This window comes from Microbacterium sp. NPDC058269, from assembly GCF_042881445.1.
In the GTDB taxonomy this organism is placed as follows: Bacteria; Actinomycetota; Actinomycetes; order Actinomycetales; family Microbacteriaceae; genus Microbacterium.
This window is the reverse complement of the sequence record NZ_JBHVXT010000002.1, coordinates 57,672-170,245: the sequence shown is the minus strand read 5'-3', so window position 1 is coordinate 170,245 and position 112,574 is coordinate 57,672. Positions and strand designations below refer to the sequence as shown.

The window sequence follows — 112,574 nt, the reverse complement described above, 5'->3', positions numbered from 1 at the left end:
CTGTCGACGAGGTGCGAGGGCACCTGGTTCGAGAACTTGTAGTAGATCTTGTGCTCGAGGCTGGCCCAGAAGTCCATCGCTATCGTGCGGAACTGCACTTCGACCGGCACCGAGAGCGCCCCTGTCGACAGGAAGACGGGCACTTCGATGATCGCGTGCAGGCTCTTGTAGCCGTTGTCCTTCGGGTGTGCGATGTAGTCCTTGACCGTGCGCACGGTGACGTCATCCTGCGCGGTGAGCAGATCGAACAGGCGGTACACGTCGGCGACGAAGCTGCAGGTCACGCGCACACCGGCGATGTCGGTGATCTCGGCGCGGATGCGGTCGAAGTCGGGCTCGTCGATCCCCTTGCGAGCGATCTTCTCGACGATGCTGTCGGGCGACTTCAGTCGACTCTTCACGTGCTCGATCGGGTTGTACGCGTGGTCGTGCGTGAACTCGTCGCGCAGGATCGAGATCTTCGTCTCGACCTCGCGCATCCCGAACTCGTACTCGCGCAGGAACCGCTGCAGCTCGTCGCGCAGCTCGCGGGCCTGGTTGATCGTGTCCTCGGTGACGTGAACAGTCGTCATGCCCTCGACGTTACGGCTTCGTGATCGGAAACCGCTGTGGATACCCGATGTCCATACGGTTCGCGAACGAGTGCACCGCCGGGTGCTCCGGTCGCACTTCCTGCCGCCCCGGCGCCCAGAAGCGACGAAGAGTGCGACCGGAAGAGGAAAGGTGGGCACGGGGCCCGTCACGGAGCCGGGACGACGGGCGGGACCACGGCATCCGCTCTCGCGTCGACGAGCTGCTGTCCGGAGAGGACGCCGGGGAGCCCGCGACCGGAGCGTGTCGTGAACGGCAGCACGACGGCGGCGAGAAAGAGCACGGCCGCGGCGAACCCGAAGAACCCGCCGGGCAGCTGGAGCGCACTGATCCCGCCGATGCCTCCCGCCCAGCGCAGGAGCCGCGCGAACGGTGCCGGCATGCGCGACCCCGCGTACCGCAGCTGCACCGCGATGTCGCCCACCGAGCGCCCGCCGATCAGGATCAGCATCAGGAACAGCCCCGAAGGGGCGATGGTGGCGGCTGCGGATGCGAGGGTGCCGTCGAGCACCGCGGCGCGATCCCTTGCGACGAACTCCAGCCACACCTGCACGGTCACGCCGGCCGCCATGCTGAGGAATCCGTAGGCGAGGAAGTCGCACAGCATCGCGATCACACGGCGACCGCGGGTGACCGGACGGGGAAGGTCGGCGTCGGGGCTCGCCTTCGCGCCACGCAGCGACCGCGGGACGAGGAGCGCCACGGTGCAGCCGACGACAGCACCGAGGGTGTTCGTCATGAGGTCGCCCACGTCGAAGAAGCGATACGCGCACGGGTAGACGCCCCACACGCCGGTCAGCTGCGTTGTCTCGACCAGCAGCGACAGTCCGAGCCCGGCGGCGAGCGCCGTCACGATGCCGCGGCCGGCGAGCACCCGGACGAAGAAGCCGAGCGGCACGAAGAGCAGCACGTTGAACACCAGCTGCAGCAGAGCCGGCTGCCGCAGCGGATTCCCCGGTGCCGCGAACGCCTTCTGCACATCGCGTACGACCGACATCGGGTCGGTGATCGCCCCGACGCAGCGGATGGTGTCGGGGTCGGGCAGCGGCAGCAGGGTGTAGGTCCAGATCGCCCAGAAATAGATCAGGGCCGACAGCCAGAACAGCGTGCGTCCGAGGCCGAGTCGCCCGCGCCGGCGATAGCTGACCGCCACGAAGGGCACGAACAGGAGGATGCCGAAAGCAACCCCCATCGCGATCGCGATGAATCCGAGCAGCACCTGATCTTCCACCGCGTGCCAGTGTAGCTTCGCACGTAAGGATTCCGTGAGGACAGCGCATCGGCCCGTAGGGATTCCGTGAGGATCGCGTGAGGATGCCATCAGGAGGCGTAGTGTCGCCGGACGTGTCAGACGAAAACAGGGAGGGCGCGGACTCGCCGCCGCGCGCCAAGCGCATCCTCATCGGAGAACCGCTGACGAGCCAGCAGGTCGACGACCAGCTGCTCCCCAAGCGGATGGCTCTGCCCATCTTCGCGTCCGACGCCCTGAGCTCGGTGGCCTACGCCCCGCAGGAACTGGTGATGATCCTGCTGATCGGCGGGCTCACCTTCCTCTCGTTCACGCCGCTCGTCGCGATCGCGGTCGTGGTGCTGTTGATCGTGGTGGTGCTCAGCTACCGCCAGCTCATCAAGGCCTACCCGTCGGGCGGCGGTGACTACGAGGTCGCATCCAAGAACCTCGGCGAGATCCCCGGCGTGATCGTCGCCGCAGCGCTCCTGGTCGACTACGTGCTGACCGTGGCCGTGTCGGTCGCCTCCGGTGTCGACAACATCATCTCGGCCGTGCCGGGCCTTGACCCGTTCCGCGTCGAGCTCGCCGTCGGCTTCGTGATCCTCATCATCGTGGTGAACCTCCGCGGGGTGCGCGAGGCGTCTCTGGTCTTCGCGATCCCGACGTACGTGTTCATCGGCTCGGTCGGGATCATGATCGTGACCGGTCTGATCCGCACCTTCCTCGGCGATGCTCCCGTCGCCTCGAGCGCCGACTTCACCGTGCAGGCCGAGAGCCTCGGCCAGGCCGCCGTGATCCTGCTGATCCTGCGCGCGTTCTCGAGCGGGTGCTCCGCCCTCACCGGCGTCGAGGCCGTATCGAACGGCGTTCCGGCCTTCCGCGCCCCGAAGGTGCGCAACGCCCAGTCCACCCTCGTGCTCATGGGCTCGATCGCGATCTGCCTGTTCGCCGGTCTCACCGCCCTCGCCCTGATCACCGGGGTGCACTACGCCGAGAACCCCTGCGACCTCGTCGGGTTCGACTGCACGAACCCGCAGCCCTCCCTGATGGCGCAGATCGCCGCGGCGACCTTCGGCGGCGGCAGCATCGCGTTCTTCATCGTGCAGGCCGCGACCGCGTGCGTGCTGCTGCTCGCCGCGAACACCGCCTTCAACGGCTTCCCCCTGCTGGGCGCGGTGCTCGCCCGCGACGGCTACGCCCCGAAGTCGCTCAACACCCGCGGCGACCGCCTCGTGTTCTCGAACGGGATGATCCTGCTCGGCATCGCGGCGATCGCGGTGCTCGTGGTGTTCCAGGCGAAGCTGACCACCCTGATCCAGCTGTACATCATCGGTGTGTTCGTGTCGTTCTCGCTCGGACAGATCGGCATGGTGCGGCACTGGCGGCGCGTGCTGCGCGGGCCGATCGAGAACAAGCCCGGGTCGGGCGTCGACGACGCCTCGGCATCCGATCGCCGCTCGGCGAAGGTCGGGCTCATCATCAACTCGGCCGGCGCCGTGATGACCGTGCTCGTGCTGGTCATCGTGACGATCACCAAGTTCACGCACGGCGCGTACCTGGTGTTCTTCGCGATCCCGATCCTCGCCTTCCTGATGCTGGGTGTGAAGCGGTACTACCGCGACGTCGAGCACGAGATCGCGATCGACGACACCACGAAGTTCGGGGCGACGGGAGACCTCGCGATCGTGCTCGTCAACCGGCTGCAGAAGCCGGTCGTGAAAGCCATCGACTACGCGATCGCGGCCAAGCACGGCAAGACGCTGGCGGTGCATGTGGCCGTGGCCTCCGACGATGCGGCCGCGCTGCAGAAGGACTGGGCCGACCACCTGGTGCCGATCCCCCTCGTGATCGTCGAGTCGCCGTACCGCTCGTTCGCGCAGCCTGTCACGCAGTTCATCAAGCAGTACCGCGAGAAGCACGGCTCGTCGGTGGTGACCGTGTACCTGCCGCAGTACATCGTGGGGCACTGGTGGGAGTCGTTCCTGCACAACCGTCGCGCCCGCCGCCTCGCCAACCAGCTCATGCTCGTGCACGGAGTGTCGATCACCCTCGTGCCATGGCTGCTCGACTCGTCGGAGCTCATCTACGGCCGCCGCTCCCGTCCGCTGCCCGGGCAGGAGCGCGCAGGTCGCCCGGTGGTCGTGAACGGTCGGCGTGCCCACCGGCCCGCGGGTCCGCCGCAGGACGACGCACCCGAGGCCTGAGGTCGGCCTTCCGGGCTGAGTCCCCCTCAGACTCCGTCGAGCACGGCGCCCAGGATGCCGGCGGCCTCGGCGAACCGGGCGGGGTCGGCGTTCGCGTAGTTGAGGCGCACATAGGAGCCGGAGGGCTCGGCCGGGAACCACTCGTGCCCCGGCGCGATGATGACCCCGCGCACCTCGCACTCGCGCACCACCTGCACGACGTCCGTGCCTTCGGGCAGTCGCACCCACAGGTTCAGGCCGCCGACCGGGACTCCCTCGACGTGCGCGGAGGGCGCGTGCGCAGCCAGGCTCGAGATCAGCAGGTCTCGGCGTGCACGCAGGTGCTCCCGGAATCCGCGCAGGTGCGTGCGCCAAGCAGGCTGGGTGACCACGTCGAGGGCGGCGGCCTGCAGCAGCCCACTCACGTACACGGACTCGGCCGCGCGGTCGGCGAGGATGCGATCGCGCGCCGGGCCACGGGCGATCACGGCCGCGACGCGCAGGGCGGGCGAGGCGCTCTTGGTGAGCGAGCGCAGGTAGACCACGTGACCGTCGTCGTCGGACGCGGCGATCGGATGCGGGTCGGCGTCGATCCCCAGGTCGTGGGCCCAATCGTCCTCGATCAGGAAGGCACCGTGACGGCGGACCGTCTCGAGCACGGCCTCCCCCGTCGCGATCGGCCACTGCGCCCCGGTCGGGTTCGCGAACGTGGGCTGCGCATAGAAAGCCCGAGCCCCGGTCTCTGCGAATGCCCGCTCGACGTCGTCCGGATCGGGACCGTGCGGACCGGACGGGACCGGCACCAGGACCACACCGGCCTGCGCGGCGGCGAACATCGCGCCCCAGTACGTCGGCGACTCGATCAGCAGCGGTTGGCCGACGCCCACGACCGCCCGGAAGATCGAGCTCAGCCCGCTCTGGCTGCCCGAGATGATGAGGGCGTCCCTGGCCGAGGCCGGGGTGATGCCGACGGGCGCTGCCGATGCGAGCTCGCCGGCGAACCAGGCCTGCAACTCGGGGATGCCGGCGGCCGGCGAACGAGTCAACGCCGCATCCGACCGTGCGGCACGCACGAGCGCCTGTCGCACGAGCCGCTGCGGCAGCAGGTCGACCGCGGGGTAGCCCGAGTGCAGTCCGATCGCGTCGGGGGCGACCGTGCGCTGCGTCGACGACAGCCCGATGAGGCCCGTCGGTGCCGTGCCGAGGGCCGCCGTCTGCCAGCCGTAGTCGACCGAGCGGGCACGGGGCACGGCTCGCACGAAGGTCCCCGCTCCGGGGCGCGACTCGACCAGCCCGAGTCGGACGAGCTGCTGCATCGCCTTCTGCACCGTCACGGGGCTCGCTCCGTATTCGGCCATGAGCGCCCGGTTCGAGGGAACCCGTGCACCCGGCGATGCGGAGGTGATCCACGCACGCACTCCGGCGACGATCCGGTCACTGCTATCCTGACTCATGAAAGTCGACAGTAGCGTTATCGCCCCGCGATCGACAGTGCTATCCACGCGTGCGGGCCTCTGGTGGGGGCTTCTCGGCGTCTTCGCCTTCTCCTTCACCCTCCCGTTCACGCGCATCGCGATCGGCGGGCTCTCGCCGCTCTTCATCGGATCCGGCCGAGCGGTCGTCGCCGCCCTCCTCGCCGGGATCGCCCTGGCTGCGACTCGCCAGCGGCCGCCGACCAGGGCCCAATTGGCGCGCCTCGCGATCGTCGCCGGCGGAGTGGTGGCCGGCTTCCCGCTGCTGACCTCGTTCGCGATGACCACGACGCCCGCCAGCCACGGCGCGGTCGTGATCGGCTTGCTTCCCGCGGCGACAGCTGTCGCTGTCGTGCTCCGCACACGCGAACGCCCCGCCCTCTCCTTCTGGATCTTCGCCCTTCTCGGCGCCGCCGCGGCCGTGGTGTTCGCCGCGTTGCAGAACGGCGGGCTCGGCTCCCTCACCGGCGGCGACCTGCTTCTGTTCGGTGCCGTCATCGCTGCGGCGATCGGGTACGCGGAGGGCGGCCTGCTCGCCCGCGAGCTCGGCTCCTGGCAGACCGTCTCGTGGGCGCTGATCGTCACCGCGCCATTGATGGCGGTGCTGACCGTCGTGTCGGTGATCCAGCAGCCGCCCGCAGCGACACCCGTGCAGTGGCTCGCGTTCGCCTACCTCGCTGCGGTGAGCATGTTCCTCGGCTTCTTCGCCTGGTACCGCGGGCTCGCGATCGGCCCGATGGCGCAGGTCAGCCAGATCCAACTCGTCCAGCCCGTGATGAGCATCGCGTGGGCCGCGATCCTGCTGCACGAGCCGATCGGCTGGGCCACCGCGGTGGGCGGGTTCGCCGTGATCGCCTGCGCCGCGCTCGCGGTGCGCACCCGCCTGATCGACCGCCGACCGACCATGCGCAGAACAGAGGACTCCTGATGCGTCACACACCCCGCTACCTGATGACCGACCCCGACGAGGTCAAGCGCCTCATTCGCGGCAACCCGTGGGCCACTTTCGTCTCCCCCGCGAGCGGTGGCCTCGTCGCCTCTCACTACCCCGCGCTGCTGGCGGAGGACGAGGACGACATCGTGATCGCCAGCCACTTCGGACGGCCGGACGAGCAGCTCCACGAACTCGGACGACACGAGGTGCTGGTCATCATCCAGGGGCCGCACGACTACGTGTCGCCGAGCCTGTATGCGCCCGGCGACCTGGTGCCGACGTGGAACCACGTCACCGCGCACCTCTACGGCACCCCCGAGATCCTCAGCGAGGAGGAGAACTACGCCATGCTCACCCGGCTGACCGACCACTTCGAGGATCGCCAGGTGCACGGCCGGCACCTGTCGGAGGACGAGGAGGGCACCCGCCGCGCGGCCAAGGGCACCGTCGGCCTGCGCCTGCGCGTCACCCGGTTCGATGCCCGAGCCAAACTCAGCCAGAACAAGTCGCCCGAGGTGCGCGACAACATCACCGCACGGTTCGCCGAGACGAACACCGCCCTCGCGGCGGAGATGCGGCGGGTCGGCGAGAGTTCTGATCCGCGAGCCTAGAGGGCAACGATGACCGCGCCCGAGGCCCCCGTGGGCTCACCGCTGGGATGCGTCCTGCGCGGACGGGCGTCCTAGATGCAGGTCCAGCAGTAGAGGCGGTGATCGGACGCCGCGGCACGGCGTGCGAGGGCGGCGAGGTCGCGCGCGAACGCGGCCAACTGGGCCGGATCCGCGCCCTCGAGCTCTTCGGTCTGCGACCACGGCTCCGCTACCTCCGCCAGACGAGCGTCGTCGGCTGCGGCGAGGGCTGTAGCCAACGCATCCGTCACGGTGATGACGATCCGGTCGTAGTCCTCGCTCATCGCGAGGTTGTGGCCGGCACGCGGGTCGTCGGTCACATCGTCGTACGGCGTGCCGGTCAGCAGCGCCTCGAGGGTGCCGAGCTGCACGACCGGGTCGATGCCGCCGAGCGTTCCGGCGTCGAAGCCCGAGTCCGCCGCTGTCGGTCCGCCCTCCACGTCGAGGACCTTCGTGGCCTGCTCATCGGTCGGCGCGGAGAAGTAGTCGTAGAGAACACCCATGACGACATCCTGTCAGTCCTCGCCGACTCAGGCAGGCCGTGACACAAGTCATCGCAGGTGGTGACGGCGCGACAATTCCGGGAAAGGGTGGGGCCGGATGGACTGGATTCGACGCGGAACCCGATCCGCCGGTCGAGAACGAGCACCATGCGCAAGCCCTGGAAAGTCGTCCTCACCGCCCTCGGAGTCATCGTGGCGGTGCCGGTCCTCGCCGTGGCCACGGCCGCGGCTGCCCGGCCTCGGTACAGCCGCACCCGCTCTCGACTTCCAGCCGCTGATCACCGAGCTGCAGGACACGTACCGGGTCGTCGCGGTGGAGCCCTTCGGCACCGGGCTCAGCGACCCGACCGACGTCCCCCGCACCGCCGACAACATCACCAGCGAAGTGCACGAGGCGCTGCAGGAGCTCGGCATCGACCGGTACGTGCTGATGGGACACTCGATCTCCGGCATCTACGCGGTGACCTACACCGCCTCGGACCCCGACGAGGTCACAGCCTTCGTGGGCATCGACAGCAGCGTGCCCGACCAGCCCGGATGGGACGACCCCATCCCCACCTCGACCATCAGCACGCTCTCGACCCTGGGGTTGACGCGGGTGCTGAGCGGGATCGCCGCTGACCCGTACGAGGGATTGCCGTACGACGACGCGACGAAGGACCGCATGCAGGTGCTCAGCGCCCGGAACGCGGCCGCCCCCACCATGCTCGACGAGATGGACCACGCCTCCTCGAACTTCGCCGCCGCGAGTGGGAAGACGTTCCCCGCCGACCTCCCCGTGCTGCTGTTCGTGGCGGATGAGGATGTCGAGGTTCCCGGCTGGCTGGAGCTGCACGAAGCCCAGGCCGCGAGCGTCACCCGGGGCGAGGTCGTGAGGATCGACGGGGCCCACTACCTCCACCACACGCAGTCGCCCGAGCTGGCCGCCCAGGCGCGCACGTTCCTGGATTCGCTCGGGGCCGACTGACGGTCGGGCACTTCCGCTTCCGGTCGAAGTTCCTGCCGGGTCTCGCGCCTCGCGGACGGCAGGAACTGCGACCGGAACGGGCCGACGCTAGCCCGAGACGAGCATCAAGACGAGCACAGCCGCGAGCACGGTCGGCACCGCGGCCACCACGCCCCAGAGCATGAAGCGGCTCCAGCGGATGGTGACGCCCAGTGCGACGATCCGGTGATGCCAGAGGAGGGTCGCGAGCGAGGCCCACGGGGTGATGAGCGGGCCGATGTTCACGCCGATCAGCAGCGCCATCAGCGCGACCGGATCGCCGGCGGCAGGCTCGAGCACCAGGTAGGCCGGGAGGTTGTTGATCGCATTGGCGCTCACGGCCCCGAGCGCAGCCAGCCGGAACAGGTCGCCGGGAGAGTCGCCGTTCACGGTCGGCGAGGTCAGGAAGTCGAGAAGGCCCTGCGCGTGCGCGGCCTCGACCAGCACGAAAAGTGACGCGGCGAGCGCGAGCGCCTGCCATGGGACGAGCGAGAGCCGCAGCGCCCGCCGCCGCCGGACGGCGAACAGGCCGATCAGCGCGAGGGCGGCGACCGTGGCCGGAATCCACACGTCGTGGGTGAGCGCGAGCAGCGGCATCAGCACGAGGAGGATGCCGGTGGCGCTCCAGAACAGCATCGGGTCGGCGGGCCGGCGCGGCGCCGGGGTCTCGTACGCACCGAACACCGTGCGCCGATGCATGACCGTGAGGATCGCGACGGGCACGAGGATGCCGACGAGCGTGGGGGCCCAGCTCAGCGCGATGAAGGCCCCGGGTCCATCGCCGATCGCGGGGGCGGCGAGCAGGTTCGTGAGGTTCGAGACCGGGAGGGCGAGGGATGCCGTGTTGGCGAGCCACACGGTGGCCAGGGCGAACGGGAGAGGCGAGACACCGATGCTCTGCGCGAGGACCACGACGACGGGGGTGACGATCACGGCGGTCGTGTCGAGCGACAGGAACACGGTGCTCACCACGGCGAGCGCCACGACCAACGCCCAGAGCGCCAGCACCCTGCCTCGGCCCCAGCGGGCGAGCCGCTGCGAGACGACGTCGAACACCGCCGCGTCGCGGGCGAGCTCGGCGACGATCGTGATCGCGACGACGAACCCCAGCACGGGCGCGATCCGCTCGCCGAGAGCCCCGGCGTCGGAGCGCGGCAGGAACCCGGTGACCACGCACACGAGCGCGACGGCCACAAGCCCGGCGACGATCCACGTCCCGGCGCCGATCCGCGTCCTTCTGATTCCCACCTCGCGAGCATAGGGCCGAACCGTGAGCAACCCGCATGCATCCGCTCGGAGGGCGTAGGGGAACCGTGAGGATGGCGGCGGCGGGGGCCGTGCGGGAGTTGTATCGGATCCGTGCTCGACATCATCTACATCGCGCTGACTCTCGCGCTGTTCGCCCTCGTGTCCCTGGTGGCCAAGGGGGTGGAGCGGCTGTGATCGTCTTCGAGATCCTCGCCGCCGCCCTCGCGGTCGCCGCCGTCGTCTACCTCGTGGTCGCGCTCGTCGCGCCGGAGAGGTTCTGATGGACGCGTCTGTCTGGTTCGGCATCCTGCAGCTCACGGCCGTCGTGGTCGTGCTCGTGCTCCTCTACCGCCCCCTCGGCGACTACATCGCCCACGTCTTCACCTCGGCGCGCGACCTGCGCGTCGAGCGCGGCGTCTACCGGCTGATCGGGGTCGAGTCCTCGTCCGAGCAGACCTGGCGCGCCTATGCCCGCAGCGTGCTGGCGTTCTCGGTCGTCGGAGTGCTTCTCGTCTACGGCCTGCAGCGGCTGCAGGCATTCCTTCCCCAGTCGCTCGGACTCCCGGCCGTGCCCGAGGGCCTCTCCTTCAACACCGCCGCCTCGTTCGTGGCGAACACCAACTGGCAGTCGTACTCCCCCGAGCAGACCATGGGCTACACCGTGCAGCTCGCAGGCCTCACGGTGCAGAACTTCGTCTCCGCAGCGGTCGGCCTCACGATCGCGATCGCACTGATCCGCGGTCTCGCCCGTCGCGGCTCCACCACGATCGGCAACTTCTGGGTCGACCTGATCCGCGGTCTCGGCCGCATCCTCCTCCCGATCGCCCTGATCGGCGCGGTGGCGCTGCTCGCGGGTGGCGTGATCCAGAACTTCGCGGGCTTCACCGACGTCACCACGGTGTCGGGTGGCACGCAGGCCATCCCGGGCGGCCCTGTCGCCTCGCAGGAGGCGATCAAGCTGCTCGGCACGAACGGCGGCGGCTTCTTCAACGCCAACTCCGCGCACCCGTTCGAGAACCCGACCGGTTTCACGAACCTGCTGCAGGTGCTGCTGATCCTCGTCATCCCGTTCGCACTCCCCCGCACGTTCGGCCGGATGATCGGCGACCACCGCCAGGGCTACGCGATCGCCGCCGTCATGGGCACGATCTTCCTGGTCTCGACCTTCGCGCTCTCGGCCCTCGAACTCGCCGGCCGGGGTACAGCGCCCGAACTCGCCGGAGCTGCGATGGAGGGCAAGGAGGTGCGCTTCGGCATCCTCGGCTCCACGCTGTTCGGCAGCGCGAGCACCCTCACGTCGACCGGTGCCGTCAACTCGATGCACGACTCGTACACGGCGCTCGGCGGCATGATGCCGATGCTGAACATGATGCTCGGCGAGGTCGCCCCCGGCGGCGTCGGCTCGGGCCTGTACGGCATGCTCGTGCTCGCGATCATCGCGGTGTTCGTCGGCGGACTGCTCGTCGGACGCACCCCGGAATACCTCGGCAAGCGGATCGGCCCGCGGGAGATCAAGCTCGCGAGCCTGTACATCCTGGTGACACCGACGCTCGTGCTGGCCGGCACCGCCCTGAGCTTCGCGATCCCCGGCATCCGCGCCGACGTCGAGTCGACCAGCATCCTGAACCCCGGCATACACGGAATGAGCGAGGTGCTCTACGCCTTCACCTCGGCGTCGAACAACAACGGCTCCGCCTTCGCCGGGCTCACCGCGAACACCCCGTGGTTCAACACCGCGCTCGGTATCGCGATGCTGCTCGGACGGTTCCTGCCGATCGTGCTCGTGCTGGCCCTGGCCGGCTCGTTCGCCGCACAGGAACGCATCCCGGCCACCTCCGGCACCCTGCCCACGCACCGACCGCAGTTCGTCGGCCTGCTCCTCGCCGTGACCGTCATCGTCACCGCGCTCACCTACTTCCCCGTGCTCGCACTGGGACCCCTCGCTGAAGGACTCGTCTGACCATGACCCTCATCACCACTCCCTCCGAACAGCAGGATGCCCCGGCATCCACCCCCGCGGAGCCGCCACGCTCCTTCGGCTGGTCGCAGCTCGTGCAGGCCCTCCCCGGAGCCCTGCGCAAGCTCAACCCGACGGCCCTGGTCCGCAACCCGGTCATGCTCCTGGTGTGGGTCGGCGCGGCGTTCACGACGGTGCTCGCGATCGCCGAGCCGTTCCTGGGCGGCCCGGCCGACTCGGGCGGCACCCCTGTTCCCGCCCCCTTCACCTGGGGCATCGCGATCTGGCTGTGGCTCACCGTGCTGTTCGCGAACGTCGCCGAATCGGTCGCCGAGGGCCGCGGCAAGGCCCAGGCCGCCAGCCTGCGCAAGACCCGCACGAGCACCATGGCCCGTCGCGTGGTCGGCTACGACAAGGCTTCAGATGCCGCAGCCGAGCACACCGCGACCGCCCAGGTCTCGTCGGCCGAGCTGCAGCGCGACGACATCGTGATCGTGACCGCCGGCGAGCTGATCCCCGGAGACGGCGACATCATCGCGGGCATCGCCACGGTCGACGAGTCGGCCATCACCGGCGAGAGCGCCCCAGTCATCCGCGAGTCCGGCGGCGACCGCAGCGCCGTGACCGGCGGCACCCGCGTGCTGTCCGACCGGATCGTGGTGCGCATCACCTCGAAGCCGGGAGAGACCTTCGTCGACCGCATGATCGCGCTCGTCGAGGGCGCCAGCCGCCAGCGCACCCCCAACGAGATCGCGTTGAACATCCTGCTCGCGAGCCTGTCGATCATCTTCGTGGTGGTGGTCCTCGCCCTGAACCCGATCGCGTCGTACGCCGCATCGCCCGTCAGCATCCCGGTGCTCATCGCCCTGCTCGTCTGCCTGATCCCGACCACCATCGGGGCGCTGCTCTCGGCCATCGGCATCGCGGGCATGGACCGGCTCGTGCAGCGCAACGTGCTCGCGATGTCGGGGCGTGCGGTCGAAGCCGCCGGAGATGTCACCACGCTGCTGCTCGACAAGACCGGCACCATCACCTACGGCAACCGCCGTGCGCACGAGGTGCTCTCCCTTCCGGGGGTCAACGGCGAGGAGCTGCTTCGCGTCGCAGCGCTGTCGTCGCTCGCCGACCCCACGCCGGAAGGCGCCTCGATCGTCGAACTCGCCGCCGCACACGACATCCACGTGACCGCGCCGGATGATGCGGTGGTCGTGCCGTTCACGGCACAGACGCGCATGTCGGGGCTCGATCTGGCCGACGGCACGCAGATCCGCAAGGGTGCAGGCTCAGCGGTGCGGGCCTGGCTCGGATTCGACGGCGACGACCTCGAGCTGACGAGCCGCACCGACTCCGTCGCCGAGAGCGGCGGAACCCCGCTCGTGGTCGCGGTGAAGACGCCCGGTGCCGACGGCCGCGTCCTCGGCGTCGTGCACCTCAAGGACATCGTCAAGGACGGTCTGCGCGAGCGCTTCGACGAGCTGCGGGCCATGGGCATCCGCACGGTCATGATCACGGGCGACAACCCGCTCACGGCCAAGGCGATCGCCGCCGAGGCCGGGGTCGACGACTTCCTCGCCGAGGCGACGCCCGAGGACAAGCTCGAACTCATCCGGCGCGAGCAGGAGGGTGGGCGCCTGGTCGCGATGACCGGCGACGGCACGAACGACGCCCCGGCGCTGGCGCAGGCCGACGTGGGCGTGGCGATGAACACCGGCACCTCGGCCGCGAAGGAGGCCGGCAACATGGTCGACCTCGACTCCGACCCGACCAAGCTGATCGACATCGTGCGCATCGGCAAGCAGCTGCTCATCACCCGCGGAGCCCTCACCACGTTCTCGCTCGCGAACGACATCGCCAAGTACTTCGCGATCATCCCCGCGATGTTCATGGGTGTCTTCCCCGGGCTGGCCGCACTCAACATCATGCAGCTGCACTCGCCGGCATCCGCCGTCACCAGCGCGATCATCTTCAACGCGATCGTGATCGTCTTCCTGATCCCGCTGGCCCTGCGCGGCGTGAAGTACCGTCCGGCGAGCGCCTCGCAGATCCTGCAGCGCAACCTGCTCATCTACGGGCTCGGCGGCGTGATCGCCCCGTTCATCGGCATCAAGCTCATCGACCTCGTGATCAGTCTCATCCCGGGCTTCTGACCCGGCTCCGAAAAGGAATCCAGACATGTCCTCCACACGCACCGCGGCCCGCACCACGGGTGTCGCCGTCCGAGCGATGCTCGTCCTCACCCTCGTGCTCGGCGTCGGCTACACCCTCCTGGTCACCGGTATCGGACAGCTGCTGCTCCCCTGGCAGGCGAACGGGTCGCCCCTTCCCGACGAGCGGGGCAGCTCGCTGATCGGCCAGTCCTTCACCGACGCCGACGGCGAGGCGCTGCCGCCGTACTTCCAGTCGCGCCCCTCAGCGGCCGGCGACGGCTACGACGGCGCGGGCTCCAGCGGCAGCAACCTCGGTCCCGAGAACGCCGACCTGGTGGCCTCGATCGAGGAGCGCAAGGCCGCGATCGCGGAGCGCGAAGGCGTCGATCCCTCCGAGGTCCCGGCCGATGCGGTCACCGCTTCGGGCTCGGGCCTCGACCCGCACATCAGCGTGGCCTACGCCCTGCTGCAGGTGCCACGCGTCGCCGAGGCCCGCGGACTCTCGGAGCAGGAGGTGCGCGACCTCGTGGAGTCTAGGATTCAAGGGCGGGATCTGGGATTCCTCGGCGCGGAGCGCATCAACGTCGCCGAACTCAACCTCGCGCTCGATGACCGGGAGGGCGAATGACCGCAGCGCCGCTTCGTCGATCTCACGGCCACTCCCGCCGGGGGCGGCTCCGGGTACTCCTCGGAGCCGCCCCCGGCGTCGGCAAGACCTACGAGATGCTCGCCGAGGGGCGACGCATGCTCGACGAGGGCCACGACGTCGTGATCGCGATCGTCGAGACGCATGAGCGCGCCGCGACGCAGGCGCAGACCACCGGGCTCCCCGAGGTGCCGCGTCGGGTCGACCTGCACCGCGGGATCGCCCTCACCGAGCTCGACGTCGACGCCGTGCTCGATCGGGCGCCGGAGATCGCCCTCGTGGACGAACTGGCCCACACCAATGCCCCCGGCTCCCGCAACGCGAAGCGCTGGCAGGACGTCGACGAGCTGCTGAACGCGGGCATCGACGTGGTCACCACCGTCAACGTGCAGCACATCGAGTCGCTGAACGCCGTGGTCGAGAAGATCACCGGCATCGCGCAGCAGGAGACGATCCCCGACGCCGTGGTCCGTGCCGCCGACGAGATCGAGGTCGTCGACCTCGCCCCGCAGACCCTGCGCGATCGGCTCTCCGCGGGACTCGTGTACCCGGCCGAACGGATCGACGCCGCACTGTCGAACTACTTCCGCCTCGGCAACCTCACCGCGCTGCGCGAGCTCGCCCTGCTCTGGCTCGCCGACGAGGTCGACAGCGCCCTGCGCAGCTACCGCGCCGAGCAGGGCATCGAGGGCACCTGGCAGGCCAGGGAGCGGGTCGTCGTCGCCCTGACCGGAGGGCCCGAGGGCGAGACCCTGCTCCGTCGCGGTGCCAGGATCGCCGCCCGCTCGGCCGGCGGGGAGCTGCTCGCCGTGCACATCTCGGCGCAGGACGGCCTGCGCGACGAGACACCGGGCGCCCTCGCCGCGCAGCGCACGCTCGTGGAATCGCTCGGCGGCACGTATCACCAGGTCGTGGGCGACGACATCCCGGCCACCCTGGTCGAGTTCGCGCAGGGCGCCGACGCCACCCAGCTCGTGATCGGCGTCAGCAGACGCAGCCGCCTCACCGCCGCGCTGACCGGTCCCGGCATCGGCTCGGAGGTCATCCGCCGCTCGGGCGACATCGACGTGCACATCGTCACGCACGCCGCAGCGGGCGGGCGGATGGTCCTGCCGCGCATCACCGGCGGAGCGCTGGGCTGGCGGCGACAGCTGCTCGGCTTCGGCGTCGCGCTCGTCTTCGGCCCCATCCTGTCGTGGATCATGTTCACGTTCCGCAGCCCCGAATCGATCACCGCCGAGGTGCTCGCGTACCAGCTGCTCGTGGTCGTGGTCGCCCTGATCGGCGGCATCCGTCCCGCGGTGTTCGCGGCGGTGCTCTCGGGCGTCACGCTCGACTTCCTCTTCGTCGCTCCGCTGTTCACGATCACGATCGCGCATCCGCTGCACGTGCTCGCGCTCGCGCTCTACGTCCTCATCGCGATCCTGGTCAGCATCATCGTCGACCAGGCGGCACGGCGAGCCCGCACCGCCCAGCGCGCAGCCGCCGAAGCCGAGCTGCTCGCTGCGGTCGCGGGCAACGTGCTGCGCGGCGACAACGCGGTGCTCGCCCTGGTCAGCCGCACGCGCGAGGCGTTCGGTCTCAGCGGCGTGCGCCTGCTCGCCCCCGACGGCGAGGTGCTCGCGAGCGACGGCGAGCCCGTGGCAGACGGACGTGCCACGACCATCCCGGTCGGCGTCGTCCCCGGCGGCGGACCCCGTGCGGTTCTGGAGCTGAACGGCGAACCGCTCGCAGGCCCCGAACGCCGCCTGCTCGACGCCATCGTCGCCCAGCTGTCGGCCGCGATCGAGCACACCGACCTGCGTGCCACGGCGAGCGAGGCCGAGGCGCTGGCCGAGACCGATCAGGTGCGCAGCGCCCTGCTGTCGGCCGTCAGCCACGACCTGCGGCGCCCGCTCGCCTCGGCGGTCGCGGCCATCGGCGGCCTGCGCGGCGCGCACGCGCTGTCGGCATCCGACCGCGACGAACTGCTCGCCACCGCCGACGAGAGCCTCGCGACGCTGTCGACGCTCGTCACCGATCTGCTCGACGTCAGCCGGGTGCAGGCGGGCGTGCTCGCCGTCTCGTCCTCTCGGATGGATGCCGCCGGCAGTGTGCTCGCCGCCGTCGACGAGCTGGGACTCGGGCCGTCGGATGTCGAACTGGCACTCGACCCCGACCTGCCCCCGCTGCACGCCGACCCCGTGCTGCTCCTGCGCGTGCTGGTCAACGTGATCGCCAACGCGCACCGGCACTCCCCCGACGACACCCGTGTCATCGTCTCCACGAGCGCCCTCGGCGATCGCGCCGAGATCCGCATCATCGACCGCGGCGAAGGCGTCTCGCCCGAGCGGCGCGACCGCATCTTCCAGCCGTTCCAACGCTTCGGCGACACCGACAACACGACGGGACTCGGACTCGGACTCGCCCTGTCGCGCGGTTTCACCGAGGGCATGGGCGGTACCCTGACACCCGAGGACACGCCTGGCGGAGGCCTCACCATGGTCATCTCCCTGCCGCTGGCCGCAGGACTTGCCGACACGGAGGGCACGGAGTGAAGCTCCTCATCGCCGACGACGACCCGCAGATGGTTCGCGCCCTGAGGATCACCCTCGCCGCGCACGGATACGAGGTCGTGGTGGCCGCAGACGGTGCAGCCGCGATCGCCGCAGCCGCGCAGACGCACCCCGACCTCATCATGCTCGACCTGGGCATGCCCCGACTCGACGGCATCGAGGTGATCCAGGCGCTGCGCGGATGGACGAACGTGCCGATCATCGTGGTGTCCGGTCGCACGGGCTCCGCCGACAAGGTCGAGGCGCTCGACGCCGGCGCCGACGACTTCGTGACCAAGCCCTTCCAGGTGGACGAACTGCTGGCGCGTCTGCGGGCCCTCTCGCGTCGATCGATCCCGGCGAGCGGCGAGTCGACCGTGGCCTTCGGCGATGTGGTGGTCGACCTCTCGACCAAGACCGTGACACGGGGCGGCGCGCGCGTGCACCTGACCCCGACCGAGTGGCGGATGCTGGAGCACCTCTCCCGGCATCCGGGAGCCCTCGTCACCCGCCAGGATCTGTTGAAGGAGATCTGGGGCAGCGAACAGGTCTCCGACTCGGGCTACCTGCGCCTGTACATGTCGCAGCTGCGCAAGAAGCTCGAGCAGGAACCCGGCGCTCCCGTGCACCTGCTCACCGAATCGGGGATGGGCTACCGGCTCGTGCTCTGAGCCGCGGCGCCCACGGCGCGCGACCGGCGAGACACCGCCACGATGCCGGTGATGACGAGCAGTACCGCCACGATGATCGCGGCGATCGCGGTCGGCGCGCTCAGAGGTTCTCCGGTGAGCCGTCCGACGGCGAGCCAGGCCAGCCCCCAGGCCGTCGCGAGGGCGGGAGCGATCCGTCCGGTGACCCACGCCGCGACCGCCCCGATCACGAGGACGACGGCGAGCACCGCGATGGCCCAGGCATCCGCCGCCTGCGCCCAGCTCTCGGGAGCGATCTGCGTCAGCCACGCGGCGGTGTTCGCGACGGTGGCGATCGTGACCCAGCCGAAGTGCAGGCCGTTCGCGCCGTCTGTGAGGATGCGGTCGGCGAGGGTGCGCGCCGGAAAGCGGCCGAGCACCACGATCACCCGAGCCAGCACGGCCAACAGCAGCGCGATCACGACGACGGTGAGCCACAGCGTCAGGAACTGCGCGGTCACCAGCCAGAGGCCGTTCAGCACCATCGATGCGGCGATCCATCCGCCCACGGCCTGCTGACGGGGATCCTGCCGCTGCGCCGGCAACGCCTGCCACACCGTGTACGCGATCAGGCCGAGGTAGATGAGCGACCAGATCGAGAACGCCGGCCCTGCGGGCGCGAGATACGAGCCCTGGGCGGAGAGAGCGCCGTCCTGCAGGTCGTCGACGGATGTCCCGCCGAAGGCTCCTGCACCGATGGCGGCCGCGATCAACATGAATGTCGCCGACGCGATGACCAGCGACTGACGACCGATGCCCTTCGTGCGTGATTCCATGCCTCGCACGCTACGGGTACCTGCGGGCACGCGCATCGGGGTTGACACCCGGTTCCGGTTTCGCTAACCAGGTGAGGTAAATCCGACCTCCGGATCAGGCGCGGGCGAAAGCTGCGTCGATCAGGACCTCAGCGGCACCGCGAGCCTGGACGGCGACGGCCGGGTCGGCCGAGATCGCGGCCGTGCTCTGTGCGCCTTCGGCGAGGATCGACAGCTGTGCAGCCAGTGCGGCCGGCGCTCCCGTCTCGGCGACGAGGGCCGCCATGTACTCCTGGAAGGAGGCCTTGTGCGCGCGCACGATCTCCGCGACCTCGGGGTTCGTGCCGCCGAGCTCGCCGAACGCGTTGATGAACGCACAGCCGCGGAAGTCGTCGGCGCAGAACCAGTTCTCGAGGTACCCGTACACGGCGAGGAGACGTGCACGAGGGTCGACGCCCGCATCCGCCACGGCCCCCGACAGCCCCGACTCCCACTCGGCGTGCTTGCGCGCGAGCACGGCCGCGACGATGTCGGTCTTGGCGGGGAAGAGCGAGTAGAGCCGGCGCAGAGACACTCCGGCGACCTGGCGGAGCTCGTCCATGCCGACGGCTGCGTACCCCTTGCGGTAGTAGAGCTCTTCGGCGGCGGTGAGGATGCGCTCGCGGGCCTCGTCTTCGGTCATGTCCAGAAGTCTACTTGACACGAGAACGAACGTTCTCTAGATTGAACACATCGAGCGAGAACGATCGTTCTCACCGGAACTGGAAGGATCAGGATCATGGGTTACATCACCGTCGGCACCGAGAACAGCACCCCGATCGAGCTCTACTACGAAGACCAGGGGGCCGGGCAGCCCGTCGTCCTGATCCACGGCTATCCGCTCGACGGCCACAGCTGGGAGCGTCAGACCCGCGAGCTCCTGGCCCAGGGCTACCGCGTGATCACCTACGACCGTCGCGGATTCGGCCAGTCCTCCAAGGTGAACACGGGGTACGACTACGACACCTTCGCCGCCGACCTCGACACCGTGCTCGAGACCCTCGACCTGCGCGACGTCGTGCTCGTCGGCTTCTCGATGGGCACCGGAGAGCTCGCCCGCTACGTCGCCCGCTACGGGCACGACCGCGTCGCCAAGCTCGCCTTCCTCGCCTCGCTCGAGCCGTTCCTCGTGCAGCGCGACGACAACCCCGAGGGCGTGCCGCAGGAGGTCTTCGACGGCATCGAAGCCGCGGCGAAGGGCGACCGCTTCGCGTGGTTCACCGACTTCTACAAGAACTTCTACAACCTCGACGAGAACCTCGGATCGCGCATCAGCGAGCAGGCCGTGACCGGCAGCTGGAACGTGGCGATCGGCAGCGCCCCCGTTGCGGCCTACGCGGTCGTGCCGGCGTGGATCGAGGACTTCCGCGGCGACGTCGAAGCCGTCCGCGCCGCCGGCAAGCCCACGCTCATCCTGCACGGGACGAAGGACAACATCCTGCCGATCGACGCGACCGCCCGCCGGTTCCACCAGGCGGTGCCCGACGCCGACTACGTCGAGGTCGAGGGCGCTCCGCACGGCCTGCTCTGGACCCACGCCGACGAGGTCAACGCCGCACTGAAGACCTTCCTCGCGAAGTAGTCCCGCGCCGCAGCATCCGCTCCCGCCCGCACCGGCATCCGCCCCGACTTGCGCGCTCCGGTCGCAGTTGCTGTCGCCTCGATCGCGAACATGGCGACAGCAACTGCGACCGGAACGTACGGCGAGGTCGGGCCGGAGCCCAGGACCGCGGGGATCGACGACCGGTGCTCAGCCGCGCATGGCGACGCCGCGGCGCCAGTAGCCCATGAAGGCCACCTGCCCGCGGTCGATGCCGAGGTCCTTGACCAGGTGCCGACGCAGCGTGGTGACCACGCCGCTCTCCCCCGCGATCCAGAAGTAGCGTTCGGCCGGGGCATCCACCGTGGCGATGTCCTCACCGAGGCCGGAGTAGTCCGGCGTCTCCCACAGCAGGTCCTCGCCGTCGATGTCCTTCACCCGGATCTCATCCGCGGCGTCGGCGTCGCCGAGGTAGCCGAGCACGGCGGGGATCAGGCGCAGTCCGTGCGGCTCACCGGCATCGCGCGGCAGCCAGTGCACCTCGACACCCGACGGCACATCGATGCGCAGGATGTCAGCGGGAGACGGCACCTCGATGAAGGCGACACCCCGCAGGTCTCGAGGTGCGTCCTCCAGGATGCGGGCGATCGCCGGAGCAGCCGTCTCGTCACCCGCGAGCACGACCGAAGCGGCGGTGCCAGGGGCGAACTCGGCTCCTCCGTGCGCGTCGACATCCACTCCGCGGCGGGGTCCGACCAGGTAGAGCTCCTGCCCGACCGCGGCCTGGCTCGCCCACAGGGAAGCCGGCCCGGTCAAACCCGGCTCGAGGTGCAGCACGAAGTCGACGTCCACCTCGGTGCCGGTCTCGGGATCGACCCGCAGCTCGCGCACGGAGTAGGTGCGCATCGATCCGCGCTCCCCCTCCGGCACTGCGAGGAAAGCCTGCCACCAGTTGTCCGACGCCCGGTCGAGGTCGGGCAGCACCCCGGATGCGGGCGGGAACACGAGCTTGATCCGGCTGTCGAACACCTCGCCGGGCGTGCCGAACTCGAACAGGTCGTCTCCGCCGAAGGTCACCCGCACGAACGAGGGCGAGACCCGGACGACGGCCCGCACCTCGGCGCGGGTGAGGATGTAGGTCGGCCGCTCGGTCGTGGTCGTCTCAGCGGACATGGTGCCTCCCGATGGGTGTGACCATCGGCTTGCCGGAGACCGGATCGATGGTGATCTGATTGGCGAGGCCGAAGACCTCTTCGACGAGTTCGGCGGTGACGATGTCCTGCGGTGCACCGGTCGCGTGCACCCGCCCATCCTTCATCGCCACCAGCTCGTCGGCGTAGCGGGCCGCGAGGTTGAGGTCGTGCAGCACCATCACGATCGTGGTGCCGCGCGAGACGCTCAGGTCGGTGAGCAGGTCGAGCACCTCGACCTGGTGGGCGACGTCGAGGAACGTGGTGGGCTCGTCCAGCAGCAGGATGTCGGTCTCCTGCGCGAGCGCCATCGCGAACCACACGCGCTGGCGCTGGCCGCCCGAGAGCTCGTCGACGCTGCGGTCGGCGAGGTCGGAGATGCCGGTCGCATCGAGGGCGTCAGCCACCACCTCGTAATCATGCGTGCTCCATCGGGCGAGCATCTTCTGATGCGGATGCCGTCCGCGGCCGACCAGATCGGCGACCGCGATGCCCTCGGGTGCGACGGGCGACTGCGGCAGCAGACCGAGGATGCGCGCAACCTCTTTGGTGGGGCGGGCGTGCACCGACTTGCCGTCGAGCACGATCTGGCCGTCGCTCGGAGACAGCAGGCGAGCGAGCGAGCGCAGCAGCGTCGACTTGCCGCATCCGTTCGCCCCCACGATGGTCGTGATGCGGCCGGGCGCGATCTGCAGGTCGAGGCCGTCGATGATGGTGCGGTCGCCGTAGGCGAGGGTGACGCCTTCGGCCGACAGGCTGTGCGAGACGGTCATAGCGAACCCCCGGAGCGGTTGGTGCGGATGAGCAGGTAGATCAGATACGGCGCGCCGACCACGCCGGTGATGACCCCGACGGGGTAGCGGGTGCCGAAGGCGAACTGGCCGATCAGGTCGCCGCCGAGCACGAGCACGGCGCCGACGAATGCCGACGGCAGGAGCAGGTTCGCCCCCGGCCCCGTGATGCGCGCGGCGATGGGTCCGGCCATGAACGCGACGAACGCGATGGGGCCGGTGGCCGCTGTCGCGAACGCGAGCAGCGCGACCGCGCCGAGGATGAGGAGCAGGCGGGTGGCGTTGACCCGGATGCCGAGGCCGGCCGCCGAGTCGTCGCCGAGCTGGAGCGCCCCGAGCGCGCGCCCCTGCGACAGCATCAGCGGCACGATGATGAGCGCGGCGATGGCCATCGGCAGCACCCGCTCCCACGACGCGTTGTTGAGGCTTCCGGTCAGCCACTGCATCGCGGTCTGGATGTCCCAGTTCGCCGCGCGCGACAGCATGTACGAGATGATGCTCTGCAGCATCGCCGCGACACCGATCCCGATCAGGATGAGTCGGGTGCCGGCGAAGCCGCCCTTGATCGACAGCAGGTAGATCACGAAGGCGGTGACGACCGCGCCGGCCAGGGCGAGCAGCGACACGACGGGGCCGTTGACCGACAGCACGATGATGCCGAACACGGCCGCCGCACCGGCACCGTTCGAGATGCCGATGATGTCGGGGGAGGCGAGCGGATTACGCAGCATCGTCTGGAAGCACACGCCCGCCATGCCGAACGCGATCCCGGTGAGCACGGCGAGCACCGCCCGCGGCAGTCGCAGGTCGCCGACGGTGAACGAGGCTCCGGGAACGGTCTCGCCGAGGATCACGCGGATCACCTCATCCGGCGTGTAGAACGTGTTGCCCACCATGAGGGCCACCGCGAAGAGGGCGAAGACCAGGATGCCGAGGATGATCGTGGCGACCGCGTGCCGGCGGTGGCGCGAGCGACGACCCGCGACGATGCGCGCGATCCGGGCGGATGCCGGCTCATCGACCCGATCGAGGGTGTGCTCGGTGTGCTCGGTCGTGCTCACAGCTCACGCACCTTCTGCCGGCGGACGATCCAGATGAAGAACGGGGCTCCGATGATGGCGGTGATGATGCCGACCTGGATCTCCTCCGACGACGGCGCGATCACCCGGCCCACGATGTCGCTCGCGGTCAGCAGCGCGGCACCGGCGATCGCCGAGAACGGAAGCAGCCAGCGGTGATCGGTGCCTACGAGCATGCGGCACACGTGCGGGATGATCAGACCGACGAAGCCGATCGGGCCTGCGATCGCAGTCGCGGCTCCCGCCAGGATCACCGCGCCCAGCGCCGAGATCATGCGCGTGCGGAACACGTTCTCACCGAGGCCCTTGGCCATCTCATCACCGAGCGCGAGGGAGTTCATGCCCCGGGAGCAGAGGAAGCAGATGAGGGCACCGACCGCGAGGACCGGCGCGGTGAGGGCGATGCGTGGCCACTCCGCGCCGCCGACGCCGCCGATCTGCCACGACTGGAACGTCTGCAGCAGGTCGACGCGGGGCAGCATGACGGCGCTGATGAGCGAGGCGAAGGCAGCGGAGGTGGCGGCACCCGCGAGCGCGAGCTTGAGGGGTGTCGCTCCCCCGCGCCCGAGCGAGCCGACCGTGTAGACGAAGACCGCCGCCAGCCCTGCTCCCGCGATCGCGAAGGCCATCTGCCCGTAGGGATCGGCGAGACCGAAGAAGGCGATCCCGCACACGACGGCCAGCGAGGCGCCGTTCGAGACGCCGAGGATGCCGGGGTCGGCGATGGGGTTCCGCGTCACCGCCTGCATGGTCGCTCCGGAGAGGGCGAGCGCCGCACCGACGAGGAGCGCGAGGACCGTGCGCGGGATGCGTTTGACGATCGCCGCCTCGGCGATCGTGTCGGTGTGACCGGTGAGGGCAGCGACGATGTCGTCGAACGAGACCGCCCGCACGCCGAACGAGATCGACAGGATGCTGAGGACGACGAGCACCACGAGCCCGACCAGGAGCCAGATGGTTCGCACCAGCACCGGGCGCCGCAGGTCTGCGGCACCCGGTGCAGGCGCGATGGCGGTTGCTGAGGTCACTGAGTATTCACTCCGCTGCGGGCGGATCGAACGACTACGGAGCGAGCGGTGCAGCCAGGAGTGCGAGGTAGTCGCTGAGTCCCCACGGGATCGACAGCGGCGACGGGTTCGCGGATGCCGCGATCGGGGTGGCGTCCGGAAGGACCGCGATGCGGCCCTCGGCGATGGCCGGGATCTTCGACAGCAGCGGGTCGGCCTGCAGGAGCGGGATGATCGACTCGTCGCCGTAGGTGATGAACAGATCGACGTCGTCGAACTTCTGCGCCTCTTCGGCGCTGACCGTCAGGTAGAACTGGTCGCTGTCCTTGTTCTCCTCGACGATCGAGGGGAACGGCAGACCGAGGTCGTGGAGGTAGCCGGGGCGGGTGTCGATCGCCGTGTAGTACCCGATCTGGCTGAGGTCGGTCGGGTCGATGTAGGAGAAGAGGACCTTCTTGTCCTTCAGCACACTGTTCGCCTCGAGCGCCTTCTCGGCGTCGGCGTGCAGCTGCTCGATCAGGGCCTCGCCCTCCTTCTCCAGGCCGAGGGCCTTGGAGTCCATCTCGATCATGTCGTCGACCGAGGTGCCCCAGGCGACCTCGGGGTAGGCGATGACCGGCGCGATCTTGGAGAGCGTGTCGTATTCCTCCTGCGTGAGGCCGGAGTACGCGGCGAGGATCACGTCGGGCTCGGTGTCGGCGACCGCCTCGTAGTCGATGCCGTCGGTCTCGTCGAACAGCACCGGCGTCTCGGCGCCCATCTCGTCGAGCTTCTCCTCGACCCAGGGCAGCACGCCGTTGTCATCGTCGTCACCCCACGATGCCTTGCTCATGCCGACCGGAACGATGCCCAGAGCCAGCGGCACCTCGTGGTTCGCCCACGCCACGGTCGCGACGCGCTCGGGCTTCTCAGTGATCGTGGTCTCGCCGTAGACGTGCTCGACGGTGACGGGGAAGGCGTCGTCGGATGCGGGGTTGCCACCGGCCGTCGAAGTCGAGTCCGGGGCGGAGGATGCACAGGCGGAGAGGCCGACGGCGAGCGCGGCGGCCGCGCCGATGGCGAGGATTCGAGAGGTGCGCACAGGCGTTCCCTTCGGGTTCGGGGTGAGGGGGCGGCGCGAGAGGTGCGCCCAGCCTTTGGTAAGCCTGGCCTAATCTAACACGGAGGTTAGGGGATCCTCACCCCGGGTCCCCTGTCCCCCTTGATGCCGGGCACGAAAAAACCGGCCGGATCCGTGAGGATCCGACCGGTTTCAGGAAGTCAGCGCGCGCTCAGAGAGCGCGGATGTTCGCCGCCTGCATGCCCTTGGGGCCACGCTCAGCGTCGAATTCGACCTTCTGGTTCTCGCGGAGCTCCTTGAAACCGGAGCCGGCGATAGCCGAGTAGTGGGCGAAGAGGTCGTCCGAGCCGTCATCGGGAGCGATGAAGCCGAAGCCCTTTTCCGCGTTGAACCATTTCACAGTGCCAGTGGCCATGTGTTTCTACTTTCTGTTGACTTAGCCGTTTACACGGCCTACGCCGAATCGGAACATCCGAGACGCGCGCACAGTCACGCTACCACGACAGGCTGGGCAGGAGCACGGAACTGTGGATTCTTCTGCAGAAGTGCCGCTTCGGTGCGCGTGCTCACGCCGAGTTTCCGCAGCACAGCGGAGACATGCACGCTCACGGTCTTCACGCTGATGAAGAGCCGCTCGCCGATCTGCCGGTTGCTCAACCCCTCGGCGATGAGGTCGAGCACCTGCCGCTCGCGAGCCGTGAGCAGGTCGTCACCTGACGGGGCATCGGCAGGCGCCCGCAGCCCGGCATCGGCGGCGAAACGGGAGACCGAAGCCCGCAGCTGTGCGTTCCCGAGGGTCTCCGCGAGGTCAGCAGCCTCGGCGAGCACGGCCCCCGCCGCGACGCGGTCGCCGTCCCGCACCAGCAGGCGCGCGCGTTCGAGCCGAAGCAGAGAGCGGAAGATGACCGGCACGTCTTCCCCGTCCGCACAGCGCAGAGCGGCGTCCAGGCTGTCGGGGTGCGGAGCGAGCAGGGCATCGAGGATGGTCGACCACGCGTCGTCCTGCAACTGCGCGGGCTGCGCGAGCCAGGCGGTGCGGATGGCATCGGAATCCGCCGTGACGCCGGCCCCCTCGGCACGCAGCTCTGCGATGATCGCGCCGCCCTCCAGCAGCAGTCGGCGCTGGTGCAGGAGCGCCGGCTGCTCGTCACGCAGCATCTCGAGGATGCTGTCGAGCGCCCCGCGGAGGTTCCCCTCGCTCTCGGCCACCGCGACGGTCATCATGACCCGGTCGTACCAGATCTGCCGCTCCGAGACGCCGGTCTCCTCGAAGGCGGGCAGCCAGGCTTGCAACAGCTCCGCCGCCTCGACCGACCGGCCGCGCCAGGCCAGTACCCGCACGCGGGTCATGCTCATGTACATGCGGAACACACGCAGGGTTCCCTGCACGAAGTCGCGCGACAGCATCTCTTCGACCCGCTCGATCTCGCCGAGTTCGAGCAGGGGTACGACCATGTTCTGCGCCATGATCGACCCCGAGGTGCGCTCGACGCGGAGCTCGCGAGCGCGGCGCAGACCCTCTTCCGCGACCTCGACGGCCTCCCGGTAGCGGCCCAGCAGCGTGAGCAGGTCGGAGTAGTTCACGCGGTAGCGCATCTCGGCGTTCGATCCCGTCGCGAGCTCACGCGCACGTTCGTACTCGCGCACGCCCTCGTCGACGCGACCGAGGTGGGCGAGAGAACCGCCGCGCACGTTCGCGGCGATCGACAGCTGGTCCGTGGAATCGGCCCCCGCCGCCCCGCGCTCGGCCTCGTCGGCGAGACGGATCGCCTCCTCGCGGTCGCCCGCGATCATGCGCCGGCTCGCGAGCTGGTTGAGGAGCTCTGCGCGGAACACCTCGTCGCCGACCCGCTCGTCAGCGATGGCCAGAGCCTGCTGCAGGAGAGGGATCGCTCCGAGGCGCCCGAGGTTGACGAGGTACAGCGCCTTGTTGCGAAGGAGGCGTGCGTGCAGTCGCGGGTCGACGATCTGCGGGTCGACCTCGCCGAGCGCGACGTTCGCGACGGCGAGCGCCCGTTCACCGTCGCCCGCGTTGCGCAGGATCGACCCCAGGACCAGGAGCAGGTCGAGGCGCTCCACGCGCGCGGCGTCGGCCGCGTCGGGCACGAGGGGCCACAGTTCCAGCGCCAGTTCCCCGAAGCGGGCCGCGCTCGCGAACGCATACTGCGCTTTCGCGTGGCGCATGGCGTCGGCGGCGGCGACGAGTGCCTTCCGATCGTCTTGGGCGAGCTGCCAGTGATACGCGAGGGCGGCGGCGTCGCTGGAGTCCGACCCTGCGCACTGCGCCTCGAGCGCCTCGGCGTAGGCACGGTGCAGGCGCGCCCGCTCGCCGGGAAGCAGATCGTCGTGCACGGCCTCGCGCAGCAGTGCATGCCGGAAGCGGTAGTCGTCGTCGCCCACGACGAGGATGCCGCTGCGGGTCGCCTCGCGGATCGCCTCGTCGAGTCGCTGCTCGGGCAGTTCGACGAGGCTCGTGATCAGGGGATGAGAGAGCGGACGCTCGGCGCCGGAGACGACCTGTACGACGTGCCGCGCGTCGTCGCCGAGCCGGTCGAAACGGGCGAGCAGCAGATCGCGGAGACCATCGGGGAGCGGACCGTTCGCGCACCCGGCGATCTCTTCGATGAAGAAGGGGACGCCCTCGGCACGCTCCTGCATGCGGTCGAGCGCGCTCTCGGTGAGCGCACGGCCGATGATCTGCTCGGCCAGCTCGCGCACGGCGGCCTCGTCGAGCCTGCCCAGGGTGAGCCGTTCGAGCAGACGCGCGCGCGTCGCCTCGCCGATGAAGCGGCTCACCGCGTCGCCACGGCGAACGTCGTCGGTGCGGCAGGTGAGGAGCAGCAGGATGCGCCCGCGACTGAGCGCCCGCAGCAGGAAGGAGAGGATCGCGAGCGTCGACTCGTCGGCCCAGTGCAGGTCTTCGACCACGAGCACCTGGGGAGCGCGTTCGGCCGCCGCCTCGATGAGGGAGGCGATCGCATCGCGCAGACGCTCGGGGCTGGTGCGGTCGCGGTCGGTCGGGGAGCCGACGAGTTCGGGAAGCAGCATGCCGAGCGCTTCGGCTCCCACTCCCACCGACTCGCGCACCCGGTCGACGCCCATTCGCGTGACGATCGAGCGGAGGATGCCGGTGAGCGGACCGTAGGGTGTGCGGGAAGCGCCGAGGTCGAGGCACCACCCCACGTGCACGTCGGCGGTCTGTCCGATCTCGGCGGCGAACTCCCGCAGCAGTCGCGACTTGCCGATGCCGGCCTCGCCCTCGACGAGCAGGGCCGCGGGCACTCCGTCGCGCACCCCGGAGAACGACCGGCGCACCTCGGCGAGCTCGGCCTCACGGCCGACCATCGCAGCGCTCGACGCGGAAGGGGGCATGGACTCATCGTCCCACCCCCGACCGACATTCGGGACGGTCTGCGGTTCGCCCCGCGCGATGACGGCACTCACCGCGCGGTGGCGGTTTCGCAACCGGTTGCGTTGCGCGCGGTCGCTGCGCTGCGGCTCGTGCTCCCGGCTGCGCGACCGGACATGCGGCGCAGCATCCGGCGCATCGCCCCCGCAGGACGCGGCACGATCTGATCGGCGTGCTCGCGCAGGAACAGCCGCCGCGCGGCGGCGCGCTCCATCTGCTCCTGGTCGTGCTGAGTGAGCTGCTGACTGAAGTACGGGTGCTCGAACATGGGGTTCTCCTCGACGGTTCGCTGTATCCCTACAGTCCGCTCTGAGGCACCCCCGGGGCATCGGGCAGATGCCCTATCTTTCACCTGGCTGCCACTAGGGATGCCGCCGCCACATCAGGCCGCCGCGCCGTATCAGGCCGGTCTGCGCCAGTACAGCCTGCTCTCGCGTGTTCACCTGACCCGGCAGGAGGGAGAAGTGGAACCCGCCGGTCCAGCGAGGAGGAGTGCCGAGGCGCAGCGTCGCGTCCTGCTCCATCCGCCCCTGCAAAGCACGCACCTCGGACGCGGGGAAGAACCGAGGCCGTCAGGCGTGTTGCAGAGCCTTGGGAGTGAAGTAGGTGACTTCCCCGGTCTCATCCTCGACGCCGAAGATGAACTGTCCCGAGGGCGTCGCGCAGATGTCGATGACTTTTCCTCGTGAACGAGGAGTGACGACGTCATCGCCCGGCTTGAACGTGGTCTTCGTCATGTCGCGATCGTACAACGCGCGCCGGGACACCTCACCCTCACGCCGCCAGGCGACCGACCGCTCTGGCGCGGATGAGCACAGCCGTGCCGTCGGAGTAGGCCACCGGGAGCTCCTCCACGGCGACGACCTCGATCGTGGCGGGGTCGGCTCCCGCGAGCCGGGCGCGCGCGGTCGCCTCAGCGGCGGCATCCGCGCGGGACGCCCGCTGGTCGGTGGGGTCGACGCGATAGATCTTCTCGATCTGACCGGCGACCTCGCCGAGAGCCGCACCCACCGCGTTGGCTGCGCCGAAGTGATCGGGGCGGATCAATTCGGCCACGCCGTCGAGCTCGGTCGGGGCGATGATGCCGCCACCGCCGACGAGGATCACCGGCACGGGGGCCGCGTTCGGCTTCATCCGGTCGATCGAGTCTTCGAGGATCTCGCGCATCGCGGCCCATGCTGCAGCGCCGACCGCCCCAGGAACGGCCGGAGCAACGAGCCCGTCGATCTCGGCACCGCCGACCGCGAGGGCGATGTCGGTGGCCGTGAGGGTGCTTCCCCCGAAGGCCAGGCCCTCCTGTGGGAGCCGATAGCCGACGCTGTCCGGACCGACGGTCGTACCGTCCGCGGTCTCACGGATGATCGTGCCACCGCCGAGGCCGACCGACAGCACGTCAGGCATGCGGAAGTTCGTGCGGATACCGCCGATCTCCACCGCGTGCGCCGACTGCCGCGGGAATCCGTCCACCAGCACGCCGATGTCGGTCGTGGTGCCGCCGATGTCGACCACCAGGGCATCCGTCGCTCCCGAGAGGTGCGCGGCGCCGCGGATGGAGTTCGTGGGCCCGCACCCGATCGTCAGCACCGGGAACTCCAGCGCGTACTCGAGCTGCATGAGGGTGCCGTCGTTCTGACCGAAGTAGGGAGTGGCCGGGATGCCGCGTTCGCGCAGGGCGGCGACGAAGCCCGCGGCCATCTGCCGGAGCGTCTGCATCAGCGCCGCGTTCAGCACGGTCGCGTTCTCGCGCTCGAGCAGTCCGAGCGAGCCGATGCGCGCCGACCGCGACACGGGGACGCCGAGCTCCTCTGTCACGATCTCGGCGACGCGCTCCTCTTGGCTCTCGTCGATCGGGGCGAAGACCCCGACGACGGCGACCGCGTCGACCTCGCCGCGCATCCGTGCGCAGGCCTCGCGCACGGCATCCTCGTCGATCGGGGAGAGCACGCGTCCGTCGACCTCGAAGCCGCCCGCCAGCAGGTGGGCGTGGTCGCCGATCGCCGCGCGCAGGTCGTCGGGCCAGCCCTCCAGCGGCGGGACGGCCGTGGTGGCCGGCGCACCGAGGCGGAGGATGCCGACGCGGCCGAGGCCGCGCCGCTCGACGATCGCGTTGGTGCAGTGGGTGGTGCCGAGCATCGCATGCCCGATCAGGGCGGCATCGACTCCGGAGGCGGCGAGCACGGCGTCGATCGCCGCGGCCACGCCGTCGCCCGTGTCGGCCGTGGTCGGGCGCTTCACCGAGGCGACGACGTCGAGCCGCTCGTCGAGGATCACGGCGTCGGTGTTCGTGCCGCCGACGTCGATGCCGATGCGATACCTGCCGGCCATCACGCGGCCTCCTCGTCCGTCGTGTGCGCACCGGAGCGCTGCGCGATGTCTTCGACCGGAACCCACTCCACGTCGTATCCGAAGTGGGCGGGCCCGGCGGTCTCCAACCCGATCGGTGTGCGCCACTTGTCGTGGCAGGGGATCGCGATGACCGCGACCCGAGCGCCGTACCGGAGGGACTCCGTCGTGATGGGCATGCCGGTGGCCAGGTCGAGCACCGCGATCAGGTCGGGGGTCACGGCCGCCAGCACGCCGTCGCGGCGGCCGAGCAGCATCTCGTTCTGGAAGTCGAGGCGGAACGCGCTCCCCCGGTCGGTGCCGACGCCGACGAGCTCGGCCGCCCCGCGGGTGAAGCCGCCGTCGACGGAGCGCTGCAGGTCAGCCACCTTGCCGTCGAACAGCCGCACCGCATCGAGGTCGGCGCACAGGTCGTCGATCCGCTCGTCGTCGCGCAGCTCGCGTCCGGCAGCGTCTCGTCCCCGCAGGATTCGTCCGATGCGCTGGGCGAGCCCGAGGGTTCCGGGGATCGCGCACTCGCGCACGACCTCGCCGCCGTAGGCGTAGTCGATCATGGTCGCCCCTCCGCCCATCTCGACCGTGACGGCCCGCGCGATGCGCTCCGACCAGCCGCCGTCGACCGGTCGGCTCACCACCTCGTTGCCATGATGGTCGACCAGCACGGTCGTTCCCGGTCCGTAGCCGGCCAGGTGGAAGGTGACCATCTGCGCCTCGGGGAAGGCTCGTCCCATCGCGTCGCCGTCGACCACCGGGAGACCGGCGAGGGCGGCGGCGGCGATCGGGATCATCGAGTTGCCGCCGCCGACCTCGATCGGCATCACGGCGGTGGCCTTGCGGCCGACGGCGCGCTCGATCGCATGCAGGGCAGCGAGCAGCTCGGACTCGGCCTGGATGCGCTCGACACTCACCGACGGCGCACCGATCCCGCCGATCGGGATGACGAAGTCGTCGTCGGTCAGCTCGTCGACCGCCACCAGCGGCACCGGTCCATGCAGACGGATCAGGCGCTTGGCGATCAGCGAGCCGACGTGGGGGTCGCCCCCTCCTCCGGTGCCGAGCACGGCAGCCCCGAGGGCGATCTCGTCGATGTCGGCTTCTGTGAGGAAGGGCGCGGTGGTGCCGGAGGTCATGCGTTCACTTCATCCGTGACGGATGCCGCGGCATCCTGCTGCACGCGACGCCGGAACGGCAGCAGCGCGAGGTAGGCGACGAAGCCGACGAGGAGACCGTCGAGAGCCGAGATCGAGGTGATCGTGAACCAGCCGAAGCCGGGCCCGTCGGCCGGGTTCGTCGTCGCGACGGCCACGAAGATCCCGACCACCCACGCCGCGATCGACCAGCCGTCGACCAGCGGCACCGTGGCGCCGTGCGCCCAGCGAGCCGTCTTGCGGCCCGTGAAGAAGGACGCCAGGTAGACACCGCCGTAGGGGGCGATGATCGTGCCGATCACGAGGATGAACTGCACGAAGTAGTCGGCAGCCCCGATCACGCCGACGACGATGCCGATGGCGCCGAGGATGATCGTCACGGTGCGACGGCTCAGTCGCTCGCTGATCGACGCGAACGAGAGTCCGGCCGAGTAGAGGTTGGTGGTGTTCGTGGTCCACTGCGCGAGGATCAGCACGATCACGGCGACACCGCCGAGGCCGAGCGCGAAGAAGATCGCCATCAGCTCGGTGCCGTTCATGATGCGCGCGAGCAGGATCGCGACGACCAGGATGATCGAGTTGCCGAAGAAGAAGCCGACGAACCCGGCGATCATCGCCTGTTTCGGGGTCTTCGCCCAGCGCGCCATGTCGGGGGCGAGCACGACGCCGAGGATGAAGATGCCCATCACGAGCGACACCGCGCCGCCGAACGTGAACGTCGCCTCGACAGGAGCATCCAGTCCCGCCGAGCCGTTCACGGTGAAGGCGACGATGACGCCGACGATCAACAGCAGAAGCAGCAGCGGCACCGCGAGCGTGCTCAGGCGGTTGATCGAGCGGTAGCCCCAGAACGCGGTGATCGCCATCAGCACGCCGCCGATCGCGGTGAACACCTGCACCGGCACGTCGATGCCGGTGAACTCGGTGAAGGCGATCTGCGCGTTCGCGCCGAAGAAGCCCGCCTGCACGGCGTACCAGCCGACGAGGCTCACGGCGATCGCGAGGGCCAGGATCGCGCCGCCGATGCGGCCGAACACGGCGCGCGAGATCATCGCGGTGGAGAGGCCGGTGGCGGCTCCCACGTAGGCGCAGGCCATCGCGAGCAGCCCGAGCAGGAGCGAACCGAGCATCGTCGCGCCGATCGCCGGCCAGAAGGCCATGCCGGAGGCGAGCGAGACGCCGAGGAACGCCCCGGAGAGGTCGATGCCGATCGCGATCCACACGGTGGCGATCGACAGCCAGCTCTTGCGCTGGTCCTGCGGCACGACGCCGTGCTCGTAGTCGGTGGAGGTCATCATCTATTCCTTGAGAAGTGGCCCTGCGAGTCCGTCGGCGGGGATTCGGGTTCCCGGAGTGCGGACGACTCGCAGGGCGGGTCGGGGGCGGCCTGTCGTTTCGGCCGGATCATGCGATGCCGGTCGGGGTTCGTGGCTCCGTGCCGGCGAGGGGTGTGCCGCATCGGTGCGGCGGGATTCATCGGGAGAGGATCGTGGAGAGGTGTCGCCAGGCCTGGTCGAAGCGCTCGCGGTAGACCTCGGGCGTGTAGTGGGTGAGCTGGAGGAAGAGGCCGTCCATGACGACGAACACCAACGCCGTGAAGCCGTCGGCGTCACCGGCTGCGAAGGTGCCGGCCGCGACACCGTCTTCATAGGTCTGGCGCACGGCGGCAGCGAGCGTCGATTCCGAGTCGAGGAAGATCTGCCGCAGCTGCTCGCCACCGGGGCCGTACTCGGTGACGGCGGCCCTGAGGCTGAACTCCGCGAGGTCGGGCCGGTCGCGGTAGTAGGCCTCGATACCGCCGAGGAGATGCTGCAGGCGCGCGAGCGGCTCCATCTCGGAGCTGCGCCGCACGAGCTCGTCAAAGAAAGAGGTGTGATCGACCGAGACCGCGGCGTACACCTCGGCGTACAGCGCCTCCTTGCTCGGGAAGTGCGCATAGAGCGAGGGCGTCTTGATCCCGACGGCCTCGGCGATCTCGCGCAGGCTCGTCTCGGCGTAACCCTGGCGCGCGAAGATCGTGCGGGCCTCAGTGAGGATCGTTGCTCTGGTCATCATCTGCCTAACGACTATTAGTTAGGCAGAGCGTAACCCCGCATCTCCCCGTGACGCAAGAGCCGCCGCGGATGCACTTCTCCCGAACGCGAAGAGGCCCGGCCGCAGCGGGAAGCTGCGACCGGGCCTCGAAGCCGCGACGAGGTCAGGCCTCGACGTCGCCGCGCCAGGAGCCGGTCTCGACTCCACGCCCTTCGATGAACTCCTTGAAGTTGTGAAGATCCTTCTTCACGGCGTGCGACCCCGCCCCGACCAGCGCACCGAGCTTCTCGAGGAATCCTTCCGGCGCCCAGTCGAGCTGCACGGTCACGCGCGTCGTCTTGTCGTCGAGCTTGTGGAACGTCACGACTCCGGCATGCTCGGTATCGCCGCCGGTGCTCTTCCACGCCACGCGCTCATCCGGGTGCTGCTCGGTGATCTCGGCGTCGAACTCGCGCGTCGCTCCCCCGACGTTCACCGTCCAGTGCGTGTGGGTGTCGTCGATCTGGGTGATCGACTCGACCTCGTCGAGGAACTTCGGAAAGCTCTCGAACTGCGTCCACTGGTCGTACGCCGTGCGGACGGGGACGGCGACGTCGATGGTCTCGATGATCTGCACCATGTGATGCTCCTCACTGTTCGTCGATCGTGTCGTCCCATTCAGCCCGGAGCAGCGAGGATCGGCGACGGGGTTGACATCTCCTGCTCCCTGTGGCGGGGGATGAGCACCGCCGCGCGAGCACCCGCCCGACCCGATCAGGGTGCGGGAATCGACACTACGGCGTTGCTCGTGCGCGCCTCCTCGGCGAGCCACACGATCCGGTGCGTGGCGAGACTCTCCGCGGGGCCGGACAGCAGGCCGGAGCGGTCCCCCGTGCGCACCGCCTCCAGGAAGGCATGCACGAGCGCGTCGTCGGCGCCACCGTGGCCGTCGGCGGCACTCGCGTTCCCCTGCGACTCGGGCACGATCTCGTACTTCTCGTCGCGCGCGAAGTCGTGGACGACGAGGGTCCGACCGTCGCCCTCGATGCTCCCAGCGGTTCCGAACAGGCGCGTCTTGCGGAAGTCGAGCTCGGTGAAAGCGGTGACGGTGAAGGACGCCGTCACGCCGCCCCGATACTCGATGTTGACGACCTGATGGTCCACCACGTCGTTCTGGCCGTCGAACACGCAGCGACCGTACGGCCCTTCGCGAAGCGCCCGATCGACCCCCGCCGCGGACACGTCGGTCGTGAGCACCGCGAGCGGCCAGCGCTCGAACGTCTCATCACCGAGGAAACCGCGATAGATCTTCGTCGCCGAGTAGGCGCACGTGTTCTGGAGCGGGCAGTCGAGACAGCGCGCCGTCGCGTCGGCCGGCTTGTTCTCCGGACGGAAGTGCAGCAGGCTGCCGAACGACGAGACGCGCTCCGCGGGAAGCCCGACGATGTACGAGAGCCAGTCGATGTCGTGACTGCTCTTGGTGAGCAGCATCGGACCGGAGTCCTCTTCCCGCGCCCAGTTCCCCCGCACGTAGGAGTGCGCGAAGTGCCACCATCCGATCGGCTCGAGGTGCTCGACCGACACGAGGCGTCCGATGGCGCCGTCGTCGAGCAGTCGCTTGAGCGTGCGGGAGTAGCCGGAGTACCGCATCACGTGGCACACGGCGAGCATCACCCCCGCGTCTTCGGCGGCGGCCACGATACGGGAGGATTCCTCCTCCGTCGGCGCGATCGGCTTCTCCAGAAGAAGGTGGTACCCCGCTCGCGCGAGACCGATCGCGGGTTCGGCATGCAGGCGATCGGGGGTAGACACGACCACCGCGTCCGCCACCCTCTCCGCACGGGCCGCGATGTCCTCCCACGTGTCGAAGACCTCGATCGGCTGCGCGGCGAACTCCGCGAGGAACGCCTTGCGTCGCGCCGGATCCGGTTCGACGACGGCGGAGACCGCCGCTCCCTCGGCCACGGCTCGACGCGCGTAGCCCGTGCCTCGCGACCCCGCGCCGATGATCGCCAGGCGGAGGGGGTCTGCGACAGTCATTTGAGTGCTCCTTGGACGAGGCCGGCGACGAATTTGCGCTGGAAGATGAAGTAGAGGACGACGATCGGGACGATCACGATGATCGTGCCGGCCGCGAGGAGCGGGATGTTCTCGCCGTACTGCTGCACGAAGGTGCCGAGTCCGGACGGGGCCGTCCGCCGCGCAGGATCGCGGATCAGGATGAGTGCGAGGAGGAACTGGTTCCACGCCCACATGAAGGTCAGCAGCGCGTAGGTGATGATGGCCGGCTTCGCTCCGGGGATGAGGATCTGCATCAGGGTGCGGAATCGACCGGCCCCGTCGAGCTGTGCGGCTTCGATGAGCTCGGTCGGAACCGACTCGAAATGCGTGCGCATCCAGAAGATGCCGAAGGGCATGAAGGCGCCGACCAGCGGAAGGATGACGGCCCAGTACGTGTCGATCAGCCCGGTGGACCTCATGGAGAAGTAGAGCGGGATGACGATCGCCTCGTAAGGGAGGGTGAGCCCGGCGAGGAAGAACGCGAACAGCACGCCCTTCGCCGGCATCCTCATCGTCCCCATCGCGTATCCGGCGAGGGTGGAGCAGATCACCGAGATGGGCACGACGACGACCGCGATGATCGCACTCGAGGCGAGCAGCGAGCCGAACCCGGCCATGCTCCAGGCGGTGAGGAAGTTGTCCCAGTGCGGTTCATCGGGCCAGGTCAACCGGGGCACCAGGGTGCCGGACGGCTGCAGCGCGGCGGAGACCAGGGCCAGGAACGGGAGCACGACACTGAGCACGGCGACGAGGAGGAAGCCCGCGGAGAGCAGGCGAGAGGTGCGTGATCTCATGCGTTGCGACGTCCGATCCTGCCGATGAGAGCGACGAAGACGAGGATGATCGCGCTCAGCACGGTGGCCAGCGCGCACGCCAGCCCGACCTCGTTTGACGTGAAGACGAGCTTGTAGATGAGCACGCCCGGCACGATGGTCTGGTAGCCGGGGCCGCCCCCGGTGGTCACGTAGACGATGTCGAAGCTCGCGAGCGCCGCGATCAGCGTGACGGTGACGGCGACGACGACCTCCGCCCGCACACCGGGGACGGTCACATGCCAGAACTGTCTGACCGGACCGCAGCGATCGAGGCGCGCGGCCTCATAGAGCGAGGGATCGATCTTCTGGATGCCCGAGAGCAGCAGCATCATGCATAGCCCTGTGGTCACCCAGGTTCCGATCACTCCGACCGCGGGATAGGCCCAGGTGAAGTCGCCGAGCCATGCCCGCGCCAGATCCCCCAGCCCCACGGCGGTGAGCACCTGGTTGATCGGCCCGTCGGCGGCATAGAGGTAGCGCCACACGACCCCGACCGCGACGAGCGGCAGGATCTGCGGGAGGAACAGCACCGTGCGGACGAAGCCCGAGCCCCGTCGCGGGCGGGCGGCGATCACAGCGGCGATGATGAGGCCGAGGACCACGGGGAACACGGTGTAGAAGACGATGAACCCGAGCCCGTTGCGCAGCGCGACCAGCAGTCGCTCATCAGTCGCGACCTTCACGTAGTTGTCGATCCCGGCCCAGGTGGCCGCGCCGATGCCGTCCCATTCCCAGAACGACAGCCAGATGCTCTGCACCCACGGCGCGATGGTGAACGTGCCGTAGAACACGAGCGCGGGCAGCAGGTAGAGCAGCGCGCTCCAGCCCCGTCGTGAGCGGCGGGGGGAGCCGGCCTTCCGGCCGGTCTCCTCCCGCACCCGAGGCGAAGTGGTCGTCATCGATCAACCGGCGTGGGCGGCGGCCCAGTCGGCCTGGACCGAGGAGAGGAAGGCGTCGACGGTCGTCTGACCGGCGATGAGCTGCTGCGTGCCTGCCTTGAGCACGTCGTTCATCGTCGCGGTCGCATTGTTGTTGAACGCGACGAGCCCATCGGCGTCGGCGATCTGCGCCCACGCGGCGACGATGTCGCCCTGGAGGGTCCCGTCTTCGGCCACGGCCACGGTCGGGTCGTTCGGCATGAAGCCCTGCGCGAACTGCTGTTCACTCGCCTCAGGTGAGCGCAGGAAGTCGAGGAACGCCGCGGCCTCGTTCGGATGCGCGCTCTGCGACGAGATGGCGTACGCCACCGAGGTGCCGATCCCCGTGACGTTCTCACCGGGGAACGAGATGAAGCCCGCGTCCGTGCCCAGACCGTCGGCGATCTTGCCGGCATCCCAGATGCCGTCCACGAGGAACAGTCCCTTGCCGTCGATGAAGTTGTCGACGGCGCCTTGGAGGTCGGTGCCGTTCACGGTGGTCGCGTCGCCGAGGTAGCCCGCCTTCTGCCAGTCGACGAGCGTCTGCGCCGCGTCGCGGTTCGCATCCGTCTCGAAGGTCTCCCCCTCATGCCCGAAGGCCCAGGCGTTCGCGGTGTCGGCACCGGATGCCCCCTGGCCGAGCAGCTGCACGAGGAAGGCGGCATGCCCTTCGGCGTTGCCGACTTGCACCGGAAGGGTGCCGGCGGCGGCCGCGGTCTGCAGCGCCTTCTCGAAGTCTGCCGGCGACTCCGGCGCCTCGATCCCGAGCTGCTCGGCGAGCGCCTTGTTGTAGTAGGCGCCGACGAGCGAGAACCCCGCCGGTGCCGCGTAGAGGGCGCCGCCCTCGCCGAGCGTGCTGCCGTCGTCGGCGACGCGCCACTGGTTGAGCTGGTTGGCGGGGTAGAAGTCGTCCCACCCGTAGAGGCCGGCGTAGTCGTCGAGCGGCAGCACGAGCTTGTTCTTGACGGTGTTGGCGACGGCGTTGAGAAGCACGATGTCGGGCGACTGGTCGCCGGACAGGTTCAGGTTCACGCTCTGGTTGTAGTCGTCGTAGTTCGTCTGCGAGTACTCGATCGTGATGTTCGGGTGCTCGGCCTCGAAGGCGGCGATGGTCGCCTCGGTCGCGGCACCGGACTCCGGCGTCGACATCAGTGTGAGGGTGATCTCGTCGGTGGTCAGCTCGGTACTGGCCTCGACGTCGGCTGCCGGACCGCTGGTCGTCGCGCCGGGGGCGCAGGCGGTGAGAGCGATGCCGAGGAGGGTTCCGGCCGCAAGCGGCGCGAGGACGAGTCGGGTGCGTCTTTGCATGGGTATGTCGCCTTCGGGTGAGGGAGCGTATTTTGCAACACTCCGGGGTAATTCATAATTTAGGACCCGTCGGTCGGCGCTGTCAAGCGACGTGCACACCGGATGTGATAGTCAGGACTCGTGACATCCCAGCCGCTCGGCACCGACCTCGCAGCCATGCGGCGCCTCAACGACCACGCCGTCCTGACGACCCTCTGGGAGGCCGACGGGCCGTTGACCGCCACCCAGCTCGCGAGCGTCACCGGCCTTTCCCGCACGACCGTCGAGGCCGTGCTGCCCGCGATGCTCGAGAGCGGACTCGCGCTCGCCGAACAGCTGCGCCCGAACCGGGCCGGACGCCCGGCGCGGGGGTACAGCTTCGCGGCCGCGCACGGCGTCTCCGTGGGCATCGACATCGGCCCGCACGGGATCGCGGGCATCGCGGGCGACCTGCGCGGCACGGTCATCGCACCTCATCGCCGGATCGAGCGCGACCTCTCCGACGGAGAGGATGCCGTCGCCGCCGTCGTCGATCTCGTCGGCGCGCTGCTCGAGGAAGCTCCGGCCACGCGCGAACTCGCCGCCCTCACGGTCGGGATCCCCGGCATCGTCGACGCGAGCGGGCACCCGGTGAAGACCACTGTCGTCCCCGACTGGCTGGCCGCGGACATCGACGCACATCTGCGCCGCGCGTTCCCCGAAGCGAAGATCGCATTCGACAACGACACCAAGCTCGCGGCGATCGCCGAGATCGAGAGCGGCGCCGTTGGCCCCGACGAGACGGCCGTCGTGCTGCGGATCGGCAACCGGATCTCCGCCGCATCCATCGTCGACGGACGTGTGGCTCGGGGCGCTCACGGCGCAGCGGGCGAGATCGGAGCGCTCGGGCGCGTCGCGTGGCCCCAGGCGCAGCAGCGTCTCACGACACGAGCGGCCGGGCAGATCGAACGGCTGTTCCGCGGCGGCGACGACCTGTCCGACCAGGCCGACGCGGCGGTATCCGAATTCGCTGCCGACATCGCCGACGGCCTCGGAGCGCTCGTCCTGGCGATCGATCCGCACGCCGTGATGATCAGCAGCAGCATCCCCGCCGCCTCGGTGCGGCTGGCCGAGGCTCTGCGGCGCGAGCTGAGCGGGCGGGCTCTGTTCCTCCCCGAAGTCCGGGCTTCCGTGCTGGGCGCGGCCGCCCCCTGCCTCGGGGCTCTCGCGGTGAGCACGGCGGCCGTGCACGAACGGCTGTTCGCCCGCGAGTATTGACAATTACGCCGGAGTCCGGGTTAATTACCTCGCCGGCCGCTTTTCGCATCACCGCGTCCGGGAAGAAGATCACCGTCGATCCCCGAGGAGCATGATGACCCGCCCGAAATCCGCACGTCGCCTCACCGCCTCCGCCGCCGTGGTGGCGTCCGTGGCCGCACTGACCCTCGCCGGCCCCGCCGCCTGGGCCGCCGACACCCCGCCGAACCCCGTCGACAAGCCGGGATACACCCTCGATTTCAGCGAGGAGTTCACCGGCACGACCCTCGACACCAGCAAGTGGATGCCGAACTACCTGCCGCACTGGGTTCCCGCTGAGGACTTCGCCGACACCGCAGCCCGGTACACGATCTCGAACGGCACGATCAAACTCCGGGTCGAGCAGGATCAGCCGCCCTGGAACCCCGACCAGGACGGGACCGTGGTGTCATCCGCGATCCAGACCCACAACCAGAACAACTGGCACCCCTTCAACGGCAGCGCCGTGAACCGCAACAACCTGCCGACGTTCGACGGGTACTCGACCAAGTACGGCTACTTCGAGGTCAGGGCGAAGAACTCGAACGCGGGCGGAGGCGGGCATCAGGCGCTCTGGCTCGTGGGCACCAACACCACCGGCGGACAGTCGGAGATCGACATGATCGAGACGTTCTTCAGCACTCCGAACAGCTGGCGAATCGCCGCCTACGGATGGGGCGACCCGAACTTCCTCGGCTCATGGTCTCTCGACACCGTGCCGGTCTCGGGGTCGCCGACCACCGAGTTCCACGTCTACGCGATGGACTGGACGCCGACGCAGCTGCGGTTCTACTACGACGGGCAGCTCGTGAAGACGCTCAACGATGCCCCCAACACCGCCATGGGCATCATCATGAACATCTACACGGGCGCAGGCTCCGGACAGCCGAACGGCGTCTGGCCCAAGCAGTGGGAGGTCGACTACCTGCGCGTCTACAAGGACGACGCCGGCTACTCGGAGGCCGTGTCACCCACGTGGAAACTCATCAACAACCGACACCGCGCCGGCGCGATCAACGTCGAGCCGAATGACGGACTGGTGCGCTTCGGCGAGGTGCCGTCCACCTACTGGAGCGCCCAATGGGTGCCGGAGACGGCTTCGGGCACGACGAAGTACCGGAACCGGTGGACCAATCAGTACCTCTACGTGAACGGCACGAACGTGCGGCACGGAACCGCGGCAGCGGCGGGAACGGCCGCCGAATGGTCGACGCCCGACGCCGGCGGAGGATTCACGCGCATCCAGAACGCCTCGGGCGCCCTCCATGTCGAGAACAACACCGGCAAGGTCGAGTTCGCAAACGTGTCCAGCAGCTGGTGGTCTTCGCACTGGCAGCTCAAGGCCGCTCCCGCGAACTGACCCGACATCGGGAGGGGGACCCGTCGGTCCCCCTCCCTCCGAGGAGAACCTCATGCGCACGACACGACCGCTATCCGCCTCCGCACTCCTGCTGACTCTCGCTCTGCTGGCAGGAGGCGGAAGTCTGATCGGCTGCACCGACTCGTCGTCACCGGCCGCCTCCGCCGCCCCGAGTGCGACACCGACCCCCGGATTCGATCCGGACGCGACCCTGTGGACTCTCGCCTCGACCGGAGAGGAGCTGTCGCTCGAGGACGAGGATGTGCAGGCTCTGCAAGAGGTCGTGGCTCTGCACTCCGGAGCCTCGGACAACCGTTCGCCCGCCACCATCGTGGATTCCGTCGATGCCGAGGAATCGTTCTTCACGCCGCTGTTCGTCGAGAAGCTCGGGACCGACAGCTACCGCGACGCCCTCGTGGCGATGTACGTGGACAACGACCTGACGATCGAGCAGACCGGTGTCGCCTGGACTCCGTCGACGATCGACGCCGGGCGTACGAAGGCGACGGTCGGGTTCGAGTCGCTCTTCCGCATCATCAGCGCATCCGAGGGGTACCTCCACGAACTCGGCGTCGACGCCGGTGCGGAGTTCGCCCAGCCCCGGGAATACACGCTCACGAAGATCGACGGCGAGTGGCTCATCGACAACATCGCCAAGGGGCCGTTGCGCGCGACTTCCCAACCTACGCCGTAGCCTCGATCCCGCGGCGACCACGTGGGCACGACTACCGTGGGGTCATGCGCATCCCCGCCGCGATCCGCGCCTCAAAGCGCTCCCCGTTGCTGCAGGTCGTGAAGTCGGCCGCAGCGACGATCGCGGCGTGGCTCATCGCCGGATGGGTGTTCCCCGCACAGCTGCCGGTCTTCGCCGCGATCGCCGCCCTGCTGGTGGTGCAGCCCAGTGTGAACCAGTCGCTGTCGAAGGCGCTCGAGCGCAGCATCGGGGTGATCGCGGGTGTCGTGATCGCCGTCGCGCTGGGGCTGCTGCTCGGCTCGCCCAGCTGGATCGTGCTGCTCGCGATCGTCGTCGCGATGCTCGTCGCCTGGATCTTCCGGGCCTCACCCGGCACCGGCAACCAGGTCGCGATCTCGGCGATGCTCGTGCTGGCGCTGGGGTCTTCCAGCCCCGAGTACGCGTTCGCGCGCATCGTCGAGACCCTGATCGGCGTCGTGATCGGCATCGTGGTGAACGCGCTCATCGTGCCGCCCGTGCTGGTCGCGCCCGCACGCCGAGACGTAGGACTGCTCGGTAGCGAGCTCGCAGCGAGCCTGGACCGCCTGGCGGATGCGCTTCCGGAACCGCAGACCCCGGCGAAGCTGCAGGAGCTGATGCTCGAAGTGCGGTTGCTGCGCCCGATGAAGGACGCCGCAGAGGCATCCATCGCCGCCGGCGAGGAATCGCTCACCCTGAACCCCCGACGCTCGACCCATCGCGCAGACCTGCGGGAGATGCGGACACTGCTCGACCGGCTCTCCCCCATCGTCACGCAGACGATCGGCATGACCCGCGCCTACTTCGACCACTACGACGACACGATCGGCGAAGAGCCTGCGGTGGCCGCGATCGCCGAGCAGCTGCGGCGGGCTGGGCATGATGTGCGCCTCGCCGTGCAGATCGCCGAGGCCTCGCCGGAGCCCGACACCATGACCTCGGCGATCCCCGCGCTCACCGCTCCGCTCGTGATCCGGCCCCCGTCGTCGCAGCACTGGATCCTGATCGGATCGCTCATGGAAGACCTCCGCCGAATCAGGGGCGAGCTGGTCGACGAAGACTAAGACTGGCCCGGCGCCGGTTCGAGCCCCGCTTTCGAATCGCGCAACTGGTCGCATCCGAGCCCGAAATCGGACCATTCACGCGATTCGAAGGCGGGCATACGCTGGAGGCATGTCCGACTTCACCGTTCCGGAAGCCCTCGGAGAACTCGCCGCGCTGGAAGACCCGAAGATGCGCGCGGCCAACGAGAAGCGCGGCGACGACCACGGCATCAACCTCAGCCGCATGCGAGCACTCGCGAAGCGGATCAAGACCGACCAGGCCCTCGCGCAGGAGCTGTGGGCCACCGGCGAGACGCCCGCGCGGCTGCTCGCCCTGCTGATCTGCCGCCCCCGCGACTTCACTGCCGACGAGCTCGATGCCATGCTGCGTGAGACTCGAGCACCGAAGGTCAACGACTGGTTCGTCAACTACGTCGCGAAGAAGACCCCACTCGCCGAGGAGCTGCGACTGCGCTGGTTCGACGACGCCGACCCGACCGTCGCGGCTGCGGCCTGGTCGCTCACGACCGTGCGCGTGATGAAGGACCCCGACGGTCTGGACCTGCCGCATCTGCTCGACCTGATCGAGCGGGACATGAAGGATGCACCGTCGCGCCTGCAGTGGGCCATGAACGAGGCCCTCGCCAATATCGGCATCTTCCATCCGGAGTACCGCACGAGGGCGTTGGAGATCGGCGAACGCCTGCAGGTCCTCGCCGACTACCCCACCGCTCCCGGCTGCACCTCGCCGTTCGCGCCGCTGTGGATCGGCGAGATCGTGCGACGTCGCGAGGGCTGACCCCGCGCCGACATCGCCCCCCCTGAGCTGCGGCACCGTGGCGTGTCAGCGCCGCGTCGTCGAACACAGTCGGTAACGTTATACACTTTATTCATTCGCACGTGCACTGGGGGCGACCGCAAGGGGCGGTCACCGGCACCTGCGATCGAGACTGGGGACGCATCACCATGGCTACGCAAGATCAACTGAACGCACTCATCGCCGACATCGCGAGCGACATCAACGGCTTCATCGGCGCCTCCGTGGTCGACGTCGAGTCCGGTCTGCCGCTGGCATCGAAGTCGATCCGCCCGGAGTTCGACCTCGACGTCGCCAGCGCCTACAACAGCGAGATGGTCAAGAACAAGCGGAAGACGATCGACGCCCTCCGGCTCGAGGCGACCCTCGAAGACATGCTGCTGACGCTGGACACGCAGCTTCACCTGCTCAAGATGATCGACGACGACACGTTCATCTACCTCGCGGCCGACCGTCAGGCGACGAACATCGCCCTGCTCCGCTCCGCTGTGAACCGCCATGTGGCGGCGTTGAACGCTTGACCGGCCCTGAACGCGCGACCGTCCATGACCACGTGGCCGGCGAGACCGTCGAAGACACCAGCGCCGGGAGCGGCTCGTGGGTGCGCACCACCCCGTCGGATCTGTCGACGAGGCGCGCCCGCTGGCGACGCGTGAGTCTGCCGACGCGCTTCCGCCTCGTCTTCGCCGGGCCGGTCGGCGCCGGCAAGACCACGGCGGTGCGCGCGTTGAGCGATGTCGCCCCGGTCGATACCGACGTTCCCATCTCGGCGGGCTCGGCGGAGTACGGCGACGGAGAGAAGACGACCACCACGGTGGGACTCGACTACGGCGCCTGGAAGCCCACCGAAGAGATCTCGGTGGCGCTCATCGGCGTTCCGGGTCAAGACCGCTTCGCTCACACACGGCAGAGTGCCTCATCGTCCGACACACGCATCCTGCTCTGGCTGCGGGCTGATCGGGGGCGCATCGCCGACGACGCCGATGCGTGGCTGCCGCGATTCGCCGGCGACCACGATCGGCTGGTGATCGCCGTCACCCACGGCGCCGACGACGCGATCGACTCCGTGCGCGCGGAGCTCACCGAGTCGCTCGAGCGATACGGGATACCTCTCGCCCGTGTGCTCGCGGCCGACGCCCGCGACCGCGAAAGCGTCATGCGAGCGGCCTGCGTGGCACTGGACCTTCCGGAAGAAGAGTCATGAACGCCTCCACCCGAGCGGACGACCCCGCTTCCACGAACGCCTCGACGCCCGCGCAGGACGCCGTGCTCATGCACCCGGATCTCGCGGCGAACTGGGCGCTCTGGTCTGCCGTCGTGAGTCAGGCCGCACTCACCCGGCTGCGTCATCTCGAGGATCGATTCCCCGAGCTGACCACAGCGGTCCTCTCGACCGCCGACGGCCTGCACATCGCCTCCGTCGGCACCCTCGATGAGACCGGCGAGCGTCTGGCGGCCATGAACGGATCGCTGTTCGCCGTCGCCAGGGCCGAGGCCGAGATCATCTCGCGCGGAACGGAACCAAGCCTCTCCGCCGTGGTCTCGGTGTCGATCGGGCAGAGTCAACTGTCGCTGCTCAGCTTCATCCTCGCGCCCTACGGCCAGTTGCTCCTCTCGGTGTCGGCGAAGGGCGTGCAGGTCGGGACAGTGATCGTGCAGGCCCGTTCGGCCGCGTACGAACTCATCACCGCACTGGGGCTCGCGGGCGCACCGGGATGAGGCTGGCTACGCTGAGGCCATGAGCACGCACATCGCCGCAGAGCCCGGTCAGATCGCCCCCATCGTCCTGTTCCCCGGCGATCCGCTGCGGGCGAAGTGGATCGCCGAGACCTTCCTCGACGATGCCGAGCTGTACTCCGAGACACGCGGCATGCTGGGCTTCACCGGCACCTGGGAGGGGCACCGCGTCTCGGTGCAGGGCTCGGGCATGGGCCAGCCGTCGATGGCGATCTATGCGCACGAGCTGTTCGACTCCTACGACGTGCAGACGATCGTGCGGGTCGGCTCGTGCGGAGCGCTGACCGAGCGGGTGAAGATCCGCGACATCATCATCGCGAACGGCGCCAGCACCGACTCGGGCATCAACCGGGTGCGCTTCCACGGTCTCGACTACGCGCCCGTGGCCGACTTCTCGCTGCTGCGGGCCGCGGTCGAGGCGAGCGAGACCGAGCCCCTGGAGTCGACCGTGCACGTGGGGCAGCTGTTCTCGAGCGACCAGTTCTACAGCACCCGCCCCGAGCTCACGGAGCCCTTCGTGCAGCACGGCATCCTCGGCGTCGAGATGGAGGCTGCCGGGCTCTACACACTCGCGGCGTACCACGGTCGGCGCGCCCTCGCGATCTGCACGGTCAGCGACCACATCGTCACGGGCGAGGAGACCACCGCGCAGGAGCGGGAGCAGACCTTCGGCGACATGATCCGCATCGCTCTGCGCGCCGCGACCTCGGTCTGAACGTCGGGGTGTTCACAACTCAGGATGTTCTCGTCGGATCAGGGTCTTCGACGTGCTCAAGGGCGGATTCCGCGTCGTTCTCCTGAGTTGTGAACGTTCGGAGAGTGTGCCCCCCGCGTATGAGGGATGATCGAGGGACCATGACTTCCTCTCCGCGGCTCGATCCCGCCCTCGTTCCGGACGCCGCGGATCCGGATGCCGTCTACCTCGCGTTCGTCGAATGGGCGGAGTCGACGGGCATCAGCCTGTACCCCGCGCAGGACGAGGCGGTCATCGAGATCGTCTCCGGCAACAACCTGATCCTGTCGACGCCGACCGGCACCGGAAAGTCGCTCGTCGCGATCGGCGCGCACTTCAGCGCCCTCATCGCGGGGCGGCGCAGCTACTACACGGCACCGATCAAGGCGCTGGTGAGTGAGAAGTTCTTCGCTCTCGTCGACGTGTTCGGCGCCGAGAACGTGGGAATGGTCACGGGTGACTCCTCGGTGAACGCCGACGCTCCGATCATCTGCTGCACGGCCGAGATCCTCGCGAACCTCTCGCTGCGCCAGGGCACGGATGCCGACGTGGGCCAGGTCGTCATGGACGAGTTCCACTTCTACGCTGACCCCGACCGCGGATGGGCGTGGCAGGTGCCGCTGCTCGAGCTGCCTCAGGCGCAGTTCATCCTGATGTCGGCCACGCTCGGCGACGTCACCGAGCTCGCCGCCGACCTCACCCGTCGCACCGGTCGGGAGACGGCGACCGTGACCGGGGTGGAGCGCCCCGTCCCCCTCCACTTCTTCTACGAGACGACGCCTATCCACGAGACGATCGACGACCTGCTGAGCACCGGACAGGCGCCGATCTACGTCGTGCACTTCTCGCAGGCCGCGGCCATGGAGCGGGCCCAGGCGCTCTCCAGCACCAAGGTCGCCACCCGCGAGCAGCGCGACGAGATCGCGGCGTTGATCGCCGAGTTCCGGTTCACGACCGCGTTCGGCAAGACGCTGTCGCGGTTCCTCCGCGCGGGGATCGGCGTGCACCACGCCGGCATGCTGCCGAAGTACCGGCGGCTCGTCGAACAGCTCGCCCAGCGCGGACTGCTGCGCGTGATCTGCGGCACCGACACCCTCGGCGTGGGCATCAACGTGCCGATCCGCACCGTGCTGCTCACCGCGCTCACGAAGTTCGACGGCACCAGGATGCGGCAGCTGAACGCCCGCGAGTTCCATCAGATCGCCGGCCGTGCGGGACGTGCGGGTTACGACACCGCCGGGACCGTGGTCGCCCAGGCGCCGGAGCACGAGAGCGAGAACGTCGCTGCGGTGAAGAAGGCCGGCGACGACCCGAAGAAGAAGCGCAAGATCGTGCGCAAGAAGGCGCCGGACGGGTTCGTGTCGTGGGGAGAGCCCTCCTTCCGCAAGCTCATCGACGCCGTGCCGGAGACGCTGACCTCGCACATGCAGATCACGAGCGCGATGATGCTCAACGTGATCGCCCGCGGCGGCGACGTATTCTCGAACATGCGTGCACTGGTATACGACAACCATGAGCCGCGGAAGCGACAGCGCGAGCTCGCACTCCGCGCCATCGGCATCTACCGCACGCTCCGCGAATCGGGCATCGTCGAGAAGACCCCGGAGGGAGACATCCGCCTCACGGTCGATCTGCAGCCGAACTTCGCCCTCAACCAGCCGCTGTCGCCGTTCGCCCTGGCCGCCTTCGAGCTGCTCGACCCCGATCCCTCCGCCGGCACGGGCACCGGTTCGTATGCGCTCGACATGATCTCGATCGTGGAGTCGACGCTCGATGATCCGCGCGCGGTGCTGAGCCAGCAGGAGTTCCAGGCCCGCGGTGAAGCGGTCGCAGCGATGAAGTCCGAGGGCATCGAGTACGACGAGCGGATGGAGCTGCTCGAGCAGATCACCTACCCGAAGCCCCTCGAGGAGCTGCTCACGGCGGCCTTCGAGACCTTCAGCGCGGCCCAGCCCTGGATCCGCGACTTCGAACTGCACCCCAAGTCGGTCGTGCGCGACATGTACGAGCGAGCCATGTCGTTCGGGGAATATGTCGCCTACTACAAGATCGCGCGCTCCGAGGGCGTGGTGCTGCGCTACCTCTCCGACGCCTACCGGGCGGCCTCGCAGACCATCCCGGAGGAGTTCAAGGACGAAGACCTCCGCGACCTCATCGAGTGGCTCGGCGAGCTCGTCCGCCAGGTCGACTCCAGCCTGCTCGACGAGTGGGAGGAGCTGATCGCCGGCGTCGACAACGGACGCTTCGATCCGCACGCGCCGGATGAGCCGATCGTCCCGCCCGCGCCCAAGCGCCTCACGAGCAACATCCGCGCCTTCCGCATCCTGGTGCGCAACGAGCTGTTCCGCCGCGTGCAGCTCGCCGCGAGGGAAGACGTGGACGCACTGGCCGAGCTCGACCCGGGGTTCGGCGCCGACGCCTGGTCGGATGCTCTCGACGGATACTTCGCCGACCACGACGACATCCTCACCGGCGCGGATGCCCGCAGCTCGAAGCTGCTGATCCTCACCGAGGGGGCCACCTCGTGGACCGCACGGCAGATCTTCGACGACCCCGCCGGCGACCACGACTCGGGCATCTCCGCGACGATCGACCTCGCCGCCTCCGACGAAGCCGGTCAGGCCGTCGTCACGGTCACCGGGGTCGACCGGCTGTAGCCGCTGCACCCTCGCGCTCGACGTCTTCCCTCTCCACGCCGACCACCCGGCCGAACCGCCCCAGCGTCTCGCGTCGGTGGGAGGCGGCGATCACCGTCCCGTCGAAGCCCTCGATCACGTCGGAGATGATGCGCTCCGACTCGGCATCCAGACTCGCGGTGATCTCGTCGACGATGAGCACGCGAGGTTCGCGGCAGAGCGCCCGCGCCAACGCCAGGCGTGCACGCTGACCGCCGGAAAGACGCACCCCGTGCTCGCCGAGCTCGTCGTCGAGGGTGATCCAGCCGTCGGCGCCGACCCGCGTGAGCGCACCGCGCAGTTGCTCGTCGGTGCGGGTGTCGGTACCGCGCACGAGGTTGTCGCGCACGGTGCCGTGGAAGAGGCGCGCATCCTGCTCCACGATGGCGACGGTGCGACGCAGATCGTCATCGCGGATGCGGCCGAGCGGATACACGATGCCCGCCGCATCGACGAGGGCGACCGTGCCGGCCGCGGGATCCCACAACCGGGCGGCGAGCGCGATGATCGTGCTCTTGCCCGAGCCGGAGGGACCTGCGAGGCCGACGTGCTCCTCGGCGTCGACGTCGATCGACCAGCCGTGCAGCACCTCCTTCTGATCGTCGTAGGAGAACGACACCTGCTCGAAGCGCACCCCGAGCGGACCGTCCGGTAACGGGAGCGGGCGGTCGACCGGTGCCACGACCGGCGGACGGTGGAGCCCCGCCCCCACCCGATCGGCGCTGGCGATCAGCGGATGCAGTTCCGACACGGTGTGCGCGGCATCCGCCACCGCGGCGACTCCGGCGACGGCGAGGGCGATCACGGCGGGAAGCAGCGCCGCCTGCGCACCCCCGACCGTGCCGCCGAGAAGCAGCGACGCCCCGATCACGCCGATCACGACCGCGGTGAGGATCAGCTCACGCATCCCGTCCACGAGGTGGGCGATGGCCTCCCGCCGACGGCTGATGCCCGCCGATCGCCGGGTTCCGTCGATCGCCTCGCGCACGACCCGGTTCTGCAGCCCGTACGCGAGGACCTCGCGCAGCGCACCGAGGGCGTCGACCAGCCGTTCGGACTGCTCCTCCCGCTCCCGCTGCTCGCGCGCACCGATCCGCCGCGCGGGCCCCGCTCCTGCCCAGGCGGTGAGAGCCACGGCGGCCGCTCCCCCGAGCATCACGAGCGCGGCCACCGGCATCACCAGGAACGCGCACGCCAGGGCGCCGGCGAACAGCGTCAGCGCAGCACCGATCTGCGCCACCGTGTGCGCGTAGAAGAACTCCAGCTTCTCGATGTCGGTCATCGCCACCGATGCCGCCCGACCGGAGTGCTCACGACGGCGCCCCGGAACACTGCGGGAGTAGGCGTCGAACAGCGCCATCCGCAGCCGGGCGAGCACGCGGTAGGCGAGGGCGTGCGACACGTCCATCTCGCGCCAGGTGAGGAACGTGCGCAGCAGCACGAGGGCTCCGAGCGCTACCCACCAGACAACTGGCGGCCACTCGCCGTGCACCACCGCGCCGCCGACGCCGAGGGCGGTGAGCACCCCGATGGCGGCGAGTGCGCACAGGCTCGTGGTGGCGATCAGGTAGCTGCCCACGATGCGCCGCCATTCCGGACGCAGCGGGGGGAGCAGCCGGGCGAGGATGGTTCCGGACGAGGTCATGAAGCCTCCTCCACGAGCATCCCGTCGCGGAGCACCCGCACGTCGGCGACCCTGGCGAGGGCCTCGGGGCGGTGGCTGATCATGAGCACGATCCTCTCTACGGCGACACGTTCGAGCGTTTCGGCCACGGTCAGCGCGCTGCGGTCGTCGAGGGCGCTGGTCGGCTCGTCGACGAGCAGTACGGGGCGCCGGGCGAGCAGCGCTCTGGCGAGGGCGAGCCGCTGCCGTTGCCCGCCGGACAGGCTCGTACCGGCCTCCGCCACCATCGCGTCGAAGCCCCCGGGGATCGCTCGGATCTCGTCGAGCACACCTGCCGCGGCGCACGCGTCCTCCAGCGCCTCCTGCCCGGCGTCGAACAGGTCGACGTTCTCGCGGATGGTCCCGGCGAACAGGACCGGCCGCTGCGAGACCACTGCCACGTCGCTCGGGCGCAGCGGACGCCCGTCGAGCTCGACCGTCCCCGCCGTCGCCGGGAGGAAACCGAGCACGAGGTCGAAGAGCGTCGACTTGCCCGCGCCCGACGGCCCGGCGATCGCGTGCACCTCTCCGCGCTCGGCGTGCAGATCGACACCGTGGAGGACGTCGTGGTCGGCGCCGGGGTAGCGGTACGAGAGCCCGGAGATGCGGAGCACCTCTCCCCCGGACGACGGCTCCGGCACGAGCGGCGCGGTCGAGACGTGCGAGGCCGCGGGAGACCGACGGAAGGCCCCGAGTGCCGCCACCCCGGGCACGGCCGTGAGTCCGAGGAATCCGGCATGCCAGTGTCGCGACAGCTCGCGCACCGGACGGAACGCCTCGGAAGACAGGAGGAGCAGCGCGTAGATCTCGATGGCGGGTGGCCGCCCGGTCATGACGGACACGACCGCGAGCCCGGCGGCGATCACCACGCCCGCCTGCACGGCGAAGTCGGTGATGGCGGTCTCCGCGAGCGACGACCGCATCACGCGTTCCGTGGCGAGGCGCAGGGCCTCCGACCGGGAGTGCAGCCGCGCACGCGTCGCGGGAACGTCACCCAGCGCGCGGAGCGTCGACATGCCGCGGAGCGACTCGAGCAGGTCTCCGCTGAGGGCCTCGTAGCTGTCCCAGTGCGCGAACCCGCGCCGCGCGAGCATCCGCTTCCAGAGCAGGGGACCCAGCACGGCGAGCAGGATCCCGGCGGCCACGCACAGCGCGATCAGGGGCGACAGCACCGCGACGAGACCCACCGCGATCAGGCTGCCGATGACGAGCTGTGCGACGGCGGGGATGTACTTCGACACGTAGGCGTCGGTGCCGTCGATGCCGTCGCCGAGCGCGAGCTGGGTCGAGCCGTCGCGGAGACTGGCATCGTGCAACCGCTCGGGGACGAGGGCTGCCGCGACGGCCGCACCCCGCAGGTCTTCCCTCACGCGTCCGCCGAGGCGGGCGGCTGCATCGCCCTGCACGAGCGTCAACAGCACCCGTGTCAGCCCGATCGCGAGGATCGCACCGATGCCGGCCACCGCGCCCGCCGCGTCACCGCGCACGAAGGCGGCGAGCGACCAGGCGAGGGCGAGCGCCTGCAGGAGGTGCGTCGCGAACACGAGGAGAAGGAGAAGGATGCTCACGGACAGGAGCCAGGGATGCCGTCGCGCTTCACGCCACAGCTCGGGGACGATCATCATCGTGCACCTCCGGGGGAGTCGAGGAAGGCGAGCGCGTGGAGGATCCAGCGGTCACCGGTTGAAGAGAAGCCGGAGACCGGGCGCGCGCGCCTGTCTCCGGTGAGTGCGGCCTCGTAGCAGAGACGGGCCGCGGCGAGATGGGCGCTCCAGAGCGCAACGCCGACGACGGTCGAAGGGGCCGTGATCGACACGGACCAGGAGCGGACCTCGGTCGCCCCGCGCACCCAGGCCTGGCCGGATGCTCTCGCGATGTGCTCGACCTCGGGCGCGACCGCACCGCTGATCCGGGCGGCGAACTCCGCGGTCGCGGGCGAGCGGCGCCGGCCGAGAGCGCGCCGAGCCGCGGCATCCGGTACCGGGTCGTGGGGGATCTCGATCGCGGCGAGCGGGATCTCCGGCGCGAGCCCTCGACGGATCCACGCGTCGACGTCGGCAGCGCGAGGTACCCCGAGCAGAGACCGGAGCCTGGCCGATGGGCCGACCTCCACCGGCCCGGCCTGCACCCCCAACAGCAAGAGCACGGCGGCGACCGCATAGGCGGCATCGGCGATCCACAACGGCCACGCCCGATGCCGGTAGCGCCCGAAAGACCGCCCTGGCAGCACGGTGAACACCACGCGCGCGACGCCGTCGTCTGCAGCGGGCACGGGCCATCCGTCCGCACGGTCGGATGCGAGGTCACGACGACGGAAGACGCCTGTCTCCTGGTCGACCGTCCAGCGCGCGCCGGTCGCGTCGATCAGATGCGTCTGCACCGGGTAGCACGCCCCGGCGGAAGGCACCGGGCGTCGGCGGATGCGTGTGGCCCGCCCGTCCGTCATCCGATGGAACTCCCCCGGGTGCCACAGGCCGTCGACGAGCTCGCGCACACCGACAGGAGGATCGTCCGCCACCGCCCCGGCGCGTTCCCAGGCGTTCGTCCGCGGACCCGGTGGCAGCGGCCCCGCGGGCAGGCGCGACGTCTGCGCCTCGGCGAGCGAGGCAGGAAGACCAGGGCCCTCCGGGAGTGTGCGATGCATGACCGGCCTCACATGTGCGGAGCCGGGAGGAGCGTGAAGTCCTCCGGGCCACCGGTCCAGGTCGAGCGCCAGCCGCGCTCCTGCGCCGCCTCGCGGAATCGCGGCATCCCGAGGTACGAGAACGCCGCCGGCGCGTTGGGCACGAGGCCGGTCACGATCGAGCGCACCACGCGCAGGTCGGTGCGCCGCACGTCGGAGGTCGTGAGGTCACGCGTGAGCATCCGGTGCCCGCGATCGCGCAGTCGCTCGTAGACCTCGGCCATCGTCACCGGACTGATCGCGCTCAGCGGGCGCACGCCCTGCGCCGGCGACTGGAAGCGGCGCGCCTCGCCGTGCACCGCCGGGTCGAGCCACACCTGCACGTGCGCACCGAGATCGATCACGTTCTCGAACTGCGACCCCGCAGTGGCCGTGTAGTCGGCGTCGGGACGGAAGTCGAGCGTGAGCCCCTTCGCCATCAGCCCTTCCGCGACCGCGCGGAACACCCACCCGTCGGCCGTCATGCAGCCCTGCGTGTAGATCCAGGTGTGCACGGCTTCGAGCACCGCCTTCCGCGCGGCGCGCGCCGGATCGAGAGAGGCCGAGAACCCCGCGGCGTAGAGCCCCCGCTCCTCGTCGTACACGAGCGCGCCGATCGCCGGGGCGAACTCCGAGGGCATCGCCACCAGCCACACGCGCAGGCTGCTCCCCTCAAGATCGTCGAGCAGTCCGGGAACGGTCGCCGGATCGATGCCGAACGTCGGTCCGTCGAGGTGCCACCACACCTCGAGCGCATCCCGCTCGATGACCTCGATCACCCCGCGGTCGCGCGCGTCGTCGAAGCCTGCGCCCGTGGCGATGCCGGCGTAGTTCAGGTGGTGCGTCCGCGGCAGCGAGCGGAAACGCGACTGCCGCCAGTTCAGGTGCACGAGCGAATCCGGCATCCAGACGGATCCGCCGTCGAGGTCGTCGCAGCGTGCCCAGAGGGTCGGCGTCGAAGGGAGCAACCGCTGATACGGGAAGCCGGGGCGCGTGAGCTGCCAGTCGGTGAAACGAGGAAGATCGGCCTCGGCGATGACGGTCTCTCCGTCGGCACGCAGGTCGTCGGCGGTGCCGACTCGGAGTTCGTCGGGCGGAAGCACGTCGGGCAACCAGTTGCCGCAGTAGCGCTCGACCCCCTCGCCGATCGCGGCGATGTGCGCCTGCGCGGTGTCTCCGAACGACGTGCCGAGCGACACCCGGTCGGCGGGCCACTCGCCCAGGATGCGGGCGTCGGCGACGGATGCCGTGAGCGCCAGGTACCGGTGCGGAGCGCCGACCGGATGCGGCACCTCCCGCACCGAGCGGATGATGCCGGTCTCGGCATCGACCAGCGACTCGGCCGGCAGCGTCGCACGATCGGGGATGCGGTGAGGGGTGTCGTGCAGGGTCATGCTGTCCTCTCGTACCGCCAGCGGCCGGTCTCGGGTTCGAAGGCGGATCTGGTGCGGCGGGTCGGCTGCGGATCCGCCTGGACCGGGGTGGATGCCGGAGTGGATGCCGTCACGGATGCCGGAGTGGATGCCGCGGTGGATACCGGAGTGGATGCCGTCACGGATTCCCCGGATGGCAGGCCGTTCTCAGCGAGCCAGGCGTCGAGAACGCCCCCGATGCCGCCCGCGCTGCGCAGTCGGGATCGTACTTCTTCGTCGTCGATGTCTGCGGCCAGGCGGTGTCCCCACGGGCCGTCGACCAGGTGCACGGGTCCCTGCCAGGCGGCCGCGAGCCGACCGGCATCCGCGAAGAAGAAGTCGTGATCGCCGCGGATCAGAAGCAGTGGTGCCCGGAGAGTGCCGTACGCGCGGTCGAGATCGACGGCGGGCGCGGACCAGAGCCGTCGCCACCCGGACAGCACCTCGTGCGACCACCCCCATTCCTCGGCAGCCCGGTGCACGCCGACCGCGGTCGCCCGCTCGACGCGTGCCGCGAGCCCCTCGTCCGTCAGCGGTGGCAGGGAGCGCGGTCCGCGACCGTGCTGGTGCCACCACCCGATCCGGTGGAGCAGCTGGGGTCGTCCGTTCTCGTCCCACGCGGTCTCGGCGAGCCCGAGCGCCGGGACCAGGAGCACCAGCGCGTCGACGTCGACGGCCCTGGCGGCTTCGAGGGCGGTGTGCGCGGCGTACGAGCCGCCCGAGAGCACGAGCGGGGCCCCGGGGTTCTCGGCCCTGACCGCCTCGATCACCGCCCATCCGTCGCTGCGTTCCGCGAGGTAGGGATGCCATTCGCCGTCGGAGGAGTGCCGCCCGCGCACGTCGTGGATGACGCAGCGGTAGCCCCGTCCGACCCAGGCGCGGGCGGTGTCACCGTGGCGCCAGGCCCCGTAGGGCGTGCGGATGACCACCACGCCGCGGGGTTCTGCGGGCCCCCAGACCCAGCCGCGCAGCAGGGCGCCGTCATCCGCGACGACGGTGTGGAGGCGGGCATCGCGCGGCGGCGTCATCGGAGCACCCGGCGTGGGGCCGCAGGAAAGGGGAGAACGGTGTGCTCGCTGACGGAGCCGGTCGCCGGCACCAGCTTCCACAGCGTCGTGCGCAGGCGGTCGAGCTCCGCGTCGCCTCGCGCCCAGGTGAGGATCATGTGCAGCAGGCGGGCGAGGACCAGCACTCTCGCCGCCTCATCGATGATCACATCGGCAGGGGGCGCCGACCGCTGCCACGCCTCGATGGAGGCCGGCGCGCTGCTCGCGGCCATCCGTCGTGCGATGACCTGGACCGACGTAGGGTCATCGCCATCGATGGCGAGCGGATCGATCAGGAGGCATTCGCCCTCACGGTAGGCGCGGAGCCAGGTGACGCCCCGCGGCGGAAGCCGGTCGAGCTCGGCCCAGCGGCGACGGCCGTGCGCATCCTCGGCGTACGCGACCACGAGCGCCGCGTCATCCGGGATCTCTGCTGCGTCCGCGTCGAGAGCCGTGATCTGTGCTCCCCAGGCCGTGAGCAGGCGCTGCAGATCGTCCACGAGCGGGCCGGATCCGAGAAGGCAGACGGCGCGGCGTTCGGTCGGCCAGCGGCGCAGCGCGTCGGCGGATTCGCGTTCCTGCACCTCGGCGGCCAGGCGGCGGAGGTAGTCCGCGGCCGCGCCGTCGGCGACGCCGGCGAGCGCGGCGTCCAGGTCGGTCGGCGGTGTGTCGAGCAGCACGAAGCGTCCGGTGCGCAGACGGATCCGGGGGCGACCGTCGGAGCCGATGACGAGATGCGCCCCGGAGTCGGGAAGCGGCAGGATGCGGGGTTCGGAAGTCATGGATTCTCTCGGTGATGGGCCCGGCCGGGCGCGAACGCCCGGCCGGACGGGAGTGCGCTCGAGAGCGCGACGGAAGGATCCGCGATCAGTCGAAGGGGTTCTCGACCAGTGCGTTCGAGTGCGATGCCGACAGGTGCGCCAGCTGCTCGGACTCTTCGATCTCGGCGAGGATCTGCTTTTCCATTTCGTGCTCCTTCAGTGGGGTTTCCGTCCCGCGATCTGAGACAGCGGGTCGGGTTCACGGTGTGTGAACACTGTCGACCCTAAATGATAATGATTCTCAATATCTACTAGGATCGCTGACATGTCCTCCTCCACACCCCTCCTCGCCGCTGATCACCGGGCCGGAGTCGTCTACGAGATCCACGACGCCTCCCGGCGTGTCGTCGTCGCCGACAGCTGGCTCGCCGAGCACGCGGGCTTCCTTCGCCTCCCCGCCGGAGCGCCCGGGCGCTGGGCCTTCGCCGACGACCGGGGCGGCGCGCTGGTCATCGGCGACACGGACTCCGTGCGCCGCATCCCGATCGCCATTCCGGCCGAGCACCTCGCCTGTGATTCCACCGGCCGCCACGTCGTCGTCACCTCGGGTCTGGGGATGAACGAGGAGCCCTGGACAGACCTCGTGTCGGTCGTCGATCTCGCAACCGATTCCTCCGTGCGCTTCCGGGTGCGCACCGGCGAACCCGGGATCGTGATCGCTCCGGATCAGGCCACGGGAGAGCCGACGATCGTGCTCCGCCACCGCGAGCCCGGAGCGGTCGAGGCACTGCCCCTCGCGACGGCTCTCGACGTCGGGCCGCATACCCCGGTCCTGCGCGGACAGGTCCTCGACGACCTCGCCGCAGACGGACACGGCGACGTGATGGACCCGGCGTCCGGCATCGTCGGCATCGCGACGAGCCGGGGCCTGGAGCGCTTCGCCATCGATGCGGGCGTGCCCCGCGCGATCGGCATCATCCCGTGGCCCGTCGAAGGGCGCGCGTACTACCTGCGCCTCGCCGGCGACACCGGACGCGCCACGGGCATCGTCCGCGGAGGACCGGCATCCCCCGGTTCATGGCCGGAGTGGACCAACACCTTCGTCGAGATCGACCTCGCATCCGGAGCATCCCGTGCCGTGCCGCTGCCGCCGGGGCTCGCGTTCCGGTTCGCCCTCGCCACGGAGGTTGCGGCCGTCTCCGTGATCCACCCCGACGGCGATGTCGTGATCGTGATCGATCGTGAAAACGCGCGCGTCTCGCGGATCACCCCGATCCCGACGATGGCGCATCCGCCCCGCGCAGGACAGATGCCGTGGGACGGCGTCGACGGTCGCCCCGCACAGCGCCGGTCCATCGCGATCGATCCCGACGCCGGAACGATCGCCGTCACCAGCGGCGGAGACGGCACGATCCACCTCGTCGACGACGACGACATCTCGACGATCGAGCTCCCCACCCCGCTCGACGAGGGTGGTCACCTGCTGTGGGCCGATGGCGACGACCGCGTCGACGATCTGGTGGGCCGATGAGCGCGCCTCGATCGATGCTCGACGACACCCTCACCCGTGCGGAGCGCCACGGTCGCCCCGGCCTGCCGATCGGCGGTTTCACGCTGGGTCGGGCGGACGAGCGCTTGCGCCGCGGCATCCATCGCCTCGACGGCACGACCGTGATCGAGCCCGACGGCCACCTGCACCGGATCTTCCCCTCCCCCGACCGCCGACTCATCGCCGTCGAGTGGGCGCCCTCCGCCGACGAGAACGCCGTCTTCGGCATCGTCGATGTCGCCGCCGGCACGCTGCGCCTGCACCCCGACATCCGCCTGCGCTACGACACCGTGCTGTGGGCGTCCGACTCACGGAGCCTCGACGTCGTCGCCAGCCGCGACCGGATGCTCGTGACCCTGGACCTGCAGACCGGCGAGCAGCGGGCGATCCCCCTCGAGCCCGACGTGCGACTGCGACTGTTCCCCGGCGGGGAGAGCGGCCTGCGCGCCCTCAGCTCGGGTTCGCGAGGCACGACGCTGACCGACCGGGCCACCGGTACGCCGCTGGGTCGGTGGCCGGCGCTCCTGCGCGCATCCCCGCTCGACACCGTGGATCGACGCACCGGAGTCCTCGTGTGGCACGACGGCGGTCTCGATGCCGTGGCGAACGACGGCGTGGCGAACGACGGCGTGGGGAACGACGGTGTGGGGAGCGGCAGCGGCGCGAAGGGCGGCTTGCTCTGGCACTGGCACGACGCCGACGCGCAGATCGTCGATGTCGCGGTGCACGATGAACGCGTCGTCGTGCTCGCCGTGGTGGACGGACGCAGCGTGCTCATCGACCTGGTCGACGGCATCGAGGTCGAACGCTCCGAAGCGGCCTCGACCGCCGCCGATGCGCTCACCACGACCATGATCGGCGTCGGCGAAGGCGTGCTGCGACTGGGCGTCGAGGGGCCGCTGACTCCGCCGCAGATCGTCGAGCGCACGAAGGAGGGCATCACGGTCGCGCCGTCCCCCACACGCACCTTCGGCACCACCGTGCGCTACGACTTCCCGGCCGACGACGGCGAGATCCTGACCGTCCACGTGACGTCGCCGAGCGGAGTGGAGGGTCCGCTGCCGATGATCCTGACCTGCTACGGCGGGTTCGGCGTGCCCCTTCTCCCGCTCTTCGAACCCACACTGCCCGCGTGGGTCGAGTTCGGCGGGGCATACGCCTCCGCGCAGCTCCGCGGTGGTGGCGAGCGCGGACAAGCCTGGCGCGAGGCGGGTCGTGGTGTCCGCAAGAACCGCACGATCGCCGACCTCGCCGACGTCGCGCGCGGGCTCATCGAGGCAGGGATCACCCGCCCCGAGCTGCTCGTGCTCGCCGGGGCCTCCCTGGGCGGAGTCGTCGCGGCCGGCTGCGCGATCGCGCATCCGGAGCTGTGTGCAGGCTTCGTGACCACCGCCGCTCCACTCGATCTGCTCGCCCTGGACGATCATCCGCTCGGCGCGCGCTGGCGAGCGGAGTTCGGCGACGACGGCACCCCCGAATCGCGCACTCGACTCCGCGCCCTCTCGCCTCTCGCCCGTGCCGAAAAGCTTCCGGTCGGGGCTCCGATCCCCTCTTACCTGGGGGTCGTGCTCGGCGAGGACACCAGGGTGCTCGCTCGCGACACGCACCGAATGGTGGAGGCACTTCAGAAGGCCGGCGGGTCTGCGCGGCAGTGGACGGCCGCGGGAGCAGGGCACGGTGCGAACGAGTCCGCTGCGCTCCACGAACTGGGCCTCACGGTGCTCGACTTCGCAGCCGAGGTCACGTGCGGGGTCACACCCGACGTCGCGGCAGGAGTCAGCCTGTGAGCGAGTCGACCGCCATCCTCACCGAACGGCGCGAACGACGCCTCCCCTTCCTGCGGCGACGCAGCGGGGAGCGCGCCCGGGGCCGGAGCAAGGGTCGGCGGATGCTGCCCGTCGGTCCGACCGTGGCGACGATCGCCGTGCTCGCGGTGCTCGTCCTCGTCTTCTCCGCCGCCACCGGGCCCGTCGCGGTCTCGCCCGTCGACGCCGCGAAGATCGTGATCGGCCACCTGATCCCCGGCATGCCCTGGATGTCGGATGGCACCCTCACCCCGTTGCAGGACCAGGCCGTGTGGCAGTTCCGGGTGCCGAGATCGCTCCTGGCCGCGCTCTCAGGCGCCGGGCTCGCTCTCGCCGGGGCGATGATGCAGGCGGTGGTACGCAACCCGCTCGCGGAGCCGTACATCCTCGGCGTCTCTTCGGGGGCGAGCGTCGGCGCCGTGCTGGTGATCGTCTCGGGCGGTGCCACGTTCCTCGGGCTCACGATGAGTGGCGCGGCCTTCGTGGGGGCGATGGTCGCGTGCATCCTCGTGGCCATGCTCGCACGCATCCGCGGAGAGCTGTCCCCGACCCGGATGATCCTCGCCGGCGTGGCTCTCGGCGCTCTGCTGAGTGCCGTGACCAGCTATCTCACGCTCACCACCGACGCCCAGAACGTCGTCAGCGTGATGTTCTTCCTCCTCGGCAGCGTCTCCGCCGCCGATATGTCGTCGCTCGTGATCCCCGCGGTCGCGCTCGCGATCGCCTGCATCGCCGTGTTCGGCCTCTCCCGGTCGATGAACGCGTTGCTCGCGGGCGACGAGTCGGCGATGGCGGTCGGCGTGCGCACGACCCGGTTGCGCGGCCTGCTGCTCGTGCTCGCCTCGCTCCTGACCGGTGCGATCGTGGCCGTGAGCGGTGGCATCGGCTTCGTCGGCCTGGTCGTCCCACACATGGCCCGGCTCCTGGTCGGCTCGGATCATCGGCGGATGCTGCCGATCACGGTCCTCGGCGGCGCGCTGTTCCTCATGGTCGCCGATCTGCTCGCCCGCACGGTCGCGATGCCGACCGAGATCCCCCTCGGGATCCTCACCGCCTTCGTCGGGGCGCCCTTCTTCCTGTGGCTGATGCGCAGCAGTGGCGAGCGGGCGGGGTTCGACCGATGAGCGTGCTGTTCGACGACGTGAGCGTCGCCCGCGGCGGCCGCACCGTGCTGCACGGGATCGACCTCGAGGTCGGCACCGGACGCATCGTGGGGCTCCTCGGCCCGAACGGCAGCGGCAAGTCCACGCTCCTGCGCGCACTCTTCACCGGTCAGCGCCCACTCAGCGGACGCGTCTTGATCGACGGCGCCGACGTCTCGCAGTTGGCCCCGCGCACACTTGCCCGCACCGTGTCGGTCATGCTGCAGGACTCGCCATCCGAGTTCGACCTCACGGTACGGGAGACCGTGCTCGTGGGCCGGTCGCCACATCGCCCGCCTTTCAGCCGGGACACCCCGGAGGATCAACGCATCGTCGACGACGCTCTGCGCACCGCCGACGTGCACGACCTCGGCGACCGCCTGGTGCGATCGCTCTCCGGCGGTCAGCGCCAACGCGTGATGCTCGCCCGCGCGCTCGCGCAGAGCGGCGAGATCCTGGTGCTGGACGAGCCGACCAACCACCTCGACATCGCGCACCAGCTCGACCTGATGCGCGTCGTGAGCGGACTCGGCACGACCGTGATCGCGGCGCTGCACGACCTCAACATCGCCGCGGCGTTCTGCGACGACATCGCCGTGCTCGACGAGGGCAGGCTCGTGGCCTTCGGCCCGCCCGACACCGTGCTCACCCCCGCGCTCGTCGACGAGGTCTTCCACGTCACCGCCCGTATCGCCATCGAGGTCGACACGGGTGCCAGGGCGATGACCTTCCACCCGCGCCAGCCCGTCGGCTGATCTGCCCGACACCCGAACCCGTACCCCTCAACCAAGGAGAAGAAGAATGACACCCCGTACCCGAACCACCCGCGTGCTCGCCGCCGTCACCGTCGGTCTGGGCGCGATCGCCCTCACCGCATGCGGTGGTGGGGTCTCCACCGGGACGGCACCCGCCGCCTCCGGCGAGGCGATCACGATCGAGAACTGCGGCCGCACGGTCGACATCCCGTCCACGCCGACCGCCGTCGTCGGAATGCACCCGTCTCAGACCGAGCTGCTGCTGCGCCTCGGCCTCGCCGACTCGCTTGCCGGTCAAGCCCAGGCCACGGCTCAGAAGCTGCCGGCCGACGTCGCGGACCTCGCGGCCGACGTTCCCGTCATCGGCGGAGACTCCCCGCCGAGCCGCGAGGAGCTCCTCGCCGTCGAGCCCGACTTCGTGTACTCGCCGACGACGTACGAGTTCACCGCCGAGCAGGGCTTCGCCAGCATCGAGCAGCTCGCAGACGCCGGCGTCAGCGCGTACACCGCGACCGGCGGATGCTTCGACCGTCGCATGGAGGGCACCGTCGACGACCTCTTCATCGACCTCGAGAACCTCGGCGCGATCTTCCACGTCGAGGACGAGGCGAACGACCTGATCGCGTCGTCGCAGGCGGAGCTGACCGCCGTCGACAAGGCGGTCGAGGGACAGGACCGCCCGCGCGTCGCGCAGGTCTTCGTCGAGGGGACGACCCTCACCGCGATCGGTGCGGGGATCGAGTACGACATCCTGCAGCGCGCCGGCGCCGACAATGTCTTCACGCCCGAAGACCCCGCGTTCGCCGACTTCTTCGCCGCCGAGATCACCCCGGAATCCCTCGCCGCCGAAGCACCCGACGCGCTCGTCTTCGCGGTGTCAGACCCGGCCCACGAGGCCGCCGTCCGCTCCTACCTCGCGGCGACCTTCCCCGACATGCCCGCCGTGCGGGACGGTCGACTGATCGCGGTGCCCTCGAACGACCTGTTCCCCGGCACGCTCGGCAACGTCTCGGCTGTGCGACTGATCGCCGAGGGCCTCTACCCCGACGCCGCCTTCGGCTGAGCCGCGGCGACCGCACGACGGCGCCCCGGAGACCTCGGTCTCCGGGGCGCCGTCTCTCTCCGGACTCGTCGTCAGGCCTGCATGACCGCGAGCACGTTGCCCGCAGGGTCGCGGAACCACGCGATGTCCGGGCCCCGACCGTTGCCGCGCACGATGCCGCGTTCGTCGGAGGGGAACTCCTCGTCGCTGTAGATCTTGGTCTGCACTCCCCGGGCGATGAGCTCGTCGACCGCGGAATCGACATCCGCCACCGGGAAGTTCAAGATCGTGAAGCTCGCCGGCGTGTGGTTCGGCTTCGAGTAGACGAGGATCGACCCGCCGCTCGGCAGCCGCAGATCGAGGAAACCCATGGCGTTGCGCTCGACGTCGAGGCCGAGAGCCGTCCCGTAGAACTCTTCCGCCGCGTCGATGTCGTCGACGCTGAATCCGCTGAATGCGTTGTCCGCTGTGAAGGCCGCCATGGTTCCAGCATCCGCCGTCGTCCGCCGATTGTCGAGAGGGTTCATCAGAGGCCTTCATCAGCCGTCCGTCATCGCCGCAGCCGAGGCGTCAGGCGGTCGGTCGCCTGCAGGGGGTCGAACAGCACCCCGAGCCCGCAGCGCACCAGCAGCGCATGCACTCCCAGACAGATCGCGATCACGGCCGCCGTCAGCACGATGGGGCCGATGGCCTCGAGCACCGGCGTCGTCCTCCATCCCGCAGCATCCAGCCCCGCATCGATGAGCGCGAGCGGCATCATGTGCAGCACGTAGATCGGCAGGGTCCGCTGTCCGATCCAGCGCAGTGGTCGCGCGATCGCACCCGCATGCCGGTCGAGCAGCACGCTGAGCGACACCCCGAAAGCCACGGCGATCAGCGCGAGCCCCGGCCACACCCCCGGCAGCAGGCGGATGGCGAGGCCTGCCACGAGCGCCAGCGCCGCGACGTACACGGCCGCGAGCGCGAGGGTGCGCCACATTCCGACACTCGTCGCGAAGCGTTCGACCACCGCGCGCAGCCGCAGCCCGACGAGGAAGAAGAACAGGTTCTGCACCAGCTGCCACAGGTTTCCGAGGTCGGGGATGACTCCCGCGCCGGCGACGGCCGCGATCACGAAGGCCGCCGAGAGCACGACGATGGTCGAGAGCCCGCGGGTGAGGCGACCGATCGCCAGGTACACGGCGAGCGCGAGCAGGTACCAGAGGTTGGTCGGGCTGACCGTCAACTGCGCGAGCAGTTCCCACCCGTCGGTCGCCCGAGCCGTGTCGAAGTCGGGTGCCAGGGCGAGCACGAACGTCTGGATGAGCACCCAGACGACGTAGAGCAGCGAGAGCCGCGCCGCCCGTCGCCGCCAGGAACTCCCGTCTTCGGCGAGCACCGCCCGCGCGGCGAACATCCCGGAGACCAGGAAGAACAGGGGGATCCGCAGCGGCAGCAGCTGGGCGTTCAACGTCGCCCACGCGTCGGTCACGGGACCTGCATCCGCGACGTGGATCGCGTGCTTGGTCACCACATGCCACAGCACGACCAGGATGATGCAGATGCCCTTCGCGACGTCGGGCCATCCGACGCGGTGCGCAGAAGACGCCGTCACGTCGCCGCACGCACGAGCCGTGCCACCAGGTCGACGTAGGTCACACCCGCCGCCGCGAACATCCGCGGCACCTGCGACGCAGCCGTCAGCCCCGGCATGGTGTTGACCTCGTTCAGCACCGGTCCCCGCTCGGTCAGGAAGAAGTCCATCCGCGCGACCCCATCGCATCCGAGGGCGTCGAACACCGCGATCGCGGCGCGCTTGAGCGCCGCCACCTCGGCCGCGTCGAGCTGCGCCGGGACCGTGAAGCGCGCGCTGCCGTCGTACTTCGTCGCCGTGTCGAAGAGCCCTGTCGCATGGATCTCCAGCGGCGGCGCCGCCCAGCGGATGCCGCCCTTCTCGCGCAGCACCGCGACGTCGATCTCGCGCCCCCGCACGACCTCTTCGACCAGGATCCGCCGGTCGAAGCGCGCCGCTTCGCGCAGTGCCGTGAGCAGTTCGCCCTCTTCGGTCACGAGACTCACTCCGTGGCTCGATCCGGCCGACACCGGCTTCACCACGACCTCTCTCTCGAACTCCACATCCCCGATGTCGTCGGCCGAGACGAGGCGACCGCGCGCGGTGCCCAGTCCGACGGCATCCGCCACCAGCTTCGTCGTCCACTTGTCCATGCCGATGGCCCCGGCACGCAGCCCCGACCCCACCACGCGCACTCCGGCGAGCGCGCACAGCGCCGCGAGCGCACCGTCTTCGCCGAGGGCGCCGTGCACCGCGGGGAAGACCACGTCGGTGCGTGTGAGCAGCGGAATCGCCAGCGCCAGCGACTCGGCCGCCGATCCCCCGTTCGGGCGGCCCTCGACGCGCCAGATCCCGTCACGGTCGATGGTCACGCACGTCACCTCGTGATCGCCCATCCGCAGCGCGGCGGCGACCGCGGCGGCAGACGCCAGCGACACCTCGTGCTCGGCGTTCTGCCCGCCGCCGATGACCAGAACCTTCGTCGTCATGCGACGCTCCTCTGCACTCGCGTTCCGATTCCGGTGACGATGGCGTGCGGGATCGTGTCCGCCCACCGCGCCCACTCCTGCACCGAGGGCACCGGCCCTCCCTCCGGCCCGAACACGGTCGCGACCGTGCCCCGCGGGAACAGCACCGTGCCCGTGTCGACCACGATCTGGTCCATCGACACCCTGCCGACGATCGGATGCCGCATCCCGCCGATCTCCAGTCCTGCGCCGGATGCGAGCTCTCGCGGGATGCCGTCGGCGTATCCGACCCCGACGACGGCCAGATGCGTCTCCCGGTCGGTGTGGTGTGCGCCCCCGTAGCCGACGGCCGTCCCCGCCGGCACGAGAGCGCTGTGCACGACGGGTGCGGTCCACCGCGAAGCGCCGACCAGGGCGGTCGTCTCCGAGGGATCGATGCCGACCAGACCCGCACCGACCCTGACCATCCCGAAGTGGGTCGACGGATCGGTCAGCGCACCGGACGTCGCGGCGAGGTGCACGAGCACCGGGCCCAGGCCCGCCCGCAGCACGGCGTCTCGCCCCTGTCGTATGCGCAGCACCGCGGCCGCGTTCGCCGCGGGATCGGCCTCGTCCGCTCGTGGCAGGTGTCCCATCACTCCCACGACTTCGACCCTGCCGCGGCCGACGCGCGCCAGCCGAAGCAGCTCCGGCCATTCGGCGAGCGGAGACCCGCCGCGGGCCATCCCGGTGTCCAGGTGAAGGTGCACGCGCACCGGGGAGGAGGCGTCGGCGATCAGCTGGTGCAGCTCTTCGACCGAGCCGACCGCGATGTCGATGCCGTGCCTGGCAGCCGCCTCGGCGTCGATGCCGGCCGGGTTGAGCCACGAGAGTATCGGCACCGCGAGTCCAGCTTCACGGAGCGCGACCGCCTCGGCGACCTGGGTCACCCCGAGCCATTCGGCACCGGCGGCCACCGCGGCCTTCGCCACGGTGACGGCGCCGTGCCCGTAGCCATCGGCCTTCACCACGGCCATGATCGGCACGGTGGTCACTGCCTGCACGCGCCGCATGTTCTCGACGACGGCATCGGGGAGCGCGCACAGCGTCGGTGCGTGCAGGCGCGAGAGGATCGCGCGCTGGGGGGAGAGAAGAGTGGTCATCGCTTCGTCCTCGGATCCTGGGTCGGGTCGGCGAGCATCTCGGGGCAGCCGTCGTGGATGGCTTCCGGGCGCAGCTCGTAGTGCCACGATTCGTTGGCGTAGATCTGGCAGAGTCCGTAGCGCGATCCGCGCTGCACGAGCCAGTCGAGCGCCGACCACGGGCCGAGGTCGACGGCATCGCCCGTCACATGCTCCGAGGTCTCCGGGGTGGCCACCCAGCGCCGCGCCTCGGACTCCGAGCCGTACTGGACGATCGCGTCCTGCAGTGTCTTCTCCTGCAGCGCGGGTGAGCGCCATCCGCTGTTCACACGGAATTCGACCCCGTCATCCGCAGCGTCCGATGCCGCCCGCTGCAGCGCGTCGAGCAGCGCCCGATCGAGCTTGCCGACAGCGGGGCGGTCCTCGTCGAAGACGGTGGGCTGTTCGCCCTCGCGGATCACGCCGTCCGCCTCGCTCGGGGCGATGACCGAGCCGGACACCTGTCTGCTCGGCACGGGGGTGGATGCCGGCGACGGACCCGTGTGCGCCGTGTCGGCGAACGCCACAGACAGAGACTGCTGCACGGCGAAAGCGAGGATCACTGCCCCGGCGAGCGCGATCGCTGTGACGACGACTCGACGACGGCGACGAACTCGCGGCGCCAATGAAGTGGTGGGGGTGTTCATGCTCCCAGTGAAGAAGGAAGTCGGTTGCCAGGGCGTATGCGCTTTTGCATATGCTGCCGATATGCCGCACTGCGTAGGATCGCAGCCATGCGTGTACTGATCGTCGAGGACGAGCCCTACCTCGCCGAGGCGGTACGAGATGGACTGCGGCTGGAAGCGATCGCCGCCGACATCGCGGGCGACGGCGACACCGCCCTCGAGCTGCTGAGCATCAACTCCTACGACCTCGCCGTACTCGATCGCGACGTGCCCGGCCCGTCCGGTGACGACATCGCCCGGTGGATCGTGGCCTCGGGCAGCGGCATCCCGATCCTGATGCTGACCGCCGCCGACCGGCTCGACGACAAGGCGACCGGGTTCGAGATCGGGGCCGACGACTACCTCACGAAGCCGTTCGAACTGCGCGAGCTCGTGCTGCGTCTGCGCGCCCTCGACCGTCGCCGACAGCGCAGCCGGCCACCCGTGCTCGAGGTCGCGGGCCTGCGCCTGGACCCCTTCCGCCGCGAGGTGTACCGCGACGACCGCTACGTCGCCCTGACCCGCAAACAGTTCGCCGTGCTGGAGGTGCTGGTCGATGCCGAGGGCGGAGTGGTCAGCGCCGAGGAACTGCTGGAGCGGGCCTGGGACGAGAACGCCGACCCGTTCACGAACGCGGTGCGCATCACGGTCTCGTCTCTGCGCAAGCGACTGGGCGAGCCGTGGCTGATCCTCACGGTTCCGGGCGTCGGGTACCGGATCGGGACGGATGCCGATGCGTAGGCGCCGCGGGATGAGCGCCCGTCTGAAGCTCACGCTCAGCTATGCCGCGGTCGTGCTGGTTTCCGGACTCCTGCTCCTCGCCGCGGTGGCCCTGTATCTATTGCGATACGTGCCGGATATTCAGATCCCCTACTTCGAGGTCCGGGTGCCGAACCGCTCCGACCTGATCCGGGCGTTCGTACCGGTCGCTTCGATCGTCATGGTGGTGCTTCTCGCGCTGGGCCTCGGCGGAGGGTGGCTGCTGGCCGGACGCATGCTGGCGCCGCTCACACGCATCGGCGACGCAGCGAGGCTGGCGGCACAGGGTTCGCTGTCGCATCGCGTCGCACTCCCCGGCCCCCGCGACGAATTCCGCGACCTCGCCGACGTCTTCGATTCGATGCTCGAACAGCTCGAGGCCCACGTGGCCGAGCAGCAGCGGTTCGCCGCCAACGCCTCGCACGAGCTGCGGACTCCGTTGGCGATCTCCCAGACCCTTCTCGAGGTAGCCCGCGAGGATCCCGACCGCGACGTCGATGCACTGATCTCCCGTCTGCAGGAGGTCAACACCCGTGCGATCGACCTGACCGAGGCGCTGCTGCTGCTCAGCCGCGCGGATCGCAGGACGTTCCCGCGCGAGATCGTCGACCTGTCGCTCCTCGCGGAAGAGGCCGTGGAGGCGCTGGTGCCTCTCGCCGATCGTCGTGGGGTCGCCGTGGAGGTGGGAGGTGTTCCGGCACCGGTGCTCGGATCGTCCGCGCTCCTGCCGCAGCTGGTCACGAACCTCGTGCTCAACGCGATCGTGCACAACCTGTCATCGGGCGGGTCGGTGGCCGTGCGCACGCACTCGCTGCCCCATGCGGTCGCGCTGGTCGTCGAGAACACGGGCGACCCGCTCCCGGCCCACCGTGTCGCGACGCTCATCGAGCCGTTCCAGCGCGGAGCCGAGCGCACCCGCGATGACGATCACGCGGGCGTCGGGCTCGGCCTCGCGATCGTCGACCGCATCACACAGGCGCACGGAGGCACGCTGGTGCTCACCCCGCGGACGGACGGCGGTCTGATCGTGACGGTGTGGCTGCCGCATCCGTATCCGGCGGCGACGCCCGCCTGAGCGTCGCGGCCCGCCCCTCTGCCTTCGAATCGCGCAACTGGTCGCATTCCCGGGCCAGAACGGACCACTTGCGCGATTCGAAAGGGCCCCGGCTCAGGCCACCCGGGGGTCGCGCGTCGCTGCGAGCTCGCGGCCGTAGGTGCGGGCGTCGGCCTCGGCATTCTCCTTGAGCTCGCGCGCGGTGTCGGCGAAGGCGTCGAGTGCCGGGTTGACGCCGACCAGGGTGAACGGACGCTGCACGACGCGCAGGTCGAGGCCCCAGACGTCTTCGAGCACGCGACGCAGCCAACCGGTCGAGTGGTCCCAGCCCTCCTTGGGCGATCCCTCCGCGTAGTTGCCGCCGAGGACGGTCACCAGCGTGGCGGGCTTGCCGTTCAGGGCGGTGCCGGTCGGGTCGATGCGCGGGTCGGTGTAGGCCAGGTCGAACCAGGTCTTGAAGTGCTGCGAGACGCCGTAGTTGTACAGCGGCACCGCGAACAGCAGCGCGTCGGCGCCGATCAGCTCGTCGGCGAACCGCGTGGCGAGGGCGCGCGCGTCGTTCTGTGCGGGGGTGCGCTGGGCCTCGTCGACGAAGCCGCCGGTCACAGCATCCGCCCAGGCGGTCGCGGGCACGGGGTCGCTCGCCAGGTCGCGGCGGGTGACGGTGGAGTCGGGGTGCGACGCGGTCCACTCGGCCTCGACGAGGTCGGCGAGCGCACGGCTGGCGGACGACGCGGGAAGGATGCTGGCATCCAGGCGGAACAAGGACATGGGCCTACCTCTCATTTTCGTAGTCGCTAGGTTTTTCTTAGCGGCATCGGTTAACGTAGCACGAGTAGGATGGGGCCATGGCCGAGGTCGACGAAGAGCGTCAGGTGTGCGACGTTGCCGTCACACTGGCCTTCAGCGTGCTCGGCAAACGGTGGAACGGCATGATCGTGTCGTCGCTCGGAGGTGGCCCCTCGACCTTCGTCGCCCTGCGACGCAGCGTCGGCGGGATCAGCGACACCGTGCTCTCCGATCGCCTGGCAGAACTCGCCGACGCCGGACTCGTCGCCCGCACGGTCGATCCCGGCCCGCCGGTCACCGTGTCATACGCGCTCACCGCCAGTGGCGAGGGGCTGCTGCCGATCCTGAATCAGCTCGGGCGCTGGGCATCCGCGAACCTCGCCGAGCGCGCGCACTGACACTCTCGACCGCGAATCACCAGGGGCTGGGCTCGTAGTCCTTCAGGAACACGCCGTGGATGTCGTCGCCGGCCTCGCCGCGCACGATCGGGTCATACACGCGGGCCGCGCCGTCGACGAGGTCGAGTGGGGCGTGGAATCCCTCTTCGGCCAGACGCACCTTCGTGTAATGCGGGCGCTCGTCGGTGATCCAGCCGGTGTCGACGGCGGTCATCAGGATGCCGTCCTTCTCGAGCATCTCGCCGGCACTGGTGCGCGTGAGCATGTTGAGCGCAGCCTTGGCCATGTTCGTGTGCGGGTGGCCCGGCCCCTTGTAGCGGCGCGAGAACTGGCCCTCCATCGCCGAGACGTTCACGACGTACTTGCGGTGCGAATCCGAGGCGGCCATCGACGCGCGCAGACGGCTGATCAGCAGGAACGGCGCCGTGGTGTTGGCGAGCTGCACCTCGAGCATCTCGAGCGGGTCGACCTGCTCGATCGACTGCACCCAGCTGTTCACGCGGTTCACGTCGGGCACGAGTCCGCCGGCGTCGATCGCGGTGCCGTCGGCGTGCTTCTCGAGCGACGAGGATCCGGGCGCCATCGCGAGGCGGGCGAGGTCTTCCGCGGTGAGCGCCTGGCCGCCCTGCTCGGCGACCGTGCCGCCGAGAGCGGCGACCGAGAGGAGCGGATGCGCGTCGACCGAGGCCTGCAGCGCCTGCGGGTGCGGGTCGGCCGTGTGACCGAACGTCTCCATCTCGGGCAGCGGACCGTCGGGAAGCGGCTGCAGCTCGGCATCCGCCAGCAGCGAGTATGCCCCCGGCGAGCGGCGCACGGTCTGGGCGGCGTTGTTGATGAGGATGTCGAGCGGACCCTGCGCGGCGACCGAGTCGGCGAGCCCGATCACCTGGGCGGGGTCGCGCAGGTCGATGCCGACCACCCGCAGGCGGTGCAGCCAGTCGGCCGAATCGGGCAGAGCCGAGAAGCGACGGACGGCGTCGCGCGGGAATCGGGTCGTGATCGTGGTGTGCGCGCCGTCGCGCAGCAGCCGCAGCGCGATGTGCATGCCGATCTTGGCGCGGCCGCCGGTGAGGAGTGCGCGCTTGCCGGTGAGGTCGGTGCGGGCGTTGCGCTTGCCGTGGCTGAAGCGTGCGCAGTCCGGGCAGAGCTGGTGGTAGAACGCGTCGACCTGCGTGTACGGCTGCTTGCAGATGTAGCAGTTGCGGGGCTTCAGCAGCTCCCCCGCGATCGGGGCGTCCACCACGCTGGTGGCGAGATCATGACCGCGCGTCTCGTCGTCGATGCGGTCGGGCGCGCCCGTGGCGGTGCGGGCGACCACGGCTTTGTCGGCTTCGGCGATCGCGTCGCGGATCTCCTTGCGGCGCACGCGCTTCACGGCCTTGAACATCGCCGCGGTCGCATGGCGCACGGCGACGAAGTCCGGGTGCTCGTTGTCGATCTGGTGCAGTTCGGCCAGCACGCGAAGAGTCGTGGCGAGATCGTCGGGGTCGACGCCCGGTCCGAGGTCGGGTGCAGCGTCGGAGGGGGCGTCGGTCATTGTGCCGATTTTACGCGAGTGTCCTGGGGGTGCGCCCGGCGAGCGGTCGACGGAGCGATACCTGCCCTCCCGAGCTACGCGATCCCGCCGCCGTCCACGACGAGAGCCGACCCCGTGACGTACGAGGAGTCGTCGCTCGCGAGCCAGACCACAGCCTGCGCGACCTCGCTCGGCTCGCCCATGCGGCGCAGCGGACGGTCGGCGGCCTCGGCGAGGAACGCGTTCGTGTCCTGCGCGAGCTGACGGGCCTCGTCGCGCAGCATCCCGGTGTTCACATCGCCGGGATTAACGGAGTTCACGCGGATGCCGGCGGGGCCGTGGTCGATCGCGAGCGCGCGGGTCATGTTCACGACGGCCCCCTTCGAGGCACAGTACGAGATGGCCTGGCCGCCGCCCTTGAGGCCCCAGCCCGACCCGGTGTTGATGATGGACCCTCCGCCCGCCGCCTCCATGATCGGCACGATGTGCTTGCACATCAGGAAGATCGAGCGCACGTTCACGCCGAACACCCGATCCCACTCCTCCACCGTCGTCTCGACCGCGGTGGTGCGACGGATGATCCCCGCGTTGTTGAAGACGACGTTCACCCCACCGAGCTCGGCGAGAGAGGTGGCGATGACGCGTTCGATGTCGGGCTCGCTGGCCACGTCGGCCGCGATCGCGACGGCTGTGCCACCGGCCGCGCGGATCTCCTCCGCGACAGCTTCGGCCGCATCCGCATTGAGGTCCACGACGGCGACGGCCGCGCCCTCCGCGGCGAGCGCGAGCGACGTGGCGCGACCGATGCCGCCGGCGCCGCCGGTGACGATGGCCTTCTTGTTCTCGAGACGCATGGGGTGTCCTTTCGGGTTCTTTCAGACGGTGGGAGTCAGACGGTGGTCAGGTCGGGGGCGCTCACGGCGTACAGGCTGGTGGTGCCGACGCCGGTGATGATGCGGATATGTCCGGCGAGTCTCGCATCGAGTTCCGGGTCGCCCGTGTCGACGAGGAGGGGGCGGCCGTGCAGGTCGATGAGCTTCTGCTCCGGGGCGACGACGAGGAGGGGGTCATCGCCGAGAGCACTCAGGACGGATGCCGAGAGCTGCTGGTTGCCGCGCCCGAGGAGGAAGCCCTGCCCGCCGATCACGGTGACCACGGCCTGCGCAGGCCCCTCGGCGATCTCGGCCAGGAGCTCCGGCGCGCTCGCGCCTCTGACGACGACCGCACCGTCGAGCACGACATCGACACCGAGCGGGGATCCCTCGACGCCCAGCTGCCGGGCGATCTCAGCGGTCGTGCCGCCGGGTCCGAGCAGATAACGGACGCCCGGGAGCATGCGGGCGACGGCGCCACGGGCTGCGGCCTCGACCGCCGCCGCCTCGGTGACCGGGGTCGGTGCCTTGCGCGCCTGAGTACGACCACTCCGGTACGGCACCCGCAGCATGCCGTACAGCGTGGGGTCGACGCGGGCGCGGCGCATCGCGGCCTCGTCGATGTCGAGCACCTCGCGTTCCTCGGTCGGCAGCCCGTCGTGGTCGATCCACTCCGCAGCGATCGACCCCGCCGCCCGTGGGCTGACCGCGAACACCGGCGAGTACATCTTCACTCCGGCCGGTACTCCGAGAATCGCGGGCACCTGCAGGCCAGGCTCGGCCGACCCCCGTGCACTACTCCGGAGAAACGCGGTGGAATCCGCCGAATCGGTGCCCTGACCCCTCGGAGGGGCCGATCCTTCCTGAGTTGTGCACGCGAGGGCGGCCGCTTCGAGCCCGGCACACGCATCCCGCAGCGTCCCGTCACCGCCGACCACGAGAATCAGGTCGACCCCGACCGCGGCGAGCGCAGCCACCGCGGCCGAGGTATCCGCAGCACTCGGCGCCGCCGGGGCGGGAGGGGATGCAGGAGGGGATGCGAGCACACGCGCGGCGAGTCCTGCGGCGCGCACCGCGTCGGCGCCCATGGATCCGGCGACGGTCGCCACCTCGATCCCGGGATGCCGCTCGGCGAGGGTCGTCAGGGCGAGGACCGCCCGTTCCTGCGCGCGAGAACGGGCACCGCGCGCGAGGGCGAGGCGCTGCACATGCGCACCGTCGGAGCCGGCGAGGCCCGCGGGCCCGCCGACACCGGCGACAGGATTGACGACGAGTCCGATCACGACGCGACGGACTCCGCGGTGAAGTACTTCCGCTGATACGCGCGCCACGTGATCGCCCATCGGTCCGGGTCGTCCAGATCGTCGTGGTGCGTGTGATGCACGGTCTGGTTGTGCGGGGCGGTGCGCACCACCTCAGGGGTTTCCCGTGCCTCGCGCGCCACTTCGGCGAGGGTCGCGGCGTATTCGTCGAGCTCGGCCATCGAGTACGACTCCGTGGGCTCGAGCGTGAACGGCTGCGGCACCACGTAGGGGTGGTGACTGGTCCAGTAGTGCATACCGAAGTCGGTCATGCGCACGCCGATCTCCTCCGACGAGATGCCGGTCTCCTGGTGCAGCTCCTCCCACGAGTAGCGCACCTGCTCGATGCGACGGCGCCCGGTGGCGTACGGGGCCGAGGCGCCGGGAATCGCCAGCACCTTCGCCATCAGGTAGTTGTTGTTCAGCACCGCGGTCTCGGCGGCAGCCAGCAGCCCTTCGGCCCCGAGCGCCATGATCCACGAGTAGGCCTTCACGAGCGCGGGGATGACTCCGAAGAACGGGCCGACCGCGCCGATCGAGAGCTCTCCGCCCTCGGCCACGGCGAACGTCCCGTCATCGTCGCGCACCACGCGCGGCCCCGGCAGGAACGGGGCCAGCGCCGCGCTCACCGCGTTCGCGCCGGAGCCGGGTCCGCCGCTGCCGTGCGGGGTGCCGAAGGTCTTGTGCAGGTTGAAGTGGCACACGTCGAAGCCCGCGTCCCGGGCACGCGTGACGCCGAGGATGCCGTTCGCGTTGGCCTGGTCGTACGAGGCCAGCGCCCCGACCGCGTGCGCAGCATCCACCCACTCCCGGATGGCCGGGTTGTAGATGCCGGTGTCCTCGGGGTTGGTGACCATGATCGCCGCGGTGCGGGGCGAGAGCGCCGCCTTCAGCGCATCGAGTGAGGGGTATCCCTCCGCGTCGGGGTAGACGGTGATGACCTCGTAGCCCGCCGCCTTCGCGGCCGCCGCGTTCGAGGGGTGACTGAAGATCGTGGTGATGACCTCGCGGCGCTGCTCGCCCTCGCCGTTCGCCTCGTGGAACGCGCGGATCATGGCGATGTTCGCCCAGATCGCGGCCGATCCGCCCTGCGTGTGCAGCGAGACCTCGTCCATGCCGGAGATCTCGGCGAGCATCCGCTCCAGCTGCCACACGATCTCGAGCACACCCTGGGCGTCGGCCGGGTCCTGGTGCGGGTGCATCGCGGTGAGCTGCGGAGTGTTCGCGAGCTGGTCGTTGATCTTCGGCGCGTACTTCATGGTGCAGGTGCCCTGGCCGATATCGACGTTGAAATCGGCGCCGAGGTTCTCCTGCGACAGGCGCAGGTAGTGCTTGAGCACGCGCATCTGGCCCATCTCGGGCAGCTCCGGCTTCGCGACACGACGCAGGGAGGCGGGCAGCGCGGCGACCACGTCGCCCACGGCCTCGCGCACCCCGGGCTCGACCTGCGACACCAGCACGCCGCGTTCACCGGGGGTGGTCAGATCGAAGATGATCGGCTCATCCCAGCGAGCCTGTTGGAAGCGGCGCAGCGCCGGCTTCGGGGCGACGGGAAGACTCATCGGTTCTGCTCCTTCGCAGCCTGGTGTGATGCATGGGATGACGACGCGTCGGATGTCGTGACCTCGGCGAGCGCGCCCGCCAGGGTGTCGATGTCGGCCTGGGAGGTGAGCTCGGTGACGCAGACGAGCAGGCGGCGCTCCCCCACGACCACGCCGGGCTCGATGCCCCGGGCGCGGAGCGCGGTGACGATGTCGACGGCCTCGACATCGTCGAAGGTCACCGTGAACTCGCGCAGGTGCACGGCGTCGTCGTCGAGCGAGACACCGGGCACCGCGGCGAGCGCCTGCTGCGCGTAGCGGGTGCGGGCGAGCAGCACCTCGCCGAGCTCGGCCATGCCGGCGGGGCCCATCAGCGCGAGGTAGACCCCGGCGGCGATGCCCCAGAGGGCCGCGGCCGTGCCGACCCACTCCTTCCCCTCCTCGCGGTGGGCGAACGAGGTGCGGTCGTAGGCCACGTCGCCGAAGCCGTACTCGCCGGGCACATCAGTGGTGGCGAGTCCGAAGAGCCGCGACGGCATCTCCATCACGAAGGTCGGATCGTCGTGCACGGCGATGAACCCGCCATGGGCGCCGCCGAACCACTGGTGCAGTCCCAGGGACTGGATGTCGCCGGTGACGATGTCCGCTCCCGACACCGAGGGCGGGGTGAGGATGCCGTAGCCGATCGGGTCGGTGCCGACGACGACCACGGCGCCGGCAGCGTGCGCGGCATCCGCGATCTCCTGCAGCGCCGCCTCGACGGCTCCGGTCGCACTGGGCGTCTCGACCCAGATCGCCGCCACGTCATCCCCCAGCGCCGCGCGAACGGCGGCCACGTCGGCCGTGCCGGCGATGGTCGGCACGTGCTCGAGCGTGAGGTGCGCGCGGACGTAGTCGTGCACCTTCGCGAGCTTCGCGGGGAGCACGTCGCTGACGACCAGCACCCGACCACGGCCGGTGAGGCGCCCCGACATCGTCAGGCCGGTCGCCGTCGCCTGGTAGCCGTCGTACGTCGGCACGTTCACGACGTCCATCTCGAGCAGCTCGGCCATCAGCGACTGGTACTGGAACAGGGCCTGGAAGCGGCCGTGGTCTTCGTACGGTTCGCCGGCGTAGGCGGTCAGGAACTCGCTGCGGCCGATGACCTCGTCGACGACCGCGGGCACGTAGTGGTTGTAGGTGCCCGCGCCGAGGAAGCTCAGCCGCTCCTGGGTCGAGCGGTTCTTGGCGAGCAGTCCCCGCACGTGGCGGGCGAGGTCCTGCTCGGCCACGAACGGGGCCGGAAGGTCGAGCGGGCGACCCAGCCGGAGGGATGCCGGCACGTCGGCGTAGAACTCGTCGACCGACGCGGCGCCGACGGCCGCGAGCATCGCCGCTCGGGACTCCGGGGCGGTGTTGGGGATGTACGGATGCACGAACGGAGCGGTCATGCGTCCTCCTTAACGTCGTTGGTGCCCGAAGGCGCGATCAGGGTGGCGAAGGGGATGGACTCGGCGCGGGGGGCGGCGAGCACGGCGACGCCGTAACGGTCGAGCTCGAGCTGGTCCGCGTGACGGATGCCGGTGAGGAGGTCGACGGCCGGGGACGGTATCTCGAACGCGATGGGCGTGTGCCCGTGGTTGAGATAGAACGTGTAGTCGGTCGCATCGTCGGCGCGGGTGACGACCTCGACGTCGATGTCGGTGCGCTCGCGGGCGGGGACTCCTGCGGTGCGCAGCACGTCGCGGAAGACCGGGAGCAGACCCGCCGGTTCGAACATCGCGCTGACGTACCAGGCCGAGCCTTCCCCCGCGGCACGACGGGTCACCGCAGGCAGGCCGTCGAGCTCACCGCTCGCATACGTCCCGCGCACCTCGACGTCGTCATCCGCTTCGAGCCATTCGCTCCACGACGGCACGGTCAGGGTCTCGCCGGCGTAGTCGATGCGCTCGGTCAGACCGTCGGCGATCGGCCACTGCTCGTCGACTTCGATGCCGAGCAGGTCGCGCAGCAGCCCGGGAGCTCCCCCGTCGTGCACCTTCTCGGTCGCATCCACCACTGCGGAGAAGGGGCCGACCACGAGGTGCCCTCCGCGTTCGACGAAGGCCTGCAGGGCCTCGGCCTGCGGCTGCTCGACGATGTACAGGTTCGGCACCACGACCACGTCGTACGCATCGAACGGTCCCGTGGCGCGAACGGCATCCACCGGCTGACCGAGCGCGTACAGCGCCCGGTGCCAGGCCCGGGCCTGCTGCGCCCACTGCAGCCGCTGCGAGGGGAGCGACTCGACGGCACTGATGCCCCACCACGAGTCCCAGTCCACGACCAGCGCGACGCGCGAGCGCACCCGGGTGCCGCGCACCTGTTCGAGCTTCTTCAGCTCGTTGCCCAGCGCCTTGGTCTCCCGGAAGCTGCGCGAGCGCTCACCACGGTGCCCCAGCATCGAGGAGTGGAACTTCTCCTGGCCGTACTTGGCTTGGCGCCACTGGAAGAACATCACGGCGTCGGAGCCGTGCGCGACGGCCTGCAGGCTCTCGATGCGGATCTTGCCCGGAGCCTTGGGCACGTTCACGTCGCGCCAACTGGTCGCGCTGGCCGACGACTCCAGCAGCAGCCACGGCTGCCCGCCCTTGAGCGAGCGCATCAGGCCGTAATTGAGGGCGGCGCCCACGTGCGAGGTCGGATCGGCCGGCTCGGGGTAGGCGTCATCGGTCACGACGTCTTCGACCGCCGCGAAGTCCCAGTAGTCGAGGTCGCGGAACATGCTCATGAAGTTCGTCGTCACCGCGATGTCGGGGGTGACCTCGCGCAGCACGTCGATCTCGACCTGGAACAGCTCCAGCAGCGCGTCGGACGAGAAGCGCTCGAAGTCGAGCAGCTTGGTGGGGTTGATCGGGCCGGGCGCCTTCTTCGGCGTCTCGATGTGCTCCCACGAGGTGTAGCGCTGACCCCACACGTTCACGCCCCACGCCTGGTTCAACCCGTCGAGGTCGCCGTACCGGTCCTGCAGCCAGCGGCGGAAATGCCGGGCCGACTCGGGGCACCAGCAGCGTGAGGTGTGATCGCCGTACTCGTTCGAGATGTGCCACATCGCAAGGCCCGGATGCTCGCCGTAGCGCTCGGCCATGGCCCGGGTCATGCGGGCGACGTTCTCGCGCCAGATCGGCGACGACGGGCAGTACGTCTGTCGGGATCCGAACTCGAGTCGGTGCCCGTCGGAGTCCCACGGCGCCATCTCCGGGTGCGCGCGCAGCAGCCACGACGGCGGGGTCGCGGTGGCGGTCGCGAGGTCGATCGCGATGCCGGCTTCCCACAGCAGATCGATGATGCGGTCCAGCCACGCCCAGTCGTAGACACCGGGCTCCGGCTCCAGCTGCGGCCAGCTGAAGATCGGCAGGCTCACCATGTTCACGCCGGCTTCGCGCATCAGGCGGATGTCTTCGTGCCAGGTCTCCTCGGACCACTGGTCGGGGTTGTAGTCGCCGCCATAGGCGAGGGCGTCGAGGCGGACGCGTCGGGTGGGCTGGTCGCCACCGGGTGCGGGCACGAAGTCTCCTCTCTGAGTCGTCACCGGCCGATCCGGCGGTGCACTGGTGCGAATCCGGGATCGGCTGTATTCTGTATACAACACACTAGAACGTCGCCAGAGGCCCGTCAACCCATAGGCTGACGAGCAGGCGGCAGAAGAGGGGACGCATGGCGATCGAACGCAAGAACCTGCGCTCGCAGGTCCGACAGGAGCTGCTGACCCGCATGCGCGCCGGTCTCGTGCAGCCCGGCGAGGGCATCAACGAAGTGCAGCTCGCCACCGAGCTCGGCGTCAGCCGCACTCCGCTGCGCGAAGCGCTCATCGCCCTGGAGTCCGAGGGGCAGATCGAGAGCGAGAACGGCAAGGGCTTCCGGTTCGTCCCGCTCAGCGCCTCCGAGTTCCGTGATCTCGCGCCCGTCATGGCCGCCCTCGAGAGCCTCGCCCTCGAGTTGACCCCTCCCGAAGAGCTGCGCCGAATCGGGAAGAGGCTCAAAGAGATGGCCGACGCCTTCGCCGACGAACTCGTGGAACACCAGCTCGTCATCGCCAAAGACGATGAGTGGCACAGCGTGATGCTGTCGGCCTGTCCGAACGCCCGCCTCCTCGCCGTGATCGACAACGTGCGCAGCTCGTTCCACCGGTACGAGTCACTGCTCGTCCCCGAAGACGTGAAGGTCGAGCGCGTGGCCGCCGAGCACGCCGAGATCGCCCGACACCTCGCCGACGGCGACATCCCCGGCGCCGTCGAGGCCCTCAAGCTCAACTGGATGCACGGCATGCAGCGCATCCTCGACAACGCCACGAGCAGCTACTTCACCGCGTAGGACCCGGCGCGCTCGGACGGGCTAGACCGCGGCCCAGAGCGCGTCCATGGGGACTGCGGTGACCCGATCGCCGACTGCTACCGATGACGGCCCGGTGTGCAGGACGTATCCTGCGACGAACCGGTCTCCGACTCACTCCCTGAGGGTGTTGAGCCCGGCGGCATCACTGGCCCTGACCGTCGATGTCGCCTTCACCTCGATACCCACGACTCGTCCATCCGGCGTCTCCAGCACCGCGTCGACCTCGACACCGCGACCACCTCCCGCTCGCCGTTTCACCAGTCCTCGCTCGCCGTTTCACCACCTCTTGCTCGCCGTTTCACCAGGAGCTTTCGCGCTTTTTCGCCGCCGTCGAGAATCGCGGACCGAATCTGTCCGCATGACCCGAAAGCGTAAGTCTCACCACGAAGAAGGGGACTACTCATGACAATCCTGGTCACAGGCGCAACCGGCACGGTCGGACGCCACATCGTCAGCCAACTGATGGAACGCGGCGAGAGCGTGCGCGCGCTCACCCGCGATCCGCAGCGCGCCAACCTCCCCGAGGGCGTCGGCGTCGTCCGCGGCGACCTCACCGACGCCGACGCGTTCCGTCGGGCCATCGGGGGCTGCGACGCCGTGCACTTCATCACGTTCAACGGCGAATTCGGCGAGACGCTGACCAGCGGCGCCGAGCTCGTCGCCGCGACGGCGGCGGCTGATGTGCAGCGCGTGAGCGTGCTCGGCGGATGGGACGAGAGCACCCTCGAGCCGGCACTGCGGGCCGGTGACCTCGATTGGGCGCTGCTGGCACCGGTGGAGTTCATGTCGAACGCGCGGGAGTGGGCTCCGGAAGTCGTGTCCGACCGACGAGTGCGCACGCTGGCGGACTGGCCGAGCGCCATGGTGCACGAGGCCGACATCGCGGCGGTCGCCGTCGAGGTCCTACTCGGCGCGCCCGCCACCGCCGAGGGGCAGACGTACTACCTGACCGGGCCCGAGGCGCTGACCCCGGCCGAGCGCACCGCGCGCATCGCCGAGGCCGTCGGCGAAGAGGTCACGTGGATCCGGCTCACCGAAGACGAGGAGCGGGATCGGCTGCGCGCCTTCGGGTACGACGAGGGGTACGTCGAGTTCGGTGTCGAGCTCGCCAAGAACCCTCCCGCGATCGGCCAGGTGGTGCAGGACACGGTGATGCGCCTCACGGGTCGACCCGGCCGCACGTTCGCCCAGTGGGCGCGGGAGAACGTCGAGCTGTTCCGCGCCTGACGATCCCGGATGCACGAGCGACGGGCCCCTCTCCGACGAAGGGCCCGTCACGGGGCTCGGGAGGTCCTCTAGTCGCGCATGCTCCCGGTCGAGGCACGGAGCTCGTCGACCGTGGCGACGCGGAGGCTGCGTCCGCGCGTCTCCGGTCCGAGGAACGTGGCCACGGCCCCGATGATGCAGGCACCGATGATGAAGATCGCGACGAGCCACGACGATCCGCCGGCGGCCGCCACCAGCGCGACGGCGATGAGCGGCGTGAATCCACCGGAGATCGCACCGGCCACCTCGCGGCTGAACGCGAGGCCGGTGAAGCGTGCGCGGCTGGTGAACAGCTCGGAGAAGTACGCACCCTGAGGGCCGAACATCGCGCCGACCCCGAGGCTCAGGCTCGCCGTCACCGCGACGGCGACCGCGAACGGCGTCTGCATGCCGTCGATGATGAGGAAGTACGGGTAGGCGAACACCGCGGAGAAGATGATGCCGGCGAGCACGACGGGCTTACGTCCGATGCGGTCCGACAGCGCCCCGAACAGGGGCAGCGTCACCATCGTGACCGCTGTGCCGACGGTCACCGCGATCGGCCCCACGCTGTTGGCCAGCATCAGCGTGCTCGTGAGGTAGGCGGCGATGAAGGTCAGGTTGATGTAGGCGATGACGTTCTGCGGCGTCTGGGTGCCGATGAGCACGAGCATGCCGCGCCATTCCTTGCTGAACACCTCGCGCAGCGGCGCGACCGGCGCCTCATCCTGCTCGACGGCCTGCTGGAACGCGGGGGTCTCGGACAGCCGCAGCCGGATGATCAGCGCGACGACGACGACGAGGATGCTGCCGGCGAACGGGATGCGCCAACCCCAGGCCAGGAAGTCCTCTTCGGGGAGCGAGGAGACGAGAGCGAACGCGCCGGAGGCGAGCAGGAGACCGAGATAGACGCCGACCGCCGGCCACGCCCCCTGCAGGCCGCGACGACGCGGGTCGGCATGCTCGACGGAGAAGATCGCCGCACCGCCGAACTCGGCGCCGGCGCCGATGCCCTGCACCAGGCGCAGGAGGATCAGGAGGACCGGCGCCCACAACCCGATCTGCGCGTAGGTGGGGATGAACGCCATCAGCACGGTCGAGATACCCATGATCATCAGCGTCAGCACGAGCACGTACTTGCGCCCGAAGTGGTCGCCGAGGCGCCCGAAGATGAGCCCGCCGAGCGGGCGGATGATGTATCCGAGCCCGAACGCGGCGAACGCGACCATGGTGCCCACCAGCGGGTCGTCGTTCACGAAGATGATGCGGTTGAACACCAGCGCCGCGGCCGTGCCGTACAGGTAGAAGTCGTACCACTCGAGGGCTGAGCCGACGAGCGCGGCGGCGGCGACGCCGCGGGATCCGGTCTTCTTCTCGCCCGTCGGCGGCTGCGCGGGAGTGCGTGTGGGTGATGACATCATCGTCCTTTCATGATGGCGGGCGCCATCTGCTCATCGATGAGCGCGGGGGTGGGGGTGATGTGGGGGTGCGGTCAGGCGACGGTGCTGTTCACGCGACGGTGCGGTCTTCGAGCGCGTCGAGGTTCCAGTCGATGCCGAGGCCGGGGGCCTCCGGGGCGAAGGCGTGTCCGCCGTCGATGCGGATCTCGCTGTTCGTCACGGCGCGCAGCTGCGGGATGTGCTCGACGAAGCGCCCGTTGGGGATGGCGGCGACGAGGCTCACGTGCAGCTCCATCAGGAAGTGCGGGCTCACCTGCACGTTGAACGCCTCCGCGAGGTGCGCCACCTTGAGCCACGGGGTGATGCCCCCGATGCGGGCGACGTCGACCTGCACGATGCCGGCCGCCCCGCGCTCGAGGTACTCGCGGAAGTGACCGAGCGAGTACATCGACTCGCCGACCGCGATCGGGATGCTGGTCGACTGGGCGAGGCGCACATGGCCGGTCACGTCGTCGGCCGGAAGCGGCTCCTCGAACCAGCTGAGGTCGAACGGCTCGAACGCGTGCGCGCGGCGCACGGCCTCGGCCGAGGTCATGCTCTGGTTGGCGTCGACCATGATCTCGACGTCCGGACCGACGGCGTCGCGCACGGCGGCGATGCGGCTCGCGTCCTCGGCGATGCTCGGCTTGCCGACCTTGATCTTCACGCCCTTCCATCCCCTGCTCGCCGAGGCGCGGGCCTCTTCCACGAGCTCGTCGACGGACACGTGCAGCCATCCGCCCTCGGTGTCGTACAGCGGCACGTCGCGACGATTCCCCCCGGCGATCATCCACAGCGGCTGCCCCGCCCGCTGCGCCCGGATGTCCCAGAGCGCGGTGTCGACCGCCGCCAGGGCGAGCGCGGTGATGACGCCGACCGAGGTCGCACGCGTGGAGTCGTAGAGCCGCCGCCACAGGTGCTCGACCAGACGCGAATCCTCGCCGATCAGCACGGCCAGGAGGTGCTCGTTGAGCATCGAGAGCGTCGCGCGACCCCCGGTGCCGATCGTGTAGGAGTAGCCGCGTCCGGTGAGCCCGTCGGCGGTCTGGATCGTGACGACGATGGTCTCCTGCTTGAGGAAGGACTGCATGGCGTCGGTGCGCACCTTCTCCACCTCGATGTCGACCAGGCGGGCGGTTGCAGCGGTGATGAGGGTCACGGTGTCTCTTCCTCGAGAGTGTCAAAATCAAATTCAATTTGATTCTGTGAACGTACGCGTTCGCTGTTCCCGTGTCAAATGCCCGCCCGGCGAGCGCGATCGACGCACAGCCGCCGCACTAGGATTGCGGGCATGGCGCGAGTGGATGACAGGCGGGATCTCGACGATCCGTCGCTCGCCGAGAACGTCTACGAAGGACTCGTCTCCCTCATCCTCAGCAACGAGCTGCCCGCAGACGCGCGGGTCAACATCAATGCGATCGGCAAGCGCCTCGACGTGTCACCGACGCCGATCCGCGAAGCGCTCACGCGACTCGAGGACGCCGGGCTGGTGCGCAAGACGCACCTCAAGGGGTACCGGACGACACCGGTGCTCACGTCGCGAGAGCTCGCCGACCTCTACGACCTGCGGTTGCTGCTCGAGCCGGTGTCCGCCCGCCGTGCCGCGGAGCGCGCGACCCCGCATGAGCGCGACGCGCTCGCGACCGAACTGCATCGATACGCGAACGCCCCCGGGTCGGCGGAGTTGACCGACTACGCCAGATTCAGCGAACACGACGCCCTGCTGCACCAGCTGATCGCCAGGGCGTCGGGCAACCTCGCGGTGGCCAGGGCGCTGGAGCGCACCCACTTCCACCTCCACGCCTTCCGGCTCGCCTACGACGTCGAGACCGGCGAGGCGACTCTCGAGGAGCATGTGCGGATCGTCGAGACGATCATCGCGGGTGACGCGGACGGCGCCGAGGCCGCCATGACGGAGCATCTGCGGGCGGCTCAGGAACGACTGTCGACCCGCACCCCCGAGTAGACGCCGCCTGCTCCCGTCACCCCTTCACCGCCCCTCCCAGCAGTCCCGCGACGAACTGCTTCTGGAAGATCAGGAACAGCAGGAGCAGGGGCAGGGTCGCCAGCAGCGACCCCAGCATGAGGCCGGAGTAGTCCACGCGGCTCATGCCGATCATGGTGTTCAGCGCGACCGGCACCGTGTAGTTCGCCTCGGTGTTGAGCATGAGCAGCGGCCAGATGAACGCGTTCCACTGACTGATGAACGTGTAGATCACCAGCGCCGCGATCTGCGGCTTCGCGACCGGCAGCACGATCCGGTAGAACGTGCGCAGCTCGCCGGCTCCGTCGATCCTGGCCGCCTCGATCAGGCTCGGCGGGAAGTCGAGGAACCCCTGCCGCATGAGGAAGATCCCGAACGCGTTCGCCAGGAACGGCAGGATGACAGCCTGATAGGTATCGATCCATCCCATGCCGGCCATGATCTGGAACAGCGGGACGAGCAGCACCTGCATGGGGATCATCATCGTGACGAGCACGAGGGCGAGCAGCACACCCCGCCCGCGGAACCGGTAAGTGGCGAGCCCGAAGCCGCACATGATGCTGACGATCGAGCTGAACACCGTGTAGATCACCGCGATCAGAAGACTGTTGAGCATCACGCGGCTGAAGCCGATGCTCTCCTCCAGACGGGCGAGGTTCTCCCACAGCGCATCGCCGGGGAGCACCGGCAGCGGCGTGCCGAACAGTTCCGAGCTCGGATGCGTCGAGGCGATGACCATCCACAGGAACGGGATGATCGAGACCACGGAGGCGAAGATCAGCAGGAGGTAGAGCGGGAGCCGCAGCATGCGCGAACGGGCTCCGCGCTCCCCTGCCCCGAGGCTGCGTGTGTCGCGGCCGGAGGTGACCAGGGTGCGGGTGGCGAGATCTGTCATGGCTTCTCCCTCATGACCCGGAACTGCACGACGGCGATGATCGCGGTGATCAGCACCAGCATCCACGCGATCGCGGAGGCGTAGCCGAAGTCGAACTGTCGGAACCCGACCTTGTACAGGTAGAGCACCGGGGTGAGCGTGGCATCGTTGGGACCGCCGCCGGTGAGGATGAAGTTCTCGTCGAACAGCTGCAGCGCGCCTATCGTCGAGGTGATCCCCGTGAAGATCAGCACCGGACGCAGCTGCGGCAACACGACGCTCCAGAACGTCTGCCAGTGCCCGGCGCCGTCGACCTTGGCCGCCTCGTAGAGCTCCGGCGGGATCGACTGCAGTCCGGCGAGGATGATGACCATGTTGTAGCCGGTCCACCTCCAGGTCACCGCCGCGATCACGGAGACGCGCGCCCACCACTCGCTGTTCAGCCAGTCGATCGGAGCGATGCCGATCACGCCCAGCATCTGATTGACCGCACCGCCGTCGGTGGCGAGCAGCACCCGGAACACCACCGCGTACGCGACGAGCGTGGTCACGGCGGGAAGGAACGTGAGCAGGCGGAATCCCGAGCGCCAGCGCAGCCACGACTGGTTGAGCAGGTACGCGAGGCCCACCGCGAGCACCATCATCAGGGGCACCTGGACGATGAGGATGAGGCCCGCGTTGATCAGGCTCTTCGCGATCAGCGGGTCGGAGAACAGCCGCGCGTACTGCCCGACCCCGACGAAGCTCGTGACACCGCCCTCGGTGCGGAACAGGCTCTGCCAGAGCGATGCGCCCAGCGGATAGGCGAAGAACAACAGGAGCAGGGCGGCGGCCGGCAGCACGAACCAGCGCCCGGCCCTCCCCGGGTCCAGCCGTCGACGGCGGGACCCGGACGAGGTCGCGGAGGTCATGGCTGCTCCGCGACCTCTCGGCCGGTGGAGGTCGCGAGCTGCTTCGCCGCGTCGGCGAGCACGGTCGCCGGGTCGGCCCCGTTCAGCACGGCGGCCGACACCGCGTTGGCGACGATGTCGGAGGCCTCCGCGCTGTCGGACGTGTAGACGATCGGCGGGATCTGCGCGGTGAGCTCGGCGAACGTCTCGTAGACCGGCTGGCCGCCGAAGTACTCGACCGGCTTCGAGAAGTAGTCCGACTCCAAGGCAGGCAGATACGAGGGGAACAGTCCCTCGTTCGTCATCATCGACACCTGGTTCTCGGTATCCGCGAGCACGAAGTCGACGAACGCCGCGGCGAGCTGCGGGTTCTTCGCCTGGGCCGGCACCGCGAGGCCGGAGCCGCCGTTGTTCGAGGTCTGGATGCCTCCTTCGTCGAAGGCGGGGAGCGGAAGCACGGCATACTTCCCCGACAGCTCGGGCGCATCGCCCTGTAGCGTGCCGATCCACCAGACCGCGTCGGCGGTCACGGCGGAGTCGCCGTCCTTGGCGGAGGTGACCCGGCCGTCCCAGCCGGTGACGTTCTTGATGAGGCCGGCTTCGTTCATCTCCTGCAGCATCGTGAGCACGCGCACGGCCTCGGGCGAGTCGAGCGTGATCTCGCCCGCCTCGTCGAACAGCCCCTGCCCGAGCTGCTGCAGCAGCATCTGGAAGCCGCCGCCCGCGGCGAGGTCGGTGGACAGCAGCGTGTGACCGGTCTTCTCCTTGATGACCTTGCCTACGGCGATCAGGTCATCCCAGGTCGTGGCGGCCTCGATGTCGACACCCGCCTGCTCGATGATGTCGGTGCGGTAGTAGAGCGCGACGGTGCCGGAGTCCCAGGGTGCGATGCGCAGCGAGCCGTCGGCGTCCGACCCCGCCGACCACTTGAACGGGTCGAAGTCGGCCTCGTCGTCGCCGAGGATCGGGGTCAGATCGAGCATGCCCTTCGGGAACTGCGTGATGTAGCCGGGGGCCGCATCGGTCTCGATCGTGACGACGTCCGGGAGTCCGGTGCCGGCCTGGAAGCCGACCGACATCTTGTCGTAGGCGTTGTCGTACCCCACGTCGACGACGTCCACCGTCGTGCCCTCATGCGCCTTCTCGAAGTCGGCGGCCAGACGCTCCAACGCCACGGCGCCGACATCCCACGACCAGACCGTGATCTCCCCGTCGAGCTTCGCGTCGGGTTCCAGCGCCACGTCGGAACCGCCGGCGGGCACACCTCCGGTGGCGCATCCGGCGAGCGCGATTCCTCCTGCCACGAGCGCGGCGATTCCGGTGAGCTTCTTCTTCATGACTGACTCCTTCGTCCGTGAAATGAATATTGAATACAACAGGAGGGCGCAGAACCCCTCGGTGTTCCGGGGCGCGGCGTCAGCTGAGCTGCACCGCGAGGTCGATGAACAGCGCGGCCGACCAGCCGAAGGCAGTGGTGGCCGTGCGGGCCTTCTGGCCCGTGTGCGGATTGAAGTACTCGTGCGGACCGCCGCCGTGGATCACCAGGGCCACGGTCTGCTCGCGCAGCTCCCGCGCCCGATCGGGGTAGCCGGAGGCCTCGAGCCCCTCGGCGACGAGCATGCTCGTGTTGACCCACACCGGCCCGCGCCACATGCGCTCATCCGAGAAGTCGGGATCGGAGGCCGCGACCGTCGGCAGCCCCCAGGGCAGGGCGAAGCGCGCGGGGTCGTCGACGGCTGCACGCAGCGTCTCCGCGATCGGAGCCGGCAGGGTGCCGGTGAGCAGCGGCATCAGCCCCACGACGGTGTCGCTGAGCTGCGGCTCCCCACCGCCGAACGCGAGGAACCGCCCCCGCTCGGCATCCCACATGCGCAGCAGCAGCTCCTGCGTGGTCGCGGCCCGCTCGCGGAACCGCACGACATCGGCACTCGGCTCGTACCTCTCCAGCAGCGACGCGAGCTCCCGATCCTGCCGCACGAGGTAGGCGCCGAGGTCGGGGGCAGCGGTCGGCAGCGGACCGTCGAAGATCGGGCTGTCGTCGAGCCCGGAGGAGTACGGATGCCCGTACTCCGGCATCCCGTCATGGTCGAGGTCGCTCCCGGCGAACCACCAGTCCTGCGAGCGCACGATGCGGGCCAACTGCGTGCGTGCATAGTCGGGCGCATCCTCGACCTCGAGCACCTTGCGCAGCGCCCACGCGGCGAGCGGCGGCTTCGTCAGCGGCACCGGCACGGTCGGATCGGCGATCTGCGACCCGGCTCTGCGCAGGTTCGCGCGGTCGCTCTCCGGAAGGTCATCGCTGGTCGCGAGCACCCCGAGCTCATGCACGACATCGGGCAGCTGCCCGTCGTGCTGCGGGAACCGGACGGCGATGTCGAGTTGCTCGCGAGCGAGCTCCGGGTCGCCGTGCCGCAGTCCCACGGCGATGAAGTACGCGTCCCACTGCCACAGACCGACATAACCGATCTTCGACGGCACGATCGCTCTGGCGTCGCCGAGCGACGGCAGCTCGACGATGTTCGCACCCAGCACCCACCAGCAGAACGCGGTCATCTCCTGCAGGTCGCCGCGCACGATCGGGCACTTCGCGAACCAGTCCGTCCAGATCGCCTCGGTCGCGGCGAGCGCCGCAGTATGATCGCCGCGATCGACAGAGACGGCACGGTCGCCTGCGATGCGCAGGCGGATGCCGGCATCGAGCGGATGCTCCTCGACGTCCCCGTCCGGGCGTCGCAGCCGCACACGCAATCCCGCCGCGGTAGCCGAGCCCGAGGACGGGCCGATGCTGAGCGTCGACGGGTCGGCGAAGGTCAGGGTCGACACTCCGCCGAACGTCACGCGCGCCGGGTGCACCTCGGTCACCGACAGCACCTCTCCGCCCGCGTCGACCACGGTCAGCGCATCCAGCACCCGGCAGTCCGACAGCCGCCGCTCGTACTCCGAGGTGTGCACGCGCACGCCCTCGCCGTCGTCGGCGCGGAACACGAGCACGCGCGAACGCGGCAGCGTGAACGGTGCGGAGACCAGGTCGAGGTGACGCCCGGCGAGGGCGGCGGCATCCGTCATCATCGTCCTCCGAGTCCCGAGGCGGCCATGCTGTTGAGGATCTTGCGCTGGCCGATCACGAACACGATCAACATCGGCACGGTGGCGATCGCGGAAGCCGCCATCACGAGTCCGTAGTTGATCGAGCCGAACTGGCCCTGGAACGAGGTCAGCAGCAGCGGCACCGTGAACAGGTCCGGCGAGTTGAGCAGCACCAGCGGGAACAGGAAGGCGTTCCAGACGCCGAGCGCCGTGATGATGCTGAGCGCAGCGAGCCCGGGCTTGAGGTTGGGCAGCACGATGCTCCAGAAGATGCGCCAGCGTCCGGCGCCGTCGACGAGCGCGGCCTCCTCGAGCTCACGGGGCAGTGCGAGCACGAACTGCCGCATCAGGAACACCGCGAACGGGTTGGCGATCATGCCGGGCACGATCAGCGCGAGGTGCGAGTCCACCCACCCGAGCTGCGACATCAGCAGATAGAAGGGGATCAGTGTCACCTGCGCCGGGATCATCTGCGTCGCCAGGAACACGATGAACAGCACCTTGCTGCCCTTGAAGCGGATGCGCGCGAATGCATAGCCCGCCATCGACGCGGTGATGAGCGTGCCGACCACCACCAGCACGGCGATGTACGCGCTGTTCAGGTAGGCCTGGGCGAACGGCACGGCGTTCCACGCGTCCGTGTAGTTCTGCACCGTCCAGGGGTTCGGCAGGAACTCGAGCGGGTTCTTCAGCAGCTGCGGCAGCGTCTTGAACGACGTGAGCAGCATCCACACGAACGGAAAGACCATCGCGATGCCGGCCAGGGCGAGCACCAGATGCAGCAGTGTCGAGCCGGCGCGGCGGCGTGCGCGGTCTGCACCCGGACCGCCACGGCCGCGCTGACGATACCCGGGGGCCGTGATGGCCACGGTCGAGTCGGTCGGCGGACCGGCAGGCTGGGTCAGTGAGGGCGTCTGGATGCTCATGCGGGGTCATCCTCGTAGTGGACGAACTTCTTCTGCGCGCCGAACTGGATCGCGGTGATGACGAGCGTGAGCACGAGCAGGATGATGCTGGCCGCGCTCGACAGCCCGAACTCGAAGCGCCCGAAGCCCAGATCGAAGATGTGGTAGACGATCGTGCGCGTGGCGTTGTCGGGCCCGCCGCCGGACACGAGCACGTACACCGTGTCGAACGTCTGCAGCGAGGAGATGAAAGCGATCACCGACGAGAAGAAGATGATCGGCGACAGCAGGGGAAGCCGGATGCTGACGAACAGGCGCCAGGCACCGGCGCCGTCGATGCGCGCGGCTTCGATGACCGAGGGCGAGATGTTCTGCAGACCCGCGAGGAAGATGATGACGTTGAGACCCATCGACGACCAGATCGTGACGATGCACACGGCGAGGAGCGCGAGCTTCGGGTCCTGCAGCCAGTCCGGCGGGGTGATGCCGAAGATCTTCGAGATGGTGGTGGAGAGCAGGCCGTCGGAACGGAACATCTGCTGCCAGATCATCGCGACGGCGACGGTGGAGGTGACCACCGGGGCGAAGAACAGGATCAGGTACAGCGTGCGGGTCTTGAGCCTCTCCAGCGCGATCGCGACGATGACCGCGAGCGTGAGGCCGATCGGCACCGTGATGACCGCGATCAGCAGGGTGTTGATGATCGAGCGTCCGAGCAGCGGATCCTGCAGCTGCTCGACGAAGTTCGCGAGGCCGACCCATTTCAGGTCGCTGAGCCCGTCCCACTCGGCGAAGGCGAGCACGAGACTCGCGGCGAAGGGGAGCACGACGAACACCCCCATGCCGATCAGCTGCGGGGCGACGAACACATAGCCCCAGCGTCGGTCACGGCGACGCCAGGCCGCTTCCGCGCGGAGGGGCGGAGCGGATGCCGCAGGGCCGGCCTGCGGCATCCGCCCGTTCTCGGTGAGAGTGGTCACTCCTACTTCTCCGACCGTTCCTTGATCACGTCGGCGATGGTGTCGAGCGTGGCCTGCGCGTCGGTCTTGCCCTCGTAGAGCTTCTGGAACTCCTCGGCGATCGCGACGGGGAGTCCGGCGACTCTGGCCTCTGCCGGGTAGTCCTCGAAGCCGATGTCGCGCATGTCGAGGAATGTCTGCGCGTGCGCCGGGTAGCCGCCCTCGAGCACGACATCATCGGCGCCCTTGATGGAGGGGACCGCGTTGCCGCCGCCCTCCAGCCGGAACGTCTGACCCTCCGCCGAGAGGAACTCGGTCCAGAAGGTGAACGCCGCGTCCTTCACCTTGGTCTTGCCGTTGATGGCCAGGAAGCTCGTGGCCACGCCGGTGGGCGCCGCTTCGCCGTCGGGTGTCGGCCACGGCACGATGTCGTAGCTGTCCTGCTCGCCCGTCGCGCTGACGGTGCCGATGGTGTATCGGCCCTGCACGAAGAAGCCGGCCTTGTGCGTGACGAACATGCTGTCGGCCCCCGCGCCGTCGGGCAGGGTGTCCGCGACGACGAATGTGCCGTCCTGGAACAGGTCACCGAACTGCTGCATGGCCTCGACGGTGTCGGGGTCCTCGTTCGCGACGAATGCCCCGGAGTCGTCGTACGGCGCATCGAGCCCCTGCGAGGAGAGCCAGCTCCAGTGCGTGGCCCAGTAGTTCCAGTACATGGTGCCCGCCAGCCCCGCGTCGTGCAGCTGGGCGTTCATCTCGAGGAACTTGTCGGTGGTCCACTCGCCGTTCTCTGCCAGCGTCGCCGGGTCTTCGGTGATGCCGGCTGCGGCGAGCGCCTGCTTGTCGTACCAGAACACATCGGGGTTGGAGTCGTTCGGGGCGGCGTACACCTCGCCGTCGTGCTCGGCAGCACCGAACAGCCCGGGGAAGAAGTCGTCCTTCTTGGTCTTGCTGTCCTTCGACGCCATGAGGTCGTCGAGCGGCATGAGCCGGTTGGAGTCGACGAACTGGCCGATCATGTCGTCACCGACGTAGAAGACGTCGGGGGCGGTGTTGCTGGTGAGCTGCGCGAGGAGCTTGGAGTGATAGTCGCCGTAGCTGGCGACGGGCTGCAGCTTGACCTTGATGTCGGGGTGGCGCTCCATGAAGTCCTTGTTGAACTCCTGGTAGCGGGTGAGCTCGTCGGCGGTTCCCCAGGTCGACCACACGACCGTTGCGGTACCGTCGGCGTCGAGGCCACCCCCTCCGCCGCCGCCGCTGCATGCGGCGAGTCCGAGCACCAGAGCGCCGGCGGCGCCCAGTGCCAGATACCGCGTCGCGTTCGCACGTGCCATCTCGCTACCTCTTTCGTCATTGGAAGATCAGGTCGGGATCGCCCCTGCGGGCGTATTGGTATTCTGTATACAGAACGCAATCCTGTCAAGGATCGAGGACGCGGTCGAGGCCATCGAGACCATCCCGTGACGGGCGTCCGACCCATGACGCAGACTGTCTACATGACCGATCCCGATCCGCACCTGCTCGGCCCCGGACTCCTGCCGACGCCGTTCACCGCCGCCGAGATCCGCGACGCCACCGGAACCGGCCTGGTGATCCACCTGCTGCTCGAAGGGCCGGACGGCCCGATGGGCGAGCACGTCAACCGTTTCCGCGACGTCGACGACGAGGGCGCGACCCTCGATCGATGGGCGGCGGAAGACCCGAACGCGGTCGTCTCGAACCGCGTCACCTGGACCGAGCTGCAGGGTCATGCCGCCTTCGACGCCGGCACGACGAGCGTGTCGACCGTGAGCCTGTCGACCCCGCTCGGAGCCCTCACCTGCCGGAGGTACGACACCGACGACGGCGTCTTCTGGTTCTCCGTCGACCATCCGGGCATGCCGGTGCAGTACGAGTCCGACGGCCTGCGCACGACCGTGCTGAGCATCGAGCGCGACTGACCTCCCCGCGAAGGGAGCTTTCCGGAACGCGTCGGTGTACGCGCGCGAACGTCCGCGCCCCGGCGTAGGGTCGCAGCATGAGCAGCACAGCATCCGGAGTACGTCATGGAGTGGTCCCCTCCTATCTGCTCGCGCGCCTGGCCGAGTCGGGTCGCTTCCCGAAGGCCGCGGCCGCCGCACGGCAGACGCTGACCGCAGGCCGCCCGCCGTTCCGCGCCCGCATCGACCTGTCGATCGACGAGAACGGCGACCTCGTGGCGCAGTTGTCCGACGCCCCGAACCGCACGATCAGCGATGCCGGCAACACCCAGCAGCTGCCGGGCGCGGTCGTGCGCAGCGAAGACGACACCCCGGTCGAAGACACCGCGGTGAACGAGGCCTTCGACGGCCTCGGCGCCACCTTCGAGATGCTCCTGGCCGCGTTCGACCGCAACTCCCTCGACGACGCCGGCGCCCCGTTGGATGCGACCGTGCATTACGGCGTCGACTACGACAACGCGTTCTGGGACGGCGAGCGCATGGTGTTCGGCGACGGCGACGGCGAGGTGTTCCAGCACTTCACCGGCTCGCTCACGGTCATCGGGCATGAGCTCGCGCACGGCGTCGTGCAGCACACCGCGAACCTCGAGTATCAGGGGCAGCCCGGCGCGTTGAACGAGTCGATCGCCGATGTGTTCGGCGCCCTCACCGAGCAGTACGCCCTCGGGCAGACGGCCGACCAGGCGACGTGGCTCATCGGCGCCGAGATCTTCACCGACGCCGTCGAAGGCGCGGCTCTGCGGTCGATGATCGCGCCGGGCACCGCCTATGACGACGATGAGCTCGGCAAAGATCCGCAGCCCGACCACATGAACGGCTTCGTCCGCACGACAGAAGACAACGGCGGGGTGCACATCAACTCCGGCATCCCCAACCGCGCGTTCGCGCTCTTCGCCCTCGACCTCGGCGGCAAGGCCTGGGAGCGGGCGGGAACCGTCTGGTACCGGGCTCTCACCGGAGGACTCTCGAGCACGGCGACCTTCACGCAGTTCGCCGATGCCACGGTCGCTGCGGCCACCACGATCGATCGGGCCACGGCCGCAGCCGCTCGACGGGCGTGGACGACCGTGGGAGTCTATGAAGATGAGCGAGTCCCCTCCACCGACTGACGCGCAGGTCGTGATCGCGGTGGTGCGCACAGGCGGCATCGCCGGGATCCGCCGTCAGTGGCGGGTGGAAGCCGCTTCCGACGACGCGGTGCAGTGGATCGACCTGATCGACAGCTGCCCCTGGGATCAGGAGGCGGACGGCGGCCCTGGCGCCGACCGCTTCATGTGGAGCATCCGGGCCCGCACGCCATCCGAGCGACGTGAACGGGAGCTGCCCGACTCTGCGCTCGACGGCCCCTGGCGTGCGCTCGTCGACGCCGTGCGCGCGGCATCGGGCTGACGATCACGGCACCACGTGGCGGCATCGAGCGGCGCCATCCGATCAATCCCGTGTGAATCCGGCCTCATCGCTGCGCCACAGGTTCACAATGGAACCCATGGGACTGTTCCAGCAGAAGCCTGAAGAACAAGAGAACCAGTGGGTGCTGCCTTCTGAGCCCCTCGAGCGCTCCGAGTCGGAGGTGCTCGATACGGCTCCGGTCGTCGATCCGCTCTCCATCGGCCTCGGCGCCGAGACCAGCGGTGACCTGAGCTCGGTCCTGTTCCCCGTCGCACCTCCCGCCCCCGAGGGCGAGTCGACCGAGAACGCCGACCCGGAGGACGACGATCCCGCAGACGACTGATCGAGCGCCGTCACCTCCCGGGCTCAACCCCGGGCTTCGCCCAGCCGCCAGTACCCCGAGAACGTGATGCGATCCTTCGAGACACCGAGATCGACGAGGTGCCGGCGAAGCTCCTGCACGGCGAGACGCTCGCCGCAGACCCAGGCGTAGTCGATCACCTCGGGGAGGTCGGCGGCCCGCACGGCCTGCTGCAGGCGGACACCGGGGGCCTCCCCGCGACGCTCGACCCAGGTGACGTGGCCGCAGAGATCCTGCTTCTCGGCGGCATCCGAGATCTCGATGAAGACGTGCGTCTCGGGCGTCCGGGTCATCTCCAGGATGCGGGCGATCGCCGGGAGAGACGACTCATCGCCGATGATCACTCGTGAGCGGGTCTCGGGCAGCGGCGCATACAGCGCCGTGCACTCGCGGATGCCGAGAGCCGAGCCCACCCGCGCTCGCCCGGCGAACCGTGTGCCCGGTCCTTCATCGCCGTGCACGACGAAGTCGACGTCGATCTCCCCTGCGTCAGGGCGGTGGTCCCGCAGCGTGTACCAGCGCAGGTCGGGCCGCTCACCCTCGGGGATGGCGCCGACCGCGGCGCGGATGTTCTCCGTGCCGTCGTTCGCCGGAAGCACGAGCGCGGCGTCCTCGTCGCGAGGCAGCAGCAGCCCGAGGTACTCGTCGGGACCGGCAGGCGCGTAGTCGGCGAACTCCGCAGCCGCGATCGTGAGCCGTCGCATGTGCGGGGTGAGATCGCGCACGGCGGTGACCCTGGCGGCGAAGACGCGGGCTCCGGTGCGGCGAGGACGCTGCGGAGGACGGACGCGGTTGACGGTGTGCTCAGCCACGCCGAGCCCCCTCTCTCCAGAGCAGCCACAGGAAGAACGCGCCGCCGACGGTGATCGTGACGACGCCGACGGGAATCGGCGCCGGGAAGATGTTCTGCGCGAGCAGGTCGCTCGTGAGCAGCAGCAGCGCGCCCACGAGCCCCGAGGCGAGGAAGCTGGTCCCGCCGGTCAGACGTCGGGCGATGTGCGGGGCGATCAGCGCGACGAACGAGATCGGACCGGCGGTGGCGACCGCGACGGCGACGAGCAGCGTGGCGGCGGCGAGGAGGATCCACCGAGCCCGCACGGTCCGCACGCCCAGCGCGGTCGAGACGCTGTCGCCGAGTGCCATCATGCGCGCGTCCGGAGCCACCGCGATGAGCAGCGGGATGATCAGGAGCAACGCGATCAGGGCCGGGAGGAGATCCCCCCACCCGCGTCCCTGCAGCGAGCCGACCAGCCAGGTCTGCGCCGTGGTGGCGCTGGCGACGAACACCTGGGTGAGCACGTAGTCGACCACGGCCATGGCGGTCGCCGAGAGGGCGACGCCCGTGAGGATCAGCTGCACACCGTGGAGTCCGGATCGCGCGGTGAACAGCACGATCACCCCGGCGATCACGAGGGCGCCGACCACGGCGCCGAGGGCCGCCTGCGCCAAGGATCCACCGAGCACCAGCATCACGACGACCGCACCGACCGAGGCGCCGCTGCTGATGCCGATCACGTCGGGGCTGGCGAGCGGGTTGCGGGTCAGGCTCTGGAACACGGCTCCGGCGACCGCCAGGCTCGCCCCGACCACGATCGCGACCAGGCTGCGCGGCAGGCGGCGGCCGAGCACGAAGAAGCCGTCGAGCCGCTCCGGCGGACGACCGAGCAGCGTCTCGATCAGCGCCGCCGGGGTCACGATGTACTCGCCGATCATGAGCGCGGCGACCAGCAGCACGAGGAGGGCAGCGGCGAGGATGCCGCACACGACCGCCGCGCGATGACTGAACCGCAACGACCAGCGCGCACCGCGCAGCACGCGGTCATCGGCGGTGAGGGCTTCGGTGCGCAGACTCACGACAGCCCCGACGTCCGCTTGCCCACGACGAAGGCGATCAGCAGCGGCCCGCCGATCAGCGCGGTCACGATGCCGACCTGCACCTCGCCGCCTCCACCGATCACGCGGCCGAGCGTGTCGGCCAACAGCAGCATCGCGGGAGCCGCGACCAGTGACAGCGGGAGCACCACGCGAAGGTCGGGACCCACCAGCCGGCGCAGCAGATGCGGGATGACGAGGCCGACGAACGCGATGGGTCCGGCGATCGCGGTCGCCGTGCCGCACAGGAGCGTGACGGCGACGAGCACGATCGCACGCACCACCCCCGGCTTGACCCCCAGGGCGACGGCGCTGTCGTCGCCGAGCGCCATCAGGTTCAGCGCGGGGCCGAGCAGCAGGGCGAGGATCACGCCGACCACGATGAACGCGACCAGCGGCAGCGCCTCCTCGACCGGCCGCGCGGTGAGCGAGCCGACCCGCCAGAACCGAAACGCATCGAGCACGGTCTCATCGGTCAGCACGATCGCCTGCGAGACACCGGCGAGGATGGCGGAGAAGGCGACTCCCGCGAGGATGAGCCGCACGGGCGAACCGGCGGCGAACCGGGTGCCGGAGAACCAGAAGACCACCGCGGAGGCCAGGGCGGCACCGGCGAGAGCGAGCCAGATCGTGCCGCCGACGCCGAGCGCCCCGAGCACGCTCATGCCCGCGACCACGCCGAAGGAGGCGCCGGCGCTGACCCCGAGCATCCCGGGGTCGGCGATCGGGTTGCGGGTGAGCGCCTGCATCAGAACACCCGCCGCGCCGAGGGCGACGCCGCAGATCACGGCGTTCACCGTACGGGTGACGCGCAGTTCGCCGACGATGTTGAGGACGTTCTGGTCGCCCGTGCCGAACAGCGAGAGCACGACCTCGTCGAGGGGCACGAAGCGCGCACCGACGGCGAGGCTCAGTGCCAGCGAGAGCGCCAGCACGGCCGCCACCAGCGCGGTGCTGATCCAGATCGGGAGCCGGGACGCCGCGACCGGAGCACGACGGCGCTCGACGACGGGTGCGGAACTCATATTTGGATAGCCTAACCAAATATCGGTAGTGTCGTTGCACGTGAACAGACCTCTCCGAACTCGATTCCGTCCGCTCGCCACCGCCGCCGCCTCCCTGGCTGCGATCGCTCTGATCGCCACCGGCTGCTCCAGCACTCCCGCTGCCGAGGACTCCGCGCCCGCCGCAGACGATGCCGGTTACACCGTCGAGCACGCGATGGGCGAGACCGACTTCGAGAAGGTTCCCGAGAAGATCGTCGTCCTCGACTCCCCCCAGATGGACGCCCTGGTCGCGCTGGGCATCACGCCCGTCGGCGCCCCCGAGATCGGCGCCGGCCGTGGTTTCCCGGCCTACCTCGCCGACGACCTCGAGGGCACGGAATCGATCGGATTCATCGCCGAGCCCGACGTCGACGCGATCGCGAACCTCGCCCCCGACCTGATCATCGGGTCGAAGGTGCGCCACGAGGCGCTCTACGAGGAGCTGTCGGCGATCGCGCCCACCGTCTTCTCGGAGGACACCGGCACCAACTGGACCGAGCAGGCCGAGCTGACCGCCGCCGCCGTGAACCAGAGCGACAAGATGGACGAGCTCATCAAGGGCGTCGAGGATCGTGCGGCCGAGGTCGGCGAGGCGGTCGAGGCCGAGGGCACCACCGCGTCGATCGTGCGCTTCCGCGCCGACAACTTCCGTCTGTACGGCCCCGGCACGTTCTCGGGCTCGCTGCTCACCGACATGGGCTTCGACCTCGGCGCTGACCGCGACTGGAACGAGTACTCCATGATGGAGCTCAGCCCCGAGCTCTACGAGCAGGTCGACGGTGACGTGGTGTTCTACATGAGCCCCGGCGGCGACCCGACCGCGACCACGCAGGCGCAGATCACCGGCCTCTGGGGTGCGCAGCCCGGACCCGCCGGCGACAAGGCGTTCGAGGTCGGGGACGACACGTGGATGGTGGGCATCGGCGTGATCGGTGCGAACCTGGTGATCGATCAGGTCGAGGACCTGCTCGGCTGACCCCTTTCGAATCGCCCGAACGGCTGCTTCTCCCCGCGAAACGGAGCGTTTCGGGCGATTCGGACACCCGGAGGAACCATGACCACGCAGCATCCGGCGGTCGAAGCCCGCGGACTCGTCGTCGCCTACGACGGCAAGGTCGTCGTCGACGGCGTCGACCTCGCGCTGCCCGAAGGCTCGTTCACCGTCATCCTCGGCCCGAACGCCTCGGGCAAGTCGACCGTGCTGCGCGCCCTCGCCCGTGTGCTGAAGCCCGAAGCCGGCGACGTGCTGTTCGACGGCCGCGCGCTCGGCGAGTACGGCTCGAAGGAGCTCGCTCGACGGATGGGCCTGTTGCCGCAGGACGCGATCGCCCCCGAGGGGATGCGAGTCGCCGATCTGGTCTCGCGCGGCAGATACCCCCACCACTCGGCGCTCCAGCGCTGGACCTCCACCGACGATACGGCCACGCGCGACGCCCTGGCCGCGACGAACACCGCCGACCTCGCGGAGCGTTACGTCGACCAGCTCTCCGGTGGGCAGCGGCAGCGGGTGTGGGTGGCACTGCTGCTCGCCCAGCAGACCCCGGTGATGCTGCTCGACGAGCCGACGACCTTCCTCGACATCGCCCACCAGTACGAGCTGCTCGATCTCCTGCGCACCCTCAACCGCCAGGGCAAGACCGTGATCGCCGTGCTGCACGACCTCAACCAGGCCGCGCGCTACGCCGACAACCTCGTGCTCATGAAGGAGGGCCGGGTGGTCGCCACCGGCACCCCGTCCGCACTGATCACCGCCGAACGCGTCGGCGACGTCTTCGGCATCGACGCGGTCGTGACCCCCGACCCCGTCACCGGGACCCCCATGGTCGTGCGCCGGTGAAAAGGGGCTCGTCGCCCACCGTTACGGTTGAGGGATGACGATCACCGCCGCCGCAGACGGCTCCGCCCTGGGCAACCCCGGCCCCAACGGCTGGGCCTGGTACATCGACGACGACAACTGGGCGGCCGGCGGTTCTCCGCACGGCACCAACAACCAGGGCGAGCTTCGGGCCGTGCTCGAACTGCTGCTCGCGACGACCGGCATCGACGAGAAGCTGATGATCGAGTGCGACAGCCGCTACGTGATCGACTCCGTGACGAAGTGGATGCCGGGGTGGAAGCGCAAGGGATGGCGCAAGTCCGACGGCGGGCCCGTGCTCAACCGCGACCTGCTCGAGGGCATCGACGAAGCCATCCGCGGCCGCGACGTCGAGTTCTCCTGGGTCAAGGGGCATGCGGGTCACCCTCTGAACGAGGCTGCCGACGAGCGCGCGAACGCCGCGGCCAAGGCCTACCAGGCGAAGCAGGAACCACGCCGGGGCCCCGGCTTCACCCTCGCGACGGATGCCGGAGCAGCCGTCGCCGCGTCGGCACCGGTGGCCGCCGCCGCACCGTCGTCCGCAACGCCGGCCGCTGCCCACGCCTCCTCCCCCGCCCCCGCCCCCGTCCCCGCACCCGCGGCATCGACGTCCGTCGCCGAGCCGCTGTGGGCCGAGGCATCCGATCTTCTGGACGGGCTGGATGCGCCGGACGACGACCCGATCGAGCTGCGCATCCCGCTCTCGTCCGACGAGCACTCACGGCTGCGTGACCGTGCCGAAGCTCAGGGGGTCTCGCTCGAAGAGGCGCTCCGCCGCCTGATCTGAGCGCAGCGGCCGCGGCGTACACTCGCACCATGTCGACTCCCGCCCGCACCATCGGCCGCATCTTCCTCGGCGCCTCCCTCGTCTTCGCGGGCGTCTCCCACCTCACGGTGGCTCGCGAAGAGTTCCAGGCGCAGGTTCCCGAGTCGCTGCCGCTGGACCCTGACACGACGGTGCTCGCCTCCGGCGTGGCCGAGGTCGCACTCGGCTCTGCCCTGCTGCTGGCGCGACGCCGTCGGCGCACGGTCGGCACGATCGCCGCTCTGTTCTTCATCGCCGTGTTCCCCGGCAACGTGGCGCAGTGGATGCACCACCGTGACGGCTTCGGCCTCGACACGGACATGAAGCGCTTCGTCCGACTGTTCTTCCAGCCCGCGCTCGTCGCACTGGCGCTGTGGTCGACCCGCGAACCCCGACGCTGACACGGCGACACCGAGTCAGCAGCACGGGCTCACCACTGCCAGGGACGCATGCGCTCTGAGGCACGACGGTCCCTCCGAGCTGCGGTCCGTAGACTCGGCTGATGACGGAATGGGTGGTGACGCAGCGGTGAAGGCCCGCACGGTCTTCGGCCTGCTCCGCCTCGGCGCCGCCGCCGTCTGCCTGGTGGCGCTCATCCACCGGCTCGCCTGGGGCCTGGCGTCGAACACCATCGCGAGCCAGAACTTCTTCGCGTACTTGACCAACCAGTCGAACATCGCGTTCGTCGTGCTGTTGAGCATCGCCGGGGTCATCGCTATGCGCACGGCACGGGATCCGCGCTGGCTCACTGTCGCGCTGGCACTCGTGCTGACCTGGACGATCACCGCCGGACTCGTGTTCGCGATCCTGGTCTGGCAGGCCGGGATCCGGGGCATCCGCATCGATGTGCCGTGGTCGGATCAGGTGCTGCACTTCTGGCTTCCCGCCGTCACCGTGGCGGCGTGGGCCCTCGCGCCCGGTCACCGCTCCGTGCCCTGGCGGGTCATCCCGGTGACGCTCGCGTACCCCGTGATCTGGGGCGTCGCCACGATGATCCGCGGCCCCTTGATCGGCTGGTACCCGTACTACTTCCTCGACCCGCGGCAGGTGAGCGGCCCGATGGAGTTCCTCGCCTCATCGGCGATCGCGCTCGGCACCTTCGCCGCCGTCGCCACCCTGCTCGTGCTCATCAGCCGGATGCCGCTGCCACGGCGGCAGCGCACGGAGGGCGAAGACGCGTCCGATGCGGCGCCACCGGAGCAGGCGACGGTCGGCGAACGGGTCGCTCAGACGTAGAGAGCGAGGGAGGCGAGGGCCGCTTCGATCGCCTTGTCCTCATCGAGCTTCGCGAACTCGGCGGCCGCCGCCCCTCCCACGATGCCGACGAGCACGTTCTCGCCGGTTGCGGGGCGCAGGTTGATCCACGTCGGGATCACCACATCGGCACCGACCGCGTGCCAGATCGCCTCTTCGTTCTCCCAGAACGGCTCGTCCCAGCGCAGCCAGACGGTCTCGATCGCGCCCATGCCGAGCGCCGAGACGGCTCCACGATTGGAGAACGGCAGGGGCGGGTCGAACTCGATGCTGCGGTCCTGGAGAACGCCGAGCGGCACCGTGACGATGACGCGGTCGAACGACAGGGCCTCACCGGTGCCGAGGCGCACGCTCACCCCGGAGTCGTCGTACGCGAGGCGGGCGACCGGAGAGTTGAGCCCCACCTTGACGCCGTCGAGCGCCTGCTCGATGAACGGTGCGAGGTCTTCCGTCGCGGCCTTCGGGTCGCCCGTGGGCAGCGGCGGCGCGAACCAGCTCGACAGCTCGTCTGCTCCGGCGCCGGTGCGGGCGGCGAGGATCGCGAGCAGTGCAGCCGTCGCGGGGTCAGCGGGGTCGATGCCGGCGGCGGTCAGGGCGTCGGTCACCGAGGAGTCTTCCGGGGCGGCCTGTGCCGTCGTAATCGCTGCATCGAAGGGCTGGGGGTCGACCGGGTCGAGGTCTCCGTCGGGTCCGCGCCAGAGTTCACCGGCCAGTTCGACGACGCCGACCTCTCCCTTGCTCATCCGGTCGAGCACCTCGGCGTCATCCGCACCGAAGAGCCAGGCACCGAGCTGCACCGGCACGGGCCATGAGTCGTCGACGCGGGAGTAGACCCGTCCGCCGACGCGGTCCCTGGCCTCGAACACCGTCACCTCCATCCCGCCCGCAGCCAGCAGAGCGGCAGCGGTGGCGCCGGCGAGTCCTGCACCCACGACCGCGACACGCTCGCCCGACGTCGCCGGGATCAGGAGTTCTTCGGCCGCGCGCGCACCCGAGCTGATCGCACCGCGCACCGTGCCAGGGGCGTCTTCATCCGTCGCCTCGCCCGCGAAGAACAGGCGTCCATCGACGGGCTTCCCCAGAGCGAGGCGGGTGCCGGCGAGCACACCGACGGGGGTGAAGCTGGCCGCGCCGAGGGCATACGGATCGGTGGTCCAGGTGCTGCGGATGCTGCCGGCTGCGGTGGGGACACCGGGCGGAGGCTCGGGTTCGCGCGTGCGAGTGGGCGTCGGCGTGGGGGCCGGTTCCGGGGTGCAGGAGGCGAGAAGCACCGAAGCGACACCGGCTCCGGCGCCGAGGAGCAGAGTGCGGCGCGTGATCCTCATCGTGTCGCCACTTTATCCCGAGCGGCCGGGTTCTGCTTCGGCGTACGGTGTGGTTCCGCTGTCGCGCGCGTTCACAACTCAGGAAGAAGCTGCCCGCACACCGCAGAACCGGCCGGATCCGCGCGGATCCGGCCGGTTCATCCTGAGTTGTGAACGCGTGCACGCTCAGACGGAGAGCAGCTCCCGCTCCAGGCGGGCGAACGACGACTCCATGCCGTCGGCCATGCCGGTGGCGAGGATCATGTCGCGCGTCTCCTTGTCGGGGTACTCGATGAGCAGCGTGACGAGGGTCGCGCCGTCCTCCTCGTAGAGGTTGAGGTCGTTGAGCGTCTCGACAGGCATGCCCTGCATCCGCTCGGTGCTGACGGCGCGACGCGGGGCGTCGATCAGGAGCGCCTCCCCCTCGAAGCCGAACGGCTCCCCCTCGGTGTCACCGACCGGCGCCCACGAGTTCCGGTACGACTGGCCGACCTCGGTGGCGGCGACGCACTCCGTCATCTCCCACCCGTCGGGTCCGAGCATCCACTTGCGGATGAGCTCGGGCTCGAAGTGGGCCCGCCAGACCAGCTCGCGTGGCCCCTCGACCAGACGCGTGATGCGCACGTGGGTGTCGTCGAGCAGCTCCACGCGCGTGCCCTTGCCCTGTGCGTAGTCGCGGAGGTCCTGCAGCACGCTGTCGAGCTGCGCCATCGCCATCCTGATGCCCTCGACCTGGCCCATCTCGACGACCTGCTCGAGCGCATCGACCGAATCGAAGTGGCTCGTGGTAACCATGCGGGTGCCGTCGGCGGTGGGTTCGAACGCGAACGACATCCGCTGTGCGGGGAAGCCGTCGAGCGGTTTCCCGGCCTCGTCGACGAACGAGTCGATGACCTCGAACCCGTTCGGTGCGTCGATCGACACGAACTCCCACGACCCCGACGACTTCTCGCCGCGCGGACCGTTCATCGAATAGACGGCACGCCCGCCGACGGTGTGGTCCCAGGCGGTGAAGGTGGCCGGCCATCCGGGAGGACCCCAGAAGCGCTCGAGCTGACGGGGGTCGCTGTAGGCGCTCCAGACGCGCTCGATGGGGGCGGCGAAGTCGGCGACCACGGTCATGGTCAGATTCTCGGCATCGGTGGTGACGTCGGTGACAGGCATGTTCAGTCTCCTTGATCGTTCTTCGTGGTGTCGCTGGTGTCGGTTGAGCCGGACCGAGGCGTCTCGGCCAGCAGGTCGTCGAGCCGGGCGATGCGCGACCGCCACAGCTCTTCGTATCGGGCGAGGAGCGCCCTGGCGCGGGCGATCATCTCGGGGTTCGCGCGGACGAGCCGCTCGCGTCCCTCGGCGCGCTTGACGATGAGGTTCGCAGCCTCGAGCACGGCGACGTGCTTCTGCACCGCGGCGAACGACATCTCGTATTCGGAGGCGAGGGTCGAGACCGACTGCTCACGCTCGATCGTCCGGCGCAGGATGTCGCGCCGGGTCGACGTCGCCAGTGCGTGGAAGACACGGTCGACCTCCGCTTCGCTCAGTTCTCTTTGTGCAACCATTTGGTTGTACGTTATGCCCGGGCGGAGCGGATGTCAAGGGTGAGTTGTGTCGGAACAGCGTTGGAGTGACACAATCACCCTTTGCGTGACACACAGCCGGTTGAGGTGACACTCCGTGTCACGAAACGCCGACGATCTACAGCCCTCACGGCCACCCGAGGAGGACCATCGGCAGCAGATACAGGAGCGATGGGGCTCTGGTTGGCCCATCGCTTTTCGCATCATCAGAAGGCCAGTTCACGTGCGAGAGGGGCTGCGATGCGGCCAGTTGATGGAGCCAGACGAATCACGCCGCGGCGACGAACATCGTCCACCGAGTTGCATTGGATCCCCCGCACGAGCAGTGCGGTCTCATCGGACGGCCTCCACGAGTGGGCCTCCGTCAATCGCGACCTTGGCGACAGGGACTGGGCTGCGATCGATCCGATGCGCGTTCACCATTCGAAGGGCGTCCGGCACAAGTTCACGCCGGCGATGTATTTCTGGCAGCGCACTCGCTCACATGTGTGGTGCGAATCTCAGCAGGAACGCTGGGAAGTTCTGTGGCTGGACTTCGGTGGGCAAGTGGAGCGGCTGTGGGCACAACCGCTGGCGATCACCTTCGGACACGGTTCGCGGTTGTCGGGTTCCTGGCACGTCCCGGACCTCTTGGCTCAGTTCTCTGACGGCAGTCTTGGCCTGTTCGACGTACGCCCGGCTGAGCGCCTCGACGAGCAAGCTCGCATCCAGTTCGGCGAAACGGCCGCGACTTGCGAAGTGCTCGGCTGGAGATATCAGGTTCTCGCGGGACACGACAGCCGTGCGACAGCCAATCTTGATTGCCTATCCGCTTCGCGACACGATCGTTGTCTCCCGCCACGTGAAGTGGAAACGCTGATCTTGCAGATGGCCGTGGGCGGTCGGCCGCGCGGGGAGCTGTGCCGTCTTGTCTCCCCTGAGTGCCCGCCGTTAGCCTGCGCCTGGGTCGACAACATGGCTTGGCGCCGTTTGCTCCATGTCGATCTCGGCGCCGTCTTCAGCAGCGAAGCCGTCTATACAACCCCTGATTCGGTGTGGGAAGGTAGGGCAGCCTGATGCCTGAGGAGTACAAAGTGCGGCTCGGCGACACGGTCGAGATCGAGGGTGAGTTTTGGGTCTGGGAGAGCGTCCGACGCGGGAACGAAGCCAGGCTCCGCCGCGACGGTACCGCCGACGATTGGCTAAGCATGTCATTGCCGGAACTGCTCGCGCACGCGGGCAACGCCCGGCGCAACTCGAGCACTCCTCTTCGGGTGATCTCAGGCGATTGGCCAGCCGACGTCCTCGACATGGAGAAGCACCTGCAGGAAGTGTTTCGGGGCATCCCGATGGATCCGACAGCCACTGCCTCGCGCCCTCAGTACGACCCGGCCCGGACGACGCAGGACCAGCGAATCGTATCGAAGATCGGAGAGTTGGCAGGCACATCGCTGAGCCGATCCCGAAAGGCTCTGTTCAACTTCTGGAACGAGTACCAGTCGAGTGGCGTCGCTGGGATAGATGCACGGTTGCATCCGAAGGGCAAGAAGCGACTGATGATCGCGAAGGCCGATCCTCGTCTGGTCGCCGTTATCGACCGAGAACTCGACAGTCGGGTGAATCTGTCGACGAGTAGCCGACGCCATTGCGCTGCACTCGTGCGGCGCAGGTTGGAGGTCATGTACCCGGGCGATGCTATCTGCGAGATCAAGGGCACGACTCTTCAGGGGTACATCAATGAGCGCGACGCAGGTCGGTACAGTTTCGCGAAGGCAACCACGCGCCGCACTGCCTCGAACAGACCCGACCGTGAGTACTTCTCCGGCAACGCCTACCGTCTCGGCGCCGTCTGTGAAATCGACTCCACAACGCTTGACGTGCAGGTCTGGGACGACAAGGGCAACGACTTCCGCCCCACCGTGACGGCGCTCTTCTGCGTGGCCAGTCGGGTGCCGCTGGCTTGGGCCATTCATGCCGATTCACCGAACGGCTTCGATCATGCTCTACTGCTCGCCCGGGCGATAGTCGGTCGTCGGGCCATTCCGGGGTCCGCCGCCGCAACTCTGTCGGGCTCCTCGACGCTGCCGGTCGCGCTCATGCAGATGATCAATCCTTACCTGGACGATGATTCCCTCGCTGTGCCGTGGATCTTCCCGCACTCGATAACTATCGATGGTGGTGCCGATTTCCGTTCCGCAACGTTCGAGGCTGCCTGTCGGGCATTTGGGATCAATCTCGTCCTCGCACCGCCAAACTCCCCCACCGTGAAGCCGCACGTCGAGCGAAACTTCGGCACCACGTCCTCGGACTTCGCCACGTGGTTGGCCGGCTCCACTGGGAACGCCGTTCACAATCGCGGGAAGCGCGCTGTCCCGGTCCTCACGCTGGACTCGGTGCGGCTCGCATTCGACACCTGGATTACCACGGTGTTCTTGAACAGTCAGCATCGAGGGCTGAAATCTCCGTTGTTCCCGGGTCGGAGATGGACGCCGAACCAGATGTACGCGGCGTTGTTCGACGTGGGTCCGGGCGTACAGCTGCCCTTCCGCGCAGATGATTTCTTCGCGTTGCTCCCGAGCAAGCCCCGAATCATCAGCAACGAAGGAATCGAGTTCAGAAACCGCATCTACGACTCGCCACTCCTGCACGACCTGCGAAATCGTTCGCTGACGGGAGCCGCGGCCGGATCACGACAAGCTCGGCAGTTCGACATCCGCTTCGACCCCTACAACTCCAACGCCGTCTGGGTCCAGCACCCTGAGACCGAAGAGTGGATCGAATGCTGGGACACGCTAATCGACGACAGAGCGGCGTGGATGGTCGCCGAAGCACAAGTGAAGCTGGCCGAACGCTTCGGCGCCGGCGAACCTGGCGAGAAACCGAAGACGGCCGAGTTCCTCGACGAGATCGAACGACGAGCGCGCGGCGACAAACAGGCACGCAAGCGATACCTCCGCGAAGCGGTCGCCAAGTCCACGGCCGAGCCGGATCCGGATGCGCCGCTCACCGAGCCTGTTCCCATAGAGCTCCGCGAGTGGAGCAGCCCCGTGGACGTCGATGACATCGACTGGAACTCGTCAGCGTATGACATCGTCACAGTGAAAGACCTACGCCTGTGATCGTCGAGCCGCTCGTTCTGCACCACGACCGAAAGACGTCGCTGCCTGGTCTCCGCGAGGCTCTATCGACACTGCCAGAGAGCCCACCTGCAATCTCATTCGCGGAGTACGCCACGCTGCCCGATACCGAGCGCTGCCTCTATGACGAGGCCCGCGACGATTATCTGCGCCTCACACTAAGGGTGCCGACGCCCGAGCAAGATCTCAGTACCAGGATCCTGGCCAAGCACATCATCTCGAATCCTCGGCGCAAGAACTCGCGCCGAGGGCTGATGGTCTCCGCGCCTATGTTCCACGGGAAGACCGAACTCGCGCTGCTCCTCGCGCGCTCAGTTGAACAGGGACATGCCAAGAAGTTCCCGGACTACGCCAATGATGGCGAGGTTCCTGTTGTGTGGGTCGAGGTGACGCACCATGCGACGGGGAAGGCATTGCTCGGTCAGATCGTCAGGTTCCTCGCTCCCACCGTGACCGTACCTACCCAGATCACCACGGACAACCTCCGGCGACGAGCCGTCGAACTGCTGCATGTTCATCGCACCAAGCTGCTCGTGATCGACGAAGCCCATAACCTCGGCGGCAGTGAGCCGTCCAGCGTCATAAAGGCCCTACAGAACGAGTCCTCGGCCACCGTCGTGCTGGTCGGGATCAATCTCGTCAGCGGGAAGGCCTTCGGCTCCGGCGAGGGTCTTCAAGTCACGATGCGCTGCGACCTGGTCGAGCTGCGAACGGTCGATATCAAGAGCGATGAGGGACTCGCGCTCTGGCGACGCTGGGTCGCCATCTTCGACCGAAATCTGCCCCTGTGTGAACACCGCCCCGGAATGCTCACGAGAAACTCGACCGTCCTGCACGCCGCCGCGAACGGACGGCTCTCGGTGCTCGCGATGATCGTTGAGCGGCTCTTCGCCTCAATTCTTGACGATTCAGACCGCACGAACGAAGCCGTAACCCGAGAGCGACTCTTCGCTGTCCTGGACGGTCTACGGCAGACCACTCGAGTCCGGCACAGAGTGCAACTCGACGATCTCGTGGAAGCCGCGTGATCGACGCGCGAGCGTGGCCTATCCGGCCGAAGTGGCATCGGTATGAGTCGCCGCGATCATATGCTCGCCGTCAATGCGAGGCTGCGGGCGTACCGTTCGACTTCGTTGAACGAGGCCTCACGTCCGCGACGCAGCCCTACATCAAGCGCGTGTGGGCCGACGAGGTCACGTCGGCGGCCACAATAGAGGCCGCCGCTGGCCGCCCTCCGGGTCACTACCTGCGCCTGAGACGGACCTCCCAGCCCGATGCGACACTCGACTACCCGGCTCGATGGCTGTGCCGACTGTGTGCCGGCGGCGACCACGTAGAGCAAATCCCGCACGACCGCGAAAACTGGTGTCTCCGCCACCCCGGTCAGCTTGTGTGGGCGGGGCCTGGCACGACGCGAGAGTCGCAGCCGATCGTCCAGTTCATTAGCGCACAGGCGAGAGCAGAGCGCAGGTTCAGGCAAATGGTCGCCGCCGGACGCATCGACGTTCGACTTCACACCCGCGCATGGGAGATGGTGCGCGACAACGCTCGCCTCACCCGAGCCGACAGTTGGAAGAACATCGCAGACGGGACCCCATATGGCAACGAGGCCCGCGCCTCCCTCTTCCCCGAGATCGTGTCCGTGCTCGCGGCTCTGTCCGACGGCGACAACCTGAAGCGATGGGGCACCCTGTCGTCGACATCCCTTCGTAGCGACATTGCAGCGACAATAGGGACCGCATACGGCGCTACCAATGTGCTCGTCGAACGCGTAGTGCTCTGGCTACGTCCGTTGCGTCGCAGAACCGTCAAGACGCGCTTCGACCCTCTATGCTCACCGTTGGACCTCGTCGACGCTGCTGCAATCATCGACGTCACTGCCCCCTACCCAAAATGGGTTCAAAGCAACCCCAAGGCCGTCGCCGAATGGGACTGGCGCCGCAACAGCTCTACCCGCGATCCTTGGGACTCGGACGGGGTCACGAAAGATGCATGGTGGGTCTGCGACCAAGGGCACTCATGGGAGGCGAGTCCTTTCACACGCGGCTACGCCGTTACTCGATGCCCTTACTGCGCCGGCCAGATGGTGTGGCCTGGACACACCGACTTGCGAACTGTTCGACCTGATGTCGCCGCGGAGTGGGACACAGCCCCGGGGCACAACGTCGGGGATCCAGATCACGTCGGCCCGAGATCCACCCGCCGCGTCCATTGGCGGTGTCGCCGCGGACACGGTTGGAACGCTACGATCCGCAACAGAACATTGTTGGATCACCGATGCCCATACTGCGTCGGGACGCGCCCCATCCCTGGGGAGACTGACCTAGCTACACTTCGCCCCGACATCGCGAAAGACTGGGATCCTACGCGAAACGCCGGCCTGACGCCCTCGATGGTAAAACCGGGTTCAAGCAAAAAAGCATGGTGGACAAGTTCATGCGGGCATAGTTGGCGCGCGGGCATTCATGATCGAACCCGCAAGGACGGCACGGGCTGCCCCTACTGTTCGAACCGATCCGTCCTGGTCGGCTTCAATGACATCGCCACGACTCACCCTCAGATGACCCTCGAATGGGACGCCAGCAACGACAAGAAACCCACAGAGGTAACTGCAGGCTCCGCCTACAGCGCTTCTTGGATGTGCGACGGTGGACATGTTTGGCGCGCTCGCGTCTACAGTCGCGTCCGCGACGCTTCAGGGTGCCCGTTCTGCGCGAACTGCGCTGTGCTGCAAGGTTTCAACGACCTCGCGACGGTTCACCCGAAACTCGCAAGTCAGTGGCACACTGCACACGGTGTCAACGATCGGAAACCCACCGAGGTCACCAGCGGATCTCAATATCGGGCGAGTTGGATTTGTCTCAAGGGTCACACCTGGCGAGCAGAAGTCGTGTCCCGCAGCAGCGGCGGGCATGGCTGTCCATACTGCAGTGGGCACCGGGCAATTCCCGGCGAGACGGACCTGAGCACGCTGCGACCGGAGCTTGCGGCCGAGTGGGATATTGCAAATGAGCTATCCCCAGCGCAGGTCACCGTCTCGTCCAACCGAAACATGGCTTGGCGATGCAGCACCGACCACGTGTGGCACGCCACAGTCAGCAATCGCTCGAAGGGCAGCGGCTGCCCCTACTGCGCCGGTCAACGACCTATACCCGGCGAGACCGATCTCGCCACTCTCCAGCCAGACCTCGCTGCCGAGTGGGACGCGAGCAACTCTCTCTCCCCACAGCAGGTGACACGCTTCTCAAACCGCACCGCCGCCTGGAAGTGCAGCAACGGCCACACATGGTCGTCGATTATCGCCCAGCGCAGTAGCGGCTCGGGATGCCCCGTCTGCTATCGAGAGCGGCGACGAAAAGCCGACTCCGACCGAAGCTGAAGAACCCGCGTCACCGCGGGTTCTTCGCGGGCATCCGTTGATTCTCTTCACCCGGGCCCGCTATCTCGGGCACCGGGTCAGGCTGGCATCGCTGACGTGAGGCCACCTCGATCAACCGGTCCCCCAATTATCCTGACGCGGCTTCACCGGCTCCGAAGATCGGGGGCGTCACCAGGGACCAAATCAGCCAGTGGCGTTTCAAGCACCTGCGAGAGTGCGAGAACGGTGCGCAATGTGGGATTGGCCGGATGCCCCGGGCGGGACTCACCCTTCTCATACTTCTGATAGGTGTACCGAGTGAGACCAGATCGGTAAGCTACTTCCTCCTGACTCAGCCCAGCGCGCGCCCGCGCGGAACGAAGCGAGGTCGCGAAGCGCTGGGAATACACGCTCCACTCCGCTTCAATCTCATCGTTCCGTCGAGGCACCTACCAAGCGTTGCGACGGGCCAGTCCTCGTATGGCCTAATTGGTATGGCATAATTCGGAAGGCCATACGAAACAATCTCGTCCTTGTCGGATCGCTCCGCTCTCCTCTGCACGTGTGCTGCCCATCCCGATGACTGGCGGTCGCGTCGCGGGAAGGCCCGTGCAAGCGACCGCGATTGTGATGGTTGAGATGCCTGAGTCGTACCCGATCTGGTGGCAGGAAATTGACTCGCCGCCGCCAGCTGAGTGGCTCCTCATGTTCGAGGACTTCACCGGTGACGACACGGCAGAGCAGTGGGCGCTGGCCGCGGCCATCTTCATCGCGCAGACTCGCCACCGCACCGCAGCAGGCCCCACATTCGCTGAGCTGTTCAAATATCTCCTGCCGGACACCGACGGGCTCCCCGGCCCCCTGCCACGAAACCTAGACTTCGTCCATCGGCGTCGCGCTGTTGCAGGGTTCCGCGGTCATTCGGCAATCGAATGGCGCCGTCGAGGCATGATCAGCT

Annotated in this window: 107 protein-coding genes (2 of these 107 cut by a window edge); 46 read left to right on the top strand and 61 right to left on the bottom strand. The window is 69.2% G+C overall.

The features are described from left to right. Both ACFVWL_RS09030 and ACFVWL_RS09025 read right to left on the bottom strand, forming a co-directional pair. Positions 1-572 carry the 5' portion of a GTP pyrophosphokinase family protein gene (locus ACFVWL_RS09030; protein ID WP_387181363.1) on the bottom strand. The gene continues 163 nt to the left of window position 1, outside the view, so the window shows 572 of its 735 coding nt (coding positions 1-572); its start codon is at positions 570-572; its stop codon lies beyond the left edge, outside the window. A 167-nt stretch (positions 573-739) separates the two neighbouring features. Beyond that, a complete protein-coding gene (locus tag ACFVWL_RS09025; RefSeq protein WP_387181361.1) occupies positions 740-1,822 on the bottom strand; it encodes a VanZ family protein in 1,083 nt (360 codons plus the stop codon). A gap of 83 nt (positions 1,823-1,905) precedes the next feature. Here ACFVWL_RS09025 and ACFVWL_RS09020 point away from each other — a divergent pair, with 83 nt between their 5' ends. Further along, positions 1,906-4,026: an APC family permease gene (locus ACFVWL_RS09020; RefSeq protein ID WP_387181358.1), complete on the top strand. Its 2,121-nt coding sequence runs from the start codon at positions 1,906-1,908 to the stop codon at positions 4,024-4,026. Positions 4,027-4,052: 26 nt separating this feature from the next. Here ACFVWL_RS09020 and ACFVWL_RS09015 read toward each other — a convergent pair whose 3' ends face one another. Next, positions 4,053-5,459: a PLP-dependent aminotransferase family protein gene (locus tag ACFVWL_RS09015; protein ID WP_387181354.1), complete on the bottom strand. Its 1,407-nt coding sequence runs from the start codon at positions 5,457-5,459 to the stop codon at positions 4,053-4,055. On the opposite strand from ACFVWL_RS09015, the gene ACFVWL_RS09010 reads away from it, so the two are divergent. Together ACFVWL_RS09010 and ACFVWL_RS09005 are read left to right on the top strand one after the other, a co-directional pair. Then, complete coding sequence (locus tag ACFVWL_RS09010) at positions 5,458-6,405, top strand: DMT family transporter (protein ID WP_387181350.1); 948 nt, start codon at positions 5,458-5,460, stop codon at positions 6,403-6,405. The two genes, ACFVWL_RS09015 and ACFVWL_RS09010, sit on opposite strands and share 2 nt — an antisense overlap. Then, entirely contained in the window at positions 6,405-7,022 is a 618-nt protein-coding gene (locus tag ACFVWL_RS09005) for an FMN-binding negative transcriptional regulator (protein ID WP_387181347.1), read from the top strand. Before ACFVWL_RS09010 ends, ACFVWL_RS09005 begins: the two co-directional genes overlap by 1 nt. 71 nt (positions 7,023-7,093) lie before the next feature. Here the strand turns inward: ACFVWL_RS09005 and ACFVWL_RS09000 are convergent, their stop codons facing one another. Then, positions 7,094-7,543, bottom strand: a complete 450-nt coding sequence (locus tag ACFVWL_RS09000; RefSeq protein WP_387181344.1) for a hypothetical protein — start codon at positions 7,541-7,543, stop codon at positions 7,094-7,096. Between the two features lie 97 nt (positions 7,544-7,640). Here ACFVWL_RS09000 and ACFVWL_RS08995 point away from each other — a divergent pair, with 97 nt between their 5' ends. After that, positions 7,641-8,510 (top strand): alpha/beta fold hydrolase, encoded by an 870-nt coding sequence (locus ACFVWL_RS08995; protein ID WP_387181341.1) that lies wholly within the window; start codon positions 7,641-7,643, stop codon positions 8,508-8,510. 87 nt (positions 8,511-8,597) lie between these two features. Here ACFVWL_RS08995 and ACFVWL_RS08990 read toward each other — a convergent pair whose 3' ends face one another. After that, the gene (locus tag ACFVWL_RS08990; protein WP_387181338.1) at positions 8,598-9,776 is read right to left on the bottom strand and encodes an SLC13 family permease; all 1,179 of its coding nucleotides are present in this window, start codon (positions 9,774-9,776) and stop codon (positions 8,598-8,600) included. A gap of 191 nt (positions 9,777-9,967) precedes the next feature. Here ACFVWL_RS08990 and ACFVWL_RS08985 point away from each other — a divergent pair, with 191 nt between their 5' ends. From ACFVWL_RS08985 to ACFVWL_RS08960, 6 genes are read left to right on the top strand one after another with little or no spacing between them, the layout of a single operon-like run. Continuing rightward, positions 9,968-10,057, top strand: coding sequence for a potassium-transporting ATPase subunit F (locus ACFVWL_RS08985; protein ID WP_017201862.1), 90 nt, complete (start codon positions 9,968-9,970; stop codon positions 10,055-10,057). Next, positions 10,057-11,736, top strand: a complete 1,680-nt coding sequence (gene kdpA / locus ACFVWL_RS08980) for a potassium-transporting ATPase subunit KdpA (protein WP_387181334.1) — start codon at positions 10,057-10,059, stop codon at positions 11,734-11,736. Before ACFVWL_RS08985 ends, kdpA begins: the two co-directional genes overlap by 1 nt. A 2-nt stretch (positions 11,737-11,738) precedes the next feature. Next, complete coding sequence (gene kdpB, locus ACFVWL_RS08975) at positions 11,739-13,880, top strand: potassium-transporting ATPase subunit KdpB (RefSeq protein WP_387181332.1); 2,142 nt, start codon at positions 11,739-11,741, stop codon at positions 13,878-13,880. A gap of 25 nt (positions 13,881-13,905) precedes the next feature. Further along, positions 13,906-14,508 carry a potassium-transporting ATPase subunit KdpC gene (gene kdpC / locus ACFVWL_RS08970; RefSeq protein ID WP_387181329.1) on the top strand — a complete coding sequence of 201 codons (603 nt, stop codon included), beginning with the start codon at positions 13,906-13,908 and terminating at the stop codon, positions 14,506-14,508. Further along, positions 14,505-17,063: an ATP-binding protein gene (locus ACFVWL_RS08965; protein WP_387181326.1), complete on the top strand. Its 2,559-nt coding sequence runs from the start codon at positions 14,505-14,507 to the stop codon at positions 17,061-17,063. The genes kdpC and ACFVWL_RS08965 overlap by 4 nt, the downstream gene beginning before the upstream one ends. Next, positions 17,060-17,731 carry a response regulator gene (locus ACFVWL_RS08960; RefSeq protein ID WP_387181323.1) on the top strand — a complete coding sequence of 224 codons (672 nt, stop codon included), beginning with the start codon at positions 17,060-17,062 and terminating at the stop codon, positions 17,729-17,731. The genes ACFVWL_RS08965 and ACFVWL_RS08960 overlap by 4 nt, the downstream gene beginning before the upstream one ends. Here ACFVWL_RS08960 and ACFVWL_RS08955 read toward each other — a convergent pair. Together ACFVWL_RS08955 and ACFVWL_RS08950 are read right to left on the bottom strand one after the other, a co-directional pair. Further along, positions 17,713-18,525 (bottom strand): tryptophan-rich sensory protein, encoded by an 813-nt coding sequence (locus tag ACFVWL_RS08955; protein WP_387181320.1) that lies wholly within the window; start codon positions 18,523-18,525, stop codon positions 17,713-17,715. The genes ACFVWL_RS08960 and ACFVWL_RS08955 overlap by 19 nt on opposite strands. A 94-nt stretch (positions 18,526-18,619) precedes the next feature. Beyond that, positions 18,620-19,186 carry a TetR/AcrR family transcriptional regulator gene (locus ACFVWL_RS08950; protein ID WP_387181317.1) on the bottom strand — a complete coding sequence of 189 codons (567 nt, stop codon included), beginning with the start codon at positions 19,184-19,186 and terminating at the stop codon, positions 18,620-18,622. A gap of 96 nt (positions 19,187-19,282) precedes the next feature. Here ACFVWL_RS08950 and ACFVWL_RS08945 point away from each other — a divergent pair, with 96 nt between their 5' ends. After that, positions 19,283-20,125, top strand: coding sequence for an alpha/beta fold hydrolase (locus ACFVWL_RS08945; protein WP_387181314.1), 843 nt, complete (start codon positions 19,283-19,285; stop codon positions 20,123-20,125). 168 nt (positions 20,126-20,293) lie between these two features. Here ACFVWL_RS08945 and ACFVWL_RS08940 read toward each other — a convergent pair whose 3' ends face one another. From ACFVWL_RS08940 to ACFVWL_RS08855, 18 genes are all read right to left on the bottom strand, one after another. After that, positions 20,294-21,256: a siderophore-interacting protein gene (locus ACFVWL_RS08940; RefSeq protein ID WP_387181311.1), complete on the bottom strand. Its 963-nt coding sequence runs from the start codon at positions 21,254-21,256 to the stop codon at positions 20,294-20,296. Further along, positions 21,246-22,046 carry an ABC transporter ATP-binding protein gene (locus tag ACFVWL_RS08935; protein ID WP_387181308.1) on the bottom strand — a complete coding sequence of 267 codons (801 nt, stop codon included), beginning with the start codon at positions 22,044-22,046 and terminating at the stop codon, positions 21,246-21,248. Before ACFVWL_RS08935 ends, ACFVWL_RS08940 begins: the two co-directional genes overlap by 11 nt. Then, positions 22,043-23,125 (bottom strand): FecCD family ABC transporter permease, encoded by a 1,083-nt coding sequence (locus ACFVWL_RS08930; protein WP_387181305.1) that lies wholly within the window; start codon positions 23,123-23,125, stop codon positions 22,043-22,045. The genes ACFVWL_RS08935 and ACFVWL_RS08930 overlap by 4 nt, the downstream gene beginning before the upstream one ends. After that, positions 23,122-24,171, bottom strand: coding sequence for a FecCD family ABC transporter permease (locus tag ACFVWL_RS08925; protein ID WP_387181302.1), 1,050 nt, complete (start codon positions 24,169-24,171; stop codon positions 23,122-23,124). The genes ACFVWL_RS08930 and ACFVWL_RS08925 overlap by 4 nt, the downstream gene beginning before the upstream one ends. A gap of 34 nt (positions 24,172-24,205) precedes the next feature. Next, on the bottom strand, positions 24,206-25,231 hold the full coding sequence (locus ACFVWL_RS08920; RefSeq protein ID WP_387181299.1) for an iron-siderophore ABC transporter substrate-binding protein: 1,026 nt from the start codon (positions 25,229-25,231) through the stop codon (positions 24,206-24,208). A 190-nt stretch (positions 25,232-25,421) separates the two neighbouring features. Continuing rightward, positions 25,422-25,625, bottom strand: a complete 204-nt coding sequence (locus ACFVWL_RS08915; protein ID WP_017831237.1) for a cold-shock protein — start codon at positions 25,623-25,625, stop codon at positions 25,422-25,424. 74 nt (positions 25,626-25,699) lie between these two features. Then, complete coding sequence (locus tag ACFVWL_RS08910) at positions 25,700-28,582, bottom strand: AAA family ATPase (RefSeq protein WP_387181298.1); 2,883 nt, start codon at positions 28,580-28,582, stop codon at positions 25,700-25,702. A gap of 68 nt (positions 28,583-28,650) precedes the next feature. Further along, entirely contained in the window at positions 28,651-28,887 is a 237-nt protein-coding gene (locus ACFVWL_RS08905) for a hypothetical protein (RefSeq protein WP_387181296.1), read from the bottom strand. A 304-nt stretch (positions 28,888-29,191) separates the two neighbouring features. Further along, the gene (locus tag ACFVWL_RS08900) at positions 29,192-29,356 is read right to left on the bottom strand and encodes a hypothetical protein (RefSeq protein ID WP_387181294.1); all 165 of its coding nucleotides are present in this window, start codon (positions 29,354-29,356) and stop codon (positions 29,192-29,194) included. 37 nt (positions 29,357-29,393) lie between these two features. Further along, entirely contained in the window at positions 29,394-30,944 is a 1,551-nt protein-coding gene (locus ACFVWL_RS08895; protein WP_387181292.1) for a hydantoinase/oxoprolinase N-terminal domain-containing protein, read from the bottom strand. After that, positions 30,944-32,092 (bottom strand): DUF917 domain-containing protein, encoded by a 1,149-nt coding sequence (locus ACFVWL_RS08890; RefSeq protein ID WP_387181289.1) that lies wholly within the window; start codon positions 32,090-32,092, stop codon positions 30,944-30,946. The genes ACFVWL_RS08895 and ACFVWL_RS08890 overlap by 1 nt, the downstream gene beginning before the upstream one ends. Next, the gene (locus ACFVWL_RS08885; protein ID WP_387181287.1) at positions 32,089-33,405 is read right to left on the bottom strand and encodes a cytosine permease; all 1,317 of its coding nucleotides are present in this window, start codon (positions 33,403-33,405) and stop codon (positions 32,089-32,091) included. Before ACFVWL_RS08885 ends, ACFVWL_RS08890 begins: the two co-directional genes overlap by 4 nt. 178 nt (positions 33,406-33,583) lie before the next feature. Further along, positions 33,584-34,162, bottom strand: coding sequence for a TetR/AcrR family transcriptional regulator (locus tag ACFVWL_RS08880; protein WP_387181284.1), 579 nt, complete (start codon positions 34,160-34,162; stop codon positions 33,584-33,586). Between the two features lie 145 nt (positions 34,163-34,307). Beyond that, positions 34,308-34,763: an SRPBCC family protein gene (locus ACFVWL_RS08875; RefSeq protein ID WP_387181282.1), complete on the bottom strand. Its 456-nt coding sequence runs from the start codon at positions 34,761-34,763 to the stop codon at positions 34,308-34,310. Positions 34,764-34,897: 134 nt separating this feature from the next. Further along, positions 34,898-36,163, bottom strand: coding sequence for a Gfo/Idh/MocA family protein (locus ACFVWL_RS08870; protein ID WP_387181280.1), 1,266 nt, complete (start codon positions 36,161-36,163; stop codon positions 34,898-34,900). After that, the gene (locus tag ACFVWL_RS08865) at positions 36,160-36,978 is read right to left on the bottom strand and encodes a carbohydrate ABC transporter permease (RefSeq protein WP_387181277.1); all 819 of its coding nucleotides are present in this window, start codon (positions 36,976-36,978) and stop codon (positions 36,160-36,162) included. Before ACFVWL_RS08865 ends, ACFVWL_RS08870 begins: the two co-directional genes overlap by 4 nt. Continuing rightward, positions 36,975-37,898, bottom strand: a complete 924-nt coding sequence (locus tag ACFVWL_RS08860; RefSeq protein WP_387181275.1) for a carbohydrate ABC transporter permease — start codon at positions 37,896-37,898, stop codon at positions 36,975-36,977. Before ACFVWL_RS08860 ends, ACFVWL_RS08865 begins: the two co-directional genes overlap by 4 nt. Before the next feature lie 3 nt (positions 37,899-37,901). Further along, positions 37,902-39,224, bottom strand: coding sequence for an ABC transporter substrate-binding protein (locus tag ACFVWL_RS08855; RefSeq protein ID WP_387181272.1), 1,323 nt, complete (start codon positions 39,222-39,224; stop codon positions 37,902-37,904). Between the two features lie 120 nt (positions 39,225-39,344). Between ACFVWL_RS08855 and ACFVWL_RS08850 the strand changes: the two genes are divergently transcribed. The 10 genes from ACFVWL_RS08850 (at position 39,345) to ACFVWL_RS08805 (ending at position 49,537) form a co-directional block, all read left to right on the top strand. Beyond that, positions 39,345-40,460, top strand: coding sequence for an ROK family protein (locus ACFVWL_RS08850; RefSeq protein WP_387181269.1), 1,116 nt, complete (start codon positions 39,345-39,347; stop codon positions 40,458-40,460). Positions 40,461-40,554: 94 nt separating this feature from the next. Next, complete coding sequence (locus ACFVWL_RS08845) at positions 40,555-41,838, top strand: family 16 glycosylhydrolase (RefSeq protein WP_387181266.1); 1,284 nt, start codon at positions 40,555-40,557, stop codon at positions 41,836-41,838. 52 nt (positions 41,839-41,890) lie between these two features. Next, positions 41,891-42,532 (top strand): hypothetical protein, encoded by a 642-nt coding sequence (locus ACFVWL_RS08840; RefSeq protein ID WP_387181264.1) that lies wholly within the window; start codon positions 41,891-41,893, stop codon positions 42,530-42,532. A 44-nt stretch (positions 42,533-42,576) separates the two neighbouring features. Next, positions 42,577-43,614, top strand: a complete 1,038-nt coding sequence (locus ACFVWL_RS08835) for an aromatic acid exporter family protein (RefSeq protein WP_105527249.1) — start codon at positions 42,577-42,579, stop codon at positions 43,612-43,614. Positions 43,615-43,723: 109 nt separating this feature from the next. Further along, positions 43,724-44,392, top strand: coding sequence for a DNA alkylation repair protein (locus ACFVWL_RS08830; RefSeq protein ID WP_387181261.1), 669 nt, complete (start codon positions 43,724-43,726; stop codon positions 44,390-44,392). A gap of 167 nt (positions 44,393-44,559) precedes the next feature. Continuing rightward, positions 44,560-44,931, top strand: a complete 372-nt coding sequence (locus ACFVWL_RS08825) for a hypothetical protein (RefSeq protein ID WP_387181258.1) — start codon at positions 44,560-44,562, stop codon at positions 44,929-44,931. Continuing rightward, positions 44,928-45,614: an ATP/GTP-binding protein gene (locus ACFVWL_RS08820; RefSeq protein WP_387181256.1), complete on the top strand. Its 687-nt coding sequence runs from the start codon at positions 44,928-44,930 to the stop codon at positions 45,612-45,614. Before ACFVWL_RS08825 ends, ACFVWL_RS08820 begins: the two co-directional genes overlap by 4 nt. Beyond that, the gene (locus ACFVWL_RS08815) at positions 45,611-46,129 is read left to right on the top strand and encodes a hypothetical protein (RefSeq protein ID WP_387181254.1); all 519 of its coding nucleotides are present in this window, start codon (positions 45,611-45,613) and stop codon (positions 46,127-46,129) included. Before ACFVWL_RS08820 ends, ACFVWL_RS08815 begins: the two co-directional genes overlap by 4 nt. 19 nt (positions 46,130-46,148) lie before the next feature. Beyond that, positions 46,149-46,862, top strand: a complete 714-nt coding sequence (deoD, locus tag ACFVWL_RS08810) for a purine-nucleoside phosphorylase (RefSeq protein ID WP_387181252.1) — start codon at positions 46,149-46,151, stop codon at positions 46,860-46,862. Positions 46,863-47,002: 140 nt separating this feature from the next. Then, complete coding sequence (locus ACFVWL_RS08805) at positions 47,003-49,537, top strand: DEAD/DEAH box helicase (protein WP_387181249.1); 2,535 nt, start codon at positions 47,003-47,005, stop codon at positions 49,535-49,537. Here the strand turns inward: ACFVWL_RS08805 and ACFVWL_RS08800 are convergent. The 7 genes from ACFVWL_RS08800 to amiA form a co-directional block, all read right to left on the bottom strand. After that, complete coding sequence (locus ACFVWL_RS08800; protein ID WP_387181246.1) at positions 49,515-51,200, bottom strand: ATP-binding cassette domain-containing protein; 1,686 nt, start codon at positions 51,198-51,200, stop codon at positions 49,515-49,517. The genes ACFVWL_RS08805 and ACFVWL_RS08800 overlap by 23 nt on opposite strands. Next, positions 51,197-52,843 carry an ATP-binding cassette domain-containing protein gene (locus tag ACFVWL_RS08795; protein ID WP_387181243.1) on the bottom strand — a complete coding sequence of 549 codons (1,647 nt, stop codon included), beginning with the start codon at positions 52,841-52,843 and terminating at the stop codon, positions 51,197-51,199. The genes ACFVWL_RS08800 and ACFVWL_RS08795 overlap by 4 nt, the downstream gene beginning before the upstream one ends. Further along, positions 52,840-53,862, bottom strand: a complete 1,023-nt coding sequence (locus tag ACFVWL_RS08790) for a hypothetical protein (protein ID WP_387181241.1) — start codon at positions 53,860-53,862, stop codon at positions 52,840-52,842. The genes ACFVWL_RS08795 and ACFVWL_RS08790 overlap by 4 nt, the downstream gene beginning before the upstream one ends. 8 nt (positions 53,863-53,870) lie before the next feature. After that, positions 53,871-55,274, bottom strand: a complete 1,404-nt coding sequence (locus tag ACFVWL_RS08785) for a YcaO-like family protein (RefSeq protein WP_387181240.1) — start codon at positions 55,272-55,274, stop codon at positions 53,871-53,873. After that, the gene (locus tag ACFVWL_RS08780; protein WP_387181237.1) at positions 55,271-56,320 is read right to left on the bottom strand and encodes a CocE/NonD family hydrolase; all 1,050 of its coding nucleotides are present in this window, start codon (positions 56,318-56,320) and stop codon (positions 55,271-55,273) included. The genes ACFVWL_RS08785 and ACFVWL_RS08780 overlap by 4 nt, the downstream gene beginning before the upstream one ends. Continuing rightward, positions 56,317-57,120 carry a hypothetical protein gene (locus ACFVWL_RS08775; RefSeq protein ID WP_387181235.1) on the bottom strand — a complete coding sequence of 268 codons (804 nt, stop codon included), beginning with the start codon at positions 57,118-57,120 and terminating at the stop codon, positions 56,317-56,319. Before ACFVWL_RS08775 ends, ACFVWL_RS08780 begins: the two co-directional genes overlap by 4 nt. An 85-nt stretch (positions 57,121-57,205) precedes the next feature. Further along, entirely contained in the window at positions 57,206-57,304 is a 99-nt protein-coding gene (gene amiA / locus ACFVWL_RS08770) for a streptamidine family RiPP (RefSeq protein WP_017831216.1), read from the bottom strand. Positions 57,305-57,424: 120 nt separating this feature from the next. Here amiA and ACFVWL_RS08765 point away from each other — a divergent pair, with 120 nt between their 5' ends. From ACFVWL_RS08765 to ACFVWL_RS08745, 5 genes are read left to right on the top strand one after another with little or no spacing between them, the layout of a single operon-like run. Then, positions 57,425-58,630 (top strand): hypothetical protein, encoded by a 1,206-nt coding sequence (locus ACFVWL_RS08765; RefSeq protein WP_387181231.1) that lies wholly within the window; start codon positions 57,425-57,427, stop codon positions 58,628-58,630. After that, the gene (locus ACFVWL_RS08760; protein ID WP_387181228.1) at positions 58,627-60,435 is read left to right on the top strand and encodes a prolyl oligopeptidase family serine peptidase; all 1,809 of its coding nucleotides are present in this window, start codon (positions 58,627-58,629) and stop codon (positions 60,433-60,435) included. The genes ACFVWL_RS08765 and ACFVWL_RS08760 overlap by 4 nt, the downstream gene beginning before the upstream one ends. Continuing rightward, positions 60,432-61,577, top strand: coding sequence for a FecCD family ABC transporter permease (locus ACFVWL_RS08755; RefSeq protein WP_387181225.1), 1,146 nt, complete (start codon positions 60,432-60,434; stop codon positions 61,575-61,577). Before ACFVWL_RS08760 ends, ACFVWL_RS08755 begins: the two co-directional genes overlap by 4 nt. Beyond that, on the top strand, positions 61,574-62,350 hold the full coding sequence (locus ACFVWL_RS08750) for an ABC transporter ATP-binding protein (protein ID WP_387181223.1): 777 nt from the start codon (positions 61,574-61,576) through the stop codon (positions 62,348-62,350). The genes ACFVWL_RS08755 and ACFVWL_RS08750 overlap by 4 nt, the downstream gene beginning before the upstream one ends. A 46-nt stretch (positions 62,351-62,396) precedes the next feature. Further along, entirely contained in the window at positions 62,397-63,413 is a 1,017-nt protein-coding gene (locus ACFVWL_RS08745) for an ABC transporter substrate-binding protein (protein ID WP_387181221.1), read from the top strand. A 71-nt stretch (positions 63,414-63,484) separates the two neighbouring features. On the opposite strand, the gene ACFVWL_RS08740 is transcribed toward ACFVWL_RS08745, so the two are convergent. The 5 genes from ACFVWL_RS08740 to ACFVWL_RS08720 form a co-directional block, all read right to left on the bottom strand. After that, the gene (locus ACFVWL_RS08740; protein ID WP_387181218.1) at positions 63,485-63,874 is read right to left on the bottom strand and encodes a VOC family protein; all 390 of its coding nucleotides are present in this window, start codon (positions 63,872-63,874) and stop codon (positions 63,485-63,487) included. A 68-nt stretch (positions 63,875-63,942) separates the two neighbouring features. Beyond that, entirely contained in the window at positions 63,943-64,986 is a 1,044-nt protein-coding gene (locus tag ACFVWL_RS08735) for an acyltransferase family protein (protein WP_387181215.1), read from the bottom strand. After that, positions 64,983-65,933, bottom strand: a complete 951-nt coding sequence (locus ACFVWL_RS08730) for a D-alanine--D-alanine ligase (RefSeq protein WP_387181212.1) — start codon at positions 65,931-65,933, stop codon at positions 64,983-64,985. Before ACFVWL_RS08730 ends, ACFVWL_RS08735 begins: the two co-directional genes overlap by 4 nt. Then, positions 65,930-67,054, bottom strand: coding sequence for an alanine racemase (gene alr, locus ACFVWL_RS08725; protein WP_387181209.1), 1,125 nt, complete (start codon positions 67,052-67,054; stop codon positions 65,930-65,932). Before alr ends, ACFVWL_RS08730 begins: the two co-directional genes overlap by 4 nt. Further along, a complete protein-coding gene (locus ACFVWL_RS08720; RefSeq protein WP_387181205.1) occupies positions 67,051-67,719 on the bottom strand; it encodes a M15 family metallopeptidase in 669 nt (222 codons plus the stop codon). The genes alr and ACFVWL_RS08720 overlap by 4 nt, the downstream gene beginning before the upstream one ends. A gap of 87 nt (positions 67,720-67,806) precedes the next feature. On the opposite strand from ACFVWL_RS08720, the gene ACFVWL_RS08715 reads away from it, so the two are divergent. After that, positions 67,807-68,478, top strand: a complete 672-nt coding sequence (locus ACFVWL_RS08715) for a response regulator transcription factor (protein WP_028503005.1) — start codon at positions 67,807-67,809, stop codon at positions 68,476-68,478. Between the two features lie 10 nt (positions 68,479-68,488). Further along, entirely contained in the window at positions 68,489-69,571 is a 1,083-nt protein-coding gene (locus ACFVWL_RS08710; protein WP_387181203.1) for a sensor histidine kinase, read from the top strand. Between the two features lie 93 nt (positions 69,572-69,664). Here ACFVWL_RS08710 and ACFVWL_RS08705 read toward each other — a convergent pair whose 3' ends face one another. Continuing rightward, positions 69,665-70,321: an FMN-dependent NADH-azoreductase gene (locus ACFVWL_RS08705; RefSeq protein ID WP_387181200.1), complete on the bottom strand. Its 657-nt coding sequence runs from the start codon at positions 70,319-70,321 to the stop codon at positions 69,665-69,667. A gap of 77 nt (positions 70,322-70,398) precedes the next feature. Between ACFVWL_RS08705 and ACFVWL_RS08700 the strand changes: the two genes are divergently transcribed. Next, the gene (locus ACFVWL_RS08700; RefSeq protein ID WP_387181197.1) at positions 70,399-70,737 is read left to right on the top strand and encodes a winged helix-turn-helix transcriptional regulator; all 339 of its coding nucleotides are present in this window, start codon (positions 70,399-70,401) and stop codon (positions 70,735-70,737) included. 16 nt (positions 70,738-70,753) lie between these two features. Here the strand turns inward: ACFVWL_RS08700 and ACFVWL_RS08695 are convergent, their stop codons facing one another. The 6 genes from ACFVWL_RS08695 to ACFVWL_RS08670 form a co-directional block, all read right to left on the bottom strand. Next, positions 70,754-72,274: an SDR family NAD(P)-dependent oxidoreductase gene (locus tag ACFVWL_RS08695; RefSeq protein WP_387181194.1), complete on the bottom strand. Its 1,521-nt coding sequence runs from the start codon at positions 72,272-72,274 to the stop codon at positions 70,754-70,756. 74 nt (positions 72,275-72,348) lie between these two features. Continuing rightward, positions 72,349-73,107, bottom strand: coding sequence for an SDR family NAD(P)-dependent oxidoreductase (locus tag ACFVWL_RS08690; RefSeq protein ID WP_387181191.1), 759 nt, complete (start codon positions 73,105-73,107; stop codon positions 72,349-72,351). Between the two features lie 35 nt (positions 73,108-73,142). After that, positions 73,143-74,408 carry an ATP-NAD kinase family protein gene (locus tag ACFVWL_RS08685; RefSeq protein ID WP_387181188.1) on the bottom strand — a complete coding sequence of 422 codons (1,266 nt, stop codon included), beginning with the start codon at positions 74,406-74,408 and terminating at the stop codon, positions 73,143-73,145. Beyond that, positions 74,405-75,988, bottom strand: a complete 1,584-nt coding sequence (gene gcvPB, locus ACFVWL_RS08680) for an aminomethyl-transferring glycine dehydrogenase subunit GcvPB (protein ID WP_387181185.1) — start codon at positions 75,986-75,988, stop codon at positions 74,405-74,407. Before gcvPB ends, ACFVWL_RS08685 begins: the two co-directional genes overlap by 4 nt. Continuing rightward, positions 75,985-77,397: an aminomethyl-transferring glycine dehydrogenase subunit GcvPA gene (gcvPA, locus tag ACFVWL_RS08675; RefSeq protein WP_387181182.1), complete on the bottom strand. Its 1,413-nt coding sequence runs from the start codon at positions 77,395-77,397 to the stop codon at positions 75,985-75,987. Before gcvPA ends, gcvPB begins: the two co-directional genes overlap by 4 nt. Next, positions 77,394-79,493, bottom strand: a complete 2,100-nt coding sequence (locus tag ACFVWL_RS08670; protein WP_387181179.1) for a beta-galactosidase — start codon at positions 79,491-79,493, stop codon at positions 77,394-77,396. The genes gcvPA and ACFVWL_RS08670 overlap by 4 nt, the downstream gene beginning before the upstream one ends. A 149-nt stretch (positions 79,494-79,642) precedes the next feature. Here ACFVWL_RS08670 and ACFVWL_RS08665 point away from each other — a divergent pair, with 149 nt between their 5' ends. After that, positions 79,643-80,299, top strand: a complete 657-nt coding sequence (locus ACFVWL_RS08665) for a GntR family transcriptional regulator (protein ID WP_387181176.1) — start codon at positions 79,643-79,645, stop codon at positions 80,297-80,299. Between the two features lie 132 nt (positions 80,300-80,431). Here the strand turns inward: ACFVWL_RS08665 and ACFVWL_RS08660 are convergent, their stop codons facing one another. Beyond that, positions 80,432-80,578, bottom strand: a complete 147-nt coding sequence (locus ACFVWL_RS08660; protein WP_387181173.1) for a hypothetical protein — start codon at positions 80,576-80,578, stop codon at positions 80,432-80,434. A gap of 144 nt (positions 80,579-80,722) precedes the next feature. Between ACFVWL_RS08660 and ACFVWL_RS08655 the strand changes: the two genes are divergently transcribed. Next, entirely contained in the window at positions 80,723-81,547 is an 825-nt protein-coding gene (locus ACFVWL_RS08655; RefSeq protein WP_387181170.1) for an SDR family oxidoreductase, read from the top strand. A 68-nt stretch (positions 81,548-81,615) separates the two neighbouring features. On the opposite strand, the gene ACFVWL_RS08650 is transcribed toward ACFVWL_RS08655, so the two are convergent. Next, positions 81,616-82,983: an MFS transporter gene (locus ACFVWL_RS08650; RefSeq protein WP_387181167.1), complete on the bottom strand. Its 1,368-nt coding sequence runs from the start codon at positions 82,981-82,983 to the stop codon at positions 81,616-81,618. Between the two features lie 91 nt (positions 82,984-83,074). Next, a complete protein-coding gene (locus tag ACFVWL_RS08645) occupies positions 83,075-84,163 on the bottom strand; it encodes a mandelate racemase/muconate lactonizing enzyme family protein (RefSeq protein WP_387181164.1) in 1,089 nt (362 codons plus the stop codon). Positions 84,164-84,295: 132 nt separating this feature from the next. Between ACFVWL_RS08645 and ACFVWL_RS08640 the strand changes: the two genes are divergently transcribed. Continuing rightward, positions 84,296-84,970: a GntR family transcriptional regulator gene (locus tag ACFVWL_RS08640; RefSeq protein WP_387181162.1), complete on the top strand. Its 675-nt coding sequence runs from the start codon at positions 84,296-84,298 to the stop codon at positions 84,968-84,970. 16 nt (positions 84,971-84,986) lie between these two features. Here ACFVWL_RS08640 and ACFVWL_RS08635 read toward each other — a convergent pair whose 3' ends face one another. The 7 genes from ACFVWL_RS08635 to ACFVWL_RS08605 all read right to left on the bottom strand — a co-directional run bounded on the left by ACFVWL_RS08635 (position 84,987) and on the right by ACFVWL_RS08605 (position 93,037). After that, positions 84,987-85,883 carry a carbohydrate ABC transporter permease gene (locus ACFVWL_RS08635; RefSeq protein WP_387181159.1) on the bottom strand — a complete coding sequence of 299 codons (897 nt, stop codon included), beginning with the start codon at positions 85,881-85,883 and terminating at the stop codon, positions 84,987-84,989. After that, a complete protein-coding gene (locus ACFVWL_RS08630) occupies positions 85,880-86,773 on the bottom strand; it encodes a carbohydrate ABC transporter permease (protein WP_387181156.1) in 894 nt (297 codons plus the stop codon). Before ACFVWL_RS08630 ends, ACFVWL_RS08635 begins: the two co-directional genes overlap by 4 nt. Then, on the bottom strand, positions 86,770-88,089 hold the full coding sequence (locus tag ACFVWL_RS08625) for an ABC transporter substrate-binding protein (RefSeq protein ID WP_387181153.1): 1,320 nt from the start codon (positions 88,087-88,089) through the stop codon (positions 86,770-86,772). Before ACFVWL_RS08625 ends, ACFVWL_RS08630 begins: the two co-directional genes overlap by 4 nt. Positions 88,090-88,168: 79 nt before the next feature. Continuing rightward, the gene (locus tag ACFVWL_RS08620; protein ID WP_387181150.1) at positions 88,169-89,818 is read right to left on the bottom strand and encodes an amylo-alpha-1,6-glucosidase; all 1,650 of its coding nucleotides are present in this window, start codon (positions 89,816-89,818) and stop codon (positions 88,169-88,171) included. Beyond that, on the bottom strand, positions 89,818-90,765 hold the full coding sequence (locus ACFVWL_RS08615) for a carbohydrate ABC transporter permease (protein ID WP_387181147.1): 948 nt from the start codon (positions 90,763-90,765) through the stop codon (positions 89,818-89,820). The genes ACFVWL_RS08620 and ACFVWL_RS08615 overlap by 1 nt, the downstream gene beginning before the upstream one ends. After that, positions 90,762-91,724, bottom strand: coding sequence for a carbohydrate ABC transporter permease (locus ACFVWL_RS08610; protein ID WP_387181145.1), 963 nt, complete (start codon positions 91,722-91,724; stop codon positions 90,762-90,764). Before ACFVWL_RS08610 ends, ACFVWL_RS08615 begins: the two co-directional genes overlap by 4 nt. Before the next feature lie 2 nt (positions 91,725-91,726). Beyond that, positions 91,727-93,037, bottom strand: a complete 1,311-nt coding sequence (locus tag ACFVWL_RS08605) for an ABC transporter substrate-binding protein (RefSeq protein WP_387181142.1) — start codon at positions 93,035-93,037, stop codon at positions 91,727-91,729. 162 nt (positions 93,038-93,199) lie between these two features. On the opposite strand from ACFVWL_RS08605, the gene ACFVWL_RS08600 reads away from it, so the two are divergent. The 4 genes from ACFVWL_RS08600 (at position 93,200) to ACFVWL_RS08585 (ending at position 95,414) form a co-directional block, all read left to right on the top strand. After that, on the top strand, positions 93,200-93,643 hold the full coding sequence (locus tag ACFVWL_RS08600; protein WP_387181139.1) for a hypothetical protein: 444 nt from the start codon (positions 93,200-93,202) through the stop codon (positions 93,641-93,643). A gap of 77 nt (positions 93,644-93,720) precedes the next feature. Further along, positions 93,721-94,791, top strand: coding sequence for a M4 family metallopeptidase (locus ACFVWL_RS08595; protein WP_387181136.1), 1,071 nt, complete (start codon positions 93,721-93,723; stop codon positions 94,789-94,791). Further along, positions 94,766-95,071, top strand: a complete 306-nt coding sequence (locus ACFVWL_RS08590; RefSeq protein WP_387181133.1) for a protealysin inhibitor emfourin — start codon at positions 94,766-94,768, stop codon at positions 95,069-95,071. The genes ACFVWL_RS08595 and ACFVWL_RS08590 overlap by 26 nt, the downstream gene beginning before the upstream one ends. A 97-nt stretch (positions 95,072-95,168) precedes the next feature. Then, positions 95,169-95,414 carry a hypothetical protein gene (locus ACFVWL_RS08585; RefSeq protein ID WP_387181130.1) on the top strand — a complete coding sequence of 82 codons (246 nt, stop codon included), beginning with the start codon at positions 95,169-95,171 and terminating at the stop codon, positions 95,412-95,414. Between the two features lie 23 nt (positions 95,415-95,437). On the opposite strand, the gene ACFVWL_RS08580 is transcribed toward ACFVWL_RS08585, so the two are convergent. From ACFVWL_RS08580 to ACFVWL_RS08570, 3 genes are read right to left on the bottom strand one after another with little or no spacing between them, the layout of a single operon-like run. Continuing rightward, complete coding sequence (locus ACFVWL_RS08580; RefSeq protein WP_387181126.1) at positions 95,438-96,244, bottom strand: siderophore-interacting protein; 807 nt, start codon at positions 96,242-96,244, stop codon at positions 95,438-95,440. Beyond that, complete coding sequence (locus ACFVWL_RS08575; RefSeq protein ID WP_387181124.1) at positions 96,237-97,286, bottom strand: FecCD family ABC transporter permease; 1,050 nt, start codon at positions 97,284-97,286, stop codon at positions 96,237-96,239. Before ACFVWL_RS08575 ends, ACFVWL_RS08580 begins: the two co-directional genes overlap by 8 nt. After that, positions 97,283-98,329, bottom strand: a complete 1,047-nt coding sequence (locus tag ACFVWL_RS08570; protein ID WP_387181121.1) for a FecCD family ABC transporter permease — start codon at positions 98,327-98,329, stop codon at positions 97,283-97,285. The genes ACFVWL_RS08575 and ACFVWL_RS08570 overlap by 4 nt, the downstream gene beginning before the upstream one ends. A gap of 40 nt (positions 98,330-98,369) precedes the next feature. On the opposite strand from ACFVWL_RS08570, the gene ACFVWL_RS08565 reads away from it, so the two are divergent. From ACFVWL_RS08565 to ACFVWL_RS08545, 5 genes are all read left to right on the top strand, one after another. Further along, entirely contained in the window at positions 98,370-99,326 is a 957-nt protein-coding gene (locus ACFVWL_RS08565) for an ABC transporter substrate-binding protein (protein WP_387181119.1), read from the top strand. A gap of 78 nt (positions 99,327-99,404) precedes the next feature. Beyond that, positions 99,405-100,187 (top strand): ABC transporter ATP-binding protein, encoded by a 783-nt coding sequence (locus ACFVWL_RS08560; RefSeq protein ID WP_387181117.1) that lies wholly within the window; start codon positions 99,405-99,407, stop codon positions 100,185-100,187. Between the two features lie 34 nt (positions 100,188-100,221). Continuing rightward, complete coding sequence (locus tag ACFVWL_RS08555; RefSeq protein WP_387181114.1) at positions 100,222-100,992, top strand: ribonuclease H; 771 nt, start codon at positions 100,222-100,224, stop codon at positions 100,990-100,992. Positions 100,993-101,021: 29 nt separating this feature from the next. Beyond that, positions 101,022-101,411 (top strand): MauE/DoxX family redox-associated membrane protein, encoded by a 390-nt coding sequence (locus tag ACFVWL_RS08550; RefSeq protein ID WP_387181111.1) that lies wholly within the window; start codon positions 101,022-101,024, stop codon positions 101,409-101,411. Positions 101,412-101,520: 109 nt separating this feature from the next. Then, on the top strand, positions 101,521-102,246 hold the full coding sequence (locus ACFVWL_RS08545) for a Pr6Pr family membrane protein (RefSeq protein ID WP_387181108.1): 726 nt from the start codon (positions 101,521-101,523) through the stop codon (positions 102,244-102,246). Here the strand turns inward: ACFVWL_RS08545 and ACFVWL_RS08540 are convergent. From ACFVWL_RS08540 to ACFVWL_RS08530, 3 genes are all read right to left on the bottom strand, one after another. After that, positions 102,237-103,589 (bottom strand): FAD-dependent oxidoreductase, encoded by a 1,353-nt coding sequence (locus ACFVWL_RS08540; RefSeq protein ID WP_387181106.1) that lies wholly within the window; start codon positions 103,587-103,589, stop codon positions 102,237-102,239. The genes ACFVWL_RS08545 and ACFVWL_RS08540 overlap by 10 nt on opposite strands. Positions 103,590-103,754: 165 nt before the next feature. After that, a complete protein-coding gene (locus tag ACFVWL_RS08535) occupies positions 103,755-104,732 on the bottom strand; it encodes an SRPBCC domain-containing protein (protein ID WP_387181103.1) in 978 nt (325 codons plus the stop codon). Between the two features lie 2 nt (positions 104,733-104,734). Beyond that, positions 104,735-105,124 (bottom strand): ArsR/SmtB family transcription factor, encoded by a 390-nt coding sequence (locus tag ACFVWL_RS08530; protein ID WP_387181101.1) that lies wholly within the window; start codon positions 105,122-105,124, stop codon positions 104,735-104,737. Between the two features lie 189 nt (positions 105,125-105,313). On the opposite strand from ACFVWL_RS08530, the gene ACFVWL_RS08525 reads away from it, so the two are divergent. The 4 genes from ACFVWL_RS08525 to ACFVWL_RS08510 all read left to right on the top strand — a co-directional run bounded on the left by ACFVWL_RS08525 (position 105,314) and on the right by ACFVWL_RS08510 (position 111,637). Further along, entirely contained in the window at positions 105,314-106,198 is an 885-nt protein-coding gene (locus tag ACFVWL_RS08525) for a TnsA-like heteromeric transposase endonuclease subunit (protein WP_387181099.1), read from the top strand. Next, complete coding sequence (locus ACFVWL_RS08520; protein WP_387181096.1) at positions 106,198-108,240, top strand: Mu transposase C-terminal domain-containing protein; 2,043 nt, start codon at positions 106,198-106,200, stop codon at positions 108,238-108,240. Before ACFVWL_RS08525 ends, ACFVWL_RS08520 begins: the two co-directional genes overlap by 1 nt. After that, entirely contained in the window at positions 108,237-109,286 is a 1,050-nt protein-coding gene (locus ACFVWL_RS08515; protein ID WP_387181093.1) for a TniB family NTP-binding protein, read from the top strand. Before ACFVWL_RS08520 ends, ACFVWL_RS08515 begins: the two co-directional genes overlap by 4 nt. 452 nt (positions 109,287-109,738) lie before the next feature. Continuing rightward, the gene (locus ACFVWL_RS08510) at positions 109,739-111,637 is read left to right on the top strand and encodes a zinc-ribbon domain-containing protein (RefSeq protein WP_387181090.1); all 1,899 of its coding nucleotides are present in this window, start codon (positions 109,739-109,741) and stop codon (positions 111,635-111,637) included. Between the two features lie 143 nt (positions 111,638-111,780). On the opposite strand, the gene ACFVWL_RS08505 is transcribed toward ACFVWL_RS08510, so the two are convergent. After that, positions 111,781-112,026 (bottom strand): helix-turn-helix transcriptional regulator, encoded by a 246-nt coding sequence (locus tag ACFVWL_RS08505; RefSeq protein ID WP_387183578.1) that lies wholly within the window; start codon positions 112,024-112,026, stop codon positions 111,781-111,783. A 229-nt stretch (positions 112,027-112,255) separates the two neighbouring features. Between ACFVWL_RS08505 and ACFVWL_RS08500 the strand changes: the two genes are divergently transcribed. Next, a protein-coding gene (locus tag ACFVWL_RS08500; protein ID WP_387181087.1) for a hypothetical protein crosses the window boundary here: on the top strand, positions 112,256-112,574 show its 5' portion. Its footprint extends 167 nt past the window's final position; only the first 319 of its 486 coding nucleotides appear in the window; the start codon lies at positions 112,256-112,258; the stop codon falls past the right edge of the window.

What these genes read in the sequence shown, in the direction of transcription:
- ACFVWL_RS09000 (WP_387181344.1), bottom strand. Translation starts at nt 7,543, where the DNA reads ATGGGTGTTCTCTACGACTACTTCTCCGCGCCGACCGATGAGCAGGCC.
- ACFVWL_RS08795 (WP_387181243.1), bottom strand. Translation starts at nt 52,843, where the DNA reads ATGATGATCGTCCCCGAGCTGTGGCGTGAAGCGCGACGGCATCCCTGG.
- ACFVWL_RS09015 (WP_387181354.1), bottom strand. Translation starts at nt 5,459, where the DNA reads ATGAGTCAGGATAGCAGTGACCGGATCGTCGCCGGAGTGCGTGCGTGG.
- ACFVWL_RS08605 (WP_387181142.1), bottom strand. Translation starts at nt 93,037, where the DNA reads ATGGCACGTGCGAACGCGACGCGGTATCTGGCACTGGGCGCCGCCGGC.
- ACFVWL_RS09010 (WP_387181350.1), top strand. Translation starts at nt 5,458, where the DNA reads ATGAAAGTCGACAGTAGCGTTATCGCCCCGCGATCGACAGTGCTATCC.
- ACFVWL_RS08535 (WP_387181103.1), bottom strand. Translation starts at nt 104,732, where the DNA reads ATGCCTGTCACCGACGTCACCACCGATGCCGAGAATCTGACCATGACC.
- ACFVWL_RS08525 (WP_387181099.1), top strand. Translation starts at nt 105,314, where the DNA reads ATGGGGCTCTGGTTGGCCCATCGCTTTTCGCATCATCAGAAGGCCAGT.
- ACFVWL_RS08855 (WP_387181272.1), bottom strand. Translation starts at nt 39,224, where the DNA reads ATGCAAAGACGCACCCGACTCGTCCTCGCGCCGCTTGCGGCCGGAACC.
- ACFVWL_RS08520 (WP_387181096.1), top strand. Translation starts at nt 106,198, where the DNA reads ATGCCTGAGGAGTACAAAGTGCGGCTCGGCGACACGGTCGAGATCGAG.
- ACFVWL_RS08715 (WP_028503005.1), top strand. Translation starts at nt 67,807, where the DNA reads ATGCGTGTACTGATCGTCGAGGACGAGCCCTACCTCGCCGAGGCGGTA.
- ACFVWL_RS08830 (WP_387181261.1), top strand. Translation starts at nt 43,724, where the DNA reads ATGTCCGACTTCACCGTTCCGGAAGCCCTCGGAGAACTCGCCGCGCTG.
- ACFVWL_RS08765 (WP_387181231.1), top strand. Translation starts at nt 57,425, where the DNA reads ATGTCCTCCTCCACACCCCTCCTCGCCGCTGATCACCGGGCCGGAGTC.
- ACFVWL_RS08625 (WP_387181153.1), bottom strand. Translation starts at nt 88,089, where the DNA reads ATGAAGAAGAAGCTCACCGGAATCGCCGCGCTCGTGGCAGGAGGAATC.
- ACFVWL_RS08905 (WP_387181296.1), bottom strand. Translation starts at nt 28,887, where the DNA reads ATGTTCGAGCACCCGTACTTCAGTCAGCAGCTCACTCAGCACGACCAG.
- ACFVWL_RS08745 (WP_387181221.1), top strand. Translation starts at nt 62,397, where the DNA reads ATGACACCCCGTACCCGAACCACCCGCGTGCTCGCCGCCGTCACCGTC.
- ACFVWL_RS08655 (WP_387181170.1), top strand. Translation starts at nt 80,723, where the DNA reads ATGACAATCCTGGTCACAGGCGCAACCGGCACGGTCGGACGCCACATC.
- ACFVWL_RS09005 (WP_387181347.1), top strand. Translation starts at nt 6,405, where the DNA reads ATGCGTCACACACCCCGCTACCTGATGACCGACCCCGACGAGGTCAAG.
- ACFVWL_RS08775 (WP_387181235.1), bottom strand. Translation starts at nt 57,120, where the DNA reads ATGACTTCCGAACCCCGCATCCTGCCGCTTCCCGACTCCGGGGCGCAT.
- ACFVWL_RS08860 (WP_387181275.1), bottom strand. Translation starts at nt 37,898, where the DNA reads ATGACGACCACTTCGCCTCGGGTGCGGGAGGAGACCGGCCGGAAGGCC.
- gcvPA (WP_387181182.1), bottom strand. Translation starts at nt 77,397, where the DNA reads ATGACCGCTCCGTTCGTGCATCCGTACATCCCCAACACCGCCCCGGAG.
- ACFVWL_RS08620 (WP_387181150.1), bottom strand. Translation starts at nt 89,818, where the DNA reads ATGACGGATGCCGCCGCCCTCGCCGGGCGTCACCTCGACCTGGTCTCC.
- kdpB (WP_387181332.1), top strand. Translation starts at nt 11,739, where the DNA reads ATGACCCTCATCACCACTCCCTCCGAACAGCAGGATGCCCCGGCATCC.
- ACFVWL_RS08570 (WP_387181121.1), bottom strand. Translation starts at nt 98,329, where the DNA reads ATGAGTTCCGCACCCGTCGTCGAGCGCCGTCGTGCTCCGGTCGCGGCG.
- ACFVWL_RS08545 (WP_387181108.1), top strand. Translation starts at nt 101,521, where the DNA reads ATGGGTGGTGACGCAGCGGTGAAGGCCCGCACGGTCTTCGGCCTGCTC.
- ACFVWL_RS08615 (WP_387181147.1), bottom strand. Translation starts at nt 90,765, where the DNA reads ATGAGCATCCAGACGCCCTCACTGACCCAGCCTGCCGGTCCGCCGACC.
- ACFVWL_RS08740 (WP_387181218.1), bottom strand. Translation starts at nt 63,874, where the DNA reads ATGGCGGCCTTCACAGCGGACAACGCATTCAGCGGATTCAGCGTCGAC.
- ACFVWL_RS08585 (WP_387181130.1), top strand. Translation starts at nt 95,169, where the DNA reads ATGGGACTGTTCCAGCAGAAGCCTGAAGAACAAGAGAACCAGTGGGTG.
- ACFVWL_RS08555 (WP_387181114.1), top strand. Translation starts at nt 100,222, where the DNA reads ATGACGATCACCGCCGCCGCAGACGGCTCCGCCCTGGGCAACCCCGGC.
- ACFVWL_RS08890 (WP_387181289.1), bottom strand. Translation starts at nt 32,092, where the DNA reads ATGACCTCCGGCACCACCGCGCCCTTCCTCACAGAAGCCGACATCGAC.
- ACFVWL_RS08895 (WP_387181292.1), bottom strand. Translation starts at nt 30,944, where the DNA reads ATGGCCGGCAGGTATCGCATCGGCATCGACGTCGGCGGCACGAACACC.
- kdpA (WP_387181334.1), top strand. Translation starts at nt 10,057, where the DNA reads ATGGACGCGTCTGTCTGGTTCGGCATCCTGCAGCTCACGGCCGTCGTG.
- ACFVWL_RS08935 (WP_387181308.1), bottom strand. Translation starts at nt 22,046, where the DNA reads ATGACCGTCTCGCACAGCCTGTCGGCCGAAGGCGTCACCCTCGCCTAC.
- ACFVWL_RS08760 (WP_387181228.1), top strand. Translation starts at nt 58,627, where the DNA reads ATGAGCGCGCCTCGATCGATGCTCGACGACACCCTCACCCGTGCGGAG.
- ACFVWL_RS08835 (WP_105527249.1), top strand. Translation starts at nt 42,577, where the DNA reads ATGCGCATCCCCGCCGCGATCCGCGCCTCAAAGCGCTCCCCGTTGCTG.
- ACFVWL_RS08560 (WP_387181117.1), top strand. Translation starts at nt 99,405, where the DNA reads ATGACCACGCAGCATCCGGCGGTCGAAGCCCGCGGACTCGTCGTCGCC.
- ACFVWL_RS08600 (WP_387181139.1), top strand. Translation starts at nt 93,200, where the DNA reads ATGACCGATCCCGATCCGCACCTGCTCGGCCCCGGACTCCTGCCGACG.
- ACFVWL_RS08665 (WP_387181176.1), top strand. Translation starts at nt 79,643, where the DNA reads ATGGCGATCGAACGCAAGAACCTGCGCTCGCAGGTCCGACAGGAGCTG.
- ACFVWL_RS08510 (WP_387181090.1), top strand. Translation starts at nt 109,739, where the DNA reads ATGGTCGCCGCCGGACGCATCGACGTTCGACTTCACACCCGCGCATGG.
- kdpC (WP_387181329.1), top strand. Translation starts at nt 13,906, where the DNA reads ATGTCCTCCACACGCACCGCGGCCCGCACCACGGGTGTCGCCGTCCGA.
- ACFVWL_RS08875 (WP_387181282.1), bottom strand. Translation starts at nt 34,763, where the DNA reads ATGGTGCAGATCATCGAGACCATCGACGTCGCCGTCCCCGTCCGCACG.
- ACFVWL_RS08635 (WP_387181159.1), bottom strand. Translation starts at nt 85,883, where the DNA reads ATGACAGATCTCGCCACCCGCACCCTGGTCACCTCCGGCCGCGACACA.
- ACFVWL_RS08870 (WP_387181280.1), bottom strand. Translation starts at nt 36,163, where the DNA reads ATGACTGTCGCAGACCCCCTCCGCCTGGCGATCATCGGCGCGGGGTCG.
- ACFVWL_RS08940 (WP_387181311.1), bottom strand. Translation starts at nt 21,256, where the DNA reads ATGTCCGCTGAGACGACCACGACCGAGCGGCCGACCTACATCCTCACC.
- ACFVWL_RS08955 (WP_387181320.1), bottom strand. Translation starts at nt 18,525, where the DNA reads ATGGAATCACGCACGAAGGGCATCGGTCGTCAGTCGCTGGTCATCGCG.
- ACFVWL_RS08530 (WP_387181101.1), bottom strand. Translation starts at nt 105,124, where the DNA reads ATGGTTGCACAAAGAGAACTGAGCGAAGCGGAGGTCGACCGTGTCTTC.
- ACFVWL_RS08885 (WP_387181287.1), bottom strand. Translation starts at nt 33,405, where the DNA reads ATGACCTCCACCGACTACGAGCACGGCGTCGTGCCGCAGGACCAGCGC.
- ACFVWL_RS08590 (WP_387181133.1), top strand. Translation starts at nt 94,766, where the DNA reads ATGAGCGAGTCCCCTCCACCGACTGACGCGCAGGTCGTGATCGCGGTG.
- ACFVWL_RS08630 (WP_387181156.1), bottom strand. Translation starts at nt 86,773, where the DNA reads ATGACCTCCGCGACCTCGTCCGGGTCCCGCCGTCGACGGCTGGACCCG.
- gcvPB (WP_387181185.1), bottom strand. Translation starts at nt 75,988, where the DNA reads ATGAGTCTTCCCGTCGCCCCGAAGCCGGCGCTGCGCCGCTTCCAACAG.
- ACFVWL_RS08800 (WP_387181246.1), bottom strand. Translation starts at nt 51,200, where the DNA reads ATGACCTCGTCCGGAACCATCCTCGCCCGGCTGCTCCCCCCGCTGCGT.
- ACFVWL_RS08915 (WP_017831237.1), bottom strand. Translation starts at nt 25,625, where the DNA reads ATGGCCACTGGCACTGTGAAATGGTTCAACGCGGAAAAGGGCTTCGGC.
- alr (WP_387181209.1), bottom strand. Translation starts at nt 67,054, where the DNA reads ATGACCACTCTTCTCTCCCCCCAGCGCGCGATCCTCTCGCGCCTGCAC.
- ACFVWL_RS08880 (WP_387181284.1), bottom strand. Translation starts at nt 34,162, where the DNA reads ATGACCAGAGCAACGATCCTCACTGAGGCCCGCACGATCTTCGCGCGC.
- ACFVWL_RS08945 (WP_387181314.1), top strand. Translation starts at nt 19,283, where the DNA reads ATGGGTTACATCACCGTCGGCACCGAGAACAGCACCCCGATCGAGCTC.
- ACFVWL_RS08785 (WP_387181240.1), bottom strand. Translation starts at nt 55,274, where the DNA reads ATGACCCTGCACGACACCCCTCACCGCATCCCCGATCGTGCGACGCTG.
- ACFVWL_RS08690 (WP_387181191.1), bottom strand. Translation starts at nt 73,107, where the DNA reads ATGCGTCTCGAGAACAAGAAGGCCATCGTCACCGGCGGCGCCGGCGGC.
- ACFVWL_RS08995 (WP_387181341.1), top strand. Translation starts at nt 7,641, where the DNA reads ATGGACTGGATTCGACGCGGAACCCGATCCGCCGGTCGAGAACGAGCA.
- ACFVWL_RS08790 (WP_387181241.1), bottom strand. Translation starts at nt 53,862, where the DNA reads ATGCATCGCACACTCCCGGAGGGCCCTGGTCTTCCTGCCTCGCTCGCC.
- amiA (WP_017831216.1), bottom strand. Translation starts at nt 57,304, where the DNA reads ATGGAAAAGCAGATCCTCGCCGAGATCGAAGAGTCCGAGCAGCTGGCG.
- ACFVWL_RS08965 (WP_387181326.1), top strand. Translation starts at nt 14,505, where the DNA reads ATGACCGCAGCGCCGCTTCGTCGATCTCACGGCCACTCCCGCCGGGGG.
- ACFVWL_RS08540 (WP_387181106.1), bottom strand. Translation starts at nt 103,589, where the DNA reads ATGAGGATCACGCGCCGCACTCTGCTCCTCGGCGCCGGAGCCGGTGTC.
- ACFVWL_RS09020 (WP_387181358.1), top strand. Translation starts at nt 1,906, where the DNA reads ATGCCATCAGGAGGCGTAGTGTCGCCGGACGTGTCAGACGAAAACAGG.
- ACFVWL_RS08550 (WP_387181111.1), top strand. Translation starts at nt 101,022, where the DNA reads ATGTCGACTCCCGCCCGCACCATCGGCCGCATCTTCCTCGGCGCCTCC.
- ACFVWL_RS08805 (WP_387181249.1), top strand. Translation starts at nt 47,003, where the DNA reads ATGACTTCCTCTCCGCGGCTCGATCCCGCCCTCGTTCCGGACGCCGCG.
- ACFVWL_RS08595 (WP_387181136.1), top strand. Translation starts at nt 93,721, where the DNA reads ATGAGCAGCACAGCATCCGGAGTACGTCATGGAGTGGTCCCCTCCTAT.
- ACFVWL_RS08950 (WP_387181317.1), bottom strand. Translation starts at nt 19,186, where the DNA reads ATGACCGAAGACGAGGCCCGCGAGCGCATCCTCACCGCCGCCGAAGAG.
- ACFVWL_RS08900 (WP_387181294.1), bottom strand. Translation starts at nt 29,356, where the DNA reads ATGACGAAGACCACGTTCAAGCCGGGCGATGACGTCGTCACTCCTCGT.
- ACFVWL_RS08750 (WP_387181223.1), top strand. Translation starts at nt 61,574, where the DNA reads ATGAGCGTGCTGTTCGACGACGTGAGCGTCGCCCGCGGCGGCCGCACC.
- deoD (WP_387181252.1), top strand. Translation starts at nt 46,149, where the DNA reads ATGAGCACGCACATCGCCGCAGAGCCCGGTCAGATCGCCCCCATCGTC.
- ACFVWL_RS08845 (WP_387181266.1), top strand. Translation starts at nt 40,555, where the DNA reads ATGACCCGCCCGAAATCCGCACGTCGCCTCACCGCCTCCGCCGCCGTG.
- ACFVWL_RS08700 (WP_387181197.1), top strand. Translation starts at nt 70,399, where the DNA reads ATGGCCGAGGTCGACGAAGAGCGTCAGGTGTGCGACGTTGCCGTCACA.
- ACFVWL_RS08815 (WP_387181254.1), top strand. Translation starts at nt 45,611, where the DNA reads ATGAACGCCTCCACCCGAGCGGACGACCCCGCTTCCACGAACGCCTCG.
- ACFVWL_RS08825 (WP_387181258.1), top strand. Translation starts at nt 44,560, where the DNA reads ATGGCTACGCAAGATCAACTGAACGCACTCATCGCCGACATCGCGAGC.
- ACFVWL_RS08710 (WP_387181203.1), top strand. Translation starts at nt 68,489, where the DNA reads ATGAGCGCCCGTCTGAAGCTCACGCTCAGCTATGCCGCGGTCGTGCTG.
- ACFVWL_RS08780 (WP_387181237.1), bottom strand. Translation starts at nt 56,320, where the DNA reads ATGACGCCGCCGCGCGATGCCCGCCTCCACACCGTCGTCGCGGATGAC.
- ACFVWL_RS08730 (WP_387181212.1), bottom strand. Translation starts at nt 65,933, where the DNA reads ATGACGACGAAGGTTCTGGTCATCGGCGGCGGGCAGAACGCCGAGCAC.
- ACFVWL_RS08720 (WP_387181205.1), bottom strand. Translation starts at nt 67,719, where the DNA reads ATGAACACCCCCACCACTTCATTGGCGCCGCGAGTTCGTCGCCGTCGT.
- ACFVWL_RS08910 (WP_387181298.1), bottom strand. Translation starts at nt 28,582, where the DNA reads ATGCCCCCTTCCGCGTCGAGCGCTGCGATGGTCGGCCGTGAGGCCGAG.
- ACFVWL_RS08650 (WP_387181167.1), bottom strand. Translation starts at nt 82,983, where the DNA reads ATGTCATCACCCACACGCACTCCCGCGCAGCCGCCGACGGGCGAGAAG.
- ACFVWL_RS08705 (WP_387181200.1), bottom strand. Translation starts at nt 70,321, where the DNA reads ATGTCCTTGTTCCGCCTGGATGCCAGCATCCTTCCCGCGTCGTCCGCC.
- ACFVWL_RS08840 (WP_387181264.1), top strand. Translation starts at nt 41,891, where the DNA reads ATGCGCACGACACGACCGCTATCCGCCTCCGCACTCCTGCTGACTCTC.
- ACFVWL_RS08695 (WP_387181194.1), bottom strand. Translation starts at nt 72,274, where the DNA reads ATGACCGACGCCCCCTCCGACGCTGCACCCGACCTCGGACCGGGCGTC.
- ACFVWL_RS08865 (WP_387181277.1), bottom strand. Translation starts at nt 36,978, where the DNA reads ATGAGATCACGCACCTCTCGCCTGCTCTCCGCGGGCTTCCTCCTCGTC.
- ACFVWL_RS08640 (WP_387181162.1), top strand. Translation starts at nt 84,296, where the DNA reads ATGGCGCGAGTGGATGACAGGCGGGATCTCGACGATCCGTCGCTCGCC.